Raw genomic sequence first — 98,463 nt, 5'->3', positions numbered from 1 at the left:
GGTGGGGTGCGTCGGCAGCGTCAGATGTGTATAAGGGTCAGGGGTCGGGATGTGATCTCGGGGTTCCCGACCGATCGGGGTTGGGATGTGGAGGGTCTTTATGATCCCGATCCTGACCGGGTGGGGGCGTCGTATACCCGGATGGGGGGGTTTGTTGAGGGTGTGGCCGATTTTGATGCGGGGTTTTTCGGGATTTCTCCGCGTGAGGCGTTGGCGATGGATCCTCAGCAGCGGGTGTTGTTGGAGACGGCGTGGGAGACCTTTGAGTCGGCCGGGATTGATCCGCGGTCGGTGCGCGGCAGTGATATTGGGGTGTTCGCGGGGGCGTATTCCTCCCAGTACGGGGTTGTGGGCGGGGCTGAGGTGGAGGGTTATCTGCTGACCGGCACCGAGGCCAGTGTGGTCTCGGGTCGGATCGCGTATGTGTTCGGGTTGGGCGGGCCGGCGGTGACGGTGGATACGGCGTGTTCGTCGTCGTTGGTGGCGTTGCATCAGGCGTGTGCGGCGTTGCGGGCTGGGGAGTGTTCGTTGGCGTTGGCCGGTGGGGTGACGGTGATGGCCACCCCGAGGATTTTTGTGGAGTTTTCCCGGCAGCGGGGGCTGTCGGTGGATGGGCGGTGTAAGTCGTTCGCTGCTGGGGCGGATGGGACGGGGTTTGCCGAGGGTGCGGGCCTGGTGTTGGTGGAGCGGCTTTCTGATGCCCGCCGCAACGGGCATGAGGTGTTGGCGGTGATCCGCGGGAGTGCGGTCAATCAGGACGGGGCCTCTAACGGGTTGACCGCCCCTAACGGGCCCTCGCAGGAGCGGGTGATCGCCGCGGCGCTGGCCAGCGCGGGGATGGGGCCTGCGGATGTGGATGTGGTGGAGGCCCATGGCACCGGCACGGTGTTGGGGGATCCGATTGAGGCCCACGCCATCTTGGCCACGTATGGGCAGGACCGCCCGGCGGATCGGCCGCTGTGGTTGGGGTCGGTCAAGTCCAACATCGGCCATACCCAGGCCGCGGCGGGGGTGGCCGGGGTGATCAAGATGATCCAGGCGTTGCGTCATGGGGTGTTGCCACAGACCTTGCATGTCGATGAGCCGTCCCCGCATGTGGATTGGTCGGCCGGTGCGGTGTCGTTGCTGACTCAGGCCCAGCCCTGGCCGCCCAACGGGCGGACCCGCCGGGCCGCGGTGTCCTCGTTCGGTATTTCGGGCACCAACGCCCACCTGATCCTCGAGCAGCCCCCCGCTTCGGAGCTGCCCGCCGACGGTGAGGTCCAAAGCGTCCCGGTGGATGTGTCGGGTTCGGTGCTGCCGTGGCTGGTGTCGGCTAAGACCGAGACCGGGCTGACAGCGCAGGCGGCCCGGTTGGGCTCGTATCTGGGGCAGCATCCCGGGTTGGATGCCGCCGATGTGGGGTTTTCGTTGGCCACCACGGCTGATGGGTTCGGTGAGCAGCCGCACGGTACCGGCTGACCAGTCGACGTGCGGGCTGGGACGATCCACATGCAAGGTCGACGGCAGCACCTCGTGCTGCAAGGCGACGATCATTTTGATTAGCCCGGCTGCTCCCGCGGCGGCTTGGGTGTGGCCCAGGTTGGATTTGATCGATCCCAGCCACAAGGGATGCTCCGAGTTACGGTGTGCGCCGTAGGTGGCGATCAGCGCGCCGGCCTCGATCGGATCGCCCAAGGTAGTGCCGGTTCCGTGGGCCTCCACCGCGTCGACCTGGTCGAGTCCGATGCCGGCGTTGGCGACGGCTTGCGCGATGACGCGTTGCTGGGCCGGCCCGTTGGGGGCAGTGAGCCCGTTGGAGGCGCCGTCTTGGTTGACCGCTGAGCCCGCGATGACGGCCAGTATCGGGTGGTGGTGGCGGCTGGCGTCGCTGAGCCGTTCGAGCACGACCACGCCGGCGCCTTCGCCCCAGCCGGTGCCGTCGGCGGCGGCGGCGAACGCTTTACACCGTCCGTCGACGGCGAGCCCGCGTTGGCGTGCGAACTCGGTGAATATCACCGGTGTGGTCATGATCGTCACACCACCGGCGAGCGCCAAGCTGGATTCGCCGTTGCGCAGGGATTGACATGCCAGATGGGTAGCGACCAACGACGACGAACACGCGGTGTCCACCGTGATCGCCGGGCCCTGCAGGCCCAACGCATAGGCCACCCGCCCCGAGGCCACGCTGGTGGCCCCGCCGGTCATCGCGTAGCCCTCTGCGCCGTCGGAGTCGGCGTCGCCGTAGGGCTGCGCCCACGTCCCGGCGAACACCCCGGTGTCGGTGCCGACCAGCCCGGTTGGGTCGATACCCGCGGTTTCCAATGCCTCCCAACAGATCTCGAGTAGCAGTCGCTGCTGAGGATCAATCGCTTGGGCTTCCCGCGGTGAGATTCCGAAGAATTCGGCATCGAATTCGGCGGCGGTAGGCAGAAAGGCTCCGTGGCTGGTGTAGGTCTTGCCCACCGCGTCGGGGTCGGAGTCAAACAACTCGGCCAGATTCCAGCCACGGTCGGTGGGGAAGCTGCCCATCGCGTCGCTACCGCTGCTCACCACGTCCCACAACGCCGCGGGGGAGTCCACCCCGCCGGGGAACCGGCACGCCATACCGACGACCACGATGGGGTCATCCACGGCAGGTGCCGCCAGGGCGCGTACCGGGATCGAGGCGTCGGAGGTACCGGTGAGTTGCTCCAGTAGGTATCCGGCGAGGGCGGTGGGGGTGGGGTGGTCGAAGACCAGGGTCGAGGGCAAGGTCAGGCCGGTGTGTGGGGTCAGTGCGTCGCGTAGGTCCAGCGCGATTACCGAATCGACACCGAGGTCTTTGAAGGCGGTGGCGGGATCGATCGTGGTGGGGTCGGGGCGGGCCAGCACCGCGGCGGTGGCGTTGACCACCAGAGCTGTCACGGTGGCTCGTTGGTCTTCGGGGGTTTGGCCGGCTAGTTGTGTGGTCAGTGGATTAGAGATCGAGGTCGTGGTGGTGCGGTCGTTGGTCCGGAACGACGGCGGTGACGTCATCTCTGTCACCAGCGGGGTGTGCCAGTAACGGCGGTGTTGGAAGGGGTAGGTCGGCAGCCCGATAGTGCGGGCTTGGGGGTAAATCGCCCGCCAGGCCGGGCTGTGACCATGACTGTGCAATCGGGCCAACGCGATCGTCAGGGCGTCAAGGTCAGGCTGGTCCCGGTGCAGCGTGGTGATCACCGTCGAACCCGCCCGCCCGTTGGCAGTGACAGTGTCGGTGATCGCTGGGGCCAACCCCGGATGCGGAGACAACTCGACAACCGTGCACGCATCCGTAGCCAACACACCCGCCACACTGTCGGCTAGGCGCACGGATTGACGCAGATTGCGATACCAGTAATCGCCGTCCATGGCGGTGGTATTGAGCGGATCAGCAGACAACGCGCTCTCGACGGTCGAGTACAGCGGGATCTGTCCGGGTTGCGGCGTCAGCCCGGCTAAGTCCGCCAAAAGCTGTTCGCGGAGAGATTCAACCTGAGCACCATGCGACGCATAATCCACCGCTAGCGACCGGACCTGCAGGTCGTCAGCCTCACAAGCAGCGATAAACTGCTCGACCGCTTCAGGATCGCCGCTGATAACGGTCTGGGCCGGGCCGTTGACCGCAGCGACGCTCAACCGATCGGCCCAGGGTGCCAGACGTTGCCGCAGCTGGTCGGCGGGCAACAACACCGAGGCCATGGCCCCCGCGCCGGACAACTGTGTTAAAGCTCGACTACGAAGTGCCACAACCTTTGCGGCATCGTGCAGACTCAACACCCCAGCGATATAAGCCGCGGCGATCTCGCCCTGGGAATGCCCGATCACCGCATCTGGGGTAATCCCGTAACTGATCAGTGTCTGAGCCAGCGACACCATCACCGTAAACAGCACCGGCTGGACCACGTCCACCCGATCCAGCCCCACCGCACCCGCCTGCTGAGTGATGACCTCGCGCACCGACCAACCGGTATACGATCTCAACGCCTCATTACAGGCGTCGACCGCGGCCGCGAAAACGCTGTGCTGCTGGTAAAGCCCCGCGCCCATGCCAGGGTGTTGAGCGCCTTGGCCGGGGAAAATGAACACGACTTTCGCGTCGCGCTGAGTTACCTGATGCTGGACCAAGTGCGGGTGAAATCCATTGTTGCTCAACGCTTCTAACCCTGCCAGCAAGTCTTGGCGGGGATCCTCGGTAACCGCAGGAGCGCTCAGCACAGCCCGGTAAGGATGCTGGGTCCGGGTCGTGGCCAGACTGAAGGCCAGATCGGTCAGATCCACCTCAGGGTGTTGGGTCAGATACCGGCAAAGACGATCGGCGTAGGCGGCCAACGCCGTCGGGGTCCGCGCTGAAACCGGCCACAAACTTAGCGGGATGTAGGTACTGCCCGCAGACCCATCGCTGACCGGTACATCCCGCACCGCGGATGCTGCTAGGGGTGGTGGCGCTTGTTGAAGGATCAGGTGGGCGTTGGTGCCGCTGATCCCGAATGAGGACACCGCCGCGGTACGCGGATGGCGTCCTTCCGCCCATTCGCTTGCGTGACCCAGCACCTGCACGCTCGACACGTAAGGCGCCAAAGCCGTGTTGGGGGAGTGAAAGTTAAGGGTGGGCGGCAGCAGACCATGCTTTAACGCAAGAGCGACCTTGATGACGCCAATGACGCCGGCAGCGGCTTCAAGGTGGCCCACATTGGGTTTGCAAGACCCGATTACTAACGGAGAATCCTGCCGGGAGTCGTCAGCGCAATACGCCGAAATTATCGATTGCGCTTCGGCGACGTCACCTGCCGGGGTGCCCGTTCCATGCGTTTCGACGTACCCGACCACCGAGGGTTCCACCGACGCAGCTGCCAATGCGGCACGAAGCAACGATGTATGTGCCTCGGCGTCAGGCGTAATCAAGCCTGGCCGAATACCTTCGTTGACGACAGCGCCGCCGAGCACGTGGCAGTAAATGCTTTGCTGCTTCGCACTGGAAAGTCTTTTGAGTACAACAAAGCCGCCGCCCTCGCCGCGCACATAGCCGTTAGCTCGTTCATCGAATGGACGGCATATTCCGTCAGGCGACAGCACACCGAGTTCAGCGACAGACCTGCCCGCGTACGGGTCGAGATTGAGATGGACTCCACCTGCTAGCGCCAGCTCGCATTCGCCTTTGCGGAGGCTATCGATAGCCAAACTGATCGCCGCCAACGATGACGACTGCCCAGTGTCAACGACCAGACTGGGACCAGAAAACCCAAAGAAGTGAGAAATTCGTCCGGCGATAACGGACCGAAGAGATCCCAGCGCAGTTCGTGCGGTTGGCGCAGCAGGGTAGCTCGACATAAGAGCAGCGAAGTCATCGCGCATCGCACCGACGAACAGCCCCACGGAGCTTCCAGCAATATCCTCAGGAATGATGCCCGCGTCTTCTAGGGCAGCCCAGGCAAGTTCTAGAGCAAGCCGCTGTTGGGGATCCATGTGTTCGGCTTCGCTGTCAGAGATCCCAAAGAAAGCCGCATCGAAACCCAGCGCATCCTCAAGACATGCAGCAAAAGCTAGGGCTGGAGGATCGGATCCGAAAGAAGTGGCAGAACTGCGACGTCGATGCGCTGAATTGCCAGAGACGCGGCTATGCCCCTCACTGATCAACTGCCAGAATTCGGCCGGATTCGACGCCCCCGAAACGCGACACGACAGCCCGATGATTGCGATCTCAACGGCATCTCCCGCGATATTCACGGCGCTCCCCGAACAATTGCGCATCTTCTTCACTTGCCTGCATCACGCTATCCGATGGTGTGGTTTCGGGTAACCCGAAATCGACCGAAATTGCTCGCCACCCGTACTGCCGATGGCGGGCCAATCCGGTCACCGACGCCGACCGTATCGAGGCGCATCGGGCCACGGCACTTGTCCCTGCAAGGCGCCAAGACGCCTGCCTGGCAACACTATTGACGCGCGAACCGTCGCCGATCCCGTACTGTATCAACGTTCTGAGCCGTGCGCTGGAATGGCGGCAGGCCCGCGCCGGATCAACTGGCAGTTAACACCGCTAGCCGGCGCAGGGCCTCGTCGAGTGTGTCTTCACGCTTACAAAACGTGAGTCGCGCCAGATGATTCCAGGCCTTGAACCGATCACCGTCGGTGATACAAAACGCCGACAAGGGAATCGCTGCCACTCCCGCGCGGTGGGGCACGTCGGCGCAGAAAGACCCACTGTCGGTGAACCCGAGCGGTGTGGGGTCCGCACACAAAAAGAAGGTGCCGCTGGAGTGGCGTACATCAAAGCCTATCTTGGCGAGGCCTGCGGCCAGCCGATCACGGCGTGATTGCAGTGACCGACGTGACTCTTCCACCCATGCCTGTTGTGTGTTCAGAGCGAGTGCCACGGCCGGCTGGAACACCGCTGCGCCGACATAGCTTAGATACTGTTTGGCAGAGCGTACTGCGGCAATGAGTTTAGCGTTTCCGCACACCCAACCCGTCCTCCAACCCGTGCAGTTGAACATCTTGGACGCACTTGAGACCGTCAGCGTTCGATCCCGCATGCCTGGCAGGGCTCCCAACGGCACGTGCTGGACGGAGTCGTACGTAAGGCACTCGTAGACCTCGTCGGTTATGACGAGAATGTCGTATTCAATGGCAAGCTCGGCGATCGCCTCTAGCTCATCCCGACGTAATACGGCGCCGGTTGGGTTATGCGGCGAGTTCACAATGATCGCCGCCGTATGCCGGGTAACGGCGAGGCGCAGTGCGTCGAGATCGAGTGCGAATCCGCGGCCATCGGTGACCAATGGGACTGTCTTCAGACGAACACCGGCCATCGCGGCAACCGCCGGATACGCGTCGTAGCACGGCTCGATTGCGAGCAATTCCGATCCCGGTTCTAAAAGGCCGAGCGCAATTGCGGCGATGGCTTCGGTGGCGCCCACCGTGACCAGTACCTCGGACTCGGGGTCGAAACTGGTGCCGTATCTGCGCTCACGGTCAGCAGCGATGGCCTCGCGAAGCGGCGCGATCCCGAGCAGCGGCGGGTATTGGTTGAGCCCGTCGGCCATTGCTTGCTGGGCGGCCTGCAGCATTGCCGGTGGCCCGTCTTCGTCAGGGAAACCTTGGCCCAGGTTAATTGCGCCGATGCGCGCGGCCAATGCCGACATCTCGCCGCAAACATGGGTCGCATAAGGTCTTAAACGCGAAGCTATCATCAGGAAGGGTGGCTCGCTCTTCTTTGATTTCCAGGGGTGGCGTCCCGGGGCCGGTATTGACGTTTCCTGAAGCGGCTCCGCTTTGACGGCGTCCATATTGTATGCGGGATGGGCGCAATTCCAGAGCGGAGACCGAACGCGGCTCCTTCTCTGTCAAATCTCTTTTGGTAACGTCTGCTGGCCCCGGCGTTCTTGAAGCCCGCGCGTGTCCGACCCCGGCAATCATCTCGGTGTTGGTCAAGGTCGGCATGATCGCGGAGAAGTGGATACCGCGTCCGTGGTTCTCCAGACGAACGCTGTCTGTGTATCCGAGCACGGCATGCTTTGCGGCGCATACGTTGCGATGTGGCCCAAGTTGGGATTCGACGATTTCCCGGAACTCGGTAAAGGATTGGCGGGCGGCGGATTCGTTGCCTCACGCTACCCATGATGTGTGGCCCCACGGCACTGCGGTACGAATAACAAGTGGCCGAGCCGACCATCCTGCTGTTGTCGACGTCCGACACCGACCTGATCAGTGCGCGCGCCAGCGGGAAAGGCTATCGATGGGCCAACCCGTCGCGACTGTCGAACCTGGGACTCACCGACCTGCTGGCCGACTCGTCGATCGTGGTGGTGCGGATTCTCGGCGGCTACCGCGCCTGGCAGAGCGGCATCGACGCCGTTCTGGCCAGCGGCGTGCCGACAGTTCTGGTCAGCGGTGAGCAAGCGACAGACGCCGAGTTGACCGATCTCTCCACGGTTGCGGCCGGCATCGCGGTGCAGGCCCACATCTACCTGGCCCACGGCGGCGTGGAAAACCTGCGCCAACTGCACGCCTTCCTGTCGGACACCGTGCTAATGACCGGCTTTGGATTCACTCCGCCGGTGTTGACCCCGACCTGGGGTGAGCTGGCGCGGCCGCAGACCGGCGACGCCGACGGCCCGACGATCGCCGTCCTCTATTACCGCGCGCAGCACTTGGCGGGCAATACCGCCTACGTCGAGGCGCTGTGTCAGGCGATCGAAGACGCGGGCGCGCGTCCACTGCCGGTGTATTGTGCGTCGCTGCGGACCGCCGAACCGCAGCTGCTGGAACGACTCGGTGAGGCCGACGCCATGGTGGTCACCGTGCTGGCTGCCGGGGGAGTCAAGCCCGCCGCCGCCTCGGCAGGTGGTGACGACGACAGCTGGAACGTGGAACACCTGGCGGCGCTCGATATCCCGATCCTGCAGGGCTTGTGTTTGACCAGCCCACGAGGCCAATGGTGCGACAACGACGACGGACTCAGCCCGCTCGATGTCGCCAGCCAGGTAGCAGTGCCCGAGTTCGATGGCCGCATCATCACTGTTCCGTTCTCGTTCAAGGAGATTGACGACGACGGGTTGATCTCCTATGTCGCCGACCCGGAACGCTGCGCCCGGGTGGCGGGCTTGGCGGTCCGGCACGCGCAATTACGGCACATCGCACCCGCGGATAAGCGCGTGGCCCTGGTGTTTTCGGCATATCCGACCAAGCACGCCCGCATCGGCAACGCGGTCGGACTGGACACCCCGGCGAGCGCGATCGCTCTGCTGCGGGCAATGCGAGAGTCGGGCTATCAGGTGGGCGACGTGCCCGGTGTGGACGCCGCCGACGGTGATGCCCTAATCCACGCCCTGATCGAACGCGGCGGGCAAGACCCCGACTGGCTCACCGAGGGACAACTCGCCGGTAACCCAATTAGAGTGTCCGCCAAGGATTATCGGAACTGGTTCGAAACTCTGCCAGCCGAACTGACCGCGGCCGTGCAAGCGCATTGGGGCCCGCCGCCAGGGGATCTATTCGTAGACCGCAGCAACGATCCCGACGGCGAAATCGTTATCGCCGCACTGCAAGCCGGCAATGTCGTGCTGATGGTGCAGCCGCCACGCGGATTCGGCGAAAATCCGGTTGCGATCTACCACGACCCGGATTTACCGCCCAGCCACCACTACCTAGCCGCCTACCACTGGCTCGATGCCGGTTTCCCATCCAGTTTCCAAGCGCACGCGGTCGTGCATCTGGGCAAGCACGGCAACCTGGAGTGGCTGCCGGGCAAGACGCTGGGCATGTCGGCGTCCTGTGGGTCCGACGCCGCGCTGGGCAACCTGCCACTGATCTATCCGTTCCTCGTCAACGACCCCGGTGAGGGCACCCAGGCCAAGAGGCGGGCCCACGCCATCCTCGTCGACCACCTGATACCGCCCATGGCCCGCGCCGAAACCTACGGCGACATCGCGCGTTTGGAACAGCTGCTGGACGAGCATGCCAATGTCGCCGCCCTGGACCCCGCCAAGTTGCCCGCGATCCGCCAGCAGATCTGGACGCTGATCCGCGCCGCAAAGATGGACCACGACCTGGGGTTGACCGAGCGGCCGGAAGAGGACTCGTTCGATGACATGCTGCTGCATGTCGATGGCTGGTTGTGTGAAATCAAGGACGTCCAGATCCGCGACGGGCTGCACATCCTCGGGCAGAAGCCAACGGGGGAGGCCGAACTCGATTTGGTGCTGGCCATCCTGCGGGCCCGCCAGCTGTTCGCCGGTCAACACGCCCTGCCCGGGTTGCGACAGGCGCTGGGCCTGGCCGAGGACGGTACCGACGACCGCGCAGCGGTCGACCGGGTCGAGGGTGTCGCCCGGGAGCTCGTCGCCTCACTGCAGGCCACGGGCTGGCATCCCGACGCCGCAGCAGGGATCACCGACAATGCAGACGTCGCCGCAGTGCTGCGTTTTGCGGCGACCGAGGTGGTGCCGCGACTGGCCGGCACCGCGTCGGAAATCGACCAGATACTACGGGCACTCGACGGCCGGTTCATTGTCGCGGGGCCGTCGGGCTCGCCGCTGCGTGGCCTGATCAACGTGCTGCCCACCGGCCGCAACTTCTACTCCGTGGACCCAAAGGCGGTGCCGTCGCGGCTGGCCTGGGAAGCCGGTGTGGCACTGGCGGATTCACTGCTGCACCGCTACCGCGACGACCATGGGCAATGGCCGCAGTCGGTCGGTCTTTCGGTGTGGGGTACCTCGGCCATGCGCACCGCTGGCGATGACATCGCCGAAGTGCTTGCGCTGCTGGGCGTTCGGCCGGTGTGGGACGACGCGTCGCGGCGCGTCGTCGACTTGGCGCCGATCCCGCTTGCCGAGCTGGGCCGGCCGCGCATCGACGTGACGGTGCGGATCTCCGGTTTCTTCCGGGACGCGTTCCCTCACGTGGTGACGATGCTGGACGATGCGGTGCGGTTGGTCGCCGACCTCGACGAGCCTGCCGACGACAACTACGTGCGCGCGCACGCTCAAGCCGATCTGGCGCAACACGGTGACCAACGGCGTGCCACCACAAGAATTTTCGGATCCAAACCCGGCACTTACGGCGCCGGCTTGCTACAGCTGATCGACAGCCGCAACTGGCGTGACGACGCCGACCTCGCGCAGGTGTACACGGCCTGGGGCGGATTTGCCTACGGACGTGACCTGGACGGCAGAGAGGCGATCGACGACATGAACCGCCAATACCGTCGGATTGCCGTGGCCGCCAAGAACACTGACACCCGAGAACACGACATCGCGGACTCCGACGACTACTTCCAGTACCACGGCGGCATGGTGGCCACGGTGCGGGCTTTGACCGGCCAAGCGCCCGCAGCGTATATCGGCGACAACACCAGGCCGGATGCCATCCGCACCCGCACGCTATCGGAGGAAACCACGCGGGTCTTTCGGGCCCGCGTGGTCAATCCCCGATGGATGGCCGCGATGCGCCGGCATGGGTACAAGGGCGCCTTCGAGATGGCCGCCACCGTCGACTACCTGTTCGGCTATGACGCCACGGCCGGGGTAATGGCCGATTGGATGTACGAACAACTCACCGAGCGTTACGTGCTGGACCCGGAGAACCGGAAATTCATGACGGAGTCAAACCCGTGGGCGTTGCACGGTATGGCAGAACGGCTACTAGAGGCGGCCAGCCGAGGTATGTGGGCCCAGCCGCACGCCGACACGCTCGATGGGTTGCGCCGGGCGCTGCTGGAAACCGAGGGCGACCTGGAAGGTTAGATCCCCGGCGAGCAGACGCAGAATCGCATGCGGAAGGCCTTCCGCATGCGATTCTGCGTCTGCTCGCCGGGTAGGTTGGCACCTGTGACACCAACTTTTGCCGACCTCGCTAAAGCGCAATACATCCTGCTGACCACCTTCACCAAAGACGGCCGGCCCAAACCGGTCCCGGTCTGGGCCGCCTTAGACGGCGATGGCAGCGAACGCGGCGACCGCCTGCTTGTCATCACCGAGGGAAAGTCGTGGAAAGTCAAGCGGATTCGCAATACCTCCCGCGTGACGCTAGCCACGTGCACCATGCGTGGACGCCCGACCAGCGAAGCCGTCGAGGGCACCGCGGCCATCCTGGACAAGTCACAAACGGGTGCCGTCTACGACGCGATCGGTAAGCGGTACGGGATTGTAGGCAAGGTCTTCAACTTCTTCAGCAAGCTGCGCGGCGGCATGGAAAACAACGTTGGACTCGAGCTCAAACTCGCCGACAACTGAAGTCGACTCCTTACTCGGCATTCGACTGCAGATGCTCGCCGAAGAACGCAAAAACCCGGCGCCACGCGTCTTCAGTCGCGGCCTCGTTGTAGCCGAATCCCGCGATGCGAAGCAGCGGCTGGCCGGGCAGTTTGTTCGCGAAGCTGTGCCCGGCGCCGCGGTACGCCTTGATATCGGTCGTGATGTGTTGGGCCGAGGTCACTTGGCGCAACCGCTGGGACGCGCCAATTCCGAGCGGGTCACGGGTGCCGAAACTCGCCACAATCGGGCAGGAGCCCTCGAGCGTATCGCTGAGATGACGGGGCAGTGGAGTGCCGTAAAACGGCGCCGAGGCTCCAAAACCCCTCGGCGACACGATGAGCGCGAACTGGCCGCCCATGCAGAAGCCCGCGATACCCACCTGTCCGGTGCATTCGGGCATGGCCAGCAGATGGTCGCGGGCGGCCAGAATGTCGTCAAGGGCGCGGCCCCGCTTGGTCAGCAGCTCGCGAAAGACGCGGCGGATGCATCGGGCGCGGCCACCGCGGGCGTACAAATTCGGGGTGAGCGCCAAGTAGCCCGCCTGGGCTATCCGACTGGAAATCGCCTGGTTGTCCGGGGCGTAGCCGACCGCATCGTGGATCACCACCACACCAGGCCACCGGCCTTCACCGGAGGGAGTGCCCAGCAGCGCGTCGATCGGTCCGGCGGGGGTGTCAATCTCGATCGTCGTCATACCGTCATCTAACTGCAGCCGCGATGTGGCCATTCGAGGAACTTGGGCATAGCTCACGGACGTTGGCGTGACATGGTAGGTCGGCTGCTTCTCGGGTATGCCGTCGTCGAGCTCATGGCGGTTATAGGGCTGGCGTCGGCGATCGGGTTCGGCTGGACCTTGCTGGTTCTGTTGGCCGCTTTCGTGCTGGGCTTGGTCGTTTGGGCTCCCATGGGCGGCCTACAGCTCAGCCGGCAAGTCATGCAGTTGCGATCGGGCCTGAAGGATCCGCGTACCGCGCTCGGCGACGGCGCGCTGGTCACCGTGGCCACGGGCCTGGTCCTCGTTCCCGGGCTGGTCACCACGGCGCTGGGACTGCTGCTGTTGGTCCCTCCGATACGCGCCGTCGCTCGCCCGGGGTTGACGGCCCTTGTCGGGCGGGGGTTAGCGCAACGGGTACCGCTGATCGACGTAACGGTCGGTGGCGAGCGCCAGGACCACCGCCAGGACCATCGGCAGGACTTCATCGATGGCGAGGTCATCGACGTCCAAGAAGGATGGGTAGGCGAACCGCCCGTCCTGCCCCCACGCTCCGATTTCCGCTGAGCCTCCGGTGCTCCGCGCGTAGTTTTGCCCTGTGGCGCAGATTCCCACCAAGCTCCTGGTCAATGGCCGGGTACACAGCCCGACCCACCCCGAGGCCACCGCGATGGCGGTGCGCGGGGATGTGATCGCGTGGCTGGGCAGTGACGACGTCGGCCGCAACCACTTCCCGGACGCCCAAGTGGAGGATCTTGACGGCGGATTCGTGGCGCCAGGGTTCGTGGACAGCCACATCCACCTGACCGCGACCGGTCTGACGATCAGCGGACTGGATTTGCGTCCAGCACGCTCGCGCTCGCAGTGCCTGCAGATGATTGCCGACTACGCGGCCGCCCGCCCGGGCCAACCGGTGTGGGGGCACGGCTGGGACGAGTCGACCTGGACCGAGGACAGCCCGCCCAGCACGGCGGACCTGGACGCAGTACTCGGTGGCCGGCCCGCCTACCTGGCACGCGTCGACGTGCACTCCGCGCTGGTCTCGACCGGGCTGCGACGCTTGGTCCCCGAACTACCGGCAACAGGAGCCCAGCAGCCGCTGACCGGCGACGCGCACCACCTGGCTCGGGCCGCCGCCCGCGATCTCCTAACCGACTCGCAGCTCGCCGAAGCCCGCGCCGCCGCACTCCATGCCCTGGCCGCGGCCGGCATTGTCGCCGTGCACGAATGCGCCGGCCCCGAAATCGGTGGGCTAGACGACTGGTTGCAGCTGCGCGCTCTCGATCACGGCGTCGAGGTGATCGGCTACTGGGGTGAGGCGGTAACCAGCGCCGCGCAGGCCCGCGCGCTGCTGCAGCAGACCGGGGCCCGCGGGCTGGCCGGCGACCTGTTTATCGACGGAGCCCTCGGGTCGCGTACCGCCTGGCTGCACGAGCCATACGCCGACGCACCCGGCTGCATCGGCACCTGCCATCTCGACCCAGACGCCATCGAAGCCCACCTGCGGGCGTGTACCGAGGCGGAGGTGACCGCCGGTTTCCACGTCATCGGTGATGCTGCCGTCTCGGCGGTCGTCGCGGCCCTCGAAGCCGTCGTCGAAGACCTGGGGGTGGTGGCCGTCGCTCGCTGCGGGCACCGCCTGGAACACCTGGAGATGGTCACCGCAGACCAGGCCGCAAAGCTGGGCGCCTGGGGCGTCATCGCCAGCGTGCAGCCAAATTTTGACGCGCTGTGGGGCGGTAGCAATGGCATGTACGCTCGCCGGCTCGGTGTGAACCGAGGTTGCCAGCTCAACCCGCTTGCGCTGTTAGCATCCCAAGGCGTGCCCCTCGCGCTTGGTTCCGACGCCCCCGTGACCGGGTTTGAGCCCTGGCTAACCGTGCGCGCGGCGGTCAATCACCACACGCCGGGCAGCGCGGTATCGGCGCGCGCCGCGTTCGCTGCCGCAACTCGAGGCGGCTGGCGGGCCGCCGGCATCCGCGACGGAACGACCGGCACCCTGGTCCCGGGCGCGCCCGCCTCCTATGCGGTATGGGATGCCGGAACGCTCGACGTCAGCGCCCCGCGCGACGCCGTCCAACGCTGGTCAACCGACCCGCGTTCCCGGGTGCCCGCCTTGCCGCGGCTAGGCCCCACGGACGCGTTGCCACGTTGCCGTCAAACCGTGCATCGAGGTGCGGTCATCTATGGCTAGGCCATGGCTGGGCCGGAAGGCCCTACGCGCCGACTTCGATGAAAGCGATCCTGAGGCCCCTAACGATGCGGCCGAGCAGGCGCCGGATGCAGAGCAGCCGGAGCAGGAGGAGCAGGAGGAAACTCCCGCCGGTTCGCCGGACATCTCACGCAAGGCCAATCCGGTTGGTATTGCGGCACGGCGGTTGCGGGCGAGGGTGGGTGCCGGTGTAGCGGCGGGGCTGCCCGCCGCACGGGCCGCGCTGCGGCCGCGGGGGTCACGGCTCGTCGTCGCCGGAGTCGCGGGTCTGCTGCTGTACGCCAGCTTCCCGCCAACCAACTGGTGGTGGGCTGCGATCGTCGCCCTTGCCTTGTTGTCCTGGGTGCTGACTCACCCCGCCACGACACCGCTGGGTGGGCTGGGCTATGGCTTCCTGTTCGGTCTGGTGTTCTATGTGCCGTTGTTGCCTTGGATCAGCACCTTGGTAGGCGCTATGCCTTGGCTGGTGTTGGCGACGGCTTCCGCCCTGTTTCCCGGGCTCTTCGGACTGTTCGCGGTTGTGGTCCGTCGGCTGCCGGGCTGGCCGATTTGGTTCGCGGTGCTATGGGCGGCGCAGGAGTGGTTGAAGTCGATCATCCCGTTCGGCGGATTTCCCTGGGGATCGCTAGCCTTCGGTCAAGCCGACGGTCCGCTGCTGCCATTGGTTCAACTCGGTGGCATTTCGCTGCTCGCGGTAGCGATCGTGCTGGTGGCTAGCAGCTTGACCGCGATCGCGTTGGAGATCGAGAAGTGGTGGCGGTCCGGCGGCCAGGTGCGCCGCCCGGAGTCCAACACAAGCGGGGCCGGCGCCGGTCCGCCGCCGCCGGCGGTGGTGCTGCCGGGCGTTTGCATCAGCCTGGTTCTGTTGGCCGCCATCGTCGTGTGGCCGCAGGTGCGGCACTCCGGGGCGGGATCGGGCGGCGAACCCACGGTCACCGTCGCTGTCGTACAGGGCAATGTGCCCCGGCTCGGTCTGGACTTCAATGCGCAACGTCGAGCGGTGCTGGACAACCACGTCCGCGAGACGCTGGTGCTGGCCGAGGACGTGCATTCCGGCATCGCCCCGCAACCGCACTTCGTCATTTGGCCGGAGGATTCTTCCGACATCAATCCACTGGTCAATGCCGACGCCGGGCAGCAGATCTCAGAGGCTGCGGCTGCGATCGGGGTACCGATCCTGGTCGGCACCGTGCTCGACGTTCCAGGTCGCCTGCATGACACCCCGGAATTCACCAACACGGTGCTGGTCTGGAATCCGGTCACCGGCCCGGCTGACCGCCACGACAAGGAAATCGTGCAGCCATTCGGCGAGTACCTCCCCATGCCGTGGCTCTTCCGGCATCTCTCCGGGTACGCCGACCGTGCCGGCCACTTCGTTCCCCGCCCAAGCACCGGCGTCGTGCGCATCGCTGGGGTGCCGTTAGGGGTGGCCACCTGCTGGGAAGTGATCTTCGACCGCGCGCCCCGCAAGTCGGTTCTCAACGGCGCGCAGTTGCTGGCCGTGCCCAGCAATAACGCCACCTTCAACCAGACGATGAGTGAGCAGCAGCTGGCCTTCGCCAAAGTTCGGGCCGTGGAGCATGACCGGTACGTTGTGGTCGCAGGCACCACCGGGATCAGCGCGGTGATCGCCCCGGACGGCGGTGAGCTGGCCCGCACGGACTTCTTCGAGCCCGCTTATCTGGACAATCAGGTGCGCCTCAAGACCAGGCTGACTCCTGGGGCGCGGTGGGGTCCGGCAGTGCAATGGACCCTGGTTGGGGCGGCTGGGGCGGTGATTCTGGTTGCGATACGGCACAATGGGTGGTTCCCGCGTCTGACACGTCGGCGGTCCAGGCCTCCGGGCGACGACGCGCCCCCGGGCGAATCTGACGACTCGGGTGTGCCGCCCCAGAGCGAATCAGAGGGCGGCCTGGAGGATAAGAAAGACACTCCGTCCGATGAGGGCGGCCGATACTCACATGGTTTCGGGCAACATGAAGGAGCTACATGACCACCGGCCAGTCTGCGCCCCAGGTCCCGGGCAGTCGGCCCAGCCAGCGCGTCTTGGTGATCATTCCCACCTTCAACGAGCGGGAGAACCTACCGCTGATTCATCGCCGGGTGACGGACGCTTGCCCCGACGTGCATGTGCTCGTCGTTGACGACAGCAGCCCCGATGGCACCGGCCAGCTCGCCGACGAGCTGGCGCAGGCCGATCCCGGTCGCACCCATGTGCTGCACCGCACCGCAAAGAACGGTCTGGGTGCGGCGTACCTGGAGGGTTTCGCGTGGGGTTTGAGCCGGGAGTACTCGGTACTTGTCGAGATGGACGCCGACGGTAGCCACGCGCCCGAACAGCTTTACCGCCTGTTGGACGCCGTTGACGCGGGAGCCGACCTCGCCATCGGTTCGCGCTACGTCCATGGGGGCGCGGTGCGCAACTGGCCGTGGCGGCGCCTGGCGTTTTCCAAGACGGCTAATACGTATGCGCGATTAGCACTGGGCATTGGTGTCCATGACATCACCGCCGGCTACCGCGCTTACCGGCGCGAAGTGCTCGAAGCGATCGGCCTGGACAGCGTGGACTCCCGAGGCTACGGCTTCCAAATTGAGATGACGTGGCGCACGGTGAACACCGGCTTCATCGTCGTCGAGGTGCCGATCACCTTCACCGAGCGTGAATTCGGCGTGTCCAAGATGGGCGGATCCAGCATTCGCGAGGCGCTGGTCAAGGTCACTCGCTGGGGTCTAGAGGGCAGGCTCAACCGGGCGCGAACCAGCCGCGCTCACAACCGCTCCTAACCGTTCGAAAGCTCCCGGAATCAGCCGCGGCGGCGCGACCTGATGAGTTCGAGGCGCTCCTTGAGCAGCTCCTCAAGCTCTTCGACAGACCGCCGCTCCAGCAGCATGTCCCAGTGCGTGCGCGGTGGCTTGACCTTCTTCGGCTCGGGCAGGTCGCCCTCGATCAGGGTGCCTTCCATGCCATTGCGGCAGAGCCAGGTGCCGGGGATGTCGGCGTCGTCCGCGAACGGAACCTCGAACTCCTCACCGTTTTCGGTGCGGTACCGAGCGATTTGGCGCGGTGCGAGGTCGTGGTTGCGGTCAGTCTCATAGCTCACGGCTCCGAGGCGACTGCCTCTCAGGACGCGATCGGCCATTCCCGCTACTCCTCTAGATCCTGTGAGCTCCTGGCTCCGGTGGTGATTCTCTTCGCTTGGGCAAACGTTTCGATGGTCTGCATAGTTCCCGCGTGGCCAGGTGGCACGCGCGACGCGACCTCTAATGATACCGGGATCGCGGGCCGGATCGGACTAAAGTCGGCAGGCGTGAGTCTTGCCCGGCATCAACGGACTCGTCCCCAGCCGTGCCGCTGGTGTGGTCGTGACGTCACCAATGTCGGCATGGGCCGCCGTCGCCAATACTGCCGGCAGTCCTGCCGCCAGCGGGCATACGAGCAGCGGGCCATGATCACCCGGGGTGAGGTGGCGGCGCTGCCCAGCGATGCGGTGGTGCTGTCGGCCGACGAGGCAGCCGACCTAACCGACCGTGTTTACCAGGTGCGCTGCGCGGCGGAGGATGTCGCCACCGCACTCGACGAGGGAGCCGCGGCAACCGAACTGCGCGAACTCTGCGACGTGTTAATCCGGGCTGCCAAGGCCGCCGACGGGTGGCGCCGAGTGGCTGTCTAGCCGCCGCCTTTCCCCGGTGTGACGTGCACGTATCCGGCAAATCACGGGTTGCCGGGTAAAGTCATCACGAGCGACATTCTTGGTCGGAGCGCAGCACGATGTCTCGCTTCGTGCAGCAACGTCCGTGACTCGGCGAAAGCCGCATCCGGCGGTCGAACACGACCAGTAGGCAAGGGGTAGCGATGGTTGATCAACTCCAGCATGCAACCGAAGCGTTGCGGAAAGCGCTGGTCCAGGTTGAACGCCTGAAGCGTACCAACCGAGCGTTGCTGGAGCGGTCGAGCGAGCCGATCGCCATCGTCGGAATGTCGTGCCGCTTCCCGGGTGGGGTCGACTCCCCGGAGGGCCTGTGGCAGATGGTCGCCGAAGGCCGCGACGTGATCTCTGAGTTCCCCACCGACCGCGGTTGGGACCTGGCCGGGCTTTATGACCCCGACCCCGACGTGCGCCACAAGACCTACGCGCGGACCGGGGGCTTCGTGGACGGCGTCGGTGACTTCGACGCCGCGTTCTTCGGCATCGCTCGCAGCGAGGCGCTGGCGATGGATCCGCAACACCGGATGTTGCTGGAGCTGTCGTGGGAGGCCTTGGAGCGGGCCGGGATTGATCCGACGTCGTTGCGGGGCAGCGCCACCGGTGTGTTTGCAGGGCTCATCGTGCAGGGCTACGGCATGTTGGCCGAGGAGATCGAGGGCTACCGGCTGACCGGCATGACCTCCAGCGTCGCCTCCGGGCGGGTGTCGTATGTGTTGGGGCTGGAGGGCCCGGCGGTGTCGGTGGATACCGCGTGCTCGTCGTCGTTGGTGGCCCTGCACATGGCGGTGCAGTCGCTGCGGACCGGCGAATGCGATCTGGCCCTGGCCGGCGGCGCGACCGTCAATGCCACGCCGACCGTCTTCATCGAGTTCAGCCGGCACCGCGGGTTGGCGCCGGACGGCCGCTCCAAGGCGTACGCGGGAGCCGCCGACGGGGGCGGCTGGTCGGAGGGCGGCGCGATTCTGGTCGTCGAGCGGTTGTCGGATGCCCAACGGTTGGGTCATCCGGTGTTGGCGGTGGTGCGCGGTTCGGCGGTGAATCAGGACGGTGCGTCCAATGGGTTGACCGCGCCCAATGGTCCCTCGCAGCAGCGGGTGGTGCGTGCCGCGCTGGCCAACGCGGGGTTGTCGACCGCCGATGTCGATGCGGTCGAGGGCCATGGGACCGGTACGACGTTGGGCGACCCCATTGAGGCGCAGGCGTTGCTGGCGACCTACGGGCAGGGCCGGACGCAGCCGTTGTGGTTGGGGTCGGTGAAGTCGAATATGGGTCACACGCAGGCGGCTGCCGGGGTGGCCGGTGTGATCAAGATGGTGCAGGCGATGCGCCATGAGGTGTTGCCGGCGACATTGCATGTGGATGCGCCGAGCCCGCATGTGGATTGGTCGGCTGGGTCGGTGTCGTTGTTGACCCAGCCGCAGCCCTGGCCCGCCGAGGGTCGGGTGCGTCGTGCGGGGGTGTCGTCGTTCGGGATCAGTGGCACCAATGCGCATGTGATTGTGGAGGCTGTTCCTGAGTCGCGTCGCGAGCGTGGCGCGGTGCCGTCGGTGGTGCCGTGGGTGGTGTCGGCCAAGTCGGCGTCGGCGTTGGGGGCGCAAGCGGCCCGGTTGGCGGAGTTTGTGCGTGCCCACGACGATCTTGAGGTGGCTGACGTCGGGTGGTCGTTGGCCGGGCGGTCGGCCTTTGAGCATCGGGCGGTGATCGTCGGTGGGGATCGGGACAGTTTGCTGGCTGGGTTAGATGAGTTAGCTGGTGAGGTTCCGGGTGGGGTGATCCGCGGGATTGGCCAGCCCGTGGGCAAGAACGTGTTCGTGTTCCCCGGCCAAGGGTCCCAATGGGTCGGCATGGGTGTCGAATTGCTTGATACCACACCGGTATTCGCGCAGCAGATCGATGCGTGCGCCGAAGTGTTTTCCGAATTCGTCGACTGGTCACTGACCGACGTGCTGCGTGGCGCTCCAGGTGCCCCGGGACTGGATCGCGTGGATGTGGTGCAACCGGTGCTGTTCGCGGTCATGGTGGCGCTGGCCGAATTATGGAAATCGGTCGGGGTGCGCCCGGACGCGGTGATCGGCCACTCACAGGGCGAGATCGCCGCCGCTTACGTGGCCGGCGCCCTGTCGTTGCGCGACGCGGCAAAGGTGGTCACGCTGCGCAGCAAGTTGCTGACCGGATTGGCCGGCCCCGGTGGCATGGTGTCGATCGCCTGCGGTTCGGAAAAGGCGCGGGAGTTGTTGGCGCCGTTCGGTAATCGGCTCGGCATTGCCGCAGTCAATGGCCGGTCGGCCGTCGTGGTGTCGGGTGAAGTGGCCGCGCTGGAGGAGCTCATCGGGCTGTGTGCCGAGCAGGAACTGCGCACCCGGCGCATCGAGGTGGACTACGCGTCGCATTCGGTTGAGGTCGAGGCGATCCGAGCCGAGCTGCTTGACGTTCTGTCGGGTATCGAGCCCGGATCCACCCGGACCGCCTTCTTCTCCACCGTCACCGGAAACCGTTTGGATACGGCCGGTTTGGATGCCGAATACTGGTACCGCAACATCCGACAGACGGTCGAGCTAGACCAGGCGGTGCGCAGCGCATGCCAGCACGGCTACCGCACCTTCATCGAATCCAGTCCGCATCCGGCATTGATCGCCGGCATCGAAGACACGGCCAACGACTTCCTAACCGGCACTGCGGGCGACGCCGAGGCCCTCGTCGTTCCCACCCTGGGGCGCGAGGACGGCGGCCTGCATCGGTTCCTGTCGTCGGTCGGCGCCGCGTTTGTCGCCGGTGTTGCGGTGGACTGGCGTGGGGTGCTGGACGGTGCGGGGTTTGTTGAGCTGCCGACGTATGCCTTTGACCGGCGGCGGTTTTGGCTTGCCGGCGAAGGTGTGGCGGCCGACGCTCACGGTTTAGGGCTGGGTGCCAGCGAACACCCGTTGCTGCACGCGGTGGTGGACTTGCCGGCTTCGGGTGGCGTGGTGCTGACGGGTCGGTTGTCGCCAAGTGTGCAGGGGTGGCTGGCCGATCACGCCGTGTCCGGAGCGGTGGTGTTCCCGGGCGCGGGCTTTGTGGAGTTGGCGGTGCGCGCCGGCGACGAAGTCGGCTGCCCGGTGGTCGAAGAGTTGACCCTGCGAACGCCGTTGATGTTGCCTGCTGCGAATTCGGTTGCCGTGCAAGTGGTTGTCGGTGAAGCAGCGGAATCCGGCCGGCGCAGTGTGTCGGTTTACTCCCGTGCCGGGACAGGGGCCGGTTCGGTGTGGGTCTGCCACGCCGAAGGAACACTGAGTTCCGGGGCGGTCGAGCCCGGGGCGGACCTGTCGGTGTGGCCGCCCGCGGGCGCCGCCGCGGTAGATATTGCCGACGGCTACGAACGGTTGGCGGCGCAGGGGTATGACTACGGTCCAGCGTTTCGGGGCCTGACCGCGCTATGGACCCGCGGCGACGAGCTGTTCGCCGAAGTGCGGCTGCCGGAGGCGGCCGGCGGTGTTGCCGGGTTCGGGGTGCACCCGGCGCTACTGGACGCCGCGCTCCATGCGGCGCTGCTGGCCCACCAAGATGCCGAACTGGTGTTGCCCTTCTCCTGGCAGGGTGTGTCGTTGCATGCCGCAGGGGCATCGGCGGTGCGGGCTCGGATTGCGCCGGTGGGCCAGGCGGCAGTGTCTATCGAACTTGCCGACGGGCTGGGATTGCCCGTGTTGTCGGTAGCAGCGATGGTGGCCCGTCCGGTGACCGAGCAGCAGCTGCGGGCGGGGATATCGGGGGTGTCGGGCTTAGGCCCCGACCGGTTATTCGAGCTGGTTTGGTCGCCGGCGGCATCTCCCGGCAAGAACGCCACGACTTCCTACGAAGTGTTCGAATCCATTGCGGCTGACGAAGATCCGGTATCAGACACCTACGGGCGCGCTCACGAAGCTCTGGCGGCTGTGCAGGCGTGGTTGACCGAACACGACTCGGGAGTGCTCGTAGTGGCTACCCGGGGCGCAATGGCGCTGGCGAGGCAGGACATCACCGACTTGGCGGGCGCGGCGGTCTGGGGGCTGGTGCGTTCGGCGCAGACCGAAAACCCGGGCCGGGTCGTGTTGGTCGATTCCGATGCGCCGCTTGATGATGCGGTTGTTGCCGCCGCGCTGGCGGTCGGCGAGCCCCAGGTGTTGATGCGGGGCGGACAGGCCTACACAGCGCGCGTACGCGCCAGCCGCACCGTCAACGAAATCCTGGTACCGCCAGGAGACGGGCCGTGGCGGCTTGGTCTGAGCAGTGCGGGCACCTTTGAAAATCTGCAGCTCGAACCGGTTCCCAACGCCGATGCGCCGTTGCAACCCGGCCAGGTTCGGGTGGCGCTGCGCGCCATCGCCGCCAACTTCCGCGACATCATGATCACGCTGGGCATGTTCACCCACGAGGCGCTGCTGGGCGGCGAAGGCGCCGGTGTGGTCGTCGAGGTCGGTCCCGGTGTCACCGAATTCGCCGTCGGCGACTCGGTGTACGGCTTCTTCCCCGACGGCAGCGGCACCCTGGTTCCCGGCGATACCCGCCTATTGCTGCCGATGCCCGCCGACTGGTCATACCCCGAAGCCGCAGCCATATCAGCCGTTTTCACCACGGCATACATGGCCTTTGTGCATTTGGCCGAGGTCAAGCCTGGCCAGCGGGTGTTGGTGCATGCCGCCGCCGGCGGCGTGGGCATGGCCGCGGTGCAGCTGGCCCGGCATTTGGGTTTGGAAGTGTTCGCCACCGCCAGCAAGGGCAAGTGGGACATCTTGCGGGCCATGGGTTTTGACGAAGACCACATCTCCGACTCGCGCAGCCTGGACTTCGAGGACAAGTTCCGGACGGTTACGGGTGGGCGCGGCATGGATGTGGTGCTGGATTCGTTGGCCGGCGAATTCGTGGATGCATCCCTGCGCCTGGTAGCCCCGGGCGGGATCTTCTTGGAGATGGGCAAGACCGACATCCGCGACCCGGGCGTGATCGCCCAGGAATACCCAGGGGTGCGATATCGCGCGTTCGACCTCTTCGAGCCCGGCCGGTCCCGCATGCACCAGTGGATGCTGGACCTCGCCGAACTCTTCGACGCCGGTGTGCTGCGGCCATTGCCGGTGACCACGTTTGACGTACGGCGCGCGCAAGCGGCGCTGCGGTATCTGAGCCAGGCGCGCCATATCGGCAAGGTCGTGATGGTGATGCCCGACGCTTGGGCGGCGGGAACCGTGCTGATTACCGGCGGGACCGGGATGGCGGGTTCGGCGCTGGCGCGTCACGTGGTGATCCAGCACGGCGTGCGTGATTTGGTGTTGCTGAGTCGGCGCGGTCCGGATGCGCCGGGGGCCGCGGAGTTGGTTGCGGAGTTGTCCGACGCCGGTGCCCAGGTGCAGGTGGTGGCCTGTGATGCGGCCGATCGCGCGGCGCTGGCCAAGGTAATCGCCGACGTTCCGGTGCAGCGGCCGTTATCGGGCGTGATTCATGCGACCGGAGTGCTTGACGACGCGGTGATTTCGTCGTTGACACCGGACCGAATCGACATGGTATTGCGGGCCAAGGTGGACGCGGCATGGAACCTGCATGAGTTGACCCGCGATCTGAATCTGTCTGCGTTCGTGATGTTTTCGTCGATGGCCGGACTCATCGGTTCGTCGGGACAGGGTAACTATTCGGCGGCCAACTGCTTCCTGGATGGGTTGGCCGCTCATCGGCGTGCCCATGGCCTGCCGGCGATATCGCTCGGGTGGGGACTGTGGGATCAGGCCAGCGCCATGACCGGTGGGCTCGACGCCGCCGACCTGGCCCGGCTGGGCCGCGAAGGGGTCCTGGCGTTGTCCTCGGAAGAAGCGCTGGAATTGTTCGACACGGCACTGATCGTGGACCAACCGTTCCTGGCGCCCGCCCGCATCGACCTGGGTCCGCTGCGGGCTCATGCGGTGGCCCTACCGCCGATGTTCACCGATCTGGTCAACGCCCCGACGCGGCGCCAGGTTGACGATTCCCTGGCGGCCGCGAAGTCGAAATCGGCTCTGGCGCACCGCCTACACGGACTGCCCGAGGCCGAACAGCATGCGGTGCTGCTGGACTTGGTTCGCTCGCACATCGCCACCGTGCTGGGCAACGTCACACCCGAGGCCATCGACCCCGACAAGGCGTTCCAGGACTTGGGTTTCGACTCGCTGACCGCGGTTGAGATGCGCAACCGGCTGAAATCCGCTACCGGGCTGTCGCTTTCACCCACTCTTATCTTCGATTATCCGACACCCAGCGGCCTGGCCTCCTACATGCGCACCGAGCTTGCCGGAGTCCCACAAGAAATCAAGCACACACCCGCCGTCCGCGCCACGGGCGACGATCCAATCGCGATCGTGGGCATGTCGTGTCGTTACCCGGGCGGGATCGAGTCGCCAGAAGACCTGTGGGACATGGTGGTCCAGTGCCGCGACGTGCTCTCCGAATTCCCGACCAATCGCGGCTGGAACCTGGCCGGGCTGTACAACCCGGATCCCGATGTTGCGGGGACGTGCTATACCCGCACCGGAGGCTTCGTGGACGGCGTCGCCGACTTCGACCCCGGGTTCTTCGGTATTGGGCCGAGTGAGGCCATAGCCATGGATCCTCAGCAACGCATGCTCCTGGAACTCTCCTGGGAAGCGTTGGAGCGGGCCGGGATTGAGCCTGGCGGGTTGCGGGGCAGCGCCACAGGAGTGTTTGCCGGGGTACTGACGCAGGCCTACGGAATGTTCGCCGCCGAACCGGTGGAAGGCTTCCGCTTGACCGGCCAGTCGACAAGCGTGGCGTCCGGGCGGGGGTCGTATGTGTTGGGGCTGGAGGGCCCGGCGGTGTCGGTGGATACGGCGTGTTCGTCGTCGTTGGTGGCGCTGCATATGGCGGTGCAGTCGCTGCGGTCCGGCGAATGCGATCTGGGGCTGGCCGGCGGTGTCACGGTCAACGCCACGCCCGACATCTTCGTCGAGTTCAGCCGGATGCGCGGCTTGTCGGCGGACGGGCGCTGCAAGGCCTTTGCCGGCGCGGCCGACGGCACCGGATTCGCCGAAGGTGGCGGAATGCTTCTGTTGGAGCGTTTGTCGGATGCGCAGCGATTGGGTCATCCGGTGTTGGCGGTGGTGCGCGGTTCGGCAATCAACCAGGACGGTGCGTCCAATGGGTTGACCGCGCCCAATGGTCCCTCGCAGCAGCGGGTGGTGCGTGCCGCGCTGGCCAACGCGGGGTTGTCGGCCGCCGATGTCGATGTGGTCGAGGGCCATGGGACCGGTACGACGTTGGGTGATCCGATTGAGGCGCAGGCGTTGTTGGCGACATATGGGCAGGGGCGCAGCCAGCCGCTTTGGCTGGGTTCGATCAAGTCGAATATGGGTCATACGCAGGCCGCCGCGGGGGTGGCGGGCGTGATCAAGATGGTGCAGGCGATGCGCCATGAGGTGTTGCCGGCGACATTGCATGTGGATGCGCCGAGCCCGCATGTGGATTGGTCGGCTGGGTCGGTGTCGTTGTTGACTCAGCCGCAGCCCTGGCCCGCCGAGGGTCGGGTGCGTCGTGCGGGGGTGTCGTCATTTGGGATTAGTGGCACCAATGCGCACGTGATCGTGGAGGCTGTTCCGGCGGTCGAGCCACCAGAGGCGCGCCCCGCACCCGCGTTAGTGCCGTGGGTGGTGTCGGCCAAGTCGGCGTCGGCGTTGGGGGCTCAGGCGTCTCGGTTGGCGGAGTTTGTGCGTGCCCACCACGATCTTGAGGTGCCTGACGTGGGGTGGTCGTTGGCCGGACGGTCGGCCTTCGAGCATCGGGCGGTGATCGTCGGTGGGGATCGGGACAGTTTGCTGGCTGGGTTGGACGAGTTAGCTGGCGACGTTCCGGGTGCGGTGATCCACGGTCTTGCCCAGCCCGCGGGCAAGACGGTCTTCGTGTTTCCCGGCCAAGGTTCCCAATTTCTGGGAATGGGACGGGAATTGCATGCCGAATACCCGGTATTCGCCCGGGCATTCGACACCGTCGTCGGCGAACTGGACCAGCATCTGCTGCGTCCACTTCGCGACGTGATCTGGGGCAACGACGAAAACCTGCTGAACACCACCGAATTCGCGCAGCCGGCGCTGTTCGCCGTGGAAGTCGCGCTGTTCCGATTGCTGGAATCCTGGGGTATGCGACCCGATTACGTGATGGGCCACTCCGTCGGCGAGATTACGGCCGCCCACGTGGCCGGCGTCTTGTCGCTGGAGAACGCCGCGGTACTGGTCGCCGCCCGGGGCCGGTTCATGCAGGCACTACCGGCCGGCGGGACCATGGTTGCCGTGCAGGCCACCGAAGACGAGGTGCGGCCGTTACTGACCGCCGACGTTGGCATCGCGGCGGTCAACGGTCCAGCCTCCGTGGTGATTTCGGGTGCCGAGCAAGCGGTCATCGCCATCGCGGATCAGCTGCGCGCCGATGGCCGACGTGTCCACCAACTGGCCGTCTCGCACGCATTCCACTCACCCTTGATGGAACCGATGATCGACGAATTCGGAACGGTGGCTTCCGGACTCACCATCAGGCAACCCACCATCGGAATCATTTCGAATCTGACGGGGCAGCTGGCCGGCGAGGACTTCGCGTCCCTGGCGTACTGGAAGCGGCACGTTCGGGAAGCGGTGCGATTCGCCGACAGTGTCCGGTTCGCGCAATCGGCCGGTGCCACGCGGTTCGTCGAAGTGGGACCCGGTAGTGGTTTGACTGCCTCGATCGAAGAGTCGCTGCCCGACGCGGGCGTAATGACGGTGTCCGCGCTGCGCAAGGACCGGCCCGAGCCCGCGGCCGTGACGAACGCGGTCGCGCACGCCTTCGTCGCGGGTGCCACCGTGGACTGGCGCGCCGTCGTGGGCCAGGCGAATTTTGTCGAGTTGCCCACGTATGCCTTTGAGCGGCGGCGGTTCTGGCTGTCTGGTGCAGCTGAGGTGGCCGACGCGGCCGGCCTTGGACTCGAGGCCAGCGAGCACGCGCTGCTGGGCGCGGTGGTGGAGCTACCGGCATCGGGCGGGGTGGTGCTGACGGGCCGGTTGTCGCCCAGCGCACACGGCTGGTTGGCCGATCACGCCGTAGGCGGCGTGGCGATCCTCCCCGGGGCGGCGTTTGTCGAATTGGCGATCCGAGCCGGTGACGAAGTCGGCTGCGGAGTGATCGACGAGCTGACATTGGCGGCGCCATTGGTATTGCCATCCACCGGATCGGTGGCTGTGCAGGTGGTCGTTGGTGGTCCCGACGAGGCGGGCGCCCGGGCGGTATCGGTGTATTCACGCGGCGAGGGCGGCGCGGGCTGGTTGCTACACGCCGAGGGCACGTTGAGTTCGGGGACGGCGAAGGCGACTACCGACTTGTCGGTGTGGCCGCCGGTGGGCGCGGTCGCGGTCGAGCTCGGCGACGGGTATGAGCAGTTGGCCGAGCGCGGGTATGGGTACGGGCCGGCATTCCGGGGCCTGAATGCGATGTGGCGCCGTGGCGAGGAAGTCTTCGCCGAGGTGGCGTTGCCCGCAGACGCCGGGGTGTCCGTCGCCGGGTTCGGAGTCCATCCGGTGATGCTGGACGCGGCCTTGCACGCGGTGATACTGAGCGCCGACACCGCCGAGGTTCCGGAGGGCTCGGTGTTGGTTCCGTTCGCGTGGCAGGGGGTGTCACTGCACGCCGCGGGCGCCTCGACGGTACGGGCCCGGATCGCGCCGGTGGGCCCGTCGACAGTGTCGGTCGAGCTGGCTGATGGGCTAGGTCTGCCGGTGCTATCGGTGGCCTCGATGCTGGCGCGGCCGGTGACCGATCAGCAATTACGCAAAGCGGTGTCGGGGTCGGGCCCCGACCGGCTGTTCGAGGTGATCTGGTCGGCGCAACCGTCAGTTGACGAGCAGCCGGTGTCGGCTGACACGGTCGTGTTCGAGTCCGAACCAGTCGACGGTGAAGTCGTCGCCGGGGTCTACGCGGCCACGAGTTCGGTGCTCGAGGTACTGCAGTCGTGGCTAGCCCGCGACGGCGCCGGGATGTTGGTGGTGTCGACTCGGGGCGCGATGGGGTTGCCCGGCGAAGACATCACCGATCTGGCGGGCGCGGCGGTGTGGGGTCTGGTCCGGTCGGCGCAGACCGAGCACCCCGGCCGCATCGTGCTCGTCGACACCGATGCGGCCCTTGATGATTCGGCCATAGCCCAGGTCTTGGCAGCTGGCGAACCACAGGTGTTGTGGCGTGGCGGACAGGTGTACACCGCGCGGGTGCACGGCAGCCGCGCGGTCAGCGGCGTCCTGGTACCACCCAGTGACGGTCCCTGGCGGTTGGGCATGAGTACCCCGGGCACCTTCGAGAACCTGCGGTTGGAACCGATTCCCGACGCCGACGCGCCGCTGCAGCCCGGCCATGTTCGGGTCGCCTTGTCGGCGGTTGCCGCCAACTTCCGCGATGTCATGATCGCGCTGGGTCTGTATCCCGACCCGGACGCCGTCATGGGTGTCGAGGCGTCCGGGGTGGTTATCGAAAGCGCCGGCGAGAGTGGCGATTTCGCCGTCGGCGACCGGGTCATGGGCCTGTTCCCGCACGGCACTGGAACCATCGCCACCACCGACCACCGGCTGCTGGTCAAGGTACCGGCGGGCTGGTCACATACCGCCGCCGCCACCACGTCGGTGGTCTTCGCCACCGCGTACTACGCCCTGATCGATCTTGCTTCGGTGAAGCCAGGGCAGCGGATATTAGTGCATGCCGCCGCGGGTGGCGTGGGAATGGCCGCGGTCCAACTGGCCCGGCATTGGGGCTTGGAGGTCTTCGCCACCGCCAGCAAAGGCAAGTGGGACACCCTGCGGGCCATGGGCTTTGACGATGATCATATCGCCGATTCACGTAGCCTCGAGTTCGAAGAAAAGTTCCGCGCCGTCACCGGCAGGACCGGCACGGCTGGGATGGACATAGTGTTGGACTCGTTGTCCGGTGATTTCGTCGACGCTTCGTTGCGCCTGACCACGCCTGGCGGGACCTTCTTGGAGATGGGCAAGACCGACATCCGCGACGCCGTCGTGGTCGCCGAGCAGCACGCGGGTGTGCGCTACCGCGCCTTCGACCTGTTCGAGGCCGGGCCGGACCGCATTGCGCAGATGCTCGCCGAACTGGCCGCGCTGTTCGGCGACGACGTGCTGCGGCCGTTGCCGGTCACCACGTTTGACGTGCGACGGGCGCCCGCGGCATTGCGATACCTGAGTCAGGCACGCCACATTGGCAAGGTCGTCATGACCATGCCCGACGCTTGGGCAACGGGGACCGTCCTTATCACCGGCGGCACGGGCATGGCGGGATCGGCGTTGGCGCGCCACATCGTGACCCGGCACGGGGTACGTCAGCTGGTTTTGATCAGTCGCCGCGGGCCGGATGCACCGGGAGCCGCGGAGCTGGTCGCCGAACTGAGTGATGCCGGTGCGCACGTGCAGGTGGTGGCGTGCGACGCGGCCGACCGGGCGGCCCTGGCCAAGGTCATCGCCGATATCCCCGTGCAGCAGCCGCTCTCGGCCGTTCTGCACACCGCTGGGGCGCTCGACGACGCGGTCGTGACATCGCTGACGCCCGAGCGGATGGAAGTGGCGCTACGGGCCAAGGTCGACGCGGCGTGGAACCTGCACGAGTTGACCCGGGACTTGGACCTGTGGGCGTTTGTGCTGTTCTCGTCGATGGCCGGGCTGGTGGGATCGTCGGGACAGGGCAATTATTCGGCGGCCAACTCTTTCCTGGACGCACTGGCCGTACATCGGCAAGCACACGGACTTCCGGCCGTCTCGCTGGGCTGGGGACTGTGGGATCAGGCCAGCGCCATGACCGGGGCTTTGGAGGCCGTCGACTTCAAGCGGTTCGCCCGGGACGGCATCACGGCGATGTCCTCCGATGAAGCCCTCGGATTGCTCGACACCGCAATGATTGTCGGCCAACCGTTCATAGTGCCGGCGCATATCGATCTCGCCGCGTTGCGGGTCAAGTTTGACGGTGGCACACTGCCGCCGATGTTCGTCGATCTGATCAACGCGCCGACCCGGCGCCAGGTGGACGACTCGCTCGCCGCCGCGAAGTCGAAATCGGCTCTGCTGCAACGCCTTGACGGTCTTCCCGAAGACGAGCAGCATGCCGTCTTGCTCGACCTGGTCCGCTCGCACATCGCCACCGTGCTGGGCAACACCAGCGCCGAAGCGATCGATCCGGATCGGGCCTTCCAGGAGTTGGGCTTTGATTCACTGACTGCTGTCGAAATGCGCAACCGGCTTAAATCCGCTACCGGACTGGCGCTGTCGCCCACGCTCATCTTCGACTACCCGAACTCGGCCGCGCTCGCCGGCTACATGCACCGAGAGCTCCTCGGCGCGTCACCGCAGGAAGCGCCGGCCGCGGCGCCCGGGGAAGCCGAGCTGCAGCGCGTTGTGGCGTCCATTCCGGTCAAGCGCCTGCGGCAGGCGGGAGTGCTGGATCTATTGCTCGCGTTGGCAAATGAAAGCGACACCAATGGTCAGACGGCGGCAGCTCCCGCGGAGACCACCGAAAAAGACATCGCGGACATGGACCTCGACGACCTGGTGAACGCGGCATTCATGAACGACGACGAGTAGCGCATGAGCGAGCACATTCAGTGAGGGTTGCGGTTACGGGGGCCAGCGGTGTTCTCGGCCGCGGCCTCGCCGTCCGATTGCTCAGCCAAGGCCACGAGGTCGCCGGCATCGCCCGTCATCGACCTGAAAGCTGGCCGAGTCCGGCAGATTTCGTCTCGGCAGATATCCGCGACGCGGGTGCGGTCGCGCGTGCCATAGCGGGAGCCGACGTGGTCGCGCACTGTGCCTGGGCCAGGAACCCCGGGCCGGACCACCGCATCAGCCACCAGGTGAATGTCGACGGCACCAGCAATGTCCTTGCGGCGATGGCCGAAACCAAGGCCGAGCGAATCGTGTTCACCAGCTCGGCGCACGTTTACGCGCCGACATCCATCGATGGCCAACACAAGGCCCGTGTCGAGGAGATGTTGGCGGCCTCGGACCTGCAGTGGGTCGCGATCCGTTCCGCACTCATTGTCGGTCGAAGCGTCGACAACTGGGTGCGCCGACTGTTGGCGCTGCCGGTTTTTCCTGACGGTTATGCCGATCGCGCGGTGCAGGTTGTCCATACCGATGATGCGCTCCGATTGATAGTCCGCGCGCTCCTTGACGCCGGAATCAACAGCGGCACAGTGGATCTCGCGGCCCCAGGCGAGCTCACCTTTCGTCAGATCGCCGATCTGCTCGGGCGCCCCATCGTGCCGACCAATTCACCGGCGCTGCGGCGCCTGACATCATTCGCCGAACTCGAATTTGTGCGGAGCGCGCCGATGCTGGAAACCGCACGGCTGCATGAAGAATGGGGTTTCCAACCGGCCTGGACCGCGCGGGAAGCTGTCGAGGACTTCGCGCTAGCGGTGCGCGGCCGGGTTTCCCTCGGCAAGCGGGTGGTATCGCTGCCGTGGCGCCTGGCCAATGTCTCGGACCTGCCCGCCGTCGACGCCCCGGCCGAGGACGGCCAGGTCCCCAGATTGGCGGGCCCAGAAGGAGTTAACGGCGAATTCGATACTCCGATTGACCCGCGTTTCCCGACGTTCCTGGCCACCAATTTGTCCGAAGCCCTGCCCGGCCCGTTCTCCCCGTCGTCGGCGTCGGTCACCGTCCGGGGCCTGCGAGCCGGTGGGGTTGCCATTGCCGAACGCCTCCGACCCGGCGGAATCGTGCAGCGGGAGATCGCAATGCGCACCGTCGCGGTGTTCGCCCACCGGCTCTACGGGGCCATTACCTCGGCGCATTTCATGGCCGAAACCGTGCCGTTCGCGAAGCCGGCAATGATCGTCAGCAATAGCGGGTTCTTCGGCCCGAGCATGGCATCGCTGCCAATCTTTGGCGAACAGCGTCCGCCGTCGGAATCCAGTAGGTTGCGCAGACAGTTGCGGACCGTCCGCAACATCGGGGTTTTCGGCGTCAATCTCGTCGGCCTCAGCGCGGGCTCGCCCCGCGACACCCGCGCCTACCTAGACGATGTCGATCGCCTGGAACGCCTCGCCGGCGAAGACCTCGCCGAGTTGGACGACCGGCGGCTGCTGAGCCTGATCCTGTTGGCGCGCGACCACGTCGTACACGGATGGCTGCTGGCCTCGGGGTCTTTCATGCTGTGTGCGGCGTTCAATGTGTTGCTGCGCGGGTTAACTGGGAAGGACACCGCGCCGGCCGCGGGTCCGCAATTGGTCAGCGCGCGATCGGTGGAAGCGGTGCAGCGGCTGGTGCTTGCCGCGCGGCGCGACCCGACGGTACTGCGCCTGCTAGCCGAACCGGGGGCGCGGCTGGAGAAGCTGGCCGTCGCGGCACCGGAGTTTTACGCCGCGGTGCGCCAAGAGCTTTCGTTGATCGGGCACCGTGGCCCGGCCGAGGTAGAGATGCTGTCGACCAGCTACGCCGACAATCCCGAGTTGCTCGTCCGCATGGTCGCCAAAACCTTGAATGCACCGCCAGCGCCGCAGCCGAGCCTCCCCGTAATTCCATTGCGGGCCAAGCCTATTGCGCTGCTGGCGGCACGCCAACTGCGCGATCGGGAAGTCCGTCGCGACAAAATGGTGCGCGCCATCTGGGTGCTGCGGAGCTTGCTGCGCGAGTACGGGCGCCGGTTGACCGACGCTGGCGTCTTCGACGCCTCAGACGATGTTTTCTATCTGCTGGTCGACGAACTCGATGCGCTTCCCGCAGACGTTGCCAAGCTGGTGGCCCGCCGCCGGGCCGAACAACACAGGTTGAGCGCCGTCGTACCGCCCACGGTGTTCAGCGGGAAATGGGAGGTGTCGACCACATCGGCGACGGCGCTCGCTGAGGGCGAGACCCTGCGCGGGGTCGGCGTCTGCGGCGGGCGGGTCCGCGGCCGGGTGCGGATCGTGCGGCCCGAGACCATCGACGATTTACAGCCCGGCGAAATTCTGGTCGCCGAGGTCACCGACGTCGGCTACACCGCCGCCTTCTGCTATGCCGCCGCAGTGGTAACCGAACTCGGCGGCCCCATGTCACACGCCGCCGTGGTGGCCCGGGAGTTCGGATTCCCCTGCGTGGTCGACGCCCAGGGGGCCACACGCTTCTTGCCGTCCGGAGCGCTCATCGAGGTGGACGGCACCGCCGGGGAGATTCATGTGCTCGAGTTAGCCCCCCAAGACGACCCTCCGCTAACGGGTCACTGAGGCCGCATCGCGGGATGACGCGAACGCCTGATAACGGCCCCGGATCCGGCTACGCTTTGGCATCTTGACCCGTTGGGAGGTGCAGATGTCGTTCCTATACGCGACGCCGGAGCTGTTGGCGGCGGCGGCGACGGATTTGTCGAGCATCGGGTCGACGATCAGTGCGGCCAACGCGGCCGCGGCCTTCCCGACAACGGAGGTTCTGGCTGCCGGTGCCGACGAGGTTTCGGCCGGTCTTGCGGCGCTGTTCGGCCAGCACGCGCTGGCATATCAGACGCTGAGCGCGCAGGCAGCGGAGTTTCACGCTCAGTTCGTCCAAACACTCAACGCGGGTGCGGGTGCCTACGCCAGCGCTGAGGCAGCCACCGTATCGACGTTGCAGGGTCCGATCGACGATCTGCTCAATTTGATCAACCTGCCCACTCGCTTGCTCTTGAACCGCCCGTTGATTGGCAACGGCCCCGATGGTGCTGCCGGGACCGGGGCGGATGGCGGGGCCGGCGGATTGCTGTACGGAAATGGCGGGGCCGGGGGATCGGGCGGCGGGTCCCACCCAGCCGGGGGGAGAGGCGGGGGGGCGGGGGGGGGCCGGGGGGGCGGGGGGGGGGGGGGGCGGGGGGGGCGGGGGGGGGGGGGGGGGGGGGGGGGGGGGGGGGGGGGGGGGGGGGGGGGGGCGGGGGGGGGGGGAGGCTGCCACCGGCCGCCACGGGCGCGGTCCCCAACACGGTGCCATCGCCCGCCCGAATGGTGACGGTCGCGCCCGCCTCACCCGTGCCGGTCAGCGTGGTGCCCGCCGGGCTGGGGGGTCACACCGGTGACGGTGGCAAAGGCGGTGTGCCGGGCGGCGCCGACGGCCAACCCGGAGTTAACGGCCGACCCGACTGACCGGTTGGACGCTGACTGGCCAGGTCAAGACTGGCCGGCTGCTATTCGAGCAGTGGATGTGTGAGCCACGCAACCGACATCGTGAGCGATGATTTGGGCGCCGCATTGGCCATCCCACCAGCGTCACAGGGGCATCGACTAAGAAGGACGTCACGAAGCCGACTGGAGGAGGCCGACGGGAGGGGCCAAGATCGGAAGCGCCATGGTTGATAAGCCGTTCGGACGGCGGAGCCTGCTGCGGGGTACCGGGGCAATCGCTGCGGCCTCGGTAGCACCGTGGGCTGCGGGCTGCGCTTCCGACGACGACGCCCTGACGTTCTTCTTCGCGGCCAACCCGGACGAGCTCCGTCCCCGGATTCGCATCGTCGACGAGTTTCAGCGCCGCCATCCCGACATCAAGGTGCGTGCGCTGTTGTCAGGACCGGGTGTCATGCAACAGATAGCAACGTTTTGCGCCGGCGGCAAGTGTCCCGATGTGTTGATGACGTGGGAGTTGACTTATGCCGAACTGGCAGACCGCGGAGTTTTGCTAAATCTCAACACCTTGCTGGCGCGGGATCCGGGTTTCGCCGGGCAGCTGAAGTCGGACAGCATTGGCGCGTTGTACGAGACCTTCACCTACAACGGAGGTCAGTACTCGTTTCCGGAGCAATGGTCCGGAACGTTCCTGTATTACAACAAGCAGCTTTTCGCCGAGGCGGGAGTGCGGCCGCCACCAAGCACCTGGAAACAACCTTGGAGTTTCGGTGAATTCCTGGATACCGCCAAGGGTCTCACCAAACGGGAGGCGTCGGGCAGGGTCACCCAATGGGGTTTCGTCAACGCATGGGTCTCGTTCTACACCGCCGGGTTGTTCGCCATGAACAACGGCGTACCTTGGTCCACGCCACGGATGAACCCTACTCACCTCAATTTCGATCATGACGCGTTCGTCGAGGCGGCGCAGTTCTACGCCGACCTGATTAACAAGCACCACGTCGCGCCGAGCACATCTGACCAACAGTCGATGTCCACCGCGGACCTGTTCGCCGTGGGAAAGGCGGCGATGGCGCTGGGCGGGCACTGGCGATACCAGACCTTCGATCAGGCTCCCGGGCTCGACTTCGACGTCGCCCCACTACCAATCGGCCCTCACGGAAAAGCCGCCTGCTCGGATATCGGCGTCACGGGGCTCGCCATATCGTCGACCAGTCAACGTAAGGAGCAGGCATGGGAATTCGTGAAGTTCGCGACCGGACCCGTCGGCCAGCAAATGATAGGTGAATCACGACTTTTCGTGCCGGTGCTGCAATCCGCGATCACTTCGGACGGATTCGCGGACGTGCACCGCAGGCTCGACAACCTCGCCGTCCTCACCGAAGGGCCAGCCGTTTCCCAAGGCATGCCGATTACCCCAGCGTGGGAAAAAATTAGCGCGCTGATGGAACGCAGCTTCGGACCCGTGCTGCGCGGGGCGCAACCGGCGACATCGCTGACTCGGCTGTCGCATGCCGTCGATGAGGTGTTGCGGAGCACATGATTTCGGGCCCGGCTACCGAAAATGCCCGTCCATCGCGCCGACGCGCCTGGGCCGGCCGCATGTTCGTCGCGCCAAACCTGGCCGCGATCGCGGTGTTCATGATCTTCCCGCTCGGATTCTCGCTTTACATGAGCTTTCACAGGTGGGACGTGTTCACGCCGGCAAAGTTCGTGGGTCTGCATAACTTCGTAAATCTGTTCACTTCTGATCCGCTGTTTCTGATCGCTATGCGCAACACGGTGGTTTTCACCATCGGAAGCGTGGCGCCAACCGTGCTGATCAGCCTTGTGGTCGCCGGCCTGCTGAACCGAAAAATCAAAGGTATCAGTATTTTTCGGACAATTGTCTTCTTACCGTTGGCCATCTCAACAGTTGTCATGGCCGTCGTCTGGCAATTCGTCTTCAACACCGACAACGGACTGCTCAACATCATGCTCGGCTGGATCGGGATCGGCCCGATTCCATGGCTGGTCGAACCAGGATGGGCCATGATCTCCCTCTGTCTGGTCAGCGTGTGGCGCAGTGTGCCGTTCGCCACGGTGGTGTTGCTGGCCGCGATGCAAGGGATTCCGGAAACCGTCTATGAAGCCGCCAAAATCGATGGCGCCGGCGAGATACGGCAATTCGTGTCCATCACGGTGCCGTTGATTCGCGGGGCAATGTCCTTCGTCGTCGTCATCTCGATCATCCACGCGTTCCAGGCTTTTGATCTCATCTACGTCCTCAACGGTTCCAATGGTGGACCAGAGACCGCAACCTATGTCTTCGGCATCATGCTCTTCCAAAACGCCTTCTCCTTTTTGGAATTCGGTTACGCGTCTGCGCTGGCGTGGGTGATGTTCGCGATCTTGCTCGCGTTGACCGTGCTGCAATTCCGGTTCACCCGGCGGCGATCATGGGAGGCTTCCGGTGGGCTCGGCTGAGCGGATGGTCAAGTACAAGATCCTTCGGGGCATCTTGCGGGGTATAGCCCTCTACGTCGCGCTGACCGCGATCGCGTGGTGCGCATTGTTCCCCATCCTGTGGGCGCTTTCGGGCTCGTTGAAGAAAGACGGCGAGGTGAGCGAGCCGAAGCTGTTACCGTCGCACCCGCAGTGGTCGAACTACAGTCAGGTATTCGACCTGATGCCGTTCTGGCGAATGTTTTTCAACACCGTGCTGTACGCCGGATGCGTTACGGTGGGCCAGGTCTTCTTCTGCTCGCTGGCTGGATATGCCTTCGCGCGACTACAGTTTCGCGGTCGCGACACCTTGTTCATCCTGTACCTGGGCACCTTGATGGTGCCGCTGACCGTGACGGTCATTCCGCAGTTCATATTGATGCGGGTCGTGGGGTGGGTAGACACGCCCTGGGCGATGATCGTCCCGGGATTATTCGGGAGTGCGTTCGGCACCTATCTGATGCGGCAATTCTTTCGCACTCTGCCCAGGGATCTTGAGGAAGCCGCGATTCTCGACGGTTGTTCGCCGTGGCAGATCTACTGGCGGATCTTGCTGCCGCACGCGCGGCCCGCGGTCATGGTGCTGGCGGTGCTCACCTGGGTCAACGTGTGGAACGACTTTCTGTGGCCGCTGCTGATGATCCAGCGCAACAGCCTGGCGACGCTGACTCTTGGGCTGGTCCGATTGCAGGGCGAATACGTTGCCCGGTGGCCGATATTGATGGCGACCTCGATGCTGATTCTGGTGCCGCTGGTACTCCTCTACGCGGTCGCGCAACGCTCCTTTGTCCGTGGTATCGCCGTAACCGGGATGGGCGGGTAATCCACGTGGCTGCAGTAAGTTTCGAGCAGGCGACCCGACGGTATCCGGGCGCGGATCGACCGGCCGTGGATGGCCTCGACCTTGTTGTCGGTGACGGTGAGTTCGTCGTCCTGGTGGGGCCATCCGGATGCGGTAAGACGACCTCACTGCGGATGCTGGCCGGACTGGAAACGCTGGACTCCGGACGTGTCCGGATCGGCGACCGCGATGTCACCAACGTCGAACCCAAGGATCGCGACGTCGCGATGGTGTTTCAGAATTACGCCCTCTACCCGCACATGACGGTGGCGCAGAACATGGGCTTCGCGCTGAGGGTCGCCAAGATCCCGAAATCCGAAATCCGCGACCGGGTGCTAGCCGCGGCGCAAATGCTTGATCTGCAACCCTATCTGGATCGCAAACCCAAAGACCTCTCCGGCGGGCAACGGCAGCGCGTGGCGATGGGGCGCGCAATCGTACGCCGTCCGCAGGTGTTCTTGATGGACGAGCCGCTGTCTAATCTCGACGCCAAACTGCGTGTGCAAACTCGCAACCAAATCGCGGCATTGCAACGGCAACTTGGCACCACCACGGTTTACGTCACCCACGACCAGGTCGAGGCCATGACCATGGGAGACCGTGTCGCGGTGCTGCGCGACGGCGTGTTGCAGCAATGCGCGGCACCGCGCGAGCTTTACCGCAACCCCCGCAACGTGTTCGTCGCCGGATTCATCGGGTCTCCGGCGATGAACCTGTTCACCCTGCCAGTTGTCGATTCCTCAGTGTCGCTGGGGGACTGGGCTATTCAAGTGCCGCGTGAGATCGCCAACACCGCAGCCGAAGTCGTCGTCGGCGTACGCCCCGAACATTTCGAGCTCGGCAGTCGCGGTGTTGAGATGAAGGTCGACGTCGTTGAAGAACTCGGGGCAGACGCCTACCTATATGGCCGAATCACGGGTTCCGGCAAGGTAATCAGTACATCCGTTGTCGCTCGCACCGATGGCCATCACCCGCCCGAAAGGGGCAGTCGGGTGCGCTTGCACCCACACCGCGGGCAGCTGCACTTTTTCGGCGTTGACGGGCGGCGGATTGACTCAGGGTCCGTCGCCTAACCGCGGGAAGTCAGCCAATCGCCAGTCGCCGAGCGACCAAGCGGCGTACTGTTCGAGGGCGGTTCTTGCGTCTTCGCTTGCGACACTACGGTCTTCGCCGTCGAGGGCTGCGCGCCGTGCTTCAACATAGGCGGCCGCGGGTGGTTCTACACGGGCTCGGGCCGATCTGTACTCCGAACTCCATTGTCGGGCAGCATTATCGACGTGCCAAAGGGCATTGACGTAGTCCGTGGCGAGCCAGGAGCCGAACCTGTTGAGCGCAGCGGCGGCGCGGCCCCCACCCGGCCACGCCACACGAAGTTGTTCGCCGAGTGCCGACAGGCGCGTTCCGAGCGCTTCGAACCCTTCCGGCATCAATTCGGGCAGTATCACGTCGTTCTCGCCGATCGTAAGCATGACAGCGCAGCTGAGGATCTCGTCGGCGGTTCGCGGTGCCCAGCTGTCGTCGTGTGCCCAACTCGTCGATGGGGCGCGGACCGGGCGGCGGCTGATGTCCACCGGGTGGTTGGCCGACGGTGCGACGAGGCCGAGCATGCCAACCGACGTCCACTGCGAAATCGCCGTCATGGTTTGGGCTGTCCCGATGAAGATCTCGGCCATGCGCGTGAGTTCGTCGGCGGCGTCGCAAGCCGCCACGCCCAGAGATGAGCGTGCGTAGGTCAGGTGGGCAGCGATCCGCATTGAGTAAGGATCGGGGGCCGGTGACGGCACCGGCAGGCGCAGTGGCCTGCCTCTCGTGGCAAGCGAATCGGCGACGGAGAGAACTTGATCAGATATCTCACGGACCGCGGAGACGTCGAGCAGCACCGTGTCGTCCATCGCCGTTACCTCAGTACTTGAGGGTCTTGTGTCTGAACGCCTCGTACTCCTCCGCGGTGGGCACTTCGGGCATCAGCTCGTAGATCGTTGGCCGGAACCGCCGGTCGTCGATAGCGGCATCCAGCTGTTCGCGCAAGCTCAGCCGGCCCCGCGCCGAGGCCACCGAAGCCACCGCCAAAATCTCTTGCGCCAGCGTACGTTCCGTCATCTTCCGGACCTTCTTATCAAGAAAGATGCCACGCACGGCGCCGCCGTGAGCCGCCAAGACGCCAATCGTGCGGCGCTGATTGAACACCTCGTAGGTCCGGTCGGTGAAGGGGAATTGTCCTGCATCAACTATCTTTTCGTCGCTGGACTCACGAAACAATCGTGCTGCCTCGGCGGCAGCCTCTTCGCTGGCCGCGGCCGTAAGCCGGGAGATGTCCTTGGCGATAGCGGCGGCAGTCTTGCGGTCCAGCACTCCGGGCTTGAGCCAGAGGTCGACGAACTCGCCGTTCATGTCAACCTTGACGGCGATCTCCCGATCCTTAGACACCCGTTCGGCGGTGTAGGTCCGCATTTGGTCCAGCGACGACATGAGGCGATCGCTTAGTTTGTCGGCGAAGTCCAGGGCCTGTTGGACTTCGGGGTTGACGCTGCTCATACTTCGATGACCTTATCGCCGGTAGCCTCGACCGGCTGCGTCCGTGCAACCATTCTCGGACCGGTGATGGGTGCGGTGATATCCGGAACCGGCCTGATCGCTATTCATGCAGGTAACATGCCATCTATGGACGCGCTTGCCCCGGGGGGAGCACAGCCTCCGACATCGGGCCCCCGCGATACCGCGAACAGCCACGCTTCCCGTCCGTGGCCTGAGGGTGCGGCGTTGCCGCCGCCAACTGCTTACGGTCCGTATGGCGAGACTGCGCCGTACCTCGGTGGGCCTCGGCCGCCAAGACGCCAATGGTTTCCGGTCGCCGTCGTAGCCGCGATCTTGATCGCTGGTGCACTCATCGCGGCAGCGATCTTCTTCAAGGGCGCTGGTACTTCGCCCACGCCGGCGACCGTGGCACCGACTGCTCAGCCGCCGACTGCGCAGCTGTCGCCAACGTCGGCGGGTCGCGCCAAGACGTGCTTTGCCTGGTCAATCGCCAAGGCGGACCTTGGGCAAGTGCCACGGCTCCCGAGTGGGTGGACCTACGAAACACCGGGGATCGATCAGATGATCGCCAGCCGAGCGGCCATTATCGACAAAATATTGAAGACCTTTGCTAGCCAGATCTCACCAGAACCGGTCGATGTCGCTGTGGCCGCCCACCAATTCATTGACAAGCAGGGTGCGGAGGTGACCAAGCTGCCTGCCCACACGCTTAACGCCGCAGACATCAATGCGATCGCCGATGCCACCGCTGCGTTGAATCGCGCCTGCGGCGTGGAATGACTCCCAAGCCGACTACCCCCCACGCCGATGAGATTCTCGGCCCGTACTGGGAATCGTCGATAACTCCTGAAAGCCTGAGCAACTGGTCGCTGAAGCTTGCGGATGCCGCTGCCGAATTGGGGTTCATCGCCGGCGACGGTCAGGTCAAGGCTATACAGCTCCTTGGCTATGGCCAGGGTGCGCTGGCCGAAGCCAGTTCGGCGGCGTGGGTCAAGTTCTTCGCCGAAGTCACCGAGATAGGGGCACAATTCGCCGCGGCTTCGACGATCGTTGCGGGTTGCGCTGAGGTGTTGGGCACCATGCTGGTGTCGATGGCGGGCGTCGTGGAGTGGGCAGAAGCCGCTATTGCGGCTTTCGAAGCGGCCCGCGTCGAATTGGAACTTGTCGGCCAGAACGTGGACGAGATGATCCGAGCTGTCGTTGCCGAAGCGCACACCCAAGTGGTGGGATTTTCGACCGGCGCGACCGGCGCGATCACTGAACTTTTTGCCGGTGTTCCCGGTATGGGCGCACCGCCGTCCGGTCCTCCCGGCATGCACACACCGACTGGTGTAAGTCTGCCGGGGGGTGCGCCGGCCGATCCGGCGGGCATGGCTCCGCCGGCGGAGACGCCGGCAGTCCCGTCGGGCCTGGCGCTGCCCGGCGGGGCGCCCGCCGGTCCGACGGGATTGGCCCCGCATGGTGACGTGACTGCGGTCCCGACGGGGCTGACCTCACCGGGCGGCGCACCATCGGTTCCAACTGGCTTGTCCGCGCCTGGCGGAGCGCCGGCCGTTCCGACGGGTTTGGCCTCGCCGGGAGGTGCGCCGGCGGTCCCGGCTGGGTTGGCGTCGCCGGGTGGTGCGCCGACAGTTCCGGCCGGTGCGGGTGTTGCGCCGGGGACGGGCTTGCCCGGCACCGGCACGCCTGCGGCGGGGGCGCCCCCCCCGCCCCGTTCTGGCGGGCGGGCCAGAACCCCGCCGATACCGCTCCAGCGGTTAGGTGGTTGAAACCCGATTCCATGGCGGCCCCACCCGCTCCAATCGGTGCTGCACCGGCCGTTACCCCGGGCGAGGCCCAAGTGAGCGCCTGTCCAAGCTGGACCCCCGGGGGGGGGCCCCGCTGTGTCCCCTGCGGTTGGCCCCGGGGGGGGGGGGCGCGGGCCGCCGCGGGGGGTGTGGCCCGGGGGGGGGGGGGGCGGGGGGGCCGGGGGGGGTGGGGCGCGGGGGGGGGGGCCGCGCCGGGCCGGGGGGGGGGGGGTTGGGGGGGGGGGGGGGGTTGCCCCGGCCCCGGCCCCGCCGGGGGGGGGCCCCCCCGCCATGACTACACCCGCCGGTTTGGCTACGCCGGCCACAACAGGCACGCCGGCCGCTACTGGGACGGGGGCCATGCAGCCCGCCGCCGGGCTAGCCCCGGCAACTGCCATAGCCGGGGTCGATGCGCAGGCCACGGCAGCTGCTCCGGTTGCCGCCGTTCCCGGTGCTGTGGGCTCGGCGGCTGGTGCGGCTCCGGCTGCGGCCGCCGCGGCAAGTCCAATCGCGGGCGCCCCGATGAGTGCGGCGCCCATCGCAGCTGCCGCCACCGCCATGCCTGCGGCGGCGTCTCCCTCATTTGGGCCAGCGGCTGCAATCCCGTCGGTGACGCCGGTCGCCTCGACGGCTCCCGCTATGGCCCCGCCGCCCATGGCGGCTGTCCCGGCTCAGCCGGGCCCCGGCTTGCACGCGACGGCGTCTACCTTGGCCGCTCCGTCGTCCGGAGCCCCGCCCAGCGCGGCCGTGCCGTCCAGCGGTCCCGGACCGCACCCGCCCACCGGGCAGCAATCTTCACACACGTCCGATGATGCAGACCATGTCGTGCACGATGCGGGGCGGATGACCGCTTCGCCCCTGATCGCTCCCGACGACGCCGCGATCATTCCTGCGCCGTTCGTGGTGCGCGTTCCCGGGGAGCAGGTGCGGGTCGTCGACTTGGACCTGGCGACGGTGCGTGGGGTGCTTGAGGCCGCCGGCGGAGGATCCGGCGTGAGGTGGGCCGCCGGCATGGTCGTGACCGGCGGCCGCCGCCAAGTCGTTGTCACAACAGACCGTGGTCGGAGCTGGTTTCCGCCGAACACGCTGCTGCCCGAGGATGTCGTGCTGCCCTGGACGCACGAGGACTCCGCGCGCTGGGAGGGCCTGCTGGATCCAGCCCGGGCGATCGTCGAGTACGCCGCGGCGACGTCGGCGGAGTTGACGGCGCTGGCATCGACGCACAGCAGCGCGCCCGGTGTCGCTGCCGGGGTGCCGTTCGTGTTCGCGGACGCGGTAGAGCGACCCAGGCCGGACTTATTAGACGGCCTGGTCGCGCGGCGTGAGGTGTTTGCTGTATCAGCGACTCGATTGGCTGCCGCCGCCGCCATCACCGACCCCGCTGATCAGCGCCGGCAAGCGGTGTGGATCGCCCACGACGCAGTGGTCAAAGCTGGCTCACCGGCAACGCGCAGCACGCTTCGCCGTTCTATATTGGCCGCTTTCAATGCGGATCCGGCGCTGTCCGAATCCCGCAAGATCGAGCGTCTCGGGTGGGATGCGCTGGTGACCGAAAACGAAGTTTTGTGGGAGAAGGATTTCGCTGCGAGAATGGATGTCCGCAACGTTGCTATTGGCCAATTGGACACCGGGGGCGGAAAGTGTCGGCCGTTCTTGGTGCAGTCGTACGCAACCGAGGCAGTACTGGCGTTGCGGAATGCGTCACCGCGTCAGGCTTTGCTGGATGCCTTGTATTCGTGGTCGATGCTGCTGGAGCTGATCGATACCGACAGGGAGGCGGTGCTCGCGTGAACCAGCCGATGCATTTTGATATCGCGACCTTTCGCGACATGTCCGGCCGGATGGCTGAGGACGGTTTTCACGCCGGCAATTTGGCCCGCGACGCGACATTCAGCTACTCGCCGGCGGGGGGTAACAGTCCAACGGGGTTCATCCTGTCGACCGGATTGGGCGCTCTGCAGGGTGATTTGGCGCTCGGACCGCCGGGAATCTTGGCTGGGGCCGCTGGAACCGATCGTGGTGTCCAAACGGGATTGAGCAACATTGAGGGCCAGGATCAGACCAACGCGGGGCGCGCCCGTCTCGCCAAGAACCCAGGGGACCCGGAGTCGATCGAGCAACAGGCCGCGGACAAAGCCAAGGAGGCTGCCGAAAAGCCCGAGCAGATGATGCAGCAGATGTTGCAGCAAATGCTCCAGATGGCTGCCCAAACCGGTGGCCAGTTCGGGCAGCAATTCGGTCAGCTCAGCCAGCAGTTCAGTCAGCTGTTTGGCCAGGCCACACAGCAGATGAGCCAGCTGTTCTCTCAAGCGGGCAAGGCCGGGGCCAGCGGCGTTGAGCCCGCCGTCGACGCCGCCACCGCAGGACTGGATGCGGCAGGCGCAGCAGGAGGCGGTGCCGGGGGCGCGGGACTGGGTGTGACTATGCCCGCGGGTCTGGACGAGGCGGTCACTCCGATGACTACCTCAAGTGCGTTGGCGCCCAGTGCGATTCCACCCGCCGCTGGCGCACAGGCGGCCTCGGCGGCCGGCCGAGGTGGGATGCCGATGATGCCGATGATGCCAATGGCGCCGCACCGGGGGTCCGGCGACGGGGGCACATCGGTCAAGCGGGATTCAAAGATCTTCCCGGAGAGCAAGATCTACGATCCGCCGAAAGGTACCGAGCAGAACTTTGGGGCCAACCCCGAAATCGACGCGGAGGAGCCACCTTTCGGCACCGCAAAAGCGTGACCAAAACCGCAACGGTATGCGTCGGTGTCGAAACTGATGTTTTGCAGGGAAAGTGCGAGACGGTGTCTGCAAAACGTCAGTCTCGGCGGCCAATCCAGGACTGAACATTCCGATCAGCTTGTCGTGACTAGACGCGCGCCTCGCTCAGCGAGCAGGGGTTGAATCACATCGGCAAGTGGGCACTGTCGACGCCGCCATGCACACTCTTCGCTACTGGTTCGCTCTATGTCCGTCCCGTCATTGCAAGAAGATGACGGTGTGTGGGGATCGGATCGCCACGGCGACGCAACCGTACAGCAGAAAGAGTAGGACTCCGGCCAGGAAGGCCACGACGAGTTTCGTGGACTGAGGACGGAACCGTCGCGTCCGCAGATACACCAGCGGTGCGCCGACGAGTGCTACGGCCAGACCCAAAAACAGCCCGGCGGTCGGTGCGTAAAACGACAATCCCGCTGCGAACAAAACGAACCCCGACACGGCCCAGATGCCAGTTGCCGCAACACATCCCAGCGCCGCTGAAATAACGCACAGGATTCCCGTCTTGGTCATGACCGGCTCCGGCTTATCGTCCACCGTAGGTCATCAGCCCTTTGGCCTCAGCGACATGTCGGGTGACCCGATCGATGTAGGGTTGCCATACACCCATTGCCACGCCGGTGTAGCCGGTACGTAAGCCCGGACTAAGTATCGGAATATCTTCTGAGCCAGGACCTTGGGTGATGTAGCCGCGTATGCCGAGATGGAGTTGTCCACCGCCTTCGTAAAATCTGAAATGGATTGTGCTTCCAGGCCCGTCGACGTGGCCGGGGAGGGTGACAAATTCAATGTTGATGTCGTTTGCGCTTCGTGCTACTTGAGTCACTCTGACCGGGAAATTTGCCGGAAGTTTTTGACCAGCCATTCTGATTTCCAGGGGAAGTTCATCGCCAACTTTAGGAAGATTTTTCGGTGCCCCTCCCATGGGGAAGTTGCAGTTGAAGCATCGGTTGAGTTCGTTCCACACGTCGTCGATGGAGGTGACCTCGCCAGCACTTCTTACGCCGGGATACTTGGAACTACCCGCTTCGACGTCGCTGGTGAAGTCGAGGTCGTATTCCCAGGGTGACTCGGGAGGTGGGATGCGTGGAGCCTCAGGCACTTCTGTGTAGTCGACCGCTTGTACGCCGTCCGTTGCGGGCTTGTTCGACCTAGCGGTAGCGAGGCTGGCAGTGATGGTCTCAACTTGTCCGGCCAGACTCGCAAACTGAGCTTGGGCACCTTTTACAACCGCCTGAGCCTCGCCAATTCGCAACGCGCCGGCGCGAAGGAGGGCAATCTTGCCGGCGGGTGTCGTGGCCACCGGGTCAAGGGCGGCCTTGTCCGCTAGCCATTGGTGATAGATCGCGTCGAGTCGTGATCGCGCATTGACGGAGACTTGTCCGCCACTCTGGACGATCGGACCCACTGATGCGTGGGCGTTGGAAAGGATTTGCCGTCGGGCGTCGAGGTTGTCGCTGCCAGAGCGAGCGGCACCGCTAGCGACACCGGTCCACTCGGTTGCGGGAGGAACTGCGCCACCGAATGAGCGTGGTGGCCAGCCAGGAGGGGGACCGGCACCCAGTGATGCGCGCAGTCGCTGGAGCGTCGCGTCGATATCTACGGCAGGCATCGCGACCCAAGCTGTCAGATGAGTGTTGTCGTGGATGCGCCGACCCGGTTACCCGAAGCTGCATCGGTTCGAAGAAGATTCTTGACCACGGATCGGGTCGTGTTGGCAAAGTCGTGGTAGTCCTTCGACAGATCGGTTCCAGCCTCGAACAGCGCGGCATCGAACGCAGCGACCGCATCGGTGAGTATCGCGCCAGCCGGGCCAAATGCTGAGGACATCGCTGCGGCCATAGCGGGATCGGGCGTGGTCGCGGCCTGTATCTGCGCAGCGACACCATCATGCTTGCCAGCGAACGCGGCTACGTCGCCTGTCTCGAACCTCAGGCTCATAGCGGACACTCTAGTTGAGTTGCTTACCTCCATCAGTGCGGTGGAGAAACTCGGAGCGACGCGCCTGACGGCCGCGTTCTAGCGATGCCTGGCCTGGTGTAGATCGACGTACCAGCTCGCCCGTTCCGAAGGCTGAGCTCAGCGAAGTGGTGAGGCCGCCACGGCCAGCTAGGATCGCACCATAGCTGCGCCCCAGCGTGCGCGCATGATCCCGGCTGCCAGCAAAGGATCGGACAGAGGATTGGTGAGGTATGTCCACAGGTGTCGCCCGGCCGCTCGATGTGTTCACGATCGGGCTGCGGCACCTGCGTAACCGGGAGACCCAGCAGGCCCGGGCGGCGTTCGCGCATGCGACCGAGGGCGACCCGACGATGTGCGACGCTTGGCTGGGTCGGATGGCCGCCGGAGAGCAAACCGTGGAGGTCGCCGCCGGCGCCTACAACAACCGCGGCAATTTCGGCGCCGCGCTTCGGCACGCCCAGATGCGGGTCGATCAGCTGGGCGTCCAGATCACCCTCACGCTGGGCACCATCGCGCTGCGGCTGCCGCTCAACGGCGATTCTGATCTGGCCATCGCATACGCCGTGGCGCTGGCCGAAAGCGACCCGCCGCGGCTGGCCGCGGCCAACGAGGTCATCGAGCGCCAGTTGCGCCGCTCCACCTCGTCGGCCTTTGAGCTGGACATGCTCGACTACGTGCGCCTGGGCCTGCTCGGCTTGGCGCGGCGCTGGCCCGATGTGCTCAGCTTCGAAAACTCCCAGCAGTGGCGCTCCGACCGTCCCGACCTGGTGAAGTTCCTCAACGCCGGGATGCTGGTCTGGAAGGTCTGGGCGCTGATCGGCACAGGAAATCCGGTGGAGGCACAGCGATTTGCCGAGAGCGGTCTCGAATCACAAGGCTTGCCAACCGATATGCACGCCAAGCTCCGGCTGGCGCGCGGATACGCGCTGCGGGCACAGGGCCGACGGGACGAGGCAATGACCGCGTTTCGCGAACTCAAGGCGTGGATTGCCTCACCGGAAGTGGACGCGGCGATTGCCGACCCGGACAAGATGGTCGACATCGTGACCGCCGAATCATTGGCTACCCGGACCGACATCTGGGATCCCGAGTCGGGCCAAACCGCGGCTGCGCTGGAAACCGCGGAACGCGACCGCTCCAGAGAAGTGGTACGCGACGAGGCAATGACGTTGCTGGGCAAGCAAATTGGCATGGAGAGCGTCAAGAACCAGATCCGGCGTCTGGAAGCGAAGGTGGCCATGGACCAAAAGCGCGCCGAGATGGGCGTGGGCAGCAAGAAGGAGCTGGCGCTGTCCTATATCTTCGTCGGCCCACCCGGCACCGGGAAGACCACGATGGCGCGAGTGCTCGCGAAGCTGTTCTTCGGGCTCGGCCTCATAGCGCGCCCGGACGTGGTGGAGGCGTCACGACCCCAGTTCGTCGACGAATATCTGGGCAAGACGGCGCAGAAGACCAACGCTGTGCTCGACAAGGCGTTGGGCGGACTGCTGTTCATCGACGAGGCGTATTCGCTGTATGCCCGCGGCTATTCCGATGGCGACGCTTATGGCGAAGAGGCGATCAACACCTTGTTGGCGCGGCTGGAAAACGAGCGCAAAGCCGCCGACCCGAACAAGAAGCTGGCCGTGGTCATCGCCGGCTATGAGGCGGACATCGACCGGCTGCTGTCGATGAACGAAGGTTTGGCGGGCCGGTTCACCACCCGGATCAGGTTCGAGTCCTACAGCCCAGCGGACCTGGTCAAAATCGCCGATCTGATCGCCATCGAAGAGGACGCGCTCTACTCGGCACCGGCCCAGGATCTGCTGCTTTCCCACCTGTCCAAGCTGGCCGAGACCCAAATTGCCGACACCGACTCCGGCGGACGGCCCCGGATGGTCCCCGCCCTGGACAAGGCCGGCAACGCACGGTTTGTCCGCACCATCACCGAAAAGGCCGCCGAGTACCGCGATTATCGGCTCAATACCTCCGGGGCGACGCCGACCAAAGAGGCGCTGGTGACGCTGGAGCCGAGCGATGTCGATGAGGCGTTCCGCGAAGTCTGTGTGACACAACGGGTTCCGTTTGACTGAACTAATGGGGGATTGGGGTAGTGGCTGAGTTAGCAGGTCCGGAACACCGGCGTCGCCGGCGTGGATTCCGGATGACCGCCAAATATCAGGTCAGCGGTCTGCGCTTTCTCTACCGGCGGATGGCGCACGCCCTGGTTCGTCGGGACACTCGGATGATCGATGATCCCCAGCGAGCCCAGGCCGCGCCCTTGATCCTGGGATTGCTGTTGGCGCTCATCATGGCCGTCGGCACTGTCGTTTGGGGTCTGTTCTCCCCGGCCGGGCTGGTGAGCAATGCGCGGATCGTGGTCGACAGGGACACCGGCGCCATGTATGTGCGGATCGGGCCCCGGCTCGATCCGGTCACCAACCTCACCTCCGCACGGCTCATCCTGGGCTCTCCTGACAACCCCGTGCGGGCCAGTGCGGCCGAGATCGCCAAATACCCACACGGCTCGCTGGTGGGCATCGTCGGAGCCCCCACAGACATCCGCGACAGCACCGATCCATCGTCGATCTGGACGGTATGTGACACCACGATGACCGGCGCCGCGGTCCCGCTGGACCCGGTGTCGGGCCTGCCGACGACCGCGATGTCACCGGTGACCACCACCGTGATCGGCGGAAAGCTGTCCAAAAGCAATGACATCACCAAGCTTTCGCACAATCAGGCCCGCTTGGTCAGTTATGACAAGCGAACCTGGCTGATCTACCCGCGCCCGGACGGTGAAGTCGTTCGCTCTACCGTCGAGCTCACCAACTCGGTTGTGGCCGATGCGCTTGGGCTGCGGGCGTCGGATCTGATCCTGCCGATCTCGCAGGGCCTGTTTAACGCTATCCCGGCCGAGCCGCCACTGGTGGCGCCGCCGATCGCCGACGTTGGCACACCGCCGAAATTCCCGACCAGCCGCCCGCTAACGGTGGGCACCATCCTGAACGTGCGTGAGCTGTCCGGGGCCACAAAGTATTACGTCGCGTTGTCCGACGGCGTGCAGGAAGTCGGGCTGGTCCCCGCAACCATGATCCGGGCCGCCAATACCCAGGTAGGAACCAAGCCGGTCGAGATCGGGCCCGATGAGCTGGCGTCGCTACCCAAGTCGCGCCAACTCGAGGTCTCGTATTACCCCGCGGCGCAAGTGCAATTGGTATCGGCCGCTCACGAACCGGTGACCTGCTGGTCGTGGTCGCGGGTCGGCGAGGAACCCACCGCGCGCACCGAGGTCATGGTAGGTCGGACGCTGCCATTGACCGGCAAGCAGGACGCGACGCTGACCACGCTGGTGTCGGCGCCCACGTCGAAGGGATTGACCGCCGATCGCGTCTACATGCCCTCGGGCGGCGGCCGTTTCGTTCAGATCACCGGCGCGGCAACCGATTCCAAGAACCGGGAAAGCTACTTCTGGATCGCTGACAACGGTGTGCGGTTCGGGTTGGACACCACGGATTCCAAGAGTGGGGACACGACGCTGTCGGCGTTGAATCTGCGTCACCCGGTGCCCGCGCCTTGGGTGGTGGTGTCGCTGTTTGCCCCGGGACCGACGCTGTCGCAACGCGATGCCCGGATCCGCCATGACGGCGTCCCGGCCGATCGTACCGTCGCCGGCATCGACGACAAGGAGATGAAGTAGTGCGCATTAGCTTCTTGCGTCCGGCCAATCCGGTGCCGCCGCCCCGAATTATCCGGGACGAAATCGAAGTTCCGCCACCGAAAGAGATTGAACAGGGCGAGCCCGCTTCGCGGATCCGCACGGTGGGCCTGCCGATTCTGATGGTCGTGTTGGTGGCCGGGATGGTTGCGTTGATGATTCGTTCCGGGCGCGCGTTTAGCCCGCTGATGATCCTATTCCCGTTGATGATGCTTGGGGGCGTGGGCGGGATGGCGTTTGGCCAGCGTGGCGGCACCGGTACCTCGCGTGCTCAGGTGCTGGAGGACCGCAAGGCGGCCACCCGCGGGCTCGGGATGATCCGGGAGAAGGTGTTCGACCGCGGCCTGAGCATGCATGCTGGCCTGCAAAGTTCCTATCCCGACCCGCAGATGCTGGCCAGTCGCATTGGCGGCGAACGCATGTGGGAAGTGGTGCCGACCGGTGATGGGTTCACCGCCCTGCGCTACGGGCTCGGGGACGTCGAACTCGCCGCGCGAATCGTTGCGCCGGAAGCGCCGCCGGGGGAGTTCCTCGAGCCGGTGAGCTGGGTGTCCACCGTGCGCTTTCTGCGCCACCACTCCACCGTGTCGTCGATGCCGGTGGTGGTGACCGCCGCCCGCTTTCCGGTCATCGGCTTCACCGGTGACCGCGACATCACGCTGGGGATGGTGCGCTCAATGCTGTTGCAGGCCGCCGTCACCCACGGCCCCGACAACCTGGCGATGGTGGTGCTCACCGACGATCCCGACGCGCCGGCATGGAGCTGGATGAAGTGGCTGCCGCACACCCAGCATCCCTACGAGCTGGATCGGCTGGGCAGCGTCCGGATGATGTACCGCGACTGGTCGACGTTGCAGACCAGCCTTGGTGGCGACGAGGGCGACCCCGATGACCCGAACAAGGTCATCGACTTCACGATGAACTTCAACCCCGACCCCGAATTCACCACCGACAACTACCGCCATGTGCTGGTAGTGGTGGACTCGGCCGTCACCGACAAGCTCGTCGACTCGGTAATTGCATCGCGCGCCGGCGTGACCTGGCTGCTCGTCGGCCCGCCAGAAAACGCCCTCAACGCCGAGGAAGGCATCACGCTGCGCTGCGACTCCGACGGCAGCGTATGGCGCAGCGAAGCGGATCGACCGCTGGCCGAGCCCGTGAAAGTTGCGGTAGCCGACAATGTTTCGCTCGTTGACGCGCAAACTGTGGCTCGGCAACTGGCCCGCTATGAAGTCGCCACGTTGGCCAACATGGGCCGGCAGGCCAAACAAGCCGAGCGCGGCCGAGACTGGCAGACGCTGATGCGGGTGCGCGACCCCGGCGCATTAGAACCCCTGGACCTGTGGTCGGTCATCAACCGCTACGACGACAAGCGGCGGCTGAAGATCCCGATCGGGTTTCTGCAGAACGGCGACCGTCTTGAACTGGATATCAAACAGGCCGCCGAGGGCGGCACCGGGCCGCACGGGCAGCTGTTAGGCACCACCGGCTCCGGAAAATCGGAGTTCCTACGCAACCTGGTGATCAACGGCTGCGTGACGCACTCCCCAGATGTGCTCAACTGGTTGCTCGTCGACTTCAAGGGCGGCGCCACCTTCAACGGCCTCGATGAGTTGCCCCATGTCAGCGCGGTAATCACCAACATGGAGCAAGAGGCTCACCTGGTCGCGCGGATGAAGGAGATGATCAACGGCGAGATCGACCGCCGCTACCGGATCTTCCGGGAGGCCAAGGAACTCAACCCGCGTTACGACGTCAAGGATCTGCGCGACTACGAGAAGCTACGCGAGCGCGGAGTGGACCTACCGCCACTGCCTTCGCTGTTCGTCGTCATCGACGAGTGGGCCGAACTGCTGCAGATGCATCCCGACTACGGCGAGCTGTTTCGGCGCATCGGCCGAGTCGGGCGATCGGTTGCCCTGCACCTGCTGTATGCCTCGCAGAACCTGGATAACTCCGGGCGTGCCAGCGGTCTGGAAACCAACATCGGCTACAAGGTCGGCCTCAAGACCCAGACGGCGTCGGATTCTCGTGCGCTGCTGGATGGTTCGGATGCGGCCTACCGCCTGTCGGGCAGCCCCGGTCACGGAGTGCTGCGCCCCACGGGCGGGGATCTCATCGGTTTCTATGCCGGCTGGACCGGCGCGGCGTATTTTCCCCCGGTCGTCCCGACGGCGGGCTCCAACGGCCACCGTGGCGGCAATGCGGCGTTGGACCCCAACTTGGTCGAGCCGCGGGCGTTCACCGCGGCGCCGCAGCCGCTTCCAGACACCGGCGCCGATGTCGAGCAGGTCGAGCCGGAGCATACCGAAGAGGAAATCGAAAGCGCACCAACGATATTCACCACGGTGATCGAGCGTCTCAAGAGCGCTCACTTCGCGCCGCCGTACCGGATGTGGCTGCCGCCGCTGGAGGCGACGACGCTGGACACCCTTGAGCCGGAGTTGCGGGATTGGCAGGTTCCGAGCAACGAATCAATCGCCAATCTTGTTGTGCCGTTTGGGTTGTTCGATAATCCACTCCGGCACGAGCAGCCGAAGTGGCTGCTCGATGCCGAGAAGAACCTGTTGATCCTCGGCGGCAGCGGTGCGGGTAAATCCACCGCCGTGAAGACCCTGGTGTGCTCGCTGGCGCTGGCCAACACCCCCGAGCAGGTCCAGATGTACATCGTCGACTACGCCGGCGGCGGTTTGAGCCCGCTGGCTGACCTGCCCCATGTCGGGGCGGTGGTGACCCGCTCCGATCCCGACGCGATCAATCGGATCTTGATGCAGATGGGCACGCTGTTGACCGCCCGCGAGCGGCTATTCCGCGAGAACCGCATCACCATCGACGAATACCGGGAGGCCCGCACCAACCCGGATTGTCCGTTCCTGCAACAGGATCCCTATGGTGATGTCTTCGTCATCATCGACGGGTGGGACGCCGCCGTCGCGCAAGACCAGGTGTTGCAGTTCCGCGGCGGCGAAGTTGAGGCGCTGCTGGTCGGTGCCCGCAACTACGGGCTGCACTTCGTGCTCACCACGGCGCGGGTCGTGGAGATGCGCGGGATCGAGCCCAACATGAACACCGTCATCGAGCTGCACAACGAGACCGAACTGTCCCGGGTGGGCTCGCAACTGGCCAAGCAGCGGCGCAAGGAACCCGGGCACGCGATCACTACGGGATCGGAGTTCCAGGGACTGGTGTCGCTACCGCGGATCGATTCCGTCGCGGACCCTGCGACGGTTCCGGCGGGTATGACGGATCTGGTCGAAATGATCGCCGAGCGGTTCGCCGCGCGCGGCGCCGAACGACTCCGGACATTGCCGACTTCGCTAACCCGGGATCAGCTGGGCGCGATGGTGGTTGCCGCCGACGAGGCCGCGGCGGCCGACCCGCGCCAGTCCCAGCTCGCCGAAAAGAGACGGCTGCGGATCGCGTTGGGCGTGCGGGAGGACACGCTGGGCCCGGCCTACGCCGAGATGTATCGCGAGCCACACCTGCTGATCCTCGGCGAAGCCAAGAGCGGCAAGAGCGAACTGATCGGAACCGTCTGCGACAGCATCGGCCGCCGCTTCGCGACCAAAGACGACGCGGTAATCGTGCTGATCGATCCGCGGCGGCGCCATCTGGGCCGGGTAGACCTGAAAAACGTCTTCGCGCACATCCATCGCGAGGACGAGATTCAGCCCACCAACGAGGCGCTGTATCGGGAGCTGAACCTGGCCGAGCGGGAGGTGCCCGCGGATCTGGACGCCGAGACCCGCGCCGCGCGGTCGTGGTGGAGGGGTCCGGAGATCTTCTTCGTCGTCGACGACTACCACCTGGCCGTGGATCTTCGCTCGGCGGTACAGCCGGTGATGCACGCCATGGCGCCGTGGCTGCAAAACGAGCCGCTGGCCCGTGGCTTTCATTTCGTGCTGGCCCGCAGCTCCGAGGAGCTTTACCTGGCCACCAGCCGGGACCCACTGATCAAGCGGATGTTGCAGGATCGGGTGCCGACGGTGTTGCTATCGGCCGACAAGTTTGACGGTCAAATCGGTGACACAAAGTTCGAACGGTTCCCGTTCCCAGGCCGGGCCCGCTACATCGAAGCGTCGCTGGCGCGCAAGAACCGGATCCAAGCCGCCTGGTCGGGCGTCCGCGACAGCCACGAGACGGACTTCGAAGATTAAGAGGTCATCGAACGGGCCGCGGTTTGCATCGTTCATCAGACGGCGACGATGACCAAACGTTGGTGAACGCCGATGAAATCAGTTTCGTTGCGGGTAATGAGCGGGATGTCCAGCGCAACTGCTACCGCCGCAATGAGTAGATCGAACCGGCGCGGCTTCGGGCTTCGGCCACCGGCTCGCACTGTGGCGCACAAGGCTCCATAGATTCGCGCAGCTTGGGCGTCGAACGGTATCGGATCGAAGGTATTGATGATCCATTGATAGCGCTGTTCGCGTCCCGCGGTGTGGATTGGATCTGCGGTGTGCAAGCCGTACGACAGCTCGGCGAGCGTGATAGTGCTGACCGCGGCGGCGGATGCGCGCGCGGCGACGGCACTAGCCGGGTGAGCACGGCGGCGGCGTTGCCGCCGGTGAGTTGGTAGGCCAGCAGCCCCAGGGCCACCGGCGCGAGGCCGGTCCCGAACAGGGCTACCACCTGCGCCGCAAACAGATGCCGATAGTCGCGGTACCCGAACAACGACCTGCCGATTCCTTTCTTGATTTCGGAGGACCCCGGGGTGTGGCCTTGACCGCAAGGTCAGTGCGTGATGCCCTGTTGCGGTAGTTGGCTCGGCCGGGACGGCGGTGAGCTCGGCGCAGCTCGTGCGAGCCGATGTGGCTTTAGTTCTGGGCCTTTCGGGCGGACTGTTCGCTAAGCGAACGCATCGGCGCATCGGTGTGGTAATGGGGCGGGATTCGGTGCCCGGCGCGCTCAGCGCGTCTCCATCGCCATAGGACGTAGCGGCTCTGACCTCACCCTCGAAACGGCCGACGCCGTCATCACCCGCGACGACCTCGCCACGCTGCCCGCCGCGCCCGCAGCGTCGTGACCGCCAATCTGACCATCGCCGCCACCTTTATCGCCGTACTGGTCACCTGGGATCTCGTGGGCCACCTACGCCTGCCGCTGGGCGTCGCCGATCACGAAGGCTCCACACTCCTCGTCGGCGTCAACGGTCTACGCCTGCTACGCGACACCGCCTGGCCCAATGCCCGCGGCAGTCGACGTCGACTGGTTCACTGAAGCTCGGGCGTCTAGCCGAGGAAGTGGCGGCCGATCGGATCTGAGTAGATGGCACGTAATAACGAACGGAGGACTGGTCGTCGGTTGGGTTTTGGCTGGTTGGCTCTCCCGTATGCAGAAAGTTAAGTCATGCAGGCGTTGCCGCCGGTGCGGGCGCTGCCGGTAGGCGGATGGTCACTTCCGCTCCACCACCGGGATGATTGCGGATCGTCGCGGTGCCGTGATTGCGGCGAGTCAGGGTGTCGACTATGGCTAGGCCGAGTCCGGTGCCCCCGGCGGTGCGGGCGGTGTCGGCTCGTGTGAATCGCTCGAAGGCACGGGGCAGGAAGACGGGGTCAAACCCGGGGCCGCGGTCGTGGACGCGCATTTCGACGATGTCGGGGTCGGCGGGCTGGGCGCGGATGGTGATTGGCGGTGTGCCATGTCGGGCCGCGTTCTCGATGAGGTTAGCGATGATTCGATCCAGGTCGTCGGGGGCGGCGCGGACATGCACTGGACTTGGGCAATCAATAATGAGCTGGTCGCCGAGGGTGGGGCGGTAGCGGTCGGCGGTGGCGTCGAGATGTCTTTTCACCTCGATGGTTGGTGGCTGAGCCGGGCCGCTGGCGTCGGCGACGGTCAGCAGGTCTCGGGCGAGCCGTGACAACCGTGTGGTTTCGTCGAGTGCTGAGCGCAGCGCTGCGATCAGCTCGCGGTTGGTGCGGGGGCGGCGTAGGGCGAGTTCGAGTTCGGTGGTTAACAGGCTCAGCGGGGTACGTAATTCGTGGCCGGCATCGGTGACGAATTGCCGTTCGCGTTGCAGCGCGGCGCGCAGTCGGTCCAGCAACTGGTTGAATGTGGTTCCCAAGCGGTCGATTTCGTCGCGGGCGGGCCCAACCGGTAGTCGGGCCTCGGTGTCGGTGGCGCTGATTGTGGCGGCGCGTGCACGCATGCGTTCAACCGGACTCAGGGCAGCCGCGGCAAGTAGATAGGCGCCGACGGCTGCGGCGAGTAACACGATCGGAGTGCCGACGGTCAGTTCGGTGCGCAGGTCGGCGACGGCGGCGTCGCGGTCGGCGAGGCTTTGGGCCACGACGACGACGCGCCCGCCAGGTACTGAGGCCGCGGCAATCCTGACCGGCCCCTGCAGGTTGGCCATCCGCGGGTGGTCAACGACGAGTTGGCGCCCTCGGGTGGTGTCGAGTTCTGTGGGCGAGAGTGCGGCTTGGCCGGCAAGGGTCGGGGTTGAGGCCAGGACCTGCCCGTCGGTCGCGATGACCTGTTGGCCGGTGTCGGGATCGCCACCAGCTAGCAGCGGTGTGGCGGTGGCGGCCAGCGGACCCAGCGCGACCAGTTGGGCCGTCAGCGATTCGGTGATCGAGTTGTCCAGTGATTGGCGGGTATGGGCGATCGTGGCGTTGGCTACAGCGAGCAGGACCAGTGCCATCACGGCGGTGAAGGCGGCGGTGAGGCGGATTCGGATCGGCCAGCGCCGCATCATCGAGTGGTGTCCTTCGGTGTGCCGCCGTCGCTGCGCAGCCGGTAGCCCACGCCGCGGACGGTTTCGATGGAACGCACCGCAAACGGGCGGTCGATCTTGTCGCGCAGCGCACGGATGTGCACGTCAACGACATTGGACCGCGATTCGAAGGCGAAGTCCCAGCAGTGCTCAAGCACCAGCTCGCGGGTCAAGACCGCGCCGGGCCGGCGCATCAGCTGTTCGAGCAGCCCGAATTCCTTAGTGGTCAAGGCGATCTCGACCTCGCCTCGCCAACACCGGCGGCTGGCCGGGTCGGCGCGCAGGCCGCCGACGGTTAGCACGGTGGGGCGTGGTGTGGGTCCGCGGCGAATCAGCGAGCGCAGCCTGGCGAACAGCTCATCGAGATGAAACGGTTTGGTGAGGTAGTCATCGGCGCCGCCGTCCAGACCGGCCACCCGGTCGGCGACCGCGCCGCGCGCGGTCAGCATCAACACCGGCACCCAGATCTGCTGGCGGCGCCAGTTGGTGCACACTTCGAAACCCGACACGCCGGGCAGCATGACATCGAGAATGACCGCGTCGTAGTCGCCGCCGACCACGACGTCATAGCCCGACGCGCCGTCCGAGGCGACGTCGACGGCATACCCTTCCTCGACCAGGCTACGGCGAAGCAGCCGGGCCATCTTCGGCTCGTCTTCGACCACAAGCACCCGCACCTCGCTACCACCCTTCCGCGGTCGATGGGGCTAGCACCAGACCACACCCATCATGGCCCCATACCGGGTAAGGCAGGTGTAGTCGGCGATGATGAAGCCACGATGAGGACGCGCGGGATCGCCGCGTCGCGACCCGCCGAAGATCGGTCCGCGCCGGCTTCATCGTGGCTTCATGAAGCCGCGATAAACCAAGACCGAACCCACTCCTGGCCGCCCGCAGAGCTACGAACGGAGCAATGTCCCCATGGTCTGGATGCACACCAGCGCGAACCGCGCTGTCGTGGCAATATCCGCAGTCGCCGCCACGGCACTGGTCGTGCTGGTGGCAAGCTGCAGTCCGGGCGGCCCGGGTGCCAGCGATCAGCATGGCAGTAATTCGCACTCGCCGCTCACCACGACCGAGGCTGACTGGAAGCCAGTAGCAGAAGCCCTGGGGCGCACCGGCAAGCTGGGGGACAACAACACCGCGTATCGGGTGGCGTTGCCACGCAACGATCTTCACATCACCACCGACAACGTCGCCGTCAAGCCCGGACTGTCGCTGGGCGGGTATGCCGGGTTCGCGCGCTACGACAACAACGAGACCCTGTTGATGGGCGACTTGGTGATCACCGAGACCGAGTTGCCCAGGGTGACCGACGCGTTGCAGGCACACGGCATCGCCCAGACCGCGCTGCACAAGCATCTGCTGCAGCAATCGCCGCCGGTGTGGTGGACTCACATTCACGGCATGGGCGACGCCACCCAGCTGGCCCAGGGATTGAGGGCCGCGCTGGATGCCACCTCGATCGGCCCGGCTGCCCCACCACCGGCGCAGCAGCCATCCGTCGACATCGACGTCGTCGGGGTGCAGCAGGCGTTGGGCCGCAACGGAACCACCGATGGCGGGTTGCTGAAATACAGCATCGCCCGCAAGGACACCATCGTCGAGGACGGACACGTGCTGCCCGCGGTGTCGTTGAACCTGACGACCGTGGTCAACTTCCAACCGGTCGGGGGCGGCAGGGCCGCGATCAACGGGGACTTCATCATGACCGACCCCGAGGTGCAGAACGTCATCCAGGCGCTACGCGCCGGCAATATCCAGATTGTGGAGTTGCATAACCACGGGCTCACCGAGCAGCCCCGGCTGTTTTACCTTCACTTCTGGAGCGTCGACGACGCCGTCACTCTTGCCAAAGCATTGCGCCCTGCGCTAGACGCGACCAACCTGCAACCGGCGTAACCGCGTTGCGCGCCCCGAAAACCCCTTTGTCGCGTTCGCGTGCGTGAGCGCCAGCCCCGGGTCCTGGCATTCGCGGGGTGCCGGCGTCCTCCTGGGGCCGCTGACCTTGGAACGCGATTCGGCGCGCTGGCTGATGCTGGTTGGCCGGTGTGGGCGCGCTGCTGGTCGACCGTTCCCCGTATTGGAGTCCCCGCGTATTGCAGCTGGTTAGGTGATGGGCAGGTGGGCGAGTGCGGCCGCACCGCCCAGCAGCGCGCAGATGCCAAGCGCGCGTAGCACCGACCACTTCAGTGCGAAGATCAGCACCGCCGCGATGACGGCGATGACCGCGGCGACGGGCCTCCAGCTGGCTAGCACCGGTAGTTGCAGGTCGATCGGCCCCCACATGAGACGGGTGGTGGCGGCGAACAGGGTGTGCACCGCGAAGTAGATGGCGAGGTTGGCGATCACCCCGACCACTGCGGCGGTGATCCCGGTTAGCGCCGCCGACAGGCCCTGATTGTGGCGCAGCCGCTCAATGTAGGGTGCGCCGAGGAACACGAAGACAAAGCACGGCACGAAGGTGACCCAGGTGGTCAACAGCGCCCCCACCGTCGCGGCAACCCAGGGATCCAGGCTGCCGGGGTGGCGGTAGGCGCCCACGAAGGCCACGAACTGCACCACCATGATCAGCGGGCCCGGTGTGGTTTCGGCCAGCGCCAGCCCGCGTACCATATCCCCGGGCGCGAGCCAGTGGAACACCTCGACCGCGCGTTGAGCGACATAGGCCAGCACGGCGTAGGCGCCGCCGAAGGTGACCAGTGCCGCGCCGCTAAAGAACGCGCCCTGAGCGGTGAAGACACTGCCGGTGCCGGTGAACACGACCGCCGCCAACAGCGGCAGACCCCACACCAGCGCGCCCACGGTGAGCACCGTGACCGCACGCCGGTGCGACGGCGCCTCGGCGTGCAACACATCGTCGGGGATCAGCGGTGCGGGCCCGGCATCGCCGTCATCATGGCGAGTTGGTCGATGCAGGGACTGGGGCGCCAACCGGCCCAGCACCCACCCGATCACTGCAGCGGCCAACACGACAATCGGAAATGGCAGCCCGAAGACCGCGAGCGCGAAAAACGAAGCGCCAGCGAGCAACACCAAGGCCGGACCGGCAAGCGCCCGCCTCCCCACTCGCCAGACCGCGTGCGCGACGATGGCCAGCACCGCCGAGGCCAGCCCGGCGAACACCGCCAACACCGCGGTAGTGTCGCCGAACCCGACATAGATCGCCGACAACCCGAGCATCGCCAGCGCCCCCGGAATGACGAACACGGTGCCCGCGGTGATCCCGCCCCGCGTGCCGTTCAGCAACCAGCCGGTATAAATCGCTAGTTGCTGTGCCTCCGGGCCAGGCAGCAGCATGCAGTAGTTCAGCGCATGCAAAAACCGCTTCTGACCGATCCAGCGTTTCTGGTCAACCAGGCTGCGCTGCATCACCGCAATCTGGCCGGCCGGACCGCCGAAGGTTTGCAACGAAATCCAAACCCAGGCCCGCAGCGCCTGGCCAAACGGCACCAGATCTACCTGGCTGCCGCCCGCCTTGGCGGTCCGGTCGGTGCTCACGCCGGATCCCGGCGCAAAAGCAGGCTGCGCCAATAAAACTCGTACAGTCCGGCGAACAGTGCATCGGCGACACTAATCGTCTGCTCGTCGGTTCCGATCATCGACAGGCCCCGCAATGCGGTATCCAGGCCCGCCGCTTCCGGGGCGTCGTGGCGGCCGTCATCGAGATCAGCCTCATGCACAATCTCGGCGATCCGCCACAACACGGGGTTGGTCAAATAGTAACGGCGCAAGATGGTTTCGAACGTGCAGTCGCCGTGATGATGCGACAACTCCACTCCGGGCATGTCAAACGCAATCGCATCGGCCGGCACCTGATCGGGATCGCCGACGAACACGAATACCGCCTCCGGGTCGACAAACCGTCGGATCAGCCACGCACTGACTGCCCTGTCGATATGCACCCCGGCCCGCGTTGCCCACCTCATCGCGCTATCTCCGGCACGTCGACGCCATCCAACTGTTCAGTTGCCTGCGCCAGCGCAACCAATGCCGCGCGGGCGCCCGCGATTTGCGCTATGAGATCGTGTCCCTGCGCCGCGGTGGCTGGCCGCGCCAACCAAACGCCGGCCTGCCCACCCACTTCGCACACTTCCTCAGCAAGCCACGCCAGCTGCTCGCGTGTGCGCACATCAGCCGGCAACGCCGCTACCCTGTCGGCCAACTGTGCCACCCCTAACTCTTTGAGCTTGCGCCACAACGTGATCCGCGGGGTCGACGGCTCCCGCGGCAGCCGATGACTCAACAACACCCACTCGATAGTGGCCGAACCATCCGCACCCACCTATATATACAGTCGCGGGGCCCACCTTTTGGTGTCATCGCGATCGGTCAAACCCGCAACCGTGCCCGTGGCAGTACCAGTGAGCCGGGCAACCACGTCACCTGACGTCCACCACTAGGCGTCAAGCGCTCCGCGTGCACCAGCCATCCAGATCCCGACACATCCTCGTGCACCGATCGAAAGTCGCAGCTCCACAAACACATCGATCAGCGCGGTCACCCGTGAGGGTGTTGCCGCCACCCGTCGCAAGCAAAACCTGACCGGGCCATCGCCGGCTTCATTCGGGCTTCATCATCAGCACCTACCGTCGGCTATGCAACCACGGTTACCCGACGAAGGGACGGATCGATGAACCGCAGAACCAAGATAAGTGTCGGCATTGCCGCCTGCTCGGTGGCGCTCGCCGCCGGGATAGGGGTCGCCGCAGCCGATGACGACGAGACCCCGGTGACCGGGCCCGCCGCAGACCAAGCCCGCGCCGCGGCAAGCCAAGCGGTGCCCGGTGGCAAGGCAGGCGAGGTCGACCAAGAGACCAACGAGGGCGCGGCCTTCTACGGTGTCATGGTCACCAAACCCGATGGCACCGTTGTGGAAGTCCACCTGGACCAGAACTTCCGCGTGCTGGGCACCCTACCCGTCGGCCCGGGCGGCGATGACGACTGACGGCTTTCGATTCTTCTCCGTGTTGAAACCTGTGGTTGCTCTAGGCTGCTACGTTTTGAGACGAAGTCGCTCGATCGGTTGCCCCGAAATCTGCGCTATCAGCTCGTAAAACTTGTCTAGAGCCAAGACCGTGAGCCCGGATATCTCAGCGGTAGCTGCGAGTCGGACGGTGCTGATGCGAACCACGCCACCTCGATGCGATCGATCCATATCTGTGCATCGGGGATTCGGCTAAGCGGGTTGTATGCCGACTTGTCGGTCAACCACGTGGTTACCGCCACGCACCCTCCATCACATCAGGATCGTCGAGATCCTGGGCAGCTTCAGCCGCGCGGCGAAGATCCTCGATCGTGAGCCGCGCGCCTGACCCTGAGGGCGATCGCTCGGCCTCGAAACGGCGCACCAGATACTCGTTGCGGGAGAGTCCATGCGCGGCAGCTTCTGCATCGATACGGGCAACTGCGGCCCGCGACAATCCTCTAATCAATACATCTGGCATGTTTCACCCACCTCAAGCGGATATCAGTGATATCAGCAATTTTGGGGCACCGACGCCGTAGGCCGTCGTATTCGACTGGCATATCGGCAGCTCCAGCGGAGCCCCAGATTCGATCGCAAATCCCGATCCCGGAACGGGCAAGTAACAAGGCGGCCCGTCGAACCTCACAGCTATTCAGCACGAGTTAGCTAAGTTATTCAACACACGTTTGCTCTTATTCAACACGTGTTACTTAGTGGATCCCGCTACCATGGATCTGGCCGAAACGGGTGAGTTGCGGCGACCAGCGTGTACAGTAAATATTTACCAGCAGAGGTAAAAATCGTCGCAGGCGGCAGTGGCCTGTTGCGGCGGTTTGGGGTTGCAAAGGGGTTTGCTAGTGATCACTCATGTTGTACCAGAGGCTTTGCTGGCTGGTGTGGTGGATGTTGTCAGCAACGCCGCCACTACCGCATCGGTGGTAGCCGGCACCGCGCCCGGCACGATCGCGCCACCGGTTGCAGGGACGGATGAGGCTTCGGCGTTGGCATCGCTGAACACCAGCGTGCACGCCGCGGAGTTCCTCGCCACCGCCGCACACGGGACCTTTACGCTGGGCCACTACGCCGGCGCGCTAGGCAACTCTGGCGTGGCCTACGAGGTGGTGGACGACGGCAATGCCGCGATGCTGGCCTAGCTGCTCTCGAAGAACATGACCGAGGTCGGGGGATCCGAGGGCGGCTGTTCGCCGGCCCGCTTCGCTGGGGGCGATCGCTAATGGTGGCAGCGCCCCCGGAGGTGATCACCGGCCGACTGATGTCGGGTGCCGGAGCCGCGCCCATGCTGGAAGCGTCTGCGTCCTTTGCCGCCGCGGCGGCCGCCTACGAGGCCGCCGCCGACCGCTTGGAGGCGCACCTGGCGTGGCTGATGAACGCTTGGCAGTCGCCGACGGCGCTTGCGGTGCTGGCCGCGGTGACACGATATGTCGCCTGGCTGCGGGTCACTCAGGCCCAGCTCGTCGCATCGGCAGGGCGAACCGCCGATCAGGCGGCGGCTTTTACCACCGCCTACACCACGATGGCGCAGATGGCGGAAATCATCGACAACCGAGTCACCACCGCGGTCTTGTACGCCACGAATTTCCTTGGGGTGAACACGATCCCGATCGGCATCCGGGAGGGACAGTACGTCGGGATGACCATTCAGGACATCGTCGTGCAGGAGACCTACCTGGCGGCAACCATCGCTAACACTGCGTTCGAGTCGTTTATCCCGGCGATTCCCATCGTGGTCGGCGCTCCGGTTGTTCCTCCGATGATCGATCAGGCCATCGTCGCCGCCGAACGTGCGGGGGACACCTTGATGCTTGCCGCGGGCAAGGCAGAGTCGGCAGCACAACTGATGAGCCAGATGATGGGCCAAGGCGTCAGCGCCGCGGTGATGGGCGGGCTGTTGAGCAAGGCCGGCGTCCAGCAAGCCGACCCGCGCGACGCGCTGGACCGGTACCGCGACGCGCAATCCCAACAGCAGCAACAGCAGAACGCGACCGACAAGATGGGCAAGCAGCTGATGCAACAAGTCCCGCAGCAGCTGGCCCAGGGCGTCTCGCAGGCTGCCCAGATCCCGCAACAGGCGGTTCAGCTGCTGACTCAGCCGCTGCAGCAGGCCACCCAGCAGGTCCAGCAGTTCGGATCTCAGATCGGTCAGCTGATGTCGCAGGTATCGCCCGAACATCGGGTCGATTCGCCGGGGTTTTTCGACACCCAGCCGTCTTCGCCGACGCTGGATCGATTGGCCGGCAGCAACATTGGTGCCCCGGCACTGACCGCTGCGATACGAGTCCCCACTCTGGGTGGACTGTCCGCGGCCTCGACCGGATTCCGTTTTCCCAGTGGCTGGGACGGGGCAGTACCACCAACCGCGCCCGTTTCCCCGGTTGGGTTGGCGACGCGGCCGCTCGGTGCTGGCATAGCCCCGCTCCATCCGATGCACCGTTCCCAGCAAGACGAAGAAGAAAAGGTCACCCGTCCCGCGCCGGAACTGACTCCGGTTTGGGGCGCCGAGCCTCCCGAACTACAGACGGTGTCTGCCGGGGAGCTGGTCAACGAACGGCAGGAGGCGATATGAGCTTCGTGCCGAAAACACGCTTGCACTCAGCGCTATTCGGAGTGCGCCATGCCGGCTTGGCGTGGAAGTCCAGGAATGGCGATTCACCCCTGAAATCACAAGATTGGAGAGGCTGATGGCGACAACAGCCGGCATGCCGTTCTCGATGGATACGGCCAATCATCTCGCCCAGACCCAAGGATTCATGGGCCTGGTCGATGAGACCCGCGGCAACAACCAGCGGCTGCTCGCGGCGGCGGACACCTTCCAAACCGTCAATCAAGGCCACATGGCTGCCTCGGCCCAGATGGTGCTGGCCGACGTGCATTCCACCGCCGTGCAGAACAACGAGGTCCTCAACGGGATCACCACCGGTCTGCAGACGAGCTACCAGATGACCGACGGCCAGGAAGCCACCAACGCCGCCAGTGTGATGCACGCCGGAGCAGCGCTCGGCACGTCGATCTACACCTAACAGACCAACCTTCAAAGGAGATCCATCATGGCCGACATCCTCTACAACTACGCCGGCATGGAAGCATGCATCGGGGAGATGACCCAGATCCACGCGACCGCGGTGGCACTGAAGATGACCGGCATTGCCCATCGGGAGTCGCTGCGCGGCACCTGGACTGGTAATGCGCACATGTCGTTCGACGACGCTTTTCAGCGCTACCTCAATGTCAACGAGCGTGTCGAGGAAGCCTCACAACGCGTCATCCAAGCGCTGAGCACCGGCACCTCCGACATGCAGGCCTGCGAAATGCAGCAGTGCCAAGTGTTCTGAGGCAAAAGTCCGGTCGCGCAGACGATTTGGGCGCACCAAGGCGATCCGACATGCTGGCCGCGGCGCACCTCAGCGTCGACGGGGTGTTGTTCCTCAAGCGGTTGCTGGGAATCGAAAGTCTGCCCGTGGTGCTGGCCCTGCTTGACAACGTCTATTACGCGGCCGACCAGGCCGTGGTTGACGACCACACCGTCCCGGTTTTGGTAGACAACGGCCTGCTGTCGCCCGACGGAACCGTGGAGCCGTCGTTGCATAAGTGGCTGTGGGTCCTTGAGCGGCCCGAGGTCGATGTGTCGTTGCGTGCCGTGGAAGGCGACCGGATGCGCCGGGCCGTGGTGGCTCGTCGCGGCGATGATCACGTGCTGGCGCTGCGCCGTAACGACGAGGTCGTTATTCAAGGCGTGTGGTCGCATGGGCAGTCCGTCGACGAAGTGATGTGCGCGCCCCTGTGGGCAGCACTGCGCGTCAGTCGGGATGAGCTCGCTCCGCCGCCGGCAGACCTGGAGTCGGTGACGCTGCCGTGGGCAGAGGTTCAAGAACTGGCAATGTGCCCGCCCGGGCAGAATCTGCGCTGGCTGCGCGACCACGGTGTCAACCATGCTGCCGCCAAGATCCTCAATGAAATGTCGACGTATTCGGGGCAGCGCGCCGAGCTTGTCAACCACCAGGACCAGGGGATCATCACGTTTGAAACGCCGGCCGGTGTCGGTGTTGCTGACACGTCCGCGGGACGGGTTGTGTCAGCGGTACGCCGGCAAGGCAGTCAGTTGTACGTGACCTTCGGGCCCGGGACCTACGCACGGTTTCGTGCCGCGATGACCGACCTGGTCGAATTGACACCGGCAAAGAACTGGTTCGCTGCGCGACCGCGGCCAAATTGAGGAACAGGAGTAGGTTAGTGGCGGAATTTCGGGTTGGCGAGCAGACGCAAAATCCCCCGAAAACCGCGCGTTTCGGGGGCCTTTGCGTCTGCTCGCGCTGCTGGCCGGGGAAGGGTATGACCGAGTGACCGACGATCTCGATTTCGCGAATGGACGGCACCAGCTGGCCAGGGGTAACGCGTCCGGTGACGCCCAGACGCAAGAGACCCAACCGGCGGAGGAGAGTGCACCGCCGCCTTCGCTGGTGCCCGCCGACCAGCCTCCGCAGCCGGCACCACCTTTGCCGGGTCCCCCCGCGGGGCCCCTGACTGCGGCGGCTCCGCCGCCCGGGCAGCGGGAAACCGTTGCACAGCGAATTCCCCAGCCCACCCTGGCACCGGGTTCGCCGTGGGGTCCTCCGCAGCACCAGGCACCCCAGTGGGGGCCGCCGTCCGGACCCATCCCGCAGCAGGCGGCGCACTCGGGTCCCCAAGACAGCGGCCAGGTGGCCGTGCCTCGCGGAGCACCACAAGCCGATCCGGCATCGACGCGAAATGAGAGCGCGTCACGTAGTAGCGCGGCTGTGGAGACCCGCATGCAGGCCCCCGTCCCCGGATCGCGGCCCGACGCCGCACCCGAAGGTGACCAGTACCGGCGGCCCGCCGCCCCGATCCAAGCCGCCGCCACCGGTATCCGTCAGGAACTGATCAAGGTGGCCACCGAAGAACGCTCGCCGCGCGCCAACACTGGCTGGCGCGGAGCGCTCAACCACCTGGGCCTCGGACTGGCTCCCGGCGCAAAGGAATTGGCGCACCGCGAGGTGCTGCGTCGCATTCGGGCTAGCAAGCAAAAGATGTATTCCATTGCGGTGCTGACCCTTAAGGGTGGTGCCGGCAAGACCACGGTGACCTCGGCGCTGGGGCAGGTGTTCGCCGCGGTCCGCGGAGACGGCGTCATGGCGGTCGACGCCGATCCCTCGTCCGGCGATCTGCCGATGCGCACCGCACCGCACCCGGAGAACCTGTCTATGGTCGATCTGATTCAGGAAGAAGATCTCACCCAGCGCGATTTCGTGATGCGCTTCCTGTCGACTACCGACACCGATCTGCAAGTGCTGGCCAACGGATGGCGCGCCGACGACGACCGGGTGCTCGAACCCGACGATATCCGCGATGTCCATGAAATAGCCTCGCATTACTACAGCCTGCTACTGTGGGACGGCGACACCAACCTGCATTCGCCGCTGGTGCGTGAGGTGCTGTCGAAGTCTGACGCGGTGGCGCTGTTGGTGCAGGCCTCGCCACAAGGGGCGGTCGCGGCCGGCAACGCCATCGACTGGCTGCGGTTCCACGGGTTTGAGGGGCTGCTGGCCCGCACGGTGCTCGTGGTCAACGAATCCACCAGCAAGACAAGGGTCAATATGGACTCACTGCTGACGGTGCTGCGACGTCAGCAACTCAAGATTCACCGCATCCCGTTTGACAAACACCTCGACGAGGGTCTGGTGGTGGACCTGGCAAAGTTGCGCAAGAAGACATTGCGCGCCTTCGAAGAGTTGGCGGCGATGCTGGCCGACGACTTCACCGTCCCGCAACCGCCGGCGGCGGTGCCCGCTTGAGCTAATCAGAAGAGCTAAACCAGAAGAGGGACAACCGATGTCAGTGGTATTGCCCGCCGCGCCGCTGCCGGCCGAGCCGGCCCCGGACTCCGGCTCTGGGAATGGATCTGCGACCGCGGTACCAGAGCAGCTACGGCTGTGCATCCATGTGGCCAACTACTTCGTCGACACCTCGGTGTCGGCGCACGCGCCGCTGTCGGTGGTAATGGAAGGGCTGGTGCCGTTCCTGGTCGATACCCTCCGAAACGAAGGTCTGGCAATCGAATTCGATCGCGCGGCGGTGTATTCGCTGGCCGTTGAAGGTGGGATGGCGTTCCCGCGGACGACCACGCTGGCCGATGCGGGGGTGCTGGACGGCGCCCGGCTGATTCTGCGGGAAGTGCACTCCAACGAGGTGTTTCGGCCGATCATCGAGGATTCGGCCGACGCGATGGCCGAGTTTAACGCCGCGAAATTCCCGTCGTTTAGCCCCGGCACCGCACGGGTGCTGGGTCTGGTCGCGCTGATAGCCGGTTCGATGCTGCTGGCGGTGCTGAGCATCGTGGCGTGGTGGGCGACATCGAGCATCGCGTGGTGGCTGCCCCCGACCGCCGCGCTTACGTTGATTGTGGTGTCGGGGGCGGTGATCGCGGGGCGGCGCGGGGCGACTCAGATCAGCTACACCTTGGGGCTGGCCGCGCTGCCACTGGCGCTGGCCGCCGGCTGGGTGGCCGTTCCCGCCTATGACGGTGTCGATGGGCATTGGACGGCGGCCAATATCTGCGCCGGCATCTTTACCGCCGGCGGCGTGTCGCTGATTGTGTTGTGGCTGACCGGGATTGGCATTGCCGCTCATACCGCGGTGGTCGCCCTTTCGGTTGCGGGTGCCGCGGCGGCCGCGGTGCGTGTCTACACCGGGTTCGACGGACGCCAGATTGCTGCAGTAGCGGTGCTCGTGGGCGCCATCTTGATCGCCTCCGCGCAGGCGATGGCGCTGGGTCTGGCACGGGTCCGGCCACCGAGCCTGCCGCCGCCGGGGGAGGACATCGACCGCAGCGAACTCGAGGAAGCGGCCCTGGTCGTCGAGGTGTTCGATGACCCCAGCGGGGTGCGCTCGGTAGCGTTGGCCGAAAGTGAAGACGCCCAACTGGAGCGGCGGTCCCGAGCCTCCAACAAATACCTGACCGGTCTGTTCATCGCCGCGGTGATCGTCACCGCGGTCGGTGCCGTGGCCGCGGTGTACCCGCAAACCCACTACTTCTACGGCGAAGTCGCGCTGGCGATTATCACCACGCTGGTACTGGCGTTGCGGGGGCGTTCGCTGACCGACCGTGTCCAGGCGGCGACGTTCTTCCTGGGCGCTTTCGCCGTGGCGGCCGGACTGGCGATCACCGTGGTGCTGGGGACGCACAATCCGGTGGCGCAACTCAGCGTGTTGGGAGGGGCCGCCCTGGCCGTGGTGCTGGCGGCGCTGGCCGGATTGCGGATACCGGGCGCCAAAATCTCCGAACTGACGGCGCGCCGCACGGAGAACCTGGAGTTCTTGCTGATCTTGGCCGGACCACCGTTGGTGGTCTGGATAACCGGCACCTTCGCGGCCCTGCGGAACCTGTTCTGACGCAATGAAAATTCTGACGTTCGCGCGCGGGGCTGCGGTGCTGGCCACGGTCGCCGCCACGGTCGCGGTGACCCCAGTGGGCACCGCTGTTGCGGTGCCACCGCCCGAGCCGGATATCGGCGCCGCACCGCCGGACGGCCCGCCGAGCCCCGATGTGTCGATGCGCAAGAACGGGGCCTGCGTCGTCGGTGGCGTTTTGCCCAACTCGGATCTGTCCAAGCCGCCGCCGCCGTCGGTGTCACTGCAGCTCGACAAGGCGCATACCTTCTCGACTGGCGCCGGCGTGATGGTCGCCGTCATCGACACCGGGGTGCGACCGCAACCGCGGCTGCCCGGCATGATCCCCGGCGGCGATTACGTCGAGCCCGCCGGCAACGGCTTCGACGATTGCGACGGGCATGGCACCATTGTGGCCGGAATCATCGGCGCCGCACCGGCTTCCACCGATGGGCTGATCGGAGTCGCCCCCAACGCACAGATCCTGGCGATCCGGCAGACCTCGGCGGCTTACATCCCCGATGCCGGCTCGGCCAACCCCGACGATCCCACGGCGTCGCGGACCGCCGGTGACATCCGCACGCTGGCAAGGGCTATCGTGCACGCGGCCAATCTCGGTGCCCGAGTGATCAACGTGTCCGTGGTGTCGTGCGTGAAGGCGACCACTCCGATCGAGCAGGCGACGCTGGGCGGTGCGCTGAAGTACGCCGTCGATGTCAAAGACGCCGTCGTGGTCGCCGCCGCGGGCAACATCAACGGAATCGACGCCGGAGCCGGTCAGCAGAACAACTGCCGGGCCAACCCGGATGTCGATCCCGCGCATCCCGAAGATCCCCGAAACTGGGGTGGCGTGACGTCAATTTCGACTCCATCCTGGTTTGACGACCAGGTGCTGTCGGTGGGATTCGTGTCGCCCGATGGCGTTCGCGCGCAGAACTCGATGTCTGGGCCGTGGATCGACGTCGCCGCTCCAGGATCCGGCATCGTGTCGCTGAGTTCCACCGGGGACACCGTGATTAACGGGGTACCCGGCAGTGACGGCCCACTCGTGCCCATAGCTGGCACCTCCTTCGCCTCGGCGTACGTGTCGGGTCTGGCGGCGCTACTGCGGTCTCGATTTCCGAACCTGACAGCCCACCAAGTCATTACCCGCATCATCACCACCGCACACGCGCCCGCGCGGGGCGTCGACAACGTGGTCGGTCGCGGCATGATCGACCCCGTCGCCGCGCTCACCTACGACGTGCCGATCGAGGGCCAACCCGCCGCGACGGTGCAGGCGGCCCAACTGGCAATGCCGCCACCTCCGCGCCCGCGCGATCTCAAGCCGAAGTACGGCGCGGCCATCGTAATGGGAACCGTTGTGGCGGTGCTCATCGTGGTGGGTGTGGTGGTCGCCGCCACGGGTGCCCGCCGACCGGGACGGCCGCGATGACCCGCCGCGGCCGGGTGCAGGCGCACCGTACCGGTTGGCTGCGCGTCGGCCCGCCATCGGCATTGGTGTTCACCGTCGTCGTGTGCGCATTGGTACCCACCACCACCGGGCCGAACGGGGCTGGGCTACTCCTTTGGTCGTCAGTGCTTATCGGCCTGGCGGCGTTTGTCGCGCTGTTCGTTCCGATCCGGGGCCGGGTGTTGTTGGTCGAGTGGATCGCGGTGGTGCTGGCGTTCTGGCGGCGCCGCAAGCGTCCGCTGGTCGACGAACTACCGGCGGCGACGGACGTCAACGTCATCGCGGGCGCCGCCGGCGTGCGCTGGGACGGCTACATGGTGGTGTCGGCCGTCGAAATCACTGCTGCTCCGGCGCTGACCTATGAAGCCGCCGGTCGAGCGGTGACCGACAGCGCATTGTCTTTGGATCTGGTGGTCTCGCTGATGCGCCACTACGACCTCAACATTGACATCGATATCGTGTCGACCGGACGCCATGTGCCGTCGGGATCGGCCTATCGCACGGTGTACTCCGAAATCGTCGGTCCACGACCGGTAATCGGGCAGCGACGCACCTGGCTGATATTGCGCCTGGACGCCAAAGAAAATCTCACCGACATCGTCGCCCGCGGCCCCTCGGGTCGCGCGGCGCCCAAGGCGTTGGTGTCGGCCACCCATCGGGTGGTGCAACGCTTGCAGCAGGAGCGGATCCGTGCCTGCGCGCTGTCCGCCGAAGACCTCGATGAACTCACCGCGATCCTACTCAAACCCATTGGTGCCGTGGGCAATCGCGAGCGCTGGGGCACCGTGGAATCCGGTCCCAACTACATCAGCACCTATGTCGGCGATCCCGCCACTCTCAATTCCGAGCAGCTGGACCGGTGGTGGTCGTGGCGCACCGAAGACGCGGTTGTCATGCTGCGGCTGTCGGGCATGGGTACCGGCGATGTCAAGGTCGGTTCGGTGGTGCGGTACGTGACCCATGGCAAGGCCTACCGGCCGCTGCCCGGGTCGAATCTCGCACTGCCCACCGGTGTTCAACGGCTGATGCTGGCGGCCCCACTTCCGGGAGGCGACCGTAGCTTCGAAGTCGCGCTGCCCGCGATCAGCGTCTCCGAGCTCGACGAACTCAGGATTCCGATCGGACCGTCCGGACAACTGCTTGGCCAGTCGGACGACGGAAGGATGGTGGCTGTGCCGCTCTGGGACCAGAGCGGACAACCGCAGCGGCGCCGGATTGAAGCGCGGGTCAGTGTTGAGCTTGCGCAGCAGCTGATCTTGCGAGCGGTGGTGACCGGCGCAGTGGTGTGCATCCACACCAGCTCGAGGACGCGCTGGGACAATCTGGTGGCCGCCATCGGCGACAGTGCGCGGTTGTTTTATGCCACCGCGGGCGCGTTTGCCTGTGATATCGCCGTGTTCGACGGACGTCCCGTCACGACCGTGCCGGCGCGAACGGTGATGCGATTGCACGAGCCGGCCAACCAGATGGTCACCGCAGCAATTGGCGGCGCGGATGTGACCATGGTGGAGGTTGACGACAAGGCCATAGAGATCACCGTCGGATCTGGAGAGCCGGAGCAGGTGCGAATTATCCGTAGCCGCGAAGAAGACCGCTATCTGGGACACGGTGAACCCGAAGCGATTCCGCGCCGATCGCTGTCCACCGAGCCCACCTTGACCCGCACCGCACGGCAGCCCCAGTCACCGATTCGGGAGCCGGCGCCGATCGCCGCTACGGCACCGCCGGCGGCCGCAGCTGCCGACGCTGGGCAGCTGACGGTCGCGAGTGGCAGTCCCCGTCATCGCAATATCGCAGGGCCACAACGGGTTGCGCGTGCGCCGCGGCCCGAGCCGGCCGACGGTCAGTCGCGGCCGCAGCGTCCGCGCCGGCAATTCAATCTGCCGCAGGATTCGCCGCCGGCGCCGCCCGACGGCCAGTCCAATCCCGTGCCGCCGAATCCGGAACGCCGGGTTCGATGGCCCGGCCGCGAGTAGTCAGCGCACAACACGGCGGGGAATTGCATTGATCGAGAGGGGGATTGGAATGGCACAGCTGGAGCCGTCGCATCCGGCGACGACCTATTTCGCGGAGCGGTTGCAGGAGTTGGCCTCGGCCACAAACGTGCGGGTGCACGACGACAGCGGGCATGTACGCAGGATGACCCCGTTGCGGCTGCAGAAACTACTCAAGGAGCAGGCGCCGGACCTACCCGTGTCTCAGACGCAGATCTATCGCTACTACCACGGCGAGGCGGCGCCGCGACTGGACGTGGTCTGGGAGCTAGCGCATTTGCTCGGTGTGTCACCCCGCGACTTCCTGCCGGAATAACGCCCGTTAGCTGACGCGTTCCGCCAGCGTTGACTTTCCGGGGCCAGAGAGCTCGGCGAGCACTTCTGGCCTGCCGGCCATCGCCATCATTAGGGCTTCGCCCGGGCCGGTTACATCCGGCCCGCGGCCGTACGCCCAGTCGATATCGGTGGCGCGTAGTCGCAAACCTTTGATTCGTCCTCGGGCACCAAGCCTGGGGTTCTTCGGCAAGAGTTCGAGGACGCGCTCGAGCCGCTCCGCCGGGATTGAGCGGGGCTGCTGTAGCGCTCGCCGGATGTCTTGGTGGTGGATCGTGCCGTCGATGAGGGCGATCATTCCGCCGAAACCCGCTGTCAGACCACGAGGTTGGAGGTGGCGGTCGACAAAGTCAAGCAACTGCTGTGGGCTTAGCGAAGCGAATTCATCGACACCCACTTGGTTCGCCCGGACGATCCGGCCTTTGACAAAGCGTTTGAGCAGCCCGACAGCGTTGAGCTCTTCGTAGCTGAACATATGCGCGACAACATCTTTGACGCTCCACCCGTCGCAGAGGCTGGGCGATTCCCACTGTTGGGGGGTGAGGGTAGCCAGAAATGCCGCGAGGTCGGACCGCTCGGCACGGGCCATGTCCATCAGGGTTGTTGCTGGCCCGTTTCCTGTCGGGGTCATGGTCGCACCTCGACGCCGAACAGTCCGGCGTACCGGCGCAGGTACAGTGGCCACCCGGCCTCGCCGTCGACGCCGTCGGCGACAGACTCCCAGCCGGCGCCGTGTCGGTCGAGGTGGCGGTGCTCGAGTTCGACGCGTGTTGTTTCGGCGGATTCCGGGGTGAAGCGGACTTCGACTTCGCTGGTCTTGGAGAGATCGGTTTCGGGCTGCCAGGTTGGGCTGATGTCCCAGCTGAACACCACTCGGATCGGGGGGTCGTAGACCAGCACGCGCGCCCATCGGCATACGCTGCCGTCAACGCCACGGTCGTAGATGTGCCCTCCGGCGCGGCATTCGAATACTGTTTCGGCGATCGGAGCGGCGAGCAGGTTGTGTTCGCGGGGCTTGAAGTCGCCGAAGCGAGCGGTGAATACGGCGAAGGCGCGCTCGATCGGGGCGTTGACCACAATGTGGTGTCGGATCGCGTGGGTTCGCGGACGTGTCATGCGCCGTCTCCTTCTTTATCGATGATCTGCGCGTAGGCAGTTAGGGCCTGTGTCCAGAACCGGTCGAGGTCGGCGCGCAACGCCTGCAGGCCCGTCGGGTCAAGCTGGTACATGCGACGCGTGCCCGTGGCGCGGTCGCACACCAGCCCGGCGGACTTGAGCACCTTCAGGTGCTGGGACACTGCTGGCCTACTGACGGGCAGGTCACGGGCCAATTCACCGACGGCCAATGGGCCGTGCGCCAGACGTTCCATGATGGCCCGCCGAGTCCCGTCTGCCAGGGCCTGCCATGCCTCACTGGTACTTTGGTAAGTGAACACTAACCGTAAGTATAGACTTACGGATGGAACCGATCAACGCTCAGTTTGGCTAAGAGATGACCCGTGATTGGCTTGGGGGTCTTGAGGTTCCAGAGTCCGGCGACGATTTGGAGGTTGTGGTTGGTGCCCCGAAGCTGATTGGCGCTGCGTGACCATTCGGGTCAACTCTTAGCTACCGGGCGAGCATCTGATCGCATCGAGTCGACACCTGACCCGGTCGATGTCGTCCAGGGAGGGCATGTCCTGCGTGATTCGCGTAATCGCCACCCCGATATCCGCGGTGGTAATCGGCCAACTTCGATGCGCAATGAGTTCGCTTGTGAGGGTATTGATTTCGTCGTCGGATGGCCGTCGTCGCGACAGGGCGACCAACGGCACATAACCGGTGACCGGCATCCAGGTGGGGTAGCCGCCGCGCAGAAAACCGACAAAATTCGACACCCGCCGGGTCAAATCCATAGATCCACCTCGCTAACGCCGCCGCGATCAATCAACGGCGGTTAGCGCCGCGGGTAGCAACTTAACAGCGAGGACATCGCCAGACCGCCAGCGCCACACGTCGTTGCAAATTCGTTAAAGCACAACGCCCGTCACCGGACGCGCCGCTAACGGTGCGGAACGCGTTGGGCGTTGGTCACGTCGGCGGTGACAATGGCCTGGGCCGCCACCCGGATGTCCGAAGCATGAGTGTGGTAACGGTCCGCGAGTTGTTCCCCGCTCATTTGGAGCTTCGCCAAGTATTGGGTGAGCGCAATGCTGAACACCGCTCCTGCTGCCCCGTACGCGCCGACTGAGGCAACCAGGGACGGATCGGGTTCGCAGGACGCCATCACTTCGGCCGCCAGCCCATCGTTGGCGTCGCCAAACGCCGTTACCTTGGCCGCGTCAATGGACATTGGTTGCGTCATGCGCTGTCACGGCCCCCTTGATTCGCAAACCGAAATCGCTCGTCCAAGATTACCTGTGTTGTCGCTGTTGCGCCGTGTTAGCTACGTTGTCGGGGTGGGGACATCGATCGATGCTGCCCTTGCGGCCTTGAAGGCGTTGCTGGGCACGGGCGATCCGGTGTCTCCCCGCGTCCCCAATCTGCCGGCCGACTCGCCGCCCTGGCCGCCCTGGGCCGGTGCGCTGTCGGACGCGGCGAAGGTCAAAAGCGCCGACTTGGATGGCCAGCGCAAGCGCCTGTACACGCAGCAAGTCAACGCCTACCCGATCATCACCGGCGCGGGCCAGACCCTTCTGCATGCCCGCAAGCAGATGGACGCGGTCATTGCGGCCTGGCAGGCGGACAAGCTAAGCCTCGGCCGGTTAGCGAACACACCGCAGGGACAGCGGGCATTGCTGGCCGCCGGACAGATAAGACTCAATGAGGCCGCTGGGGTAATCCGGGACGCGATGCAGGAATTCAGCCGAGCTGCACAGCAACTCACCGCGATCGCCGACGACTTTCCCCTTACCCCCGGGCAGGGGCGGACGGCCAGTCTGGAGATGCCGCAACTGCCCCCGGACGGGACAAGTGCCCAAGACGTCGAGAATTGGTGGAATTCGTTAAGCCAGGACGACAAAGAGAGGCTTATCGCGGCGCATCCGCAAAAGTTGGGGAACTTAAACGGCATTCCCGCGGCAGTGCGCGACCCGGTCAACCGAGCGGTGCTGAACGATGACTTACACCGCGTGCAGGACATCGCCAGGCTCAATGGTGTCGACCCCAGGGCGGTGATCGGCGACCCCGGCAAGTACGGGTTGTCGGCCGACGATGTCACTCGTTACACCAATGCCGTCCGAACTGCCGAAGGACTCGAGCATGATAGGACGTGGACCGCGGACGGCCAAAACAATGCCGACCGACCCGTCATGTTGTGGGCATACGACCCCTTGGCGTTTCAGGGTAGAGGCAAAGCCGCCATCGCCATCGGTAACCCCGACTGGGCCCGCAACACCGCGGTCATCGTCCCGGGCACCGGTAGCAGTGTGAAAGCGGGTTGGCTTGCCGGAGGGCGTAACGACGCCGCTGTGCTCTACGACCAGACCGGGCTCGCGGATCCGGATAGCACCTCGGTAATCGCGTGGATGGGCTACGAAACACCGGATAGCTTTACCGACCGTGACATCGCGAACACGACGTTGGCACGCCAGGGTGGCGACTTGCTGGCCGCCGATGTGAACGGTTTGGGGGTAACGCACAATGGCCCTGCGAATATCACGGTAATCGGGCATTCATACGGATCGACCACGGTGGCCGATGCGTTTGCCAACAGCGGCATGCGTGCCAACAATGCGATATTGCTGGGATGCCCAGGCACCGATCTGGCGCGAAGCGCCGCCGATTTCCATCTGCCCGAAGGTGGTCATGTCTATGTCGGGGCCGCCTCCACGGATCCCATTAGCTGGGTCCCCGAGATGGGTTCGACGCTGCAGAACTATCTCAACGACAAACTCGGCGACCTGGTGGGTGCCTCGGCAGGTCTCGGATCTGACCCCGCCTCGGACGGTTTCGGGTCAATACGCTTTCGTGCCGAAGTCCCCGGCGCCGACGGCCTGGATCCCAGCGATCATTCGTACTACTACACCGTCGGCAGCGAATCGCTGCGCAGCATGACGGACATCGTCACCGGCAACCCCGGTCGCCTCTTCGAGGACAACTTGATTGCCGAAGGCCGCCACTTGCCGCACCTAACCACCCCCAGTCAGGTCAACATCCCGGGACTTGGCAGGGTTGAGCTACCCCATATCGACGTTCCGTTGCCGGGTTTGGGCGGGATCGATATCGAGCCTGAATCAATCCGCGGCGGCGTCACCAGTAGTCACCAGTACCGGCCCTAAGTTTCAGCACGGAAAATAAAACTGGCACAAGGATTTTCGAGGCAGGCACGGCGCGCCTCGCCCGCGATTGCCCGCTCCGCTTCCTAGTATTGCCGGGTGATGGATCGCTACGGAACCGACGTGCTTGCCGGGGGAGGGCGGCGCAAGCCTCGCTCGGTCGAGCACCCTGTCGAGCTCGGCATGGTTGTCGAGGACGCACAGACCGGCTACGTCGGCGCCGTGGTGCGGGTTGAATACGGCCGCGTCGACCTCGAAGACCGCCACGGTCGCACCCGCGGCTTCCCGCTAGGTCCCGGCTACCTGCTCGACGGTCGCCCGGTAATTCTCACGGCGCCCCGCCGCGCGGCACCCGCTGGCCCGACGCGAACGGCGTCGGGATCGGTCGCCTTGTCCGGTGTGCGAGCCCGGGTCGCCCGCGCCAGCCGGATCTACGTCGAGGGCCGTCATGACGCCGAACTCATCGCACAGGTCTGGGGCGAGGACCTGCGTGTCGAAGGTGTCGTGGTCGGGCATCTCGGTGGAATCGACGACCTGGTGGACATCGTGGCCGAGTTCGCGCCGGGCCCACAAAACCGGCTCGGCGTGCTGGTCGATCACCTTGTCGCGGGTTCGAAAGAGGCGCGCATCGCCGATGCGGTGCGCCGGGGACCGGGCGGCTCGAACACGTTGGTCGTCGGTCATCCCTACGTCGACATTTGGCAGGCGGTAAAGGCGCAGCGAGTCGGTCTGGCCGCCTGGCGAACTGTGCCGCGGAACATAGAGTGGAAGCACGGTGTGTGCGAGGCACTCGGCTGGCCGCACGCCAACCAGGCGGACATCGCCAACGCATGGCGGCGCATCCGTTCGAAGGTTCGCGACTGGAACGACCTGGAGCCGGCCTTGATCGGCCGGGTCGAGGAACTGATCGACTTCGTGACGCGGCCAGCTGGCTAACAAGCCCACTGCCCGAACCGGGCGCCAGCCGTCCGACGCCATTTTTGCCCCGTGGTGTAGATCACTCACGTCTGGCCGTCACAAAACGGGACGAGCCGTGCACTAAGGCGACGAAGCATCGCGGATTCGTAGCCAAAGAATCTCGCGGTCCATACCTGAGCGGCGAAAGGGGGTGAATCCTTGTCCCACGAACTTCTCTTCTCCGAGATCGCCACGAGCTCGACCTTTGCCTTCTTCCGAGCTGACAGTTCCGAGTGAACAGAGTGCTCATAGCAACGCAGTGGGCATAGCCCGCACGCCATCGGCGCCTGCCGGTGGTGTGCGGGCTTTCGTATGCCAGCCGGTGGCAACATATTTCGGTGTTGAGCCAGCGCCGGGGCCATTTCCCCGACCCGAGCGTCGCCATTGTCATGTTTCGATCATGTAAATCAATTTTTTGCGCCGTCACGTTTCGGTACCTACCGAGCACTAACGCCTGAAACACCCGTCGCTTTTTTGCAGATTCGGAGGAAATTCATGACGGACGTGCTTGTTATCGACGCTGAGGGCCTGGACCGGCTGTCGTGCACCGCCAAAGCCGACCCCAGCAGTGGCAAGAAAACCCTGAAGGCCAAGACGGTTTGTGAGGCCGGGTTCCGCAACATGACTTACGTGCGCGACCTGGCACCGATGCTGGTCGGCGAACCGCCCGCATTATTGGGTGACGACTCAGCTCCCAACCCTTCGGAAACAACGCTGGCCGCTTTGGGGTCGTGCATCTCGGTCGGCCTGCTGGCCAACGCCACGCATCGTGGTGTGACCCTTACCAAGATTGAGGTCGAGATGGAGGGTGACATCGACATTTCCGCCGTGTGGGGGGTTGGCGACACCCCGGATGGCAAGGTCCTCGGCTTCACCGCGGTCCGCTGCAACGTGACCCTCGCCGGGGACGCCGACGACGCAACACTCAAGGAGATCCACGATAACGCGATCGCGTGGTCGCCCGTGGTGAACACCTTCCGCCGCCCGGCAACGGTCGACTCGACCCTGTCCATCGGCTAGGCAACCCGACGTGACGCAAACCAGGATGCACCTCGCTGAGGTCATCAAACTCGCGCGGCTGGAAAAGGGACTCAGCTGGGCGAAGATCGCGGAAGCAATCGGCAAGGACAAGGTGTGGACCATTTCCGCACTACTTGGCCAGCATCCGCTCACGGCCAACGATGCCCAGACCGTCACGGCCCTGCTCGACCTCGGTGACGATGCCGTCACGGCGTTGCAGCTGGTCCCCAACCGCGGAAGTGATCCATCGGTATTGGCGGATCCGACGATCTACCGATTTCATGAGGCGCTCTCGGTCTACGGGCCGGCGCTCAAGGAGCTGATCAATGAGGAATTCGGCGACGGGATCATGAGCGCGATCAACTTCCGGATGAGCGTCGAACGTCGCACGGATCCGCATGGCGATCGGGTGATTGTCACCTTCGACGGCAAGTTTCTCGACTACACATGGAACAACACTGAACAGGAGGTGTCGCCGTGACCGCGACGATCGATGCCGCGATCGGCCTGCTCGATTCCGAGCTACTGGCAGACATTCGTGCCCATGCCGGCGCGTTGGACCGCGGCGAGCTCACCAGCCGCCGCAGCTTTGCCGCTCTTGGTGCTGCCGGCCTGCTCGGGGTGGGCGCCCCGGGTAACGCCGACGGCAGGTTGCAGCAGATGGCCGAAGTGATCCGGCTAATCTCTGGGGAATGCATGAGCACCGGTTTCTCGGTATGGGCCAACCGGATGACGATCGAGTACTTACTCACGGCGGCAACACCACTTGGCGAGGTCGCCGCCAAACCCCTGTTGGCGGGGACCACGCTGGGAGTCACCGGCATGGCCGCCGCATTCAAGGACGCCGCCGGCTGCGGCAGCCTGGAGCTCACGGCCGCACGGGTCGCCGGCGGCTACCAGCTGAGCGGTTCCATCAGGTGGGCCAGCAACCTGTACCAGGATTCGGTCATGGTCACCGCGGCACGCACCGAGCGTGGCGACAAATTGATCGTGGCGCTGCCGTTGAACACCCCGGGTATCACCCTGGGTGATCACTTCAAGCTGTTGGCGATGGACAGCACGGCCTCGTCGTATCTGGAACTGAAGGACGCCTACATCGCTGACGAGCAGGTGTTGACGAGTGACTTCGATGGGTTTATCGACGCCGTTCGTCCCACTTTTCTGGTCCTGCAAGCGGCCATGTGCATCGGGCTGGCCCGAACCACGTTGATACAGGCCAAGATTGGGCTGACCGGAGTCAACTCGGTGTTCGCTCCCGATGTCGAGTTGATCGCGGGCAAGGTGGCGTTGGCGGAGACAACCTTGGCCAGCCTGGCCGGGGCTGTCGGTGGGCCGCGTCCGCCGAGCAAGAGGGAATTGCTGTCGCTGCGGCTTACTGCAGCCGAGATCGCCAGCACCAGCGCGGCATTGGAGATCCGTACCGCGGGCGGCAAGGGTTACGCGAGCAAAACGCCGGCCAGCCGGCGATACCGGGAGGCGGCGTTCATTCCCGTCCAGTCGCCGTCCGAGGCCCAATTGCGTTGGGAACTAGGCGGGTGCCCCTGAGCGACGGGCCGGGTCAACGATGACCCCGGTCTCGGTTCCTCCCGAGCCCGCAGCCGAGCTCATGGTCGGCGGTATCCCGCTGGCCAGCTTGGTGCGCGACTACCACCGGCCGATGGTGAATTTTGCCTGCACAATGGTGAATTCACCGACGGTGGCCGAAGAAGCTGTGCAAGAGGCATGGCTGCAGGTGCTCAAGTCATCGGGCTCGTTCGAAGGTCGTTCCTCGGTGGCAACCTGGTTGTTCGGGATCGTCAAGATCACCGCATCGCGGCATCGGCGCCGGGAGTCGCGGATCCGCGAGCACGAGGTGCTGGCCACCGTGGATACAGATGCAGCTGACCCGCTGTCCGGCCGCATGCATCCTGCCGGCCATCCCGATGCCGGACACTGGAGTGTCCCGCCGTCGAGGCGGTTCCTGCCGGAGGACCAAACCGTGGCACAGGAGTTGGTCGGGGTCGTGCGCGCAGCGCTGGATGCGCTGCCGGTGCGGCAACGACAGCTGATCATCCTCCGTGACCTCGTCGGCACGTCCGCCGAAGAGGCGGCCGAAATTCTTGAACTCTCCGCCGAAGCGCAGCGCGCTCTGCTGTATCGCGCCCGAGGAAACCTTCGAAACGAATTGGAAAAGCGGTATCAACGATGACCGTCTACGACAACACAGTTCCCGCGATCGACTGCGTCGACTTCGTTCGACTCGTCGACGATCTTGTCGACTCCGATCCGCAGCAGTGGGGCCCGATCGTGGCCAGACACCTCGAAGAGTGCCCTCCCTGCCTGATCTATCTGCAGCAGATGCTCGACCTCAAGATCCTGCTCAACCACGTTTTCGACGGGGAGAAGCTCACTGATGAGCACATTACGGGGGTCATCAACGCGATCAACACCCTCAGGAAAGGCCACGATCGATGAATGCTCCTGAAGACCAGATGTGGACGATCGGCGGACCCGTCGATGCAGTAGCGATGCGCCACACCATGGCCGCCTTCCCGTCCGGTGTCACCATCTTGACGACGCGATTGGGGGAGCGGTCGGTCGGCATGACCATCAGCTCGTTCGCCTCGGTGTCCATCTGCCCGCCGCTGCTGCTGCAATGCGTCGCGCGCGGTGCGGGCAGCCTTCCGGCGTTCCGCATCGGTGGTTCAGTGGCCGTCAACATCCTGGCACGTGACCAGGCCCACCTGGCCCACCGATTTGCGAGCAAGGTCGAGAACCGTTTCGAAGGAGTCGAATTCGACACCGACGACAATGGCTGCCCAGTTCTTGCTGGCGCCGCTGCTTCCGTAAGTGGTTTCATAGACCGGATTTACGACGCCGGAGATCACGTCATCCTGCTCATTCGCGCCTGTGTGGTTCGTCGGGATGAGACGCTGCCGCTGCTCTACTACGCGGGACGGATGCACGACTGGATGGACACTGTCGGTTCGATGGTGGCTTCGTAAGCCGCGCAGAGCTTTCCGCGCTTCGCCGAAGGGACAAATCTATGTCGCAGCCCGCCGCGGCTCAACGATGCCTTGAAGAGCCGCCAGTCATCGACCCCGTCATCGAGGATCCGTTTGAGCCGCTCAGCGTCCAAGCCATGGTGTGCCGTATCGCCGACATGGCGATCCAGAAAGCCGCGCACCCGTGGGCATTTCTGACGCGCTCGGTGGTTGGCGGTGCGATGGTGGGGTTCGGGACGCTGCTGTCCTTGGTTGTGAGCACAGGGGTGAGCACACCCGGAATCGCCAGCCTGCTGATGGGCCTGGCGTTCGGTATGTCGTTCGTGCTCATCCTGGTCTCGGGGATGTCGCTGATCACTGCGGACATGGCTGCCGGATTCCTCGCAGTCATTCAGGCCCGCATGAGCTGGGCCGGCTACTTGCGGCTGCTCGTCGTCGGTCTAACCGGAAATCTTGTTGGCGTCCTGACGTTTGTCACGGTGTCGGCTGCTGCCGGCGGCCCGTACCTGGGTGTGTTCGCCGCGCGAGCCGCAGCCGTGGGCGTCGAGAAAACCGGCCAACCCTTCTGGACCGCGTTCTTGCTGGCGGTGTTGTGCACGTGGTTCCTGCAAACGGCCATGTGCTTGTACTACAAGGCTCGCAGCGATGTCGCGCGGATGGGATTCGCATTCTATGGTCCGTGCGCGTTCGTCATGAGTGGAACTCAGCACGTGGTGGCCAACGTCGGATTTCTTGCTCTTCCCATGTTGCTCAGCGCATTTCACGCTTCATCACCACACACCGCGATTGGTTGGGGATTGGGGAGTCACGGATTGCTCACGAATATTTGCGTCACTGGCGCTGGCAATCTCGTCGGCGGCACTCTCTTCGTGGCCGTGCCGTTTTACGTGATCGGACGCCTTCAGCCGCAGGGGATAGCCGGCGCCGCGACATAGCCACCCGTCGTTACAACCGTCGTCAAGAAACGTAACCGGTATCGCACGATGAGCGTAGGGCCATTGGACTCCAACCGCGGTCGTCAAACGTCCCTACCGAGCAGGTAGCGACGTCTTGTAGCGTTAGTCGACAGCCGTGGAGTGCCACCATGGGGTCGATGCAGGGAGCGGGAAATGGCAGATACGACAACAAAATACGGAATCGTGGTCGGCATTGACGGGTCGGCGGAATCCGACGCCGCCGTCGCCTGGGCAACCCGTGAAGCCGTCATGCGCCGAACGTCCCTCACCCTGCTGCACGCGGTCGCCCCCGTGGTTGTCGGTTGGCCGGTGGGCCGCCTCTACGCGGACATGCCCGAGTGGCAGAAAGACGCCGCACAGCAGGTCATCGAGCAGGCCCGCGAGGCGCTCGCCGGCAGCCTGGGTGAATCCGAGCCGCCGGAAGTGCGCACCGAGACGGTGTATTCCGATCTCGTCCCGACGCTCATTGAGGCTTCGAAGCAAGCCTCGATGATCGTCGTGGGTAGCCAGGGGATGGGCGCTCTAGGTCGGATGCTGCTGGGCTCGGTGAGCACGGCGCTGATTCATCATGCGCACGGCCCGGTGGCGGTGATTCATTCCGGTGAAGGGGCGGCTCGAGACTCCACCGCACCCGTGCTCGTGGGCATCGACGGATCGCCGGCGTCAGATGCCGCGACGGCGTTGGCATTTGACGAAGCTTCCCGCCGCGGCGTAGATCTTGTGGCACTGCACGCCTGGAGTGACGTCGGCGTGTTTCCGGTTCTCGGGATGGACTGGCGCGACCGCGAGAGTCAAGGTGAGGAAGTCCTCGCGGAACGCCTGGCGGGCTGGCAGGAGCAGTATCCGGATGTTCATGTTCGTCGATCGCTGGTGTGTGACCGGCCCGCCCACTGGCTGCTTGAGGCATGTGAAGCTGCCCAACTCGTCGTGGTCGGCAGTCGCGGCCGCGGCGGATTTCCCGCCATGCTGCTGGGTTCGGTCAGTTCTGCCGTGGCTCACTCGGCGAAGATTCCCGTGATCGTGGTCCGGCCCTAGGAGGTCTTTGGTCCCATCGGATAAGGCCTTTCGATAGGCGCGTTGGCCGGCAGTGGTTTTATAGCTTGACGCCATGACCTATGTGATCGGCAAGGAGTGCGTGGACGTAGCCGAAAAGTCTTGCGTGCAGGAGTGTCCCGTCGACTGCATCTACGAAGGTGCCCGAACGATGTACATCAACCCCGATGAGTGCGTTGACTGCGGCGCTTGCAAGCCCGCATGCCGTGTCGAGGCGATCTACTGGGAGGGGGATCTGCCCTACGACCAGCGCCAGCACCTGGACGACAACGCGGCATTCTTCCGCCAGACTCTGCCGGGCCGAGACGTCCCCCTCGGCTCGCCGGGCGGCGCCGCCGGTGTGGGCCGAGTCGGTGTCGATACACCCTTGGTCGCAGCCATGCCTGCACGCGACTCGTGACTAGCCGGCAGATGCATTGCAGAGTAAGTCGCTCAGTGGGCTAATTGAGGTTAGGTATGACGTAGGGAGAAACGAAATGCCGGCAACCGACACGACCTCCACGAAACAGTACGGCGTTGTCGTCGGCGTCGATGGCTCACCCGCATCGAACGCCGCCGTGAGTTGGGCGGCCCGTGACGCCGCAATGAGAAACATTCCGTTGACGGTGGTCCATGTGGTGAACACCGACGTGGCGACGTGGCCGCCAATGCCGTACCCGGGTACGTGGGCGGTTTGGCAGGAAGATGAGGGGCGCAAGGTAATCGCCGCTGCGGTCAAGATTGCCGAAGAGGCCGCCGCGCCGGACCACACGCTCACCATCAATAGCGAGATCGTGTTTTCAATCCCCGTGCCCACCATGGTTGAAATGTCCGCCGAGGCCGAGCTGATGGTCGTGGGCAGCTCTGGTCACGGAGCGATAGCCCGGGTTTTGCTCGGTTCGGTCAGTTCGAGTGTGGTGCGGCGCGCAAATTGTCCGGTGGCGGTTATCCACGACGAAGATCCGTTGATGCCGCATCCGCAGCACGCTCCGGTGCTGGTGGGCATCGACGGGTCGCCGACCTCGGAGCTCGCGACGGCCGTGGCCTTCGACGAGGCGTCGCGCCGCGGTGTCGAGCTGATCGCTTTGCACGCGTGGAGCGACCTCGACTTGGTCGAACTGCCGGGGTTGGACTGGTCGGCGGTTAAGGACGAAGCTGAGCGCAGTCTCGCCGAGCGTCTGGCGGGCTGGCAGGAACGCTACCCGGACGTGACCGTGTGCCGAGTGGTCGTTTGCGATCGGCCGGCGCGACAGCTTGTCCAACGGTCGGAATCCGCTCAGCTGGTCGTCGTGGGCACGCACGGCCGCGGCGGTCTCACCGGCATACTCCTCGGTTCGGTGAGCAACGCGGTCGTGCACTCCGTCCGGATGCCCGTGATCGTCGCGCGACCTTCCTGAGCTCCTTGGGCTAGCGCGAACAGACACAAAATCGCCCCGGAACGCGCGATCCAGGGCGATTTTGTGTCTGCTCGCGCCGGTTAGGCGACCACGCGGAATTGTTGTGCCGTCGGATCGGCGGGATCGGGCAGCGTCATGCCCGCCTCGACACCCGATCGCAGGTAGTCGATGACGCCGTCGTTGAGGCATTCACCCGGCACAACCGCCGGAATGCCGGGTGGATAGGGGGTGATCTGTTCGGCGGCGATGCGGCCGACGGCGTCCGCTGCGGGAACCAGTTCGCTTGGTGCGAAGAACGCATCGCGGGGCAGTTGGACCGTTTCAAGTTGCAGTTGAGCTGGCGACGGCAGCTGTATCGACGGCGGCCGCTCGAATTCTCGTGCGGCCACCCGCCATCGCGTCATCGCATCCACGAGTCGGTCCGCGGTGCGCTTGTCGTCGGCGAACGACATTGTCGCCAGGATGCGACGGTGATCGCTGAGGCCGAGGTCGATTTGGCAGTTTTCCCGAAGCCAGTCTGCGGCCTGGTATCCCGATGTTCCGGTTGCCGAGATGTCCATCAATACCTGAGTCGTGTCCAGGTCACAGGACGCCTCCTTGCCGAGCAACTCCTCCTCAAGGATCATTACGTCGGCGAGCTCGGCCAGACACGACCTCAGATAGCCGGCCAGCTCCAGCTCGGCAGTCAGCAGATCGTGGCCCTGCTCGACCATCTGGCGTCGCCAACCGTCCAGGGCGGCATAGACCATCACGTTGGGGCTGGTGGTCATCAGCAGATCGGCGCACGATGACAGCCGCATGGGATCGACAAGATCAGCCTGCAGGTGGAAGACGGATCCTTGCTCGAATCCGGCTCCCATCTTGTGCACGCTGACCACACAGACGTCGGCGCCCGCGTCCATCGCCCAGGTCGGCAGATCTTCGTGGAACGGTAGGTGCGCCCCCCAGGCCTCGTCGACGATCAGCGGCTTGTTGCGCTCGTGGCAGACGTCGGCGATGGCCGCGATGTCGGCGCAGGTGCCATACGGGCTAGGACTCACAATCAGTGCTCCGGCCGCGTCGGGGTGCTGGTCCCACGCGGCCCGAACCTGCTCTGGCGACGGTGGGTGCGAGAAGTGGCGCTGGCTGTCCCATCTCGGCGTAATCCACAGGGGGAGCACCCCGGAGAAGATCAGGCCGGCGACGATCGACTTGTGGCTATCTCGAGCGACGAGGAGACCGCCCCGGTCGCCGCCCGCCACGGCCAGCATCGCTGCCTTTACCGACAGCGAGCTGCCGCACGTGGAGAAAAATGCGGTGTCGGCGCGGACCGCATCGGCCATCAATTCCTCTGCCCGCGCGAGGTATCTACCGCGAGACAACCGATCGTCAAGCCCGCCGGTGGCTAGCACGTCATTGCGAAACGGATCTTTGCCCAAGATGGCCAGGACGCGGTCGTCGGCGCCAGCACCCTGGCGATGACCCGGCGGTGAGAAGCCGTATCGGTTGTTGCGATGGTAGTCGAGCAACGCGTCCAGCAGCGGCGCCTGCGACTGATCCATGATCAATCGAGTACCCGCGGACCACGGGCCGCAATCCGGCGTTTGCCGCACAGTATCGCGGGTATCAACCCCGGTATGGTCGACCAGCCCGCAAGCACCGCATGGTGCCATCGACCACACCGATCTCAGCGCGACCCCTCCTACGAGTCGTAAATCCGTTCTGCGTGAAAGGCGAGATGGACGAGCGGCGACTACTCGCGGAACGCTATCCGCCACAAGTACTTCGGCAATACGCCCTGCTGGCGGACGGAGAACGCGGCGTGGTCGTCGGGCCGCGGGGTGACTACTGCTGGATGTGCTTGCCACGCTGGCACAGTGGCGCGGTGTTCAATTCGCTGCTTGGTGGCCCCGGCGTATACGCAGTCGCTCCAAATCGACCCCGTTTCGTATGGGGTGGAAACTACGAACGGCGGTCGCTGATTTGGCGTTCGCGTTGGGTCACCACCGAAGGGATTGTCGAGTGCCGCGAGGCCCTGGCCTTGCCTGGCGACCCGGGCACTGCGGTGTTGCTGCGGCGCATCCACGCTATCGACGGACAACCGCAGTTGCGGGTCGCGCTTGACGTACGCGCCGAGTTCGGCGCTTACGCAATGTCGAAAATTGCGGTCTCGGACGGGGTGTGGACCGGGAGATCTGGCCCGTGCCGATTCCGCTGGACGGGGGCAGCTTCCGCCAAACTGGGCCACGACGGTTCGCTGCAGGCGGTGCTGGACGCAGTTCCCGGACGGGACCACGACCTGGTTCTCGAGCTTTCCGACAAAGAACTAGATGGAGATGTCATACGCGCCGAGAACGCGTGGCATGTCACTGAAAGTGCTTGGGCGCAGGCGGTTCCAGCATGCACGGACAGCCTCGCCGACGTCGACGCCGAGGTCGCCTACGCGGTGCTGCGCGGCCTGACGAGCAGCGACGGGGGAATGGTCGCCGCGGCGACGACGTCGTTACCGGAACGGGCCGAGCAAGGGCGTAATTACGACTACCGGTACTGCTGGATCCGCGACCAGTGTTACGCGGGGGAAGCGGTCGCCGTCGCGGGCGCATATCCGTTGCTCGACGACGCCGTCCGGTTCGTCAGCGAGCGAGTCCTGGCCGACGGCCCAAACCTCAGGCCGGCATATTCGGTAAATGGCGAACCGCCGCCGGAGGAACGCGACCTCGAATTGCCCGGTTACCCCGGTGCTCTGGCCAAGAGCGGCAACCGGGTAACACATCAATTCCAGCTCGACGTCCTCGGCGAGGCGCTGCTACTGCTTGCCGCGGCAGAGCGCCACGACCGTCTCGACAGCACACACTGGCAGGCGGTCCTGACATTGGTTCGGGCCATTGAACAACGTTGGCGCGAGCCCGATTCCGGTATCTGGGAACTGGACGCACGATGTTGGGCGCATTCCCGGTTGACCTGCGCGGCGGGGCTGCGCAGCATCGCCACGGTGGCCCCGGCGCGGCTGGGCGCCGCGTGGCAGCAGCTGGCCGAGCGATTGGTCACCGACACTGCGGATTGTTTACATCCAAGCGGCAGGTGGCAACGGGCGCCGGCCGACCCACGCGTCGACGCGGCGTTACTGCTGCCCGTGGTCCGTGGTGCGGTTTCAGCGAACGATCCGCGTAGCGTCGCTACCCTCGCTGCGGTGCGTTCGGAGTTGACCGAGCAAGGTTTCGTGTATCGCTTCCGTCCGGACCACCGCCCCCTCGGTGAGGTTGAGGGGGCTTTCCTGTTGTGCGGGTTCCTGCTGGCGCTGGCCGAGCACCAACAGGGGAACGACCTGGCCGCCGTTCGATGGTTCGAACGCAGTCGCACGGCTTGCGGCCCGCCCGGGCTGTTCGCGGAGGAGTTCGATGTGGAGCAGCGGCAACTGCGCGGCAACCTCCCGCAGGCCTTTGTCCATGCGCTGCTGTTTGAAACCGCACATCGTCTGGTCGGCTAGCGACGACGGCCGGCGGGTGGTTTGCGGTAGTGGCAGTCGGGTATGCACCAGCGGTGCGCGCTTTGATAGGGCGGGTGTGGCGTCGCAGTCTGATGTACCGCGTTCTCACGCTTAATGGTTACGTCGCGTTCAATCTGCCGCGGGCCGTGACCGCCGCGGGCGGTCTACTCCTCGTCGGTCTGGTTGTGGCGCACTTATACGTTTGGGCGACGGCAACCGCTGTGCCCGCATACTTTGCCGGTTATTGTGCGCTGTTGATAACCAGTTGTCTGCTGGCGATAGTTGCGATGGGGGCTGGTTTCAATCCTGTTCTGCCGCAACGTGGTTGGCAATTGGGCACCATGGTCGGCGTCGTCTTTCTCGGCCTATACCTGGCGAGCAGGGCGGCCAGCATGCCCGGATTGGCGGACTTGACCGGCAGCTGGGACTTGGCTCCAGGGACGTTCGCGGCTGCCTGCGCGGTGGGATTCATCGGCTTGCACATGTCGATTGTGTTGGGCATCAATGTGGCCTATCCACGACGGCGGAATTGGTATGGCTGACGGGTCGCTGGAAGCCTGACATGACTACGCTCGATTACCCGGTCTGGCTGCGCATCGATCACTGGCTGAATCTGCTATTGATCACACTGGTCATGCGCAGTGGAATCGAGATCCTGTCCACCCACCCCAAGCTGTACTGGAATGACGACAGTAAGCCCGGTACCGAATGGGCGCGGTTCACTCGCAAGGTGATGCCCACCGACAGGCTGTACGACACGCTCGATGAAGAGGAGGACTACCACCCGCTGATTTCGTTGCCTGGGCGCAAGCAGCTCGGAATGGGCCGCCACTGGCACTTTTTCGGGGTGCTCGGCTGGATTCTGGTCGGACTGTCGTACTACATCCTGCTGTTCGCGACCGGTCAATGGCACCGGTACTGGCCCTACTCATGGTCGATCTTTGCCGAAGCTTGGAACGACATCGTCGCCTATCTGTCGTTCAACCTGCCGCCACTGCTGCCCGACGAACCGTTCGACGCCATCCAAAAGTTGACCTATGCGGGGGTGATTTTTCTCCTCGCTCCGTTCATGATCTGCACCGGTGCCGCCCAGTCCCCGGCGATCGAAGCCCGGTTTCCCTGGTACGTCCAGTTGTGGGGCGGGCGCCAATCGGCGCGCAGCCTGCATTTCTTGGGGCTGGTCGCGTTCCTGGTCTTCATGGTTATCCACGTGTCGATGGTGTTCTTCTGGGGCTGGGGCCGGCTCAACGCTGCGATGATCTTTGGCGCGGTACGAAGCATCTATTTGGCGACTGCGGTTTCGTTCGCGATCATCGGCGTGGTCATCGCCGTCCACGTGGCGGCGACAGTATGGAGCCTTCGCCGGCCCCAATCGGTGCAACGAGTGCTCGGCGCCGTGATCAACGGTGTTCGGCGTATTCTGTTGCGGCCGTTGAATTCCCGGCAAAACTATCCGGTACGCAAACTCTCCGAAGAACATCGCGTCAACGGCAAGCCACCGACAGCCATCGCCTACAAGGTGATGGCGGTGCACAACTTTGTGGATTGGCGTCTGCGGGTCGGCGGACTGGTCGAACGGCCGGTGACGCTGGACCTGGCGGCCCTGCGAGCTCTGGCAGACCGGCAGACACAGCGGGTCTTGCACAACTGCGTGCAGGGCTGGAGCAGTATCGGCGAATGGAGCGGGGTTCCGCTGGCCCGCCTCGTCGACCTGGTGCGGCCCTTGCCGGAGGCTCAATACATCTGCTTTCTCACCATGCAAAACAACAGCACCGACGAACCCAGCGCACACGGGGGCGGCCAGTTCTACGAAGTTCTGGATCTCGAACTGGCCTACAAGCCCCAGACCCTGCTCGCCTATGAAATGAATGGCAAGCCGTTGCCGATCAAGCACGGTGCGCCGCTGCGGCTGCGGGTGGAAACCCAAGTCGGATTCAAGATGGCCAAATGGATCAACCAGATCGAGTTCGTCGACGACTATTCCGGCATCGGCCATGGACGGGGTGGCTGGCGTGAAGACAACGTTTACTACGACAAAGACGTGGAGATCTGACGTGGGCCAGGAAACAATGGTGCGCTCTGAGCTGATCGGTCTGGATGCCGCCGCGCGCAACCGGGTGCTGCGCCAGGTCGCCGCGAAGGACGGGCATTGCGGGTGCTGTGGTGCAATGGATTTCGATGTCGGGGATGCCCTCTACCTCGGCTTCTTGTTTCTCGACGAAGACGCGGACGCCTATCTGGTGGCCCTGACTTGCCGCAATCCGGCATGCACGGCACCGCGGACGGGGATCAAGTTGCGGGGCGAGGAATTTCTTACCGACTCCAGATGCGGCGGCGCCGCGGGCCCGCGCTCTCGGTGATGCGAGGTCGGGAGAGTTTGAATCGATCGATGACGGTCGATACCTCGTTGAGTTCGTGGCGCAGGTTCTGAAACCCGACTTCGTCGGCTGCGTCGAGCAAACCCAGGGAGCTATAGTGCACCAGCCGCCGTAGCCGGCCGGCCAGCACGGTACCCCACCTGATGCTGAAATCGTAGATTTGGTCTTCGGTCACGGAGTCCTGCTGTGCCAGTGCCCGCAACTCGGTGAGCTGTTCATTGAGCAATTCCATGTCGTCGTCGACGCCAATCGCCCTCGGGTGCTCAGGTACTGCGCTCATGACCACTCCTGATCAGTTCTGCGGCGTCACAGCTGCGGCTTGGCCACGCTGACCAATTACGGCTCACCTAGTGGGCGAGATATACCCGGTTTCGCCCAATTGCCATGCCGGACAGGGTGTGACCATGCTCAATTCGTGCGCCCTTCTCGCGGCGGGATACCCGTGCGAACGGCGCGCTACACGTTCCGGGTGCGGCCTCAGGCAGCCGTCGTGGCACCGGATTGCCTGACACCGAAACGGGTACCCGGGCCTGCGGGGCCATTGTCGACGAAGTCTCGACTGAGCCCCTAACGAGCCTGTGCCCAACGAGCCTGTAAGGAGCTGCCGGTGGCAGATGCGTCCGAGATCAGCGCCGACGTGGCTGGTCGCGCGCGGCAGGACGCTGACGAATGCCGCGGCACAGACACCCGGCCCGGATGCCGACTGCCGGAACGGTCGAAGGGTACAGGGCCTGCTCACCATGGTGTTGGGAGTGTTGGGCACCCACAAGTTGGCGCGAACCTTGACCAAGGCTGCGGGTGACTGGCGTTGACATGCCGCTCCTGTCTCGATATGTGGGTGGCCACGTTGTGTGCCATCGGGTTGATCTTCGCGCCCCGGCTAACGCGTCTGATCACGGGCACCTTCACTACATTGGCGGGCGACGACTGTCTTCACCTCGGCGACGGGATGGCGCAGCGGTCTGCCCAGGGATTGAGCCAGCACACCACGAAAGGTGCTAAGAACGCGCGATCATGACCCCAGCAAAATTCCTGGGTGCAGAGCACTACCTGCCCGACGATCACGCGCTGCGTTCCCTTGAGCAGGCGGCGCGCAGCTGTCGGGGTTGTGTCCTGTACAAAAACGCCACCCAGACGGTCTTTGGTCACGGCGAGTGTGATGCGCCGCTCATGTTGGTTGGTGAGCAGCCCGGTGATCGTGAGGACGTGGAAGGACTTCCGTTCGTTGGTCCGGCCGGTCGACTGCTCGAGCGTGCGCTCGACGAGGCCAATATCGATGTCGGGCTGACCTATCAGACCAATGCCGTCAAGCATTTCAAGTTCAGCACGGAGGGCAAGCGCCGGATACATCAGAAACCGGGGCGGACCGAAGTCGTTGCGTGTCAACCCTGGCTGATCGCCGAAATTGAGGCAGTACGGCCAAAAGTGATCGTCTGTCTCGGTGCAACAGCCGCACAATCCTTACTAGGCAATGCATTTCGGCTAACCGCCCATCGGCGTGAGCATTTGCACCTGCCAGCAACCCTTGGCGTAGAAGTAGATCCAGAACCGGTCGTCATGGCCACCGTTCATCCATCGGCGATCTTGCGTGATCGCAGTGCAGGCCGTCGCGAGAGCTACCGGTTATTCGTCGACGACCTGCGGAATGCGAGCGCCGGCATCGAACTTGAAAGACGTTGACGTCGGCCGATACTCGAACGACTCAGCCAGACACACGGTTTCAGCCAGTTCATCGCCGCTTGACCCGGCTGACCCAAGTCATCGCTGGGCTCGACGGCGGGCCCACTGGGCGGCCGCAGCAGTGCTTGCCAGAGTGAGACCCGACACAAGAGTTCGAGCGTGCCGCGACGCCCACGACTGGCCACTGTGTGAATGCGAACGGTTGTCAAAGACTCCGTGCGCACCGTGGTCCTCGCCGCCGGGTCCATCCAGCGGCTCCCATAGGTTTGCGGGCCGATCGGGACTGACCGGCTGGTCCGTCTGCTGGGAGTCATATACGGTGCGAGCCAGATAGCGGTCGAGCAATCCGGGTACCAAACGTTGAGCCACGATGGTTCCGGCAGTGCTGGCACCGACCCAATATTGCTTGCGGCGAGGATGATCCAGCGCGTAGACGACTCCACGAGCGGCGACTTCGGGCTGATATATCGGGGGAACCGGCTGTGGGTGATTGGTCATACGCGACCGCACCCATGAGAACTGCGGAGTGTTGACCGCCGGCATCTGTACCACGGTGATCCGAACGTTGCTGTGTTCGTGCATCAGCTCGGTGCGCACCGATTCGGTGAACCCGTTGATCGCGTGCTTGGCCCCGCAATAGGCAGACTGCAGGGGTATGGCGCGGCTGCCGAGCGTCGAACCTACCTGCACGATCACACCAGAATCACGTGTGCGCATGCGATTGAGCGCGGCCTTGGTGCCGTACACGTAGCCCAGGTAGCTCACCTCGGTCACTCGGCGGTACTCATTCGGCTCGATGGCGGTGAACGGCGCGAACAATGACGTGAACGCCACATCGATCCATGCGTCGATGGGGCCAAATCGTTGCTCGACTTGACGTGCCGCCCGCTCCACCGCGCCGAAATCCGCTACGTCAGTGGGAATCGGAAGCGCCTCTCCGCCTGCGGCCCGCACCTCGGCTGCCGCGGCATCCAAACCCGCCTTACCACGGGCAAGCAGTCCGATGCGGCTTCCGCGCTGTGCCAGCAAGCGTACGGTAGCCCGTCCGATGCCGGCGCTCGCGCCCGTCACCACCACCACCTGCGGAGTTTGCCGTTTTTGTCGCCGCAACCCGGCCTCCGGCCATCCGCTGACGATTCGTCGAAAGGTCTCGCCCAGTTGGGCTATCGCTTCGCCGAACTGGTCACCGAGTGCTCTGGCCGTACTGGGGACACTGGGTCGAACCGGGTACATCGTCGGTACGTCAGACGCAGACATGAGTGCTCCCCATTGCTCGGCGATATCGTCCGACTACCCCCGGGATATTTGCATAAACATTTGCTCGCCGGCCACTGACATCTGGGCCTGCCCGGCACGGCACGTCATGTTCACGTCATGTTTCGGGACAACGAACGTGGGTAGTTGACAAGAAATCGCGTGTGGCTGTGGCGCGCTAAGGCTGCGAGATCCTACGAAGGGGGTGCATGACTCTGCCGAACCAACAAACCGGCGAGCGGATCGCCGATGCAAGCACCCAATCGCCGAAGAGCAGTGATTATGGCAGTCGCCGTCGTGGATTGGTGAACTGGGCACTGGCGTTGCTAACGGTTCCGGCGGCGCTGTTGGTCATGATGTTTGCGATCGGCGCGGCGATGAGCATCGCCGCGTGTAGTGGGGCGCAATGCCCGCACTTGGGGCCGAGTGGCATCGTTTATGGCGTGTTGCTTTATGGCGCACCGGTGGTGGCCGCGTTGACAATCGTTGTCTCCTGTTTCGCCGCGTTCCGTCGGTTGGGATTCCTTGTACCAGTGTCTGGTTTTGCCTTGCTGCTGGCCGATGTCGTGGCGACGGCAATGCTGTTTAGGACCTAGATGCCGAAAAGACTCGAAAATGCCGGTGCCGCATAGGGTCCGATGACGCAGGCGAGTCGCATACAAAGAGACCCGCAACTCGGCTTCCTCATCGGTGATCGGTGGCGGCTCAGGCGCATCGTGGACCGATGAATGCCCACGACCGTGCAGGCGCGGCGCTCTGACACGCCGAACCGGTCGCGCAACGCCGTGACGGCGCAGCGCTTGCGGTTCGGGGTTAGAATTTTCCAGTCGCCACCTCGCGCAGAGCGTCTTTTCCACCTCAGCGTCGCCGAGCATCCGCTCGAGCTTCGCGTTCTGCTCCCGCAGTTCCCAAAGCTCCTTGGCGGCATCCACATCCATGCCGCCATAGGCGCCGCGCCAGTTGTTCAGCGTCGCTGCTGACACCTCCACCTCTGCAGCGATCTGCTCATTGGTCTTGCCCGTCTCGGCCAGTCCGGCAAGCTATGTGATTATCGTCCCTTCCGACCCCACACCGCACAGACGCTAAAAACAAGGCGGACTCACCTACCAAGGGCACATCAATGAGACAAAATGTCTCAGCGTATCTACTACTTATGCCGCGAAGTGCGCAAAATGTCCGTACCGAACGGACAGGGGTGCCACAAGGTGGCAGCTTTTTCGTTACCAATTTGCTACCCCCCTGGTAACTTACCGCGATGTGTTCTGGTCTGGATCATCAACGGTCATCGGCGTTGTGTCGTTATTGCTCTGCGGCGGAGTAATTTTCGCGCCATCGGCGCATGCCGACGCCAACTTTGACTATGAGGGCGACCAGAGCCAGTACGAGCAGTTCTACACCCCGCCTGACCCGCTGCCGCCCGGCCGTCCTGGCGACTTGATCCGTGCCGAGCCGTCGCGCTTGGTGCTCGAGCCGTCCGGGCAGCTGGGTGCGATCATGGCGACCGGCACCCGCATCATGTACCGCAGTACCGACGCGCGGGGCAATCCTATTGCGGTGACCGGCACATACTTTGAGCCCGACAATCCGTGGCCCGGCAGTGGGTCGCGGCCGCTAATCAGCTACGCCCCGGGCACCCAGGGGCAAGGCGATCAGTGCGCACCATCGCGGATGTTCAACCAAGGCATCCACTGGTCTGCGTGGCTCGACTTCATGGCCAATTACGAGGAGACCTTCGTTGCGACCATGGTGGCCCGCGGGTTCGCGGAAGTGATGACCGACTATGAGGGACTGGGTACGCCGGGCGTGCACACCTATGTGAACCGGCTGGCCGAAGGGCAAGCAGTCCTTGATGCAGCGCGCGCCGCCCAGCGGCTGCCCGGCACGTCGCTGGACCCACGGGGTCCGGTCGCCTTGTGGGGCTATTCGCAGGGCGGCGGGGCGACGGCTGCCGCGGCCGAACTCGCCGCCGCCTACGCCCCGGAACTGCATATCGTGGGAACGTATTCTGGTGCGCCGCCGGCTAATCTGGCCGAAATGTTGCCGTTTCTGGACGGCAATGTAATGGTGGGCGTTGTCGGCTACGTGATCAACGGCTTCGTCTATGCCTACCCAGAGTGGGCGGGCGCGATTCACGACCGGATGACCCCGCGCGGTGAAGACCTACTCGCCAAGACTCGGCACCAGTGTGCCGGCGAAAGCGGACTAAAGTTCATGTTGCGGCATCTGCAGGGCTACTTCACCGAAGATGTGGAGCAGCTGGCCGTCGAGGAGCCCTTCAAGACCTTGTTCGATATGCAGCGGATCGGGCGCCTCAGGCCCAACGCGCCAGTGTTGATCGATATCAATCGGTACGACCCACTGGTGCCCTGGGCCCAAGCGAATCAGCTTGGCCGCGACTGGTGCGCCCAAGGAGCCGACGTCCAATTCTGGACCAACGAGCAGCCGCCGTTCCTCAATAAGGCCAGTGTCAACCACGTGCTGGCGGCGTGGGTTGACGGCGAGCGCGGCATGCAGTGGATAGCCGACCGATTCAACGGCATTCCCACTACACCCAACTGCGGCCAGTTTTAGTTGTCGATTCTCGCCAGCCGAGATGCGGCTGTGTGCCGCAGCCCTGGCCGCCCAGCCCCAGCGGTGACCGAGCCGCGGCGGTATCCGAAACTCGTTCTGGACGAACGTATTTCGGTCTCCGCCATACTCGGGTCTTATATAGAGAACGTACTTCCGAGGCGACGAGGCCGCCCCGCATCACTGGCGTAGGGTCCACTTCATGTGCCCAGACGTGGCTGAACTCGGCCATCAGAACGCCCAGAGTGCGCCGGCAGCGCCTTGGCATGTCGGCCAGCGCAACGAATACGTGTTGACCAAAGACTGGCCCGGTGAGCACGAGCGACTAAGCCTGCTTGCCTCGACCGTCGATGCGCTGAGCATTGCCGCTATTCGTTCCGCAGGATTCAGGCGAGGTTGCCGCAGCCTGGACATCGGAGCGGGGTCTGGCTCCGTGGTTGATTGGTTAGCGCGCGAGGCCGGCGATTTGTCGCTTGTCACCGGTACGGACATCGACACCCGTCTGCTGACGCCGCTGGCAGATGCGGGCATCCAGATTCTTCGGCACGATTTGGTTACCGACGACTTCCCCGCCGGCTGCCCACATCCGGCGAGCTTCATCCTCCACAGTCTGAGCGTGATTTCGAAACGACCCGACCACAGATCCGATGTGACCGACCTGCCCCAAAGCCCCGGCCGCCCACCCCCTCCCCTTTCCGACCCCAACCCCCGGAACCACCCTGGCCTGGCCCACCCCCGAGGGGCCGGTTCCCCCCCCACCACAACCGCCCCCGCCCCCCGCCGCCCCGCTGCCCCGGTGCAGCAGCGGCCCGGTCCCACCCGCCCAGGGCAGGCCGGTCAGCACCAGAAAGCCGATCAGCGCGCCGGTCCATAGACCCACCGGGCCGTGCAGATCGCGCCAAAAGCGCCGTCCTCGCCCCGACAGGCGCGGCCAGAATGTACCGCCGGCGCGCCAGCCCCCACGCGGCCACCACAGGATCATGCCCGTCGCCAACAGGACTAGCGCCCAGCAGGCGGCCAGCTCGACCAGCCGCTCGCCAAATATCCCCAGCAGCATCGAGCGGTGCATGGCATCGGCCCAGCCGACCAGCGTCCGGTCATAGACCACGCTGCCCAGCAC

The 98,463-nt window shown here is 65.0% G+C and carries 76 protein-coding genes and 7 pseudogenes; 56 read left to right on the top strand and 27 right to left on the bottom strand.

Annotation, left to right across the window (positions count from 1 at the left end; genetic code table 11):
* Window positions 1–1,434: pseudogene (locus MSIMFI_RS17095) on the top strand (type I polyketide synthase); the annotation flags it as partial.
* On the opposite strand, the pseudogene MSIMFI_RS28305 reads toward MSIMFI_RS17095, so the two are convergent.
* Window positions 1,432–5,730, bottom strand: a pseudogene (locus tag MSIMFI_RS28305) (type I polyketide synthase); the annotation flags it as partial. The pseudogenes MSIMFI_RS17095 and MSIMFI_RS28305 sit on opposite strands and share 3 nt — an antisense overlap.
* Before the next feature lie 269 nt (window positions 5,731–5,999).
* A complete protein-coding gene (locus tag MSIMFI_RS17065) occupies window positions 6,000–7,172 on the bottom strand; it encodes a pyridoxal phosphate-dependent aminotransferase (protein ID WP_191498354.1) in 1,173 nt (390 codons plus the stop codon).
* A gap of 465 nt (window positions 7,173–7,637) precedes the next feature.
* Here MSIMFI_RS17065 and cobN point away from each other — a divergent pair, with 465 nt between their 5' ends.
* Both cobN and MSIMFI_RS17055 read left to right on the top strand, forming a co-directional pair.
* Window positions 7,638–11,225, top strand: a complete 3,588-nt coding sequence (cobN, locus tag MSIMFI_RS17060; protein WP_191498353.1) for a cobaltochelatase subunit CobN — start codon at window positions 7,638–7,640, stop codon at window positions 11,223–11,225.
* A gap of 84 nt (window positions 11,226–11,309) precedes the next feature.
* Window positions 11,310–11,714, top strand: coding sequence for a PPOX class F420-dependent oxidoreductase (locus MSIMFI_RS17055; protein WP_191498352.1), 405 nt, complete (start codon window positions 11,310–11,312; stop codon window positions 11,712–11,714).
* 10 nt (window positions 11,715–11,724) lie between these two features.
* Here the strand turns inward: MSIMFI_RS17055 and MSIMFI_RS17050 are convergent, their stop codons facing one another.
* Window positions 11,725–12,429, bottom strand: coding sequence for a dienelactone hydrolase family protein (locus MSIMFI_RS17050; protein WP_191498351.1), 705 nt, complete (start codon window positions 12,427–12,429; stop codon window positions 11,725–11,727).
* A gap of 72 nt (window positions 12,430–12,501) precedes the next feature.
* Here MSIMFI_RS17050 and MSIMFI_RS17045 point away from each other — a divergent pair, with 72 nt between their 5' ends.
* The 3 genes and pseudogenes from MSIMFI_RS17045 to lnt all read left to right on the top strand — a co-directional run bounded on the left by MSIMFI_RS17045 (window position 12,502) and on the right by lnt (window position 17,443).
* On the top strand, window positions 12,502–13,014 hold the full coding sequence (locus MSIMFI_RS17045) for an FxsA family protein (protein WP_191498350.1): 513 nt from the start codon (window positions 12,502–12,504) through the stop codon (window positions 13,012–13,014).
* Between the two features lie 31 nt (window positions 13,015–13,045).
* Complete coding sequence (locus MSIMFI_RS17040) at window positions 13,046–14,641, top strand: amidohydrolase (RefSeq protein ID WP_191498349.1); 1,596 nt, start codon at window positions 13,046–13,048, stop codon at window positions 14,639–14,641.
* Window positions 14,634–17,443: pseudogene (gene lnt / locus MSIMFI_RS17035) on the top strand (apolipoprotein N-acyltransferase). Before MSIMFI_RS17040 ends, lnt begins: the two are co-directional and overlap by 8 nt.
* A gap of 20 nt (window positions 17,444–17,463) precedes the next feature.
* Here lnt and rbpA read toward each other — a convergent pair.
* Window positions 17,464–17,799 (bottom strand): RNA polymerase-binding protein RbpA, encoded by a 336-nt coding sequence (gene rbpA / locus MSIMFI_RS17025; protein ID WP_067015244.1) that lies wholly within the window; start codon window positions 17,797–17,799, stop codon window positions 17,464–17,466.
* 168 nt (window positions 17,800–17,967) lie between these two features.
* Here rbpA and MSIMFI_RS17020 point away from each other — a divergent pair, with 168 nt between their 5' ends.
* From MSIMFI_RS17020 to MSIMFI_RS16980, 9 genes and pseudogenes are all read left to right on the top strand, one after another.
* Window positions 17,968–18,330 carry a hypothetical protein gene (locus MSIMFI_RS17020; protein WP_186243517.1) on the top strand — a complete coding sequence of 121 codons (363 nt, stop codon included), beginning with the start codon at window positions 17,968–17,970 and terminating at the stop codon, window positions 18,328–18,330.
* A gap of 182 nt (window positions 18,331–18,512) precedes the next feature.
* Window positions 18,513–30,947, top strand: a complete 12,435-nt coding sequence (locus MSIMFI_RS17015; RefSeq protein ID WP_191498347.1) for a type I polyketide synthase — start codon at window positions 18,513–18,515, stop codon at window positions 30,945–30,947.
* Window positions 30,948–30,967: 20 nt separating this feature from the next.
* The gene (locus MSIMFI_RS17010; RefSeq protein ID WP_191498346.1) at window positions 30,968–33,571 is read left to right on the top strand and encodes a sugar epimerase family protein; all 2,604 of its coding nucleotides are present in this window, start codon (window positions 30,968–30,970) and stop codon (window positions 33,569–33,571) included.
* 85 nt (window positions 33,572–33,656) lie between these two features.
* Window positions 33,657–34,262, top strand: a pseudogene (locus MSIMFI_RS30055) (PE family protein); the annotation flags it as partial.
* Window positions 34,263–34,315: 53 nt separating this feature from the next.
* Window positions 34,316–34,456: a hypothetical protein gene (locus tag MSIMFI_RS17000; RefSeq protein WP_191498345.1), complete on the top strand. Its 141-nt coding sequence runs from the start codon at window positions 34,316–34,318 to the stop codon at window positions 34,454–34,456.
* A 202-nt stretch (window positions 34,457–34,658) separates the two neighbouring features.
* On the top strand, window positions 34,659–35,975 hold the full coding sequence (locus MSIMFI_RS16995; RefSeq protein WP_191498344.1) for an ABC transporter substrate-binding protein: 1,317 nt from the start codon (window positions 34,659–34,661) through the stop codon (window positions 35,973–35,975).
* Window positions 35,972–36,898: a carbohydrate ABC transporter permease gene (locus tag MSIMFI_RS16990; RefSeq protein ID WP_186243504.1), complete on the top strand. Its 927-nt coding sequence runs from the start codon at window positions 35,972–35,974 to the stop codon at window positions 36,896–36,898. The genes MSIMFI_RS16995 and MSIMFI_RS16990 overlap by 4 nt, the downstream gene beginning before the upstream one ends.
* On the top strand, window positions 36,885–37,739 hold the full coding sequence (locus MSIMFI_RS16985) for a carbohydrate ABC transporter permease (protein WP_191498343.1): 855 nt from the start codon (window positions 36,885–36,887) through the stop codon (window positions 37,737–37,739). The genes MSIMFI_RS16990 and MSIMFI_RS16985 overlap by 14 nt, the downstream gene beginning before the upstream one ends.
* A 5-nt stretch (window positions 37,740–37,744) precedes the next feature.
* Window positions 37,745–38,830, top strand: a complete 1,086-nt coding sequence (locus MSIMFI_RS16980) for an ABC transporter ATP-binding protein (RefSeq protein WP_191498342.1) — start codon at window positions 37,745–37,747, stop codon at window positions 38,828–38,830.
* Here MSIMFI_RS16980 and MSIMFI_RS16975 read toward each other — a convergent pair.
* The gene (locus tag MSIMFI_RS16975) at window positions 38,813–39,649 is read right to left on the bottom strand and encodes a hypothetical protein (RefSeq protein WP_191498341.1); all 837 of its coding nucleotides are present in this window, start codon (window positions 39,647–39,649) and stop codon (window positions 38,813–38,815) included. The genes MSIMFI_RS16980 and MSIMFI_RS16975 overlap by 18 nt on opposite strands.
* 10 nt (window positions 39,650–39,659) lie before the next feature.
* Window positions 39,660–40,292: a hypothetical protein gene (locus MSIMFI_RS16970; RefSeq protein ID WP_191498340.1), complete on the bottom strand. Its 633-nt coding sequence runs from the start codon at window positions 40,290–40,292 to the stop codon at window positions 39,660–39,662.
* 126 nt (window positions 40,293–40,418) lie between these two features.
* Here MSIMFI_RS16970 and MSIMFI_RS16965 point away from each other — a divergent pair, with 126 nt between their 5' ends.
* The 4 genes from MSIMFI_RS16965 (at window position 40,419) to MSIMFI_RS16950 (ending at window position 44,811) form a co-directional block, all read left to right on the top strand.
* On the top strand, window positions 40,419–41,072 hold the full coding sequence (locus tag MSIMFI_RS16965) for a hypothetical protein (protein ID WP_191498339.1): 654 nt from the start codon (window positions 40,419–40,421) through the stop codon (window positions 41,070–41,072).
* Window positions 41,069–42,061: a hypothetical protein gene (locus tag MSIMFI_RS16960; protein WP_191498338.1), complete on the top strand. Its 993-nt coding sequence runs from the start codon at window positions 41,069–41,071 to the stop codon at window positions 42,059–42,061. Before MSIMFI_RS16965 ends, MSIMFI_RS16960 begins: the two co-directional genes overlap by 4 nt.
* 114 nt (window positions 42,062–42,175) lie before the next feature.
* On the top strand, window positions 42,176–43,870 hold the full coding sequence (locus MSIMFI_RS16955; RefSeq protein ID WP_191498337.1) for a hypothetical protein: 1,695 nt from the start codon (window positions 42,176–42,178) through the stop codon (window positions 43,868–43,870).
* Window positions 43,867–44,811 carry a hypothetical protein gene (locus tag MSIMFI_RS16950; RefSeq protein WP_191498336.1) on the top strand — a complete coding sequence of 315 codons (945 nt, stop codon included), beginning with the start codon at window positions 43,867–43,869 and terminating at the stop codon, window positions 44,809–44,811. Before MSIMFI_RS16955 ends, MSIMFI_RS16950 begins: the two co-directional genes overlap by 4 nt.
* Window positions 44,812–45,048: 237 nt before the next feature.
* Here the strand turns inward: MSIMFI_RS16950 and MSIMFI_RS16945 are convergent, their stop codons facing one another.
* From MSIMFI_RS16945 to MSIMFI_RS16935, 3 genes are all read right to left on the bottom strand, one after another.
* On the bottom strand, window positions 45,049–45,360 hold the full coding sequence (locus MSIMFI_RS16945; RefSeq protein WP_191498335.1) for a hypothetical protein: 312 nt from the start codon (window positions 45,358–45,360) through the stop codon (window positions 45,049–45,051).
* Window positions 45,361–45,373: 13 nt separating this feature from the next.
* Complete coding sequence (locus MSIMFI_RS16940) at window positions 45,374–46,150, bottom strand: hypothetical protein (RefSeq protein WP_191498334.1); 777 nt, start codon at window positions 46,148–46,150, stop codon at window positions 45,374–45,376.
* Window positions 46,151–46,473: 323 nt separating this feature from the next.
* Complete coding sequence (locus MSIMFI_RS16935) at window positions 46,474–46,788, bottom strand: type VII secretion target (protein WP_191498333.1); 315 nt, start codon at window positions 46,786–46,788, stop codon at window positions 46,474–46,476.
* 251 nt (window positions 46,789–47,039) lie between these two features.
* On the opposite strand from MSIMFI_RS16935, the gene MSIMFI_RS16930 reads away from it, so the two are divergent.
* The 3 genes from MSIMFI_RS16930 to eccCa all read left to right on the top strand — a co-directional run bounded on the left by MSIMFI_RS16930 (window position 47,040) and on the right by eccCa (window position 54,663).
* Window positions 47,040–48,881: an AAA family ATPase gene (locus MSIMFI_RS16930; protein ID WP_191498332.1), complete on the top strand. Its 1,842-nt coding sequence runs from the start codon at window positions 47,040–47,042 to the stop codon at window positions 48,879–48,881.
* A gap of 71 nt (window positions 48,882–48,952) precedes the next feature.
* A complete protein-coding gene (gene eccB, locus MSIMFI_RS16925; protein ID WP_191498331.1) occupies window positions 48,953–50,488 on the top strand; it encodes a type VII secretion protein EccB in 1,536 nt (511 codons plus the stop codon).
* Window positions 50,488–54,663: a type VII secretion protein EccCa gene (eccCa, locus tag MSIMFI_RS16920; protein WP_191498330.1), complete on the top strand. Its 4,176-nt coding sequence runs from the start codon at window positions 50,488–50,490 to the stop codon at window positions 54,661–54,663. The genes eccB and eccCa overlap by 1 nt, the downstream gene beginning before the upstream one ends.
* Window positions 54,664–54,698: 35 nt before the next feature.
* On the opposite strand, the gene MSIMFI_RS16915 is transcribed toward eccCa, so the two are convergent.
* Window positions 54,699–54,998, bottom strand: a complete 300-nt coding sequence (locus MSIMFI_RS16915) for a PIN domain-containing protein (protein ID WP_191498573.1) — start codon at window positions 54,996–54,998, stop codon at window positions 54,699–54,701.
* Window positions 54,999–55,048: 50 nt separating this feature from the next.
* Window positions 55,049–55,192, bottom strand: a pseudogene (locus MSIMFI_RS16910) (MFS transporter); the annotation flags it as partial.
* Between the two features lie 211 nt (window positions 55,193–55,403).
* Between MSIMFI_RS16910 and MSIMFI_RS16905 the strand changes: the two are divergent.
* A pseudogene (locus MSIMFI_RS16905) lies at window positions 55,404–55,726 on the top strand (heavy metal translocating P-type ATPase); the annotation flags it as partial.
* 127 nt (window positions 55,727–55,853) lie between these two features.
* On the opposite strand, the gene MSIMFI_RS29305 reads toward MSIMFI_RS16905, so the two are convergent.
* The gene (locus MSIMFI_RS29305; protein WP_191498329.1) at window positions 55,854–57,206 is read right to left on the bottom strand and encodes a sensor histidine kinase; all 1,353 of its coding nucleotides are present in this window, start codon (window positions 57,204–57,206) and stop codon (window positions 55,854–55,856) included.
* Entirely contained in the window at window positions 57,203–57,901 is a 699-nt protein-coding gene (locus MSIMFI_RS16895) for a response regulator transcription factor (RefSeq protein ID WP_191498328.1), read from the bottom strand. The genes MSIMFI_RS29305 and MSIMFI_RS16895 overlap by 4 nt, the downstream gene beginning before the upstream one ends.
* A gap of 253 nt (window positions 57,902–58,154) precedes the next feature.
* Here MSIMFI_RS16895 and MSIMFI_RS16890 point away from each other — a divergent pair, with 253 nt between their 5' ends.
* Window positions 58,155–59,126 (top strand): DUF1259 domain-containing protein, encoded by a 972-nt coding sequence (locus MSIMFI_RS16890; protein ID WP_191498327.1) that lies wholly within the window; start codon window positions 58,155–58,157, stop codon window positions 59,124–59,126.
* Window positions 59,127–59,333: 207 nt separating this feature from the next.
* Here the strand turns inward: MSIMFI_RS16890 and chrA are convergent, their stop codons facing one another.
* Genes chrA through MSIMFI_RS28285 form a run of 3 tightly spaced genes read right to left on the bottom strand, consistent with a single transcriptional unit; the run spans window position 59,334 to window position 61,476 of the window.
* On the bottom strand, window positions 59,334–60,725 hold the full coding sequence (chrA, locus tag MSIMFI_RS16885; RefSeq protein ID WP_191498326.1) for a chromate efflux transporter: 1,392 nt from the start codon (window positions 60,723–60,725) through the stop codon (window positions 59,334–59,336).
* Complete coding sequence (locus MSIMFI_RS16880; protein ID WP_191498325.1) at window positions 60,722–61,153, bottom strand: chromate resistance protein ChrB domain-containing protein; 432 nt, start codon at window positions 61,151–61,153, stop codon at window positions 60,722–60,724. The genes chrA and MSIMFI_RS16880 overlap by 4 nt, the downstream gene beginning before the upstream one ends.
* The gene (locus MSIMFI_RS28285) at window positions 61,150–61,476 is read right to left on the bottom strand and encodes a Chromate resistance protein ChrB (protein ID WP_224770297.1); all 327 of its coding nucleotides are present in this window, start codon (window positions 61,474–61,476) and stop codon (window positions 61,150–61,152) included. The genes MSIMFI_RS16880 and MSIMFI_RS28285 overlap by 4 nt, the downstream gene beginning before the upstream one ends.
* A 381-nt stretch (window positions 61,477–61,857) precedes the next feature.
* On the opposite strand from MSIMFI_RS28285, the gene MSIMFI_RS16870 reads away from it, so the two are divergent.
* A complete protein-coding gene (locus MSIMFI_RS16870; protein ID WP_191498609.1) occupies window positions 61,858–62,172 on the top strand; it encodes a PepSY domain-containing protein in 315 nt (104 codons plus the stop codon).
* 271 nt (window positions 62,173–62,443) lie between these two features.
* Here the strand turns inward: MSIMFI_RS16870 and vapB are convergent, their stop codons facing one another.
* On the bottom strand, window positions 62,444–62,671 hold the full coding sequence (gene vapB / locus MSIMFI_RS16865; RefSeq protein WP_191498324.1) for a type II toxin-antitoxin system VapB family antitoxin: 228 nt from the start codon (window positions 62,669–62,671) through the stop codon (window positions 62,444–62,446).
* 379 nt (window positions 62,672–63,050) lie between these two features.
* On the opposite strand from vapB, the gene MSIMFI_RS16860 reads away from it, so the two are divergent.
* The 10 genes from MSIMFI_RS16860 (at window position 63,051) to MSIMFI_RS28280 (ending at window position 73,378) form a co-directional block, all read left to right on the top strand.
* Window positions 63,051–63,347 carry a PE domain-containing protein gene (locus MSIMFI_RS16860; RefSeq protein WP_186243489.1) on the top strand — a complete coding sequence of 99 codons (297 nt, stop codon included), beginning with the start codon at window positions 63,051–63,053 and terminating at the stop codon, window positions 63,345–63,347.
* Between the two features lie 80 nt (window positions 63,348–63,427).
* A complete protein-coding gene (locus MSIMFI_RS16855) occupies window positions 63,428–64,777 on the top strand; it encodes a PPE family protein (protein ID WP_191498323.1) in 1,350 nt (449 codons plus the stop codon).
* Between the two features lie 115 nt (window positions 64,778–64,892).
* On the top strand, window positions 64,893–65,231 hold the full coding sequence (locus MSIMFI_RS16850; protein WP_186243487.1) for a hypothetical protein: 339 nt from the start codon (window positions 64,893–64,895) through the stop codon (window positions 65,229–65,231).
* A 27-nt stretch (window positions 65,232–65,258) separates the two neighbouring features.
* The gene (locus tag MSIMFI_RS16845; RefSeq protein WP_085250506.1) at window positions 65,259–65,543 is read left to right on the top strand and encodes a WXG100 family type VII secretion target; all 285 of its coding nucleotides are present in this window, start codon (window positions 65,259–65,261) and stop codon (window positions 65,541–65,543) included.
* A gap of 50 nt (window positions 65,544–65,593) precedes the next feature.
* Entirely contained in the window at window positions 65,594–66,424 is an 831-nt protein-coding gene (locus tag MSIMFI_RS16840; protein ID WP_191498322.1) for an ESX secretion-associated protein EspG, read from the top strand.
* Between the two features lie 124 nt (window positions 66,425–66,548).
* Complete coding sequence (locus tag MSIMFI_RS16835) at window positions 66,549–68,021, top strand: nucleotide-binding protein (protein ID WP_191498321.1); 1,473 nt, start codon at window positions 66,549–66,551, stop codon at window positions 68,019–68,021.
* Between the two features lie 37 nt (window positions 68,022–68,058).
* Window positions 68,059–69,618: a type VII secretion integral membrane protein EccD gene (gene eccD / locus MSIMFI_RS16830; protein ID WP_191498320.1), complete on the top strand. Its 1,560-nt coding sequence runs from the start codon at window positions 68,059–68,061 to the stop codon at window positions 69,616–69,618.
* Window positions 69,619–69,622: 4 nt separating this feature from the next.
* Window positions 69,623–71,050, top strand: coding sequence for a type VII secretion-associated serine protease mycosin (mycP, locus tag MSIMFI_RS16825; protein WP_191498319.1), 1,428 nt, complete (start codon window positions 69,623–69,625; stop codon window positions 71,048–71,050).
* Window positions 71,047–73,044, top strand: coding sequence for a type VII secretion protein EccE (gene eccE / locus MSIMFI_RS16820; RefSeq protein ID WP_191498318.1), 1,998 nt, complete (start codon window positions 71,047–71,049; stop codon window positions 73,042–73,044). The genes mycP and eccE overlap by 4 nt, the downstream gene beginning before the upstream one ends.
* Before the next feature lie 49 nt (window positions 73,045–73,093).
* A complete protein-coding gene (locus MSIMFI_RS28280) occupies window positions 73,094–73,378 on the top strand; it encodes a helix-turn-helix domain-containing protein (RefSeq protein WP_224770296.1) in 285 nt (94 codons plus the stop codon).
* A 6-nt stretch (window positions 73,379–73,384) separates the two neighbouring features.
* Here MSIMFI_RS28280 and MSIMFI_RS16810 read toward each other — a convergent pair whose 3' ends face one another.
* The 5 genes from MSIMFI_RS16810 to MSIMFI_RS16790 form a co-directional block, all read right to left on the bottom strand.
* A complete protein-coding gene (locus tag MSIMFI_RS16810) occupies window positions 73,385–74,026 on the bottom strand; it encodes a maleylpyruvate isomerase family mycothiol-dependent enzyme (RefSeq protein WP_191498317.1) in 642 nt (213 codons plus the stop codon).
* Window positions 74,023–74,511 (bottom strand): SRPBCC family protein, encoded by a 489-nt coding sequence (locus MSIMFI_RS16805; RefSeq protein WP_186243480.1) that lies wholly within the window; start codon window positions 74,509–74,511, stop codon window positions 74,023–74,025. Before MSIMFI_RS16805 ends, MSIMFI_RS16810 begins: the two co-directional genes overlap by 4 nt.
* Window positions 74,508–74,831: an ArsR/SmtB family transcription factor gene (locus MSIMFI_RS16800; protein WP_186243479.1), complete on the bottom strand. Its 324-nt coding sequence runs from the start codon at window positions 74,829–74,831 to the stop codon at window positions 74,508–74,510. Before MSIMFI_RS16800 ends, MSIMFI_RS16805 begins: the two co-directional genes overlap by 4 nt.
* A gap of 168 nt (window positions 74,832–74,999) precedes the next feature.
* A complete protein-coding gene (locus MSIMFI_RS16795) occupies window positions 75,000–75,290 on the bottom strand; it encodes a DUF3349 domain-containing protein (protein ID WP_186243478.1) in 291 nt (96 codons plus the stop codon).
* 146 nt (window positions 75,291–75,436) lie between these two features.
* The gene (locus tag MSIMFI_RS16790; protein WP_186243477.1) at window positions 75,437–75,727 is read right to left on the bottom strand and encodes a hypothetical protein; all 291 of its coding nucleotides are present in this window, start codon (window positions 75,725–75,727) and stop codon (window positions 75,437–75,439) included.
* Window positions 75,728–75,833: 106 nt separating this feature from the next.
* On the opposite strand from MSIMFI_RS16790, the gene MSIMFI_RS16785 reads away from it, so the two are divergent.
* The 12 genes from MSIMFI_RS16785 to MSIMFI_RS16730 all read left to right on the top strand — a co-directional run bounded on the left by MSIMFI_RS16785 (window position 75,834) and on the right by MSIMFI_RS16730 (window position 85,997).
* Window positions 75,834–77,654, top strand: coding sequence for an alpha/beta hydrolase (locus MSIMFI_RS16785; RefSeq protein WP_224770295.1), 1,821 nt, complete (start codon window positions 75,834–75,836; stop codon window positions 77,652–77,654).
* 96 nt (window positions 77,655–77,750) lie between these two features.
* Window positions 77,751–78,587, top strand: a complete 837-nt coding sequence (locus MSIMFI_RS16780; RefSeq protein ID WP_191498316.1) for a DUF3097 domain-containing protein — start codon at window positions 77,751–77,753, stop codon at window positions 78,585–78,587.
* A 516-nt stretch (window positions 78,588–79,103) separates the two neighbouring features.
* Complete coding sequence (locus MSIMFI_RS16775) at window positions 79,104–79,628, top strand: OsmC family protein (RefSeq protein ID WP_085250131.1); 525 nt, start codon at window positions 79,104–79,106, stop codon at window positions 79,626–79,628.
* Window positions 79,629–79,653: 25 nt separating this feature from the next.
* Window positions 79,654–80,109 carry a cyanase gene (cynS, locus tag MSIMFI_RS16770; RefSeq protein WP_191498571.1) on the top strand — a complete coding sequence of 152 codons (456 nt, stop codon included), beginning with the start codon at window positions 79,654–79,656 and terminating at the stop codon, window positions 80,107–80,109.
* Complete coding sequence (locus MSIMFI_RS16765) at window positions 80,106–81,173, top strand: acyl-CoA dehydrogenase family protein (protein ID WP_191498315.1); 1,068 nt, start codon at window positions 80,106–80,108, stop codon at window positions 81,171–81,173. Before cynS ends, MSIMFI_RS16765 begins: the two co-directional genes overlap by 4 nt.
* Before the next feature lie 19 nt (window positions 81,174–81,192).
* Window positions 81,193–81,816 carry an RNA polymerase sigma factor gene (locus MSIMFI_RS16760; protein ID WP_191498314.1) on the top strand — a complete coding sequence of 208 codons (624 nt, stop codon included), beginning with the start codon at window positions 81,193–81,195 and terminating at the stop codon, window positions 81,814–81,816.
* Window positions 81,813–82,082, top strand: a complete 270-nt coding sequence (locus MSIMFI_RS16755) for a hypothetical protein (RefSeq protein WP_186243472.1) — start codon at window positions 81,813–81,815, stop codon at window positions 82,080–82,082. Before MSIMFI_RS16760 ends, MSIMFI_RS16755 begins: the two co-directional genes overlap by 4 nt.
* A complete protein-coding gene (locus tag MSIMFI_RS16750; protein WP_085250136.1) occupies window positions 82,079–82,612 on the top strand; it encodes a flavin reductase family protein in 534 nt (177 codons plus the stop codon). Before MSIMFI_RS16755 ends, MSIMFI_RS16750 begins: the two co-directional genes overlap by 4 nt.
* A 41-nt stretch (window positions 82,613–82,653) precedes the next feature.
* The gene (locus MSIMFI_RS16745) at window positions 82,654–83,547 is read left to right on the top strand and encodes a formate/nitrite transporter family protein (protein WP_191498313.1); all 894 of its coding nucleotides are present in this window, start codon (window positions 82,654–82,656) and stop codon (window positions 83,545–83,547) included.
* 174 nt (window positions 83,548–83,721) lie between these two features.
* Window positions 83,722–84,603 carry a universal stress protein gene (locus MSIMFI_RS16740; protein ID WP_191498312.1) on the top strand — a complete coding sequence of 294 codons (882 nt, stop codon included), beginning with the start codon at window positions 83,722–83,724 and terminating at the stop codon, window positions 84,601–84,603.
* Between the two features lie 73 nt (window positions 84,604–84,676).
* Window positions 84,677–85,021, top strand: coding sequence for a ferredoxin (gene fdxA, locus MSIMFI_RS16735; protein WP_191498311.1), 345 nt, complete (start codon window positions 84,677–84,679; stop codon window positions 85,019–85,021).
* Window positions 85,022–85,097: 76 nt separating this feature from the next.
* Window positions 85,098–85,997 carry a universal stress protein gene (locus MSIMFI_RS16730; RefSeq protein WP_191498310.1) on the top strand — a complete coding sequence of 300 codons (900 nt, stop codon included), beginning with the start codon at window positions 85,098–85,100 and terminating at the stop codon, window positions 85,995–85,997.
* 80 nt (window positions 85,998–86,077) lie between these two features.
* On the opposite strand, the gene MSIMFI_RS16725 is transcribed toward MSIMFI_RS16730, so the two are convergent.
* Complete coding sequence (locus tag MSIMFI_RS16725; protein ID WP_191498309.1) at window positions 86,078–87,538, bottom strand: aminotransferase class I/II-fold pyridoxal phosphate-dependent enzyme; 1,461 nt, start codon at window positions 87,536–87,538, stop codon at window positions 86,078–86,080.
* A gap of 176 nt (window positions 87,539–87,714) precedes the next feature.
* Here MSIMFI_RS16725 and MSIMFI_RS16720 point away from each other — a divergent pair, with 176 nt between their 5' ends.
* Genes MSIMFI_RS16720 through MSIMFI_RS16705 form a run of 4 tightly spaced genes read left to right on the top strand, consistent with a single transcriptional unit; the run spans window position 87,715 to window position 91,823 of the window.
* On the top strand, window positions 87,715–89,463 hold the full coding sequence (locus MSIMFI_RS16720) for a glycoside hydrolase family 15 protein (protein WP_191498570.1): 1,749 nt from the start codon (window positions 87,715–87,717) through the stop codon (window positions 89,461–89,463).
* A 53-nt stretch (window positions 89,464–89,516) separates the two neighbouring features.
* The gene (locus MSIMFI_RS16715; protein WP_224770294.1) at window positions 89,517–90,005 is read left to right on the top strand and encodes an oxidoreductase; all 489 of its coding nucleotides are present in this window, start codon (window positions 89,517–89,519) and stop codon (window positions 90,003–90,005) included.
* 20 nt (window positions 90,006–90,025) lie between these two features.
* Complete coding sequence (locus MSIMFI_RS16710) at window positions 90,026–91,516, top strand: molybdopterin-dependent oxidoreductase (RefSeq protein WP_191498307.1); 1,491 nt, start codon at window positions 90,026–90,028, stop codon at window positions 91,514–91,516.
* A gap of 16 nt (window positions 91,517–91,532) precedes the next feature.
* Complete coding sequence (locus MSIMFI_RS16705; RefSeq protein ID WP_191498569.1) at window positions 91,533–91,823, top strand: hypothetical protein; 291 nt, start codon at window positions 91,533–91,535, stop codon at window positions 91,821–91,823.
* Here MSIMFI_RS16705 and MSIMFI_RS16700 read toward each other — a convergent pair.
* Window positions 91,777–92,121 carry a hypothetical protein gene (locus MSIMFI_RS16700; RefSeq protein ID WP_191498306.1) on the bottom strand — a complete coding sequence of 115 codons (345 nt, stop codon included), beginning with the start codon at window positions 92,119–92,121 and terminating at the stop codon, window positions 91,777–91,779. The two genes, MSIMFI_RS16705 and MSIMFI_RS16700, sit on opposite strands and share 47 nt — an antisense overlap.
* 334 nt (window positions 92,122–92,455) lie before the next feature.
* On the opposite strand from MSIMFI_RS16700, the gene MSIMFI_RS28275 reads away from it, so the two are divergent.
* Genes MSIMFI_RS28275 through MSIMFI_RS16690 form a run of 3 tightly spaced genes read left to right on the top strand, consistent with a single transcriptional unit; the run spans window position 92,456 to window position 93,521 of the window.
* Window positions 92,456–92,653: a hypothetical protein gene (locus MSIMFI_RS28275; RefSeq protein WP_224770292.1), complete on the top strand. Its 198-nt coding sequence runs from the start codon at window positions 92,456–92,458 to the stop codon at window positions 92,651–92,653.
* A 20-nt stretch (window positions 92,654–92,673) separates the two neighbouring features.
* Window positions 92,674–92,859: a DUF1360 domain-containing protein gene (locus MSIMFI_RS28270; RefSeq protein ID WP_263597421.1), complete on the top strand. Its 186-nt coding sequence runs from the start codon at window positions 92,674–92,676 to the stop codon at window positions 92,857–92,859.
* Window positions 92,853–93,521 carry a UdgX family uracil-DNA binding protein gene (locus MSIMFI_RS16690; protein ID WP_191498568.1) on the top strand — a complete coding sequence of 223 codons (669 nt, stop codon included), beginning with the start codon at window positions 92,853–92,855 and terminating at the stop codon, window positions 93,519–93,521. The genes MSIMFI_RS28270 and MSIMFI_RS16690 overlap by 7 nt, the downstream gene beginning before the upstream one ends.
* Before the next feature lie 78 nt (window positions 93,522–93,599).
* Here the strand turns inward: MSIMFI_RS16690 and MSIMFI_RS16685 are convergent, their stop codons facing one another.
* Window positions 93,600–94,778, bottom strand: a complete 1,179-nt coding sequence (locus tag MSIMFI_RS16685; RefSeq protein WP_224770290.1) for an SDR family oxidoreductase — start codon at window positions 94,776–94,778, stop codon at window positions 93,600–93,602.
* A gap of 206 nt (window positions 94,779–94,984) precedes the next feature.
* Here MSIMFI_RS16685 and MSIMFI_RS16680 point away from each other — a divergent pair, with 206 nt between their 5' ends.
* The gene (locus tag MSIMFI_RS16680) at window positions 94,985–95,371 is read left to right on the top strand and encodes a hypothetical protein (protein ID WP_224770289.1); all 387 of its coding nucleotides are present in this window, start codon (window positions 94,985–94,987) and stop codon (window positions 95,369–95,371) included.
* 285 nt (window positions 95,372–95,656) lie between these two features.
* Here MSIMFI_RS16680 and MSIMFI_RS29745 read toward each other — a convergent pair.
* Window positions 95,657–95,806 (bottom strand): annotated as a pseudogene (locus MSIMFI_RS29745) (transposase); the annotation flags it as partial.
* Window positions 95,807–96,059: 253 nt separating this feature from the next.
* On the opposite strand from MSIMFI_RS29745, the gene MSIMFI_RS16670 reads away from it, so the two are divergent.
* Window positions 96,060–97,346 carry a lipase family protein gene (locus tag MSIMFI_RS16670; RefSeq protein ID WP_449870942.1) on the top strand — a complete coding sequence of 429 codons (1,287 nt, stop codon included), beginning with the start codon at window positions 96,060–96,062 and terminating at the stop codon, window positions 97,344–97,346.
* 442 nt (window positions 97,347–97,788) lie between these two features.
* On the opposite strand, the gene MSIMFI_RS28995 is transcribed toward MSIMFI_RS16670, so the two are convergent.
* On the bottom strand, window positions 97,789–98,463 hold a 675-nt coding region (locus MSIMFI_RS28995), incomplete at its 5' end, for a PepSY domain-containing protein (RefSeq protein ID WP_263597420.1).

This window comes from Mycobacterium simulans (genome assembly GCF_900232995.1).
GTDB lineage: Bacteria > Actinomycetota > Actinomycetes > Mycobacteriales > Mycobacteriaceae > Mycobacterium > Mycobacterium simulans.
This window is presented reverse-complemented; position numbering and strand designations above follow the sequence as displayed.

Bases quoted from the DNA above. Each gene is read 5' to 3' on its own strand.
- MSIMFI_RS17065 (WP_191498354.1), bottom strand. From the start codon at position 7,172: ATGATAGCTTCGCGTTTAAGACCTTATGCGACCCATGTTTGCGGCGAG.
- MSIMFI_RS17050 (WP_191498351.1), bottom strand. From the start codon at position 12,429: ATGACGACGATCGAGATTGACACCCCCGCCGGACCGATCGACGCGCTG.
- MSIMFI_RS17045 (WP_191498350.1), top strand. From the start codon at position 12,502: ATGGTAGGTCGGCTGCTTCTCGGGTATGCCGTCGTCGAGCTCATGGCG.
- rbpA (WP_067015244.1), bottom strand. From the start codon at position 17,799: ATGGCCGATCGCGTCCTGAGAGGCAGTCGCCTCGGAGCCGTGAGCTAT.
- MSIMFI_RS17015 (WP_191498347.1), top strand. From the start codon at position 18,513: ATGGTTGATCAACTCCAGCATGCAACCGAAGCGTTGCGGAAAGCGCTG.
- MSIMFI_RS17000 (WP_191498345.1), top strand. From the start codon at position 34,316: ATGGTGACGGTCGCGCCCGCCTCACCCGTGCCGGTCAGCGTGGTGCCC.
- MSIMFI_RS16995 (WP_191498344.1), top strand. From the start codon at position 34,659: ATGGTTGATAAGCCGTTCGGACGGCGGAGCCTGCTGCGGGGTACCGGG.
- MSIMFI_RS16990 (WP_186243504.1), top strand. From the start codon at position 35,972: ATGATTTCGGGCCCGGCTACCGAAAATGCCCGTCCATCGCGCCGACGC.
- MSIMFI_RS16975 (WP_191498341.1), bottom strand. From the start codon at position 39,649: ATGGACGACACGGTGCTGCTCGACGTCTCCGCGGTCCGTGAGATATCT.
- MSIMFI_RS16970 (WP_191498340.1), bottom strand. From the start codon at position 40,292: ATGAGCAGCGTCAACCCCGAAGTCCAACAGGCCCTGGACTTCGCCGAC.
- MSIMFI_RS16965 (WP_191498339.1), top strand. From the start codon at position 40,419: ATGGACGCGCTTGCCCCGGGGGGAGCACAGCCTCCGACATCGGGCCCC.
- MSIMFI_RS16960 (WP_191498338.1), top strand. From the start codon at position 41,069: ATGACTCCCAAGCCGACTACCCCCCACGCCGATGAGATTCTCGGCCCG.
- MSIMFI_RS16945 (WP_191498335.1), bottom strand. From the start codon at position 45,360: ATGACCAAGACGGGAATCCTGTGCGTTATTTCAGCGGCGCTGGGATGT.
- MSIMFI_RS16935 (WP_191498333.1), bottom strand. From the start codon at position 46,788: ATGAGCCTGAGGTTCGAGACAGGCGACGTAGCCGCGTTCGCTGGCAAG.
- MSIMFI_RS16930 (WP_191498332.1), top strand. From the start codon at position 47,040: ATGTCCACAGGTGTCGCCCGGCCGCTCGATGTGTTCACGATCGGGCTG.
- eccB (WP_191498331.1), top strand. From the start codon at position 48,953: ATGACCGCCAAATATCAGGTCAGCGGTCTGCGCTTTCTCTACCGGCGG.
- MSIMFI_RS29305 (WP_191498329.1), bottom strand. From the start codon at position 57,206: ATGATGCGGCGCTGGCCGATCCGAATCCGCCTCACCGCCGCCTTCACC.
- MSIMFI_RS16890 (WP_191498327.1), top strand. From the start codon at position 58,155: ATGCACACCAGCGCGAACCGCGCTGTCGTGGCAATATCCGCAGTCGCC.
- MSIMFI_RS16880 (WP_191498325.1), bottom strand. From the start codon at position 61,153: ATGAGGTGGGCAACGCGGGCCGGGGTGCATATCGACAGGGCAGTCAGT.
- MSIMFI_RS16870 (WP_191498609.1), top strand. From the start codon at position 61,858: ATGAACCGCAGAACCAAGATAAGTGTCGGCATTGCCGCCTGCTCGGTG.
- vapB (WP_191498324.1), bottom strand. From the start codon at position 62,671: ATGCCAGATGTATTGATTAGAGGATTGTCGCGGGCCGCAGTTGCCCGT.
- MSIMFI_RS16855 (WP_191498323.1), top strand. From the start codon at position 63,428: ATGGTGGCAGCGCCCCCGGAGGTGATCACCGGCCGACTGATGTCGGGT.
- MSIMFI_RS16850 (WP_186243487.1), top strand. From the start codon at position 64,893: ATGGCGACAACAGCCGGCATGCCGTTCTCGATGGATACGGCCAATCAT.
- MSIMFI_RS16845 (WP_085250506.1), top strand. From the start codon at position 65,259: ATGGCCGACATCCTCTACAACTACGCCGGCATGGAAGCATGCATCGGG.
- MSIMFI_RS16840 (WP_191498322.1), top strand. From the start codon at position 65,594: ATGCTGGCCGCGGCGCACCTCAGCGTCGACGGGGTGTTGTTCCTCAAG.
- eccD (WP_191498320.1), top strand. From the start codon at position 68,059: ATGTCAGTGGTATTGCCCGCCGCGCCGCTGCCGGCCGAGCCGGCCCCG.
- mycP (WP_191498319.1), top strand. From the start codon at position 69,623: ATGAAAATTCTGACGTTCGCGCGCGGGGCTGCGGTGCTGGCCACGGTC.
- eccE (WP_191498318.1), top strand. From the start codon at position 71,047: ATGACCCGCCGCGGCCGGGTGCAGGCGCACCGTACCGGTTGGCTGCGC.
- MSIMFI_RS28280 (WP_224770296.1), top strand. From the start codon at position 73,094: ATGGCACAGCTGGAGCCGTCGCATCCGGCGACGACCTATTTCGCGGAG.
- MSIMFI_RS16810 (WP_191498317.1), bottom strand. From the start codon at position 74,026: ATGACCCCGACAGGAAACGGGCCAGCAACAACCCTGATGGACATGGCC.
- MSIMFI_RS16805 (WP_186243480.1), bottom strand. From the start codon at position 74,511: ATGACACGTCCGCGAACCCACGCGATCCGACACCACATTGTGGTCAAC.
- MSIMFI_RS16795 (WP_186243478.1), bottom strand. From the start codon at position 75,290: ATGGATTTGACCCGGCGGGTGTCGAATTTTGTCGGTTTTCTGCGCGGC.
- MSIMFI_RS16790 (WP_186243477.1), bottom strand. From the start codon at position 75,727: ATGTCCATTGACGCGGCCAAGGTAACGGCGTTTGGCGACGCCAACGAT.
- MSIMFI_RS16775 (WP_085250131.1), top strand. From the start codon at position 79,104: ATGACGGACGTGCTTGTTATCGACGCTGAGGGCCTGGACCGGCTGTCG.
- cynS (WP_191498571.1), top strand. From the start codon at position 79,654: ATGCACCTCGCTGAGGTCATCAAACTCGCGCGGCTGGAAAAGGGACTC.
- MSIMFI_RS16760 (WP_191498314.1), top strand. From the start codon at position 81,193: ATGACCCCGGTCTCGGTTCCTCCCGAGCCCGCAGCCGAGCTCATGGTC.
- MSIMFI_RS16755 (WP_186243472.1), top strand. From the start codon at position 81,813: ATGACCGTCTACGACAACACAGTTCCCGCGATCGACTGCGTCGACTTC.
- MSIMFI_RS16750 (WP_085250136.1), top strand. From the start codon at position 82,079: ATGAATGCTCCTGAAGACCAGATGTGGACGATCGGCGGACCCGTCGAT.
- MSIMFI_RS16745 (WP_191498313.1), top strand. From the start codon at position 82,654: ATGTCGCAGCCCGCCGCGGCTCAACGATGCCTTGAAGAGCCGCCAGTC.
- MSIMFI_RS16740 (WP_191498312.1), top strand. From the start codon at position 83,722: ATGGCAGATACGACAACAAAATACGGAATCGTGGTCGGCATTGACGGG.
- fdxA (WP_191498311.1), top strand. From the start codon at position 84,677: ATGACCTATGTGATCGGCAAGGAGTGCGTGGACGTAGCCGAAAAGTCT.
- MSIMFI_RS16730 (WP_191498310.1), top strand. From the start codon at position 85,098: ATGCCGGCAACCGACACGACCTCCACGAAACAGTACGGCGTTGTCGTC.
- MSIMFI_RS16725 (WP_191498309.1), bottom strand. From the start codon at position 87,538: ATGGATCAGTCGCAGGCGCCGCTGCTGGACGCGTTGCTCGACTACCAT.
- MSIMFI_RS16720 (WP_191498570.1), top strand. From the start codon at position 87,715: ATGGACGAGCGGCGACTACTCGCGGAACGCTATCCGCCACAAGTACTT.
- MSIMFI_RS16710 (WP_191498307.1), top strand. From the start codon at position 90,026: ATGACTACGCTCGATTACCCGGTCTGGCTGCGCATCGATCACTGGCTG.
- MSIMFI_RS16705 (WP_191498569.1), top strand. From the start codon at position 91,533: ATGGTGCGCTCTGAGCTGATCGGTCTGGATGCCGCCGCGCGCAACCGG.
- MSIMFI_RS16700 (WP_191498306.1), bottom strand. From the start codon at position 92,121: ATGAGCGCAGTACCTGAGCACCCGAGGGCGATTGGCGTCGACGACGAC.
- MSIMFI_RS28275 (WP_224770292.1), top strand. From the start codon at position 92,456: ATGCGTCCGAGATCAGCGCCGACGTGGCTGGTCGCGCGCGGCAGGACG.
- MSIMFI_RS28270 (WP_263597421.1), top strand. From the start codon at position 92,674: ATGTGGGTGGCCACGTTGTGTGCCATCGGGTTGATCTTCGCGCCCCGG.
- MSIMFI_RS16685 (WP_224770290.1), bottom strand. From the start codon at position 94,778: ATGTCTGCGTCTGACGTACCGACGATGTACCCGGTTCGACCCAGTGTC.
- MSIMFI_RS16680 (WP_224770289.1), top strand. From the start codon at position 94,985: ATGACTCTGCCGAACCAACAAACCGGCGAGCGGATCGCCGATGCAAGC.